The 115,343-nt window shown below is 42.3% G+C and carries 111 protein-coding genes (2 of these 111 only partly in view); 52 read left to right on the forward strand and 59 right to left on the reverse strand.

Annotation, left to right across the window (positions count from 1 at the left end; genetic code table 11):
- Positions 1 to 1,572: the 3' portion of a methyl-accepting chemotaxis protein gene (locus tag A0128_RS10195; RefSeq protein WP_069607413.1), read on the forward strand. Its footprint begins 24 nt before the window's first position; 1,572 of the gene's 1,596 nt are visible here — the last part of the coding sequence; its start codon lies beyond the left edge, outside the window; its stop codon occupies positions 1,570 to 1,572.
- Positions 1,573 to 1,622: 50 nt separating this feature from the next.
- Here the strand turns inward: A0128_RS10195 and A0128_RS10200 are convergent, their stop codons facing one another.
- Both A0128_RS10200 and A0128_RS10205 read right to left on the reverse strand, forming a co-directional pair.
- Positions 1,623 to 2,780 carry an Ig-like domain-containing protein gene (locus A0128_RS10200; protein WP_069607414.1) on the reverse strand — a complete coding sequence of 386 codons (1,158 nt, stop codon included), beginning with the start codon at positions 2,778 to 2,780 and terminating at the stop codon, positions 1,623 to 1,625.
- The gene (locus A0128_RS10205) at positions 2,777 to 3,622 is read right to left on the reverse strand and encodes a FecR family protein (protein WP_069607415.1); all 846 of its coding nucleotides are present in this window, start codon (positions 3,620 to 3,622) and stop codon (positions 2,777 to 2,779) included. The genes A0128_RS10200 and A0128_RS10205 overlap by 4 nt, the downstream gene beginning before the upstream one ends.
- Before the next feature lie 136 nt (positions 3,623 to 3,758).
- Between A0128_RS10205 and A0128_RS10210 the strand changes: the two genes are divergently transcribed.
- Positions 3,759 to 4,043 (forward strand): hypothetical protein, encoded by a 285-nt coding sequence (locus A0128_RS10210; protein WP_069607416.1) that lies wholly within the window; start codon positions 3,759 to 3,761, stop codon positions 4,041 to 4,043.
- A gap of 602 nt (positions 4,044 to 4,645) precedes the next feature.
- Here A0128_RS10210 and A0128_RS10220 read toward each other — a convergent pair.
- Positions 4,646 to 5,140: a hypothetical protein gene (locus A0128_RS10220; protein ID WP_069607418.1), complete on the reverse strand. Its 495-nt coding sequence runs from the start codon at positions 5,138 to 5,140 to the stop codon at positions 4,646 to 4,648.
- A gap of 617 nt (positions 5,141 to 5,757) precedes the next feature.
- On the opposite strand from A0128_RS10220, the gene A0128_RS10225 reads away from it, so the two are divergent.
- The gene (locus tag A0128_RS10225) at positions 5,758 to 7,701 is read left to right on the forward strand and encodes a glycoside hydrolase family 5 protein (RefSeq protein ID WP_069607419.1); all 1,944 of its coding nucleotides are present in this window, start codon (positions 5,758 to 5,760) and stop codon (positions 7,699 to 7,701) included.
- A gap of 1 nt (position 7,702) precedes the next feature.
- Here the strand turns inward: A0128_RS10225 and A0128_RS10230 are convergent, their stop codons facing one another.
- Positions 7,703 to 8,821 carry a PHP domain-containing protein gene (locus A0128_RS10230; protein ID WP_069609235.1) on the reverse strand — a complete coding sequence of 373 codons (1,119 nt, stop codon included), beginning with the start codon at positions 8,819 to 8,821 and terminating at the stop codon, positions 7,703 to 7,705.
- 241 nt (positions 8,822 to 9,062) lie between these two features.
- On the opposite strand from A0128_RS10230, the gene A0128_RS10235 reads away from it, so the two are divergent.
- From A0128_RS10235 to A0128_RS10245, 3 genes are read left to right on the forward strand one after another with little or no spacing between them, the layout of a single operon-like run.
- Positions 9,063 to 10,229: a glycosyltransferase family 2 protein gene (locus tag A0128_RS10235; protein ID WP_069607420.1), complete on the forward strand. Its 1,167-nt coding sequence runs from the start codon at positions 9,063 to 9,065 to the stop codon at positions 10,227 to 10,229.
- A gap of 10 nt (positions 10,230 to 10,239) precedes the next feature.
- Positions 10,240 to 10,785, forward strand: a complete 546-nt coding sequence (locus A0128_RS10240) for a DJ-1 family glyoxalase III (protein ID WP_069607421.1) — start codon at positions 10,240 to 10,242, stop codon at positions 10,783 to 10,785.
- Positions 10,782 to 11,516, forward strand: a complete 735-nt coding sequence (locus tag A0128_RS10245; protein WP_069607422.1) for an SIR2 family NAD-dependent protein deacylase — start codon at positions 10,782 to 10,784, stop codon at positions 11,514 to 11,516. Before A0128_RS10240 ends, A0128_RS10245 begins: the two co-directional genes overlap by 4 nt.
- A 63-nt stretch (positions 11,517 to 11,579) precedes the next feature.
- Here the strand turns inward: A0128_RS10245 and A0128_RS10250 are convergent, their stop codons facing one another.
- From A0128_RS10250 to A0128_RS10265, 4 genes are read right to left on the reverse strand one after another with little or no spacing between them, the layout of a single operon-like run.
- Complete coding sequence (locus tag A0128_RS10250; RefSeq protein WP_245667142.1) at positions 11,580 to 12,188, reverse strand: glutathione S-transferase family protein; 609 nt, start codon at positions 12,186 to 12,188, stop codon at positions 11,580 to 11,582.
- 55 nt (positions 12,189 to 12,243) lie between these two features.
- Entirely contained in the window at positions 12,244 to 13,314 is a 1,071-nt protein-coding gene (locus A0128_RS10255) for a DUF1574 domain-containing protein (RefSeq protein ID WP_069607423.1), read from the reverse strand.
- Between the two features lie 9 nt (positions 13,315 to 13,323).
- Entirely contained in the window at positions 13,324 to 14,811 is a 1,488-nt protein-coding gene (locus A0128_RS10260) for an MBOAT family O-acyltransferase (RefSeq protein WP_069607424.1), read from the reverse strand.
- A gap of 3 nt (positions 14,812 to 14,814) precedes the next feature.
- Positions 14,815 to 15,318, reverse strand: a complete 504-nt coding sequence (locus A0128_RS10265) for an NYN domain-containing protein (protein WP_069607425.1) — start codon at positions 15,316 to 15,318, stop codon at positions 14,815 to 14,817.
- Positions 15,319 to 15,390: 72 nt separating this feature from the next.
- On the opposite strand from A0128_RS10265, the gene A0128_RS10270 reads away from it, so the two are divergent.
- The 4 genes from A0128_RS10270 to A0128_RS10285 all read left to right on the forward strand — a co-directional run bounded on the left by A0128_RS10270 (position 15,391) and on the right by A0128_RS10285 (position 18,463).
- Entirely contained in the window at positions 15,391 to 16,281 is an 891-nt protein-coding gene (locus A0128_RS10270; RefSeq protein ID WP_069607426.1) for a hypothetical protein, read from the forward strand.
- A gap of 14 nt (positions 16,282 to 16,295) precedes the next feature.
- A complete protein-coding gene (locus A0128_RS10275) occupies positions 16,296 to 17,219 on the forward strand; it encodes a patatin-like phospholipase family protein (RefSeq protein WP_069607427.1) in 924 nt (307 codons plus the stop codon).
- A gap of 61 nt (positions 17,220 to 17,280) precedes the next feature.
- The gene (locus tag A0128_RS10280; protein ID WP_069607428.1) at positions 17,281 to 17,772 is read left to right on the forward strand and encodes an Mpo1 family 2-hydroxy fatty acid dioxygenase; all 492 of its coding nucleotides are present in this window, start codon (positions 17,281 to 17,283) and stop codon (positions 17,770 to 17,772) included.
- 112 nt (positions 17,773 to 17,884) lie between these two features.
- A complete protein-coding gene (locus tag A0128_RS10285) occupies positions 17,885 to 18,463 on the forward strand; it encodes a TetR/AcrR family transcriptional regulator (protein ID WP_069607429.1) in 579 nt (192 codons plus the stop codon).
- Positions 18,464 to 18,465: 2 nt separating this feature from the next.
- Here the strand turns inward: A0128_RS10285 and A0128_RS10290 are convergent, their stop codons facing one another.
- The gene (locus A0128_RS10290) at positions 18,466 to 20,118 is read right to left on the reverse strand and encodes a glycerol-3-phosphate dehydrogenase/oxidase (RefSeq protein WP_069607430.1); all 1,653 of its coding nucleotides are present in this window, start codon (positions 20,116 to 20,118) and stop codon (positions 18,466 to 18,468) included.
- 147 nt (positions 20,119 to 20,265) lie between these two features.
- Here A0128_RS10290 and A0128_RS10295 point away from each other — a divergent pair, with 147 nt between their 5' ends.
- Both A0128_RS10295 and A0128_RS10300 read left to right on the forward strand, forming a co-directional pair.
- Positions 20,266 to 22,236, forward strand: a complete 1,971-nt coding sequence (locus A0128_RS10295; RefSeq protein WP_069607431.1) for a SpoIIE family protein phosphatase — start codon at positions 20,266 to 20,268, stop codon at positions 22,234 to 22,236.
- A gap of 90 nt (positions 22,237 to 22,326) precedes the next feature.
- On the forward strand, positions 22,327 to 24,018 hold the full coding sequence (locus A0128_RS10300) for an FAD-binding oxidoreductase (protein WP_069607432.1): 1,692 nt from the start codon (positions 22,327 to 22,329) through the stop codon (positions 24,016 to 24,018).
- Positions 24,019 to 24,521: 503 nt separating this feature from the next.
- Here the strand turns inward: A0128_RS10300 and A0128_RS10305 are convergent.
- The 3 genes from A0128_RS10305 to A0128_RS10315 form a co-directional block, all read right to left on the reverse strand.
- Positions 24,522 to 25,289, reverse strand: a complete 768-nt coding sequence (locus tag A0128_RS10305; RefSeq protein ID WP_069607433.1) for an enoyl-CoA hydratase/isomerase family protein — start codon at positions 25,287 to 25,289, stop codon at positions 24,522 to 24,524.
- A gap of 127 nt (positions 25,290 to 25,416) precedes the next feature.
- Positions 25,417 to 26,205 (reverse strand): LolA family protein, encoded by a 789-nt coding sequence (locus A0128_RS10310; protein ID WP_069607434.1) that lies wholly within the window; start codon positions 26,203 to 26,205, stop codon positions 25,417 to 25,419.
- A gap of 17 nt (positions 26,206 to 26,222) precedes the next feature.
- On the reverse strand, positions 26,223 to 28,244 hold the full coding sequence (locus A0128_RS10315; protein ID WP_069607435.1) for a tetratricopeptide repeat protein: 2,022 nt from the start codon (positions 28,242 to 28,244) through the stop codon (positions 26,223 to 26,225).
- A 134-nt stretch (positions 28,245 to 28,378) separates the two neighbouring features.
- Here A0128_RS10315 and A0128_RS10320 point away from each other — a divergent pair, with 134 nt between their 5' ends.
- The 6 genes from A0128_RS10320 to A0128_RS22100 all read left to right on the forward strand — a co-directional run bounded on the left by A0128_RS10320 (position 28,379) and on the right by A0128_RS22100 (position 34,098).
- Positions 28,379 to 29,671 (forward strand): hypothetical protein, encoded by a 1,293-nt coding sequence (locus A0128_RS10320; RefSeq protein ID WP_069607436.1) that lies wholly within the window; start codon positions 28,379 to 28,381, stop codon positions 29,669 to 29,671.
- Positions 29,646 to 30,776 carry a cysteine desulfurase family protein gene (locus tag A0128_RS10325; protein ID WP_069607437.1) on the forward strand — a complete coding sequence of 377 codons (1,131 nt, stop codon included), beginning with the start codon at positions 29,646 to 29,648 and terminating at the stop codon, positions 30,774 to 30,776. Before A0128_RS10320 ends, A0128_RS10325 begins: the two co-directional genes overlap by 26 nt.
- 278 nt (positions 30,777 to 31,054) lie before the next feature.
- On the forward strand, positions 31,055 to 31,696 hold the full coding sequence (locus A0128_RS10330) for an LA_2272/LA_2273 family lipoprotein (protein ID WP_069607438.1): 642 nt from the start codon (positions 31,055 to 31,057) through the stop codon (positions 31,694 to 31,696).
- Between the two features lie 147 nt (positions 31,697 to 31,843).
- Positions 31,844 to 32,551, forward strand: a complete 708-nt coding sequence (locus tag A0128_RS10335; RefSeq protein ID WP_069607439.1) for an LA_2272/LA_2273 family lipoprotein — start codon at positions 31,844 to 31,846, stop codon at positions 32,549 to 32,551.
- Positions 32,552 to 32,553: 2 nt separating this feature from the next.
- The gene (locus A0128_RS10340; protein ID WP_069607440.1) at positions 32,554 to 33,276 is read left to right on the forward strand and encodes an LA_2272/LA_2273 family lipoprotein; all 723 of its coding nucleotides are present in this window, start codon (positions 32,554 to 32,556) and stop codon (positions 33,274 to 33,276) included.
- Positions 33,277 to 33,387: 111 nt separating this feature from the next.
- Positions 33,388 to 34,098, forward strand: a complete 711-nt coding sequence (locus tag A0128_RS22100) for an LA_2272/LA_2273 family lipoprotein (protein ID WP_427854347.1) — start codon at positions 33,388 to 33,390, stop codon at positions 34,096 to 34,098.
- 46 nt (positions 34,099 to 34,144) lie between these two features.
- Here the strand turns inward: A0128_RS22100 and A0128_RS10350 are convergent, their stop codons facing one another.
- Positions 34,145 to 35,290 (reverse strand): deoxyguanosinetriphosphate triphosphohydrolase, encoded by a 1,146-nt coding sequence (locus tag A0128_RS10350; protein WP_069607441.1) that lies wholly within the window; start codon positions 35,288 to 35,290, stop codon positions 34,145 to 34,147.
- Between the two features lie 123 nt (positions 35,291 to 35,413).
- On the opposite strand from A0128_RS10350, the gene A0128_RS10355 reads away from it, so the two are divergent.
- The 3 genes from A0128_RS10355 to A0128_RS10365 are packed head-to-tail and all read left to right on the forward strand — an operon-like array spanning position 35,414 to position 37,122.
- Positions 35,414 to 36,028, forward strand: a complete 615-nt coding sequence (locus tag A0128_RS10355; RefSeq protein ID WP_069607442.1) for a DedA family protein — start codon at positions 35,414 to 35,416, stop codon at positions 36,026 to 36,028.
- A gap of 45 nt (positions 36,029 to 36,073) precedes the next feature.
- Complete coding sequence (locus tag A0128_RS10360; RefSeq protein WP_069607443.1) at positions 36,074 to 36,628, forward strand: HNH endonuclease; 555 nt, start codon at positions 36,074 to 36,076, stop codon at positions 36,626 to 36,628.
- A complete protein-coding gene (locus A0128_RS10365; RefSeq protein WP_069607444.1) occupies positions 36,625 to 37,122 on the forward strand; it encodes an LIC11661 family lipoprotein in 498 nt (165 codons plus the stop codon). The genes A0128_RS10360 and A0128_RS10365 overlap by 4 nt, the downstream gene beginning before the upstream one ends.
- Here A0128_RS10365 and A0128_RS10370 read toward each other — a convergent pair.
- From A0128_RS10370 to fliS, 3 genes are read right to left on the reverse strand one after another with little or no spacing between them, the layout of a single operon-like run.
- Complete coding sequence (locus tag A0128_RS10370; RefSeq protein ID WP_069609237.1) at positions 37,109 to 37,591, reverse strand: DnaJ domain-containing protein; 483 nt, start codon at positions 37,589 to 37,591, stop codon at positions 37,109 to 37,111. The genes A0128_RS10365 and A0128_RS10370 overlap by 14 nt on opposite strands.
- Positions 37,585 to 38,010 (reverse strand): hypothetical protein, encoded by a 426-nt coding sequence (locus A0128_RS10375; RefSeq protein ID WP_069607445.1) that lies wholly within the window; start codon positions 38,008 to 38,010, stop codon positions 37,585 to 37,587. The genes A0128_RS10370 and A0128_RS10375 overlap by 7 nt, the downstream gene beginning before the upstream one ends.
- Positions 38,011 to 38,013: 3 nt before the next feature.
- Positions 38,014 to 38,463 (reverse strand): flagellar export chaperone FliS, encoded by a 450-nt coding sequence (gene fliS / locus A0128_RS10380; RefSeq protein WP_069607446.1) that lies wholly within the window; start codon positions 38,461 to 38,463, stop codon positions 38,014 to 38,016.
- A gap of 313 nt (positions 38,464 to 38,776) precedes the next feature.
- Between fliS and purN the strand changes: the two genes are divergently transcribed.
- The 5 genes from purN to fsa all read left to right on the forward strand — a co-directional run bounded on the left by purN (position 38,777) and on the right by fsa (position 43,412).
- Entirely contained in the window at positions 38,777 to 39,403 is a 627-nt protein-coding gene (gene purN / locus A0128_RS10385; RefSeq protein ID WP_069607447.1) for a phosphoribosylglycinamide formyltransferase, read from the forward strand.
- A 3-nt stretch (positions 39,404 to 39,406) separates the two neighbouring features.
- Positions 39,407 to 40,942 carry a bifunctional phosphoribosylaminoimidazolecarboxamide formyltransferase/IMP cyclohydrolase gene (purH, locus tag A0128_RS10390; RefSeq protein ID WP_069607448.1) on the forward strand — a complete coding sequence of 512 codons (1,536 nt, stop codon included), beginning with the start codon at positions 39,407 to 39,409 and terminating at the stop codon, positions 40,940 to 40,942.
- A gap of 1 nt (position 40,943) precedes the next feature.
- Positions 40,944 to 41,570 (forward strand): hypothetical protein, encoded by a 627-nt coding sequence (locus A0128_RS10395; protein ID WP_069607449.1) that lies wholly within the window; start codon positions 40,944 to 40,946, stop codon positions 41,568 to 41,570.
- 30 nt (positions 41,571 to 41,600) lie between these two features.
- Positions 41,601 to 42,329 (forward strand): hypothetical protein, encoded by a 729-nt coding sequence (locus A0128_RS10400; protein WP_069607450.1) that lies wholly within the window; start codon positions 41,601 to 41,603, stop codon positions 42,327 to 42,329.
- 438 nt (positions 42,330 to 42,767) lie between these two features.
- On the forward strand, positions 42,768 to 43,412 hold the full coding sequence (fsa, locus tag A0128_RS10405; protein ID WP_069607451.1) for a fructose-6-phosphate aldolase: 645 nt from the start codon (positions 42,768 to 42,770) through the stop codon (positions 43,410 to 43,412).
- Between the two features lie 341 nt (positions 43,413 to 43,753).
- Here the strand turns inward: fsa and A0128_RS10410 are convergent, their stop codons facing one another.
- Genes A0128_RS10410 through A0128_RS10420 form a run of 3 tightly spaced genes read right to left on the reverse strand, consistent with a single transcriptional unit; the run spans position 43,754 to position 46,949 of the window.
- Complete coding sequence (locus A0128_RS10410) at positions 43,754 to 44,788, reverse strand: DUF1574 domain-containing protein (protein WP_069607452.1); 1,035 nt, start codon at positions 44,786 to 44,788, stop codon at positions 43,754 to 43,756.
- An 8-nt stretch (positions 44,789 to 44,796) separates the two neighbouring features.
- Positions 44,797 to 46,215 (reverse strand): MBOAT family O-acyltransferase, encoded by a 1,419-nt coding sequence (locus A0128_RS10415; RefSeq protein ID WP_069609238.1) that lies wholly within the window; start codon positions 46,213 to 46,215, stop codon positions 44,797 to 44,799.
- A complete protein-coding gene (locus A0128_RS10420) occupies positions 46,212 to 46,949 on the reverse strand; it encodes a pseudouridine synthase (protein WP_069609239.1) in 738 nt (245 codons plus the stop codon). Before A0128_RS10420 ends, A0128_RS10415 begins: the two co-directional genes overlap by 4 nt.
- 118 nt (positions 46,950 to 47,067) lie before the next feature.
- On the opposite strand from A0128_RS10420, the gene lipA reads away from it, so the two are divergent.
- Both lipA and A0128_RS10430 read left to right on the forward strand, forming a co-directional pair.
- Positions 47,068 to 47,973 carry a lipoyl synthase gene (gene lipA, locus A0128_RS10425; protein WP_069607453.1) on the forward strand — a complete coding sequence of 302 codons (906 nt, stop codon included), beginning with the start codon at positions 47,068 to 47,070 and terminating at the stop codon, positions 47,971 to 47,973.
- On the forward strand, positions 47,961 to 48,257 hold the full coding sequence (locus A0128_RS10430; RefSeq protein ID WP_069607454.1) for a hypothetical protein: 297 nt from the start codon (positions 47,961 to 47,963) through the stop codon (positions 48,255 to 48,257). Before lipA ends, A0128_RS10430 begins: the two co-directional genes overlap by 13 nt.
- Before the next feature lie 212 nt (positions 48,258 to 48,469).
- Here A0128_RS10430 and A0128_RS10435 read toward each other — a convergent pair whose 3' ends face one another.
- The 4 genes from A0128_RS10435 to A0128_RS10450 form a co-directional block, all read right to left on the reverse strand.
- Positions 48,470 to 48,778: a cytochrome b5 domain-containing protein gene (locus A0128_RS10435; protein ID WP_069607455.1), complete on the reverse strand. Its 309-nt coding sequence runs from the start codon at positions 48,776 to 48,778 to the stop codon at positions 48,470 to 48,472.
- The gene (locus tag A0128_RS10440; protein WP_069607456.1) at positions 48,772 to 49,920 is read right to left on the reverse strand and encodes a ferric reductase-like transmembrane domain-containing protein; all 1,149 of its coding nucleotides are present in this window, start codon (positions 49,918 to 49,920) and stop codon (positions 48,772 to 48,774) included. Before A0128_RS10440 ends, A0128_RS10435 begins: the two co-directional genes overlap by 7 nt.
- 324 nt (positions 49,921 to 50,244) lie before the next feature.
- The gene (locus tag A0128_RS10445; protein ID WP_069607457.1) at positions 50,245 to 51,423 is read right to left on the reverse strand and encodes a lipoprotein LipL45; all 1,179 of its coding nucleotides are present in this window, start codon (positions 51,421 to 51,423) and stop codon (positions 50,245 to 50,247) included.
- 99 nt (positions 51,424 to 51,522) lie between these two features.
- Positions 51,523 to 52,728 carry a PQQ-dependent sugar dehydrogenase gene (locus tag A0128_RS10450; protein ID WP_069607458.1) on the reverse strand — a complete coding sequence of 402 codons (1,206 nt, stop codon included), beginning with the start codon at positions 52,726 to 52,728 and terminating at the stop codon, positions 51,523 to 51,525.
- Positions 52,729 to 52,907: 179 nt separating this feature from the next.
- Here A0128_RS10450 and A0128_RS10455 point away from each other — a divergent pair, with 179 nt between their 5' ends.
- Positions 52,908 to 54,227, forward strand: a complete 1,320-nt coding sequence (locus A0128_RS10455) for a radical SAM protein (RefSeq protein WP_069607459.1) — start codon at positions 52,908 to 52,910, stop codon at positions 54,225 to 54,227.
- A 514-nt stretch (positions 54,228 to 54,741) separates the two neighbouring features.
- Here the strand turns inward: A0128_RS10455 and A0128_RS10460 are convergent.
- From A0128_RS10460 to A0128_RS10475, 5 genes are all read right to left on the reverse strand, one after another.
- Positions 54,742 to 55,050 (reverse strand): hypothetical protein, encoded by a 309-nt coding sequence (locus A0128_RS10460; protein WP_069607460.1) that lies wholly within the window; start codon positions 55,048 to 55,050, stop codon positions 54,742 to 54,744.
- A 188-nt stretch (positions 55,051 to 55,238) separates the two neighbouring features.
- Positions 55,239 to 55,430 (reverse strand): hypothetical protein, encoded by a 192-nt coding sequence (locus A0128_RS10465; protein WP_069607461.1) that lies wholly within the window; start codon positions 55,428 to 55,430, stop codon positions 55,239 to 55,241.
- 305 nt (positions 55,431 to 55,735) lie between these two features.
- Positions 55,736 to 55,888, reverse strand: a complete 153-nt coding sequence (locus tag A0128_RS22105) for a hypothetical protein (protein WP_156781817.1) — start codon at positions 55,886 to 55,888, stop codon at positions 55,736 to 55,738.
- Between the two features lie 83 nt (positions 55,889 to 55,971).
- Positions 55,972 to 56,382, reverse strand: a complete 411-nt coding sequence (locus A0128_RS10470) for a hypothetical protein (RefSeq protein WP_069607462.1) — start codon at positions 56,380 to 56,382, stop codon at positions 55,972 to 55,974.
- Between the two features lie 136 nt (positions 56,383 to 56,518).
- On the reverse strand, positions 56,519 to 57,880 hold the full coding sequence (locus tag A0128_RS10475) for an alpha/beta hydrolase family protein (protein ID WP_156781818.1): 1,362 nt from the start codon (positions 57,878 to 57,880) through the stop codon (positions 56,519 to 56,521).
- Positions 57,881 to 58,020: 140 nt separating this feature from the next.
- Here A0128_RS10475 and A0128_RS10480 point away from each other — a divergent pair, with 140 nt between their 5' ends.
- Positions 58,021 to 58,644 (forward strand): TetR/AcrR family transcriptional regulator, encoded by a 624-nt coding sequence (locus A0128_RS10480; RefSeq protein ID WP_069607463.1) that lies wholly within the window; start codon positions 58,021 to 58,023, stop codon positions 58,642 to 58,644.
- Between the two features lie 114 nt (positions 58,645 to 58,758).
- Here A0128_RS10480 and A0128_RS10485 read toward each other — a convergent pair whose 3' ends face one another.
- Positions 58,759 to 59,400 (reverse strand): hypothetical protein, encoded by a 642-nt coding sequence (locus tag A0128_RS10485; protein WP_156781819.1) that lies wholly within the window; start codon positions 59,398 to 59,400, stop codon positions 58,759 to 58,761.
- Positions 59,401 to 59,912: 512 nt separating this feature from the next.
- Between A0128_RS10485 and A0128_RS10490 the strand changes: the two genes are divergently transcribed.
- On the forward strand, positions 59,913 to 60,500 hold the full coding sequence (locus tag A0128_RS10490) for a YceI family protein (protein WP_069607465.1): 588 nt from the start codon (positions 59,913 to 59,915) through the stop codon (positions 60,498 to 60,500).
- Positions 60,501 to 60,617: 117 nt separating this feature from the next.
- On the opposite strand, the gene A0128_RS10495 is transcribed toward A0128_RS10490, so the two are convergent.
- The 4 genes from A0128_RS10495 to A0128_RS10515 all read right to left on the reverse strand — a co-directional run bounded on the left by A0128_RS10495 (position 60,618) and on the right by A0128_RS10515 (position 63,589).
- Complete coding sequence (locus A0128_RS10495; protein WP_069607466.1) at positions 60,618 to 60,926, reverse strand: LIC_10421 family protein; 309 nt, start codon at positions 60,924 to 60,926, stop codon at positions 60,618 to 60,620.
- 611 nt (positions 60,927 to 61,537) lie between these two features.
- Positions 61,538 to 62,221 (reverse strand): TIGR00266 family protein, encoded by a 684-nt coding sequence (locus A0128_RS10505; protein ID WP_069607468.1) that lies wholly within the window; start codon positions 62,219 to 62,221, stop codon positions 61,538 to 61,540.
- A 12-nt stretch (positions 62,222 to 62,233) separates the two neighbouring features.
- Positions 62,234 to 62,908, reverse strand: a complete 675-nt coding sequence (locus tag A0128_RS10510) for a TIGR00266 family protein (RefSeq protein WP_069607469.1) — start codon at positions 62,906 to 62,908, stop codon at positions 62,234 to 62,236.
- 15 nt (positions 62,909 to 62,923) lie between these two features.
- Positions 62,924 to 63,589 carry a TIGR00266 family protein gene (locus A0128_RS10515; RefSeq protein ID WP_069607470.1) on the reverse strand — a complete coding sequence of 222 codons (666 nt, stop codon included), beginning with the start codon at positions 63,587 to 63,589 and terminating at the stop codon, positions 62,924 to 62,926.
- Positions 63,590 to 63,676: 87 nt separating this feature from the next.
- On the opposite strand from A0128_RS10515, the gene A0128_RS10520 reads away from it, so the two are divergent.
- The 3 genes from A0128_RS10520 to ptsP all read left to right on the forward strand — a co-directional run bounded on the left by A0128_RS10520 (position 63,677) and on the right by ptsP (position 67,436).
- Entirely contained in the window at positions 63,677 to 64,345 is a 669-nt protein-coding gene (locus A0128_RS10520) for an SDR family oxidoreductase (protein ID WP_069607471.1), read from the forward strand.
- A 297-nt stretch (positions 64,346 to 64,642) separates the two neighbouring features.
- Complete coding sequence (gene lpxC / locus A0128_RS10525; protein ID WP_069607472.1) at positions 64,643 to 65,548, forward strand: UDP-3-O-acyl-N-acetylglucosamine deacetylase; 906 nt, start codon at positions 64,643 to 64,645, stop codon at positions 65,546 to 65,548.
- Positions 65,549 to 65,693: 145 nt separating this feature from the next.
- Positions 65,694 to 67,436, forward strand: a complete 1,743-nt coding sequence (gene ptsP / locus A0128_RS10530) for a phosphoenolpyruvate--protein phosphotransferase (protein WP_069607473.1) — start codon at positions 65,694 to 65,696, stop codon at positions 67,434 to 67,436.
- On the opposite strand, the gene A0128_RS10535 is transcribed toward ptsP, so the two are convergent.
- The 3 genes from A0128_RS10535 to A0128_RS10545 form a co-directional block, all read right to left on the reverse strand.
- Positions 67,433 to 68,119: an LIC11631 family protein gene (locus A0128_RS10535; protein ID WP_069607474.1), complete on the reverse strand. Its 687-nt coding sequence runs from the start codon at positions 68,117 to 68,119 to the stop codon at positions 67,433 to 67,435. The two genes, ptsP and A0128_RS10535, sit on opposite strands and share 4 nt — an antisense overlap.
- 95 nt (positions 68,120 to 68,214) lie before the next feature.
- Positions 68,215 to 70,260 carry an AMP-dependent synthetase/ligase gene (locus A0128_RS10540; protein WP_069607475.1) on the reverse strand — a complete coding sequence of 682 codons (2,046 nt, stop codon included), beginning with the start codon at positions 70,258 to 70,260 and terminating at the stop codon, positions 68,215 to 68,217.
- 161 nt (positions 70,261 to 70,421) lie between these two features.
- Complete coding sequence (locus A0128_RS10545; RefSeq protein WP_069607476.1) at positions 70,422 to 70,919, reverse strand: TlpA disulfide reductase family protein; 498 nt, start codon at positions 70,917 to 70,919, stop codon at positions 70,422 to 70,424.
- 87 nt (positions 70,920 to 71,006) lie between these two features.
- On the opposite strand from A0128_RS10545, the gene A0128_RS10550 reads away from it, so the two are divergent.
- Positions 71,007 to 71,417 (forward strand): hypothetical protein, encoded by a 411-nt coding sequence (locus A0128_RS10550; protein ID WP_069607477.1) that lies wholly within the window; start codon positions 71,007 to 71,009, stop codon positions 71,415 to 71,417.
- Here A0128_RS10550 and A0128_RS10555 read toward each other — a convergent pair.
- From A0128_RS10555 to recN, 8 genes are all read right to left on the reverse strand, one after another.
- The gene (locus A0128_RS10555; RefSeq protein ID WP_069607478.1) at positions 71,392 to 72,567 is read right to left on the reverse strand and encodes a glycosyltransferase; all 1,176 of its coding nucleotides are present in this window, start codon (positions 72,565 to 72,567) and stop codon (positions 71,392 to 71,394) included. The two genes, A0128_RS10550 and A0128_RS10555, sit on opposite strands and share 26 nt — an antisense overlap.
- A gap of 13 nt (positions 72,568 to 72,580) precedes the next feature.
- Complete coding sequence (locus A0128_RS10560; RefSeq protein WP_069607479.1) at positions 72,581 to 73,426, reverse strand: 3'(2'),5'-bisphosphate nucleotidase CysQ; 846 nt, start codon at positions 73,424 to 73,426, stop codon at positions 72,581 to 72,583.
- Between the two features lie 26 nt (positions 73,427 to 73,452).
- On the reverse strand, positions 73,453 to 73,893 hold the full coding sequence (locus tag A0128_RS10565; protein WP_069607480.1) for an LIC11625 family surface-exposed protein: 441 nt from the start codon (positions 73,891 to 73,893) through the stop codon (positions 73,453 to 73,455).
- 59 nt (positions 73,894 to 73,952) lie between these two features.
- A complete protein-coding gene (locus A0128_RS10570) occupies positions 73,953 to 76,148 on the reverse strand; it encodes an ATP-dependent helicase (protein ID WP_069609241.1) in 2,196 nt (731 codons plus the stop codon).
- Positions 76,149 to 76,150: 2 nt separating this feature from the next.
- Positions 76,151 to 79,039, reverse strand: coding sequence for a BamA/OMP85 family outer membrane protein (locus A0128_RS10575; RefSeq protein WP_069607481.1), 2,889 nt, complete (start codon positions 79,037 to 79,039; stop codon positions 76,151 to 76,153).
- A gap of 58 nt (positions 79,040 to 79,097) precedes the next feature.
- The gene (locus tag A0128_RS10580; protein ID WP_069607482.1) at positions 79,098 to 79,547 is read right to left on the reverse strand and encodes an ExbD/TolR family protein; all 450 of its coding nucleotides are present in this window, start codon (positions 79,545 to 79,547) and stop codon (positions 79,098 to 79,100) included.
- 1 nt (position 79,548) lies between these two features.
- The gene (locus tag A0128_RS10585; protein WP_069607483.1) at positions 79,549 to 80,154 is read right to left on the reverse strand and encodes a MotA/TolQ/ExbB proton channel family protein; all 606 of its coding nucleotides are present in this window, start codon (positions 80,152 to 80,154) and stop codon (positions 79,549 to 79,551) included.
- A 112-nt stretch (positions 80,155 to 80,266) separates the two neighbouring features.
- The gene (recN, locus tag A0128_RS10590) at positions 80,267 to 81,973 is read right to left on the reverse strand and encodes a DNA repair protein RecN (protein ID WP_069607484.1); all 1,707 of its coding nucleotides are present in this window, start codon (positions 81,971 to 81,973) and stop codon (positions 80,267 to 80,269) included.
- A 698-nt stretch (positions 81,974 to 82,671) separates the two neighbouring features.
- Between recN and A0128_RS10595 the strand changes: the two genes are divergently transcribed.
- The 3 genes from A0128_RS10595 to A0128_RS10605 all read left to right on the forward strand — a co-directional run bounded on the left by A0128_RS10595 (position 82,672) and on the right by A0128_RS10605 (position 84,614).
- Positions 82,672 to 83,382, forward strand: a complete 711-nt coding sequence (locus tag A0128_RS10595; RefSeq protein WP_069607485.1) for a histidine kinase — start codon at positions 82,672 to 82,674, stop codon at positions 83,380 to 83,382.
- Positions 83,366 to 84,136, forward strand: a complete 771-nt coding sequence (locus A0128_RS10600) for an SDR family oxidoreductase (RefSeq protein ID WP_069607486.1) — start codon at positions 83,366 to 83,368, stop codon at positions 84,134 to 84,136. Before A0128_RS10595 ends, A0128_RS10600 begins: the two co-directional genes overlap by 17 nt.
- Before the next feature lie 178 nt (positions 84,137 to 84,314).
- A complete protein-coding gene (locus tag A0128_RS10605) occupies positions 84,315 to 84,614 on the forward strand; it encodes an ArsR/SmtB family transcription factor (RefSeq protein WP_069607487.1) in 300 nt (99 codons plus the stop codon).
- A 25-nt stretch (positions 84,615 to 84,639) separates the two neighbouring features.
- Here the strand turns inward: A0128_RS10605 and rfaD are convergent, their stop codons facing one another.
- The 7 genes from rfaD to A0128_RS10640 form a co-directional block, all read right to left on the reverse strand.
- Positions 84,640 to 85,611: an ADP-glyceromanno-heptose 6-epimerase gene (gene rfaD, locus A0128_RS10610; RefSeq protein WP_069607488.1), complete on the reverse strand. Its 972-nt coding sequence runs from the start codon at positions 85,609 to 85,611 to the stop codon at positions 84,640 to 84,642.
- A 14-nt stretch (positions 85,612 to 85,625) separates the two neighbouring features.
- Complete coding sequence (locus tag A0128_RS10615) at positions 85,626 to 87,383, reverse strand: UbiD family decarboxylase (protein WP_069607489.1); 1,758 nt, start codon at positions 87,381 to 87,383, stop codon at positions 85,626 to 85,628.
- Entirely contained in the window at positions 87,380 to 88,507 is a 1,128-nt protein-coding gene (gene mutY, locus A0128_RS10620) for an A/G-specific adenine glycosylase (protein ID WP_069607490.1), read from the reverse strand. Before mutY ends, A0128_RS10615 begins: the two co-directional genes overlap by 4 nt.
- A gap of 116 nt (positions 88,508 to 88,623) precedes the next feature.
- Entirely contained in the window at positions 88,624 to 89,607 is a 984-nt protein-coding gene (locus A0128_RS10625) for an adenylate/guanylate cyclase domain-containing protein (protein WP_069607491.1), read from the reverse strand.
- Complete coding sequence (locus tag A0128_RS10630) at positions 89,604 to 90,434, reverse strand: oxygen-binding di-iron domain-containing protein (protein WP_069607492.1); 831 nt, start codon at positions 90,432 to 90,434, stop codon at positions 89,604 to 89,606. The genes A0128_RS10625 and A0128_RS10630 overlap by 4 nt, the downstream gene beginning before the upstream one ends.
- A gap of 63 nt (positions 90,435 to 90,497) precedes the next feature.
- Positions 90,498 to 90,866: a response regulator gene (locus A0128_RS10635; protein WP_069607493.1), complete on the reverse strand. Its 369-nt coding sequence runs from the start codon at positions 90,864 to 90,866 to the stop codon at positions 90,498 to 90,500.
- Complete coding sequence (locus tag A0128_RS10640) at positions 90,863 to 92,905, reverse strand: PAS domain S-box protein (protein WP_069607494.1); 2,043 nt, start codon at positions 92,903 to 92,905, stop codon at positions 90,863 to 90,865. The genes A0128_RS10635 and A0128_RS10640 overlap by 4 nt, the downstream gene beginning before the upstream one ends.
- A gap of 332 nt (positions 92,906 to 93,237) precedes the next feature.
- Between A0128_RS10640 and A0128_RS10645 the strand changes: the two genes are divergently transcribed.
- The 3 genes from A0128_RS10645 to A0128_RS10655 are packed head-to-tail and all read left to right on the forward strand — an operon-like array spanning position 93,238 to position 95,985.
- On the forward strand, positions 93,238 to 93,792 hold the full coding sequence (locus tag A0128_RS10645) for a hypothetical protein (protein ID WP_069607495.1): 555 nt from the start codon (positions 93,238 to 93,240) through the stop codon (positions 93,790 to 93,792).
- Positions 93,793 to 93,800: 8 nt separating this feature from the next.
- Positions 93,801 to 95,363: an FAD-dependent oxidoreductase gene (locus tag A0128_RS10650; protein WP_069607496.1), complete on the forward strand. Its 1,563-nt coding sequence runs from the start codon at positions 93,801 to 93,803 to the stop codon at positions 95,361 to 95,363.
- The gene (locus A0128_RS10655; protein ID WP_069607497.1) at positions 95,356 to 95,985 is read left to right on the forward strand and encodes a TetR/AcrR family transcriptional regulator; all 630 of its coding nucleotides are present in this window, start codon (positions 95,356 to 95,358) and stop codon (positions 95,983 to 95,985) included. Before A0128_RS10650 ends, A0128_RS10655 begins: the two co-directional genes overlap by 8 nt.
- Positions 95,986 to 96,100: 115 nt before the next feature.
- Here the strand turns inward: A0128_RS10655 and queG are convergent, their stop codons facing one another.
- Positions 96,101 to 97,072 carry a tRNA epoxyqueuosine(34) reductase QueG gene (queG, locus tag A0128_RS10660; RefSeq protein WP_069607498.1) on the reverse strand — a complete coding sequence of 324 codons (972 nt, stop codon included), beginning with the start codon at positions 97,070 to 97,072 and terminating at the stop codon, positions 96,101 to 96,103.
- 20 nt (positions 97,073 to 97,092) lie between these two features.
- On the opposite strand from queG, the gene A0128_RS10665 reads away from it, so the two are divergent.
- Positions 97,093 to 97,488: an LIC_11502 family protein gene (locus A0128_RS10665; protein ID WP_069607499.1), complete on the forward strand. Its 396-nt coding sequence runs from the start codon at positions 97,093 to 97,095 to the stop codon at positions 97,486 to 97,488.
- A gap of 9 nt (positions 97,489 to 97,497) precedes the next feature.
- Here A0128_RS10665 and A0128_RS10670 read toward each other — a convergent pair whose 3' ends face one another.
- The 4 genes from A0128_RS10670 to A0128_RS10685 form a co-directional block, all read right to left on the reverse strand.
- Positions 97,498 to 98,415 (reverse strand): DUF350 domain-containing protein, encoded by a 918-nt coding sequence (locus A0128_RS10670; protein ID WP_069607500.1) that lies wholly within the window; start codon positions 98,413 to 98,415, stop codon positions 97,498 to 97,500.
- A 9-nt stretch (positions 98,416 to 98,424) separates the two neighbouring features.
- Positions 98,425 to 99,183 carry a type I methionyl aminopeptidase gene (gene map / locus A0128_RS10675; RefSeq protein ID WP_069607501.1) on the reverse strand — a complete coding sequence of 253 codons (759 nt, stop codon included), beginning with the start codon at positions 99,181 to 99,183 and terminating at the stop codon, positions 98,425 to 98,427.
- Between the two features lie 6 nt (positions 99,184 to 99,189).
- Positions 99,190 to 99,384: a hypothetical protein gene (locus A0128_RS10680; RefSeq protein WP_003008197.1), complete on the reverse strand. Its 195-nt coding sequence runs from the start codon at positions 99,382 to 99,384 to the stop codon at positions 99,190 to 99,192.
- 298 nt (positions 99,385 to 99,682) lie between these two features.
- Positions 99,683 to 103,111, reverse strand: coding sequence for a SpiroCoCo family coiled-coil protein (locus A0128_RS10685; RefSeq protein WP_069607502.1), 3,429 nt, complete (start codon positions 103,109 to 103,111; stop codon positions 99,683 to 99,685).
- Between the two features lie 191 nt (positions 103,112 to 103,302).
- Here A0128_RS10685 and A0128_RS10690 point away from each other — a divergent pair, with 191 nt between their 5' ends.
- The 7 genes from A0128_RS10690 (at position 103,303) to lmtA (ending at position 109,804) form a co-directional block, all read left to right on the forward strand.
- On the forward strand, positions 103,303 to 104,064 hold the full coding sequence (locus A0128_RS10690; protein WP_069607503.1) for a class I SAM-dependent DNA methyltransferase: 762 nt from the start codon (positions 103,303 to 103,305) through the stop codon (positions 104,062 to 104,064).
- A 160-nt stretch (positions 104,065 to 104,224) separates the two neighbouring features.
- Positions 104,225 to 104,521, forward strand: coding sequence for an STAS domain-containing protein (locus tag A0128_RS10695; RefSeq protein WP_069607504.1), 297 nt, complete (start codon positions 104,225 to 104,227; stop codon positions 104,519 to 104,521).
- Between the two features lie 57 nt (positions 104,522 to 104,578).
- The gene (locus tag A0128_RS10700; RefSeq protein ID WP_069609242.1) at positions 104,579 to 105,502 is read left to right on the forward strand and encodes an ABC transporter ATP-binding protein; all 924 of its coding nucleotides are present in this window, start codon (positions 104,579 to 104,581) and stop codon (positions 105,500 to 105,502) included.
- A complete protein-coding gene (locus A0128_RS10705) occupies positions 105,499 to 106,254 on the forward strand; it encodes an ABC transporter permease (RefSeq protein ID WP_069607505.1) in 756 nt (251 codons plus the stop codon). The genes A0128_RS10700 and A0128_RS10705 overlap by 4 nt, the downstream gene beginning before the upstream one ends.
- Positions 106,251 to 107,945: a GldG family protein gene (locus A0128_RS10710; protein ID WP_069607506.1), complete on the forward strand. Its 1,695-nt coding sequence runs from the start codon at positions 106,251 to 106,253 to the stop codon at positions 107,943 to 107,945. Before A0128_RS10705 ends, A0128_RS10710 begins: the two co-directional genes overlap by 4 nt.
- A 5-nt stretch (positions 107,946 to 107,950) precedes the next feature.
- Positions 107,951 to 108,961 carry a DUF4340 domain-containing protein gene (locus A0128_RS10715; protein ID WP_069607507.1) on the forward strand — a complete coding sequence of 337 codons (1,011 nt, stop codon included), beginning with the start codon at positions 107,951 to 107,953 and terminating at the stop codon, positions 108,959 to 108,961.
- Between the two features lie 90 nt (positions 108,962 to 109,051).
- Complete coding sequence (lmtA, locus tag A0128_RS10720) at positions 109,052 to 109,804, forward strand: lipid A Kdo2 1-phosphate O-methyltransferase (protein WP_069607508.1); 753 nt, start codon at positions 109,052 to 109,054, stop codon at positions 109,802 to 109,804.
- A gap of 236 nt (positions 109,805 to 110,040) precedes the next feature.
- Here lmtA and A0128_RS10725 read toward each other — a convergent pair whose 3' ends face one another.
- On the reverse strand, positions 110,041 to 110,823 hold the full coding sequence (locus A0128_RS10725) for an LIC_11490 family protein (RefSeq protein ID WP_069607509.1): 783 nt from the start codon (positions 110,821 to 110,823) through the stop codon (positions 110,041 to 110,043).
- A gap of 3 nt (positions 110,824 to 110,826) precedes the next feature.
- Here A0128_RS10725 and A0128_RS10730 point away from each other — a divergent pair, with 3 nt between their 5' ends.
- Positions 110,827 to 112,161 (forward strand): hypothetical protein, encoded by a 1,335-nt coding sequence (locus A0128_RS10730; protein ID WP_156781821.1) that lies wholly within the window; start codon positions 110,827 to 110,829, stop codon positions 112,159 to 112,161.
- Positions 112,161 to 112,625 (forward strand): chemotaxis protein CheX, encoded by a 465-nt coding sequence (locus A0128_RS10735; protein WP_010574631.1) that lies wholly within the window; start codon positions 112,161 to 112,163, stop codon positions 112,623 to 112,625. The genes A0128_RS10730 and A0128_RS10735 overlap by 1 nt, the downstream gene beginning before the upstream one ends.
- A 357-nt stretch (positions 112,626 to 112,982) precedes the next feature.
- Here the strand turns inward: A0128_RS10735 and A0128_RS10740 are convergent, their stop codons facing one another.
- On the reverse strand, positions 112,983 to 113,966 hold the full coding sequence (locus A0128_RS10740; RefSeq protein WP_069607510.1) for a hypothetical protein: 984 nt from the start codon (positions 113,964 to 113,966) through the stop codon (positions 112,983 to 112,985).
- On the reverse strand, positions 113,963 to 114,577 hold the full coding sequence (locus A0128_RS10745; RefSeq protein WP_069607511.1) for an LIC_11485 family protein: 615 nt from the start codon (positions 114,575 to 114,577) through the stop codon (positions 113,963 to 113,965). Before A0128_RS10745 ends, A0128_RS10740 begins: the two co-directional genes overlap by 4 nt.
- A gap of 128 nt (positions 114,578 to 114,705) precedes the next feature.
- Here A0128_RS10745 and A0128_RS10750 point away from each other — a divergent pair, with 128 nt between their 5' ends.
- On the forward strand, positions 114,706 to 115,343 hold the 5' portion of the coding sequence (locus A0128_RS10750; protein WP_069609244.1) for a Crp/Fnr family transcriptional regulator. The gene runs 94 nt beyond the window's last position; 638 of the gene's 732 nt are visible here — the first part of the coding sequence; its start codon is at positions 114,706 to 114,708; the stop codon falls past the right edge of the window.

Below are 115,343 nucleotides of genomic sequence, written 5' to 3' on the forward strand. Positions count from 1 at the left end.
AAATCTTCGATTCATCAGATTTGGAACGACGGGGCCGTTGTTATCAATCGGATTCGACTTGGCCTGGTAATACTTTTCAGTCTTACTCTTATCAGTCTCTCTAAAACAAACCATCCTACTCAAGTTATCGCGCATATCATCGGCACCGGACTGATGGCGAGTTATTGTCTTTTGGAATTTATTCTCCATAGAACCGGTAAAGTGGGAGTTCGTTTTCAAAAAACGTTAGTTCTCTTGGACGTGAATATTTTAACTCTCACGCTCATCGCCGATTGTTCCATCGAGCCTACGGTTTCTTCGGGCATTCTCTCCAATATGTTGCTCTTCTTTATTTATTTTTATATCATGATTTATTCTTCCTTTTTAGGTCAGAGAAGTTTTGTTCTTTTGATAGGAGTTCTTTCTGCTCTCGGAATTGCCGCCGCCATCTTTGTCGCGTGGAAAGGAGGAATGGGTCTTACCGAAAGTCCGGAACAGGGAAAGATCCCCGGAAATATGATCTTATCGGTCCAAATCGTTAAGATTACTTTTGTTTTTACCGCGAGCGTGATCCTTGCTCAATTGATGAGCCTCTTTGCGAAACTGACGGACGAAGGTTCCAGGCTCTACGAGGATTCTCAAACGATCCTTTCTAAACTCAAAGAAGACAGATATAAATTGGAAAATTCAGCTGAAAGTTTGGAAACGTCCATCCGTAAATTTGCGGACTTCATCAATCGTACCAGTCAAAAAATGGAATCTCAAGCCGCGGCTTTGGAAGAAGTCAACGCGGTTCTGGAAGAACTTTCGGCGTCTTCGTCTAACACCGCGCATTCGATCGAAACACAAAACGTAAGCCTCGTCGAGCTTGCGAACGATTCCGATAAGTTAGGCGAAATTCTAAAGAATAGCGCTTCACTCAGCGAGGCTCTTGCGATCTTCGCTAAGGAGAATAAGGTAGATATGGAGAATGTAATGATCGCCGCCGAGAAAACAAAATCGTATCTGGTGGACATTACGAATTCCTTCAACCGAGTCGACGAAATCAATCGTATCATGAGCGAGATCGCGGATAAGACTAATCTTTTGGCTCTCAACGCTTCCATCGAAGCCGCTCGCGCCGGAACCGCGGGGAGGGGATTTGCGGTAGTAGCAAACGAAGTCAGCAAACTTGCCGAATTTACTTCGGGCAACGCGAAGTCCATTTCCGAAATCGTAAATCAATCCCGCAAATTTATCGAAGAGGCGAGGATTGCTTCTACCGAAACGGGAGATATGACCGAAAACCAAAAGATGAAAATTTTGGACACAGTCGAAAGAATCGAAAGAATGAACGTCTTTTATCTGGAGCAAAAATCGATTATTCAAAAGTTCGTTTCCGAAGTGAATCGAATCAAAACGACCTCGGAAGAAATCCTAAGATCGACTAAAGAACAAATGTTAGGTCAGGGGGAAATGGTTCAGACGATGGGACATCTTGGAACCGAAATCAACGAGATCAACGACGATTCCGGATTGTTGCAGGAAGAGATTATTAAAATCAAAACTCAAGCCTCCGAATTGAGAGTTTTAAGCATTCAAAGTGTAGAGTAAAATAGGGGAGGGTGCGTTATACGCCTCTTCTCCCGTTTTTTTGTCCTCTTTTACTTCTGTTGAATCTTTACGTTTGATTTTAGAGTAGGGTTTAAAACCGTATATTCCGTTTTTATGTTTAATAAGTTCCCTACTTTATCCATCACTCGAAACTCAAAGTTATGTTTTCCCGGTCCTAAAACGAGCCCTTCGGCATAGTTCTGAAATTTATTTCCGTTTTGCTGGAATTGGATCGATCTCATTCCGGAAATAAGGTCTTCACATTGTATTTGTATTTCGGATTGAATAGGCAATAAATTTCCGTAAGCGGCTTGAGGACTCAATTGGCAAATGGGAGGACTTGCGTCTAAAATTCCAAAGATGGTTTCCTCAGTTTTGTTTCCGGCAAAGTCCTTGGCTTGAATCTGAATTCCAAAACTTCCATCTTCTAAACTTTGCGGAATCTGAAATCGGTAGAGATTCTTTTCTTGAGAACTCGGATTTACCGGAATTTTTTTTCCGTTTTGCAAAAAGAAAAATTCAGTTTCGGCAACTCCGGAGACAAGATCGACCACTTCCACTTGCAGACTTTGATCCTTTCGCGTTATAGGAACCGATTCCAAACGAACACCTTTTCCTATTTCAGCACGTATCTCAGGCCTCCTCGTGTCTTGAACGACTTCCATCAAACGGGTCATTTCCTTTACACCCGATGCGGTTTCGGAAAAGAATTCAACATCGTTCTTTCCTTCTTGTAAACCCGAGATCGTTCCTTGATATTCTTTCCATTCCCCCTCGTTGACTCGAAAGAAAACTTTCACTCCGTTTTTACCGGCGCTTGGATTGTCTAAGACCAGTTTTTCGTTCTGAGTGGGAGAAAGAATAATCGCCTTTGTCATCGGCGGAGCTTTTCTCTCCATGCGAACAAAAGGACGTAAGGAATCGATCAAGATAGAATCCGAGGGTTCCCCTTTTGACTGCATTCTTCCGATTCCGACGACCCTCACATAACGTTCGTTAGCTTCCGGAAAGAATTGAACCTTTTTTTCTTTTACGTTTAGGCTTCTAAGAATGATTTTAAAATCGGAACTATCGGAAAATTCCACGTTATACGATTCGGAAGACGGATCCGTTTTCCAAGAGAGCTCGAGTTCCTTTTTCTCCTGAGCAAACGCGCTTTCTATGAATAAAAAAAGAATTCCAATCCAAAGAATTTTGACTACATTCATTTTGTTTGAAATTCCTTATCAATCTGAATCTTGCTCGGAATCGGAAACGGTTCCACGGGAGCCTTTCCTTTTTCAACGTATGTTCCAAAGCCGGCCTTTACGTCCACAGCCTTTCCGGCTCCTTCCACATTGACAACACCTTCGAAACAACCCACATCGGTTCTCTGACCTTCCTCGTTGCCCACATAAAACTTAGTTCCTCTCACTCCAACAACCGCCATCGCCGTATTGATTACGAGCTTTGTAAGAGAAGAATTCTTTTTACTTTTGATCAAAGAGGACCTAACGTCCGCCTGGAGTTGTCCTTTTTCCAAGAAGATTTCAGGAGAACCTTTTTTAGAAACGGAGAAGCTGGATTTCTCATAGATTTTTACTTTTGTTTCATTTTCTAAAAATGCGAGAGAGGCGCCCGACTTATTTCCAGTTTTCAAACTTTCTCCATCTCTGAGAATTTGATTTTTAGAAACCGAATTCCAAATCGAAGCGTTTCCATCCTTACCTTTTTTTGAATATTCAACCGCGCCAAAAAATAATTCCAGAGAAGCCAGGGGTTGCGCTTCGGGTTCCACAATTTTTCTCAAATGAGAAGGAACCTTTAATACCATTCCTTCCTTAATCAGAGATGGGTTTTGAATTTGATTGTATTTTAAGAATTCCTTCCATTTTCCGGGATCATTGAGAACTTCTTTTGCAATCTTTGTAAGAGAATCGTTCCTTTTGACCTTATATTCTTCCAGAGTTTTATCATCGGTCGGATTGGATGTTGCGTTCTGAGAAAGGAGAGAAACGGAAAACAAGAGAAAAAAAAGACAAAGGAAGAATCCGAGATTTCGAGAGGTCATAAGTTCTAATTTCCTAATTTTAAGGTGAAAATTTATTTTGTAAATTTGTTGCTAATTCGATATTTCAGAAAATAATCTCTTGAAAATTTAGACGAGAGTTTTATTTAATTTCAGTTTAATAAGCGAGGGAATTTCAGTGTTTCAAAGATGGTTACAAACGGCGTTTTTTTTGACTCTTATCTTGTTAGGATTTTTAGTTCCGGGCAAAGTATCTTCCCAAGCGGACGACGCGGCGGCGGCGATTCAAGAAGCTTGCGGGCGTTTGGTGAACGAGGGACTCTATAAAAGCTGTAAGGCGGCACCCGGATTTTCGGCTTCTCAAGGTTACTACAGTCAATCCGCGCAAATTAAATGCGAATGTATCAACAAGAAAGACAACGGTAAAACAATCGTTACTATTACCTTGGGTCAATACTACTAAGATTTAAGAGCTCTCATTTTTGATTTCAGCGAAAGAATGAGAGCCTTTCATAGAATACGGATCTTCTTCTTACTCAAAATCACTCCAGAACTTAAAAATCAAAACGATCCCAACCCAGAACTTCAACGAATAATTTCGAAGATTTGATTTTTCGCTCGTAATGAGACATAATATGTATTATCGGAAGTGATGGATGTATTTTACTTATTAAAACAACCCTAAATGGAAGGTCTTTTCTCTTTATAATTTGGCAAAACCTTCGCAACAACTACCGACTTTCTCCCTTCTACCAAATCTACAAATGTGAAACCCTTCCTCTTCGATTCATTCTTATCTGTTTCCAATAAGAACGGATTTCTTGTCTTCAACGAAACCAGGATGATCTCGAAATTCGAATCCGGATAATGTCGACATACAAAAAAGTCAGAACACCATAAATAGACAATATGGGTTTTATGATTTCGATAAGGATCGATTTTTTTATGAGTCAACTTATAAGGGTTAAACTCCAAGTGGTTTCAAAAAGAAGAACCTCTAATCCGATTCCGGATCCTGAGGTTCTTCTGTAAAAACTGAGAGCCGTTAAAAGTTTCAGTTCTTGCTTAGTTTAATTGGAATGTTCCCACGCCTCCGTCGGCAGTATTTACGATAATCGTGTAGGAACCGGCAACGTTAAATTGGATTTGAGCAGAGCTTGTAATCGTAGCCGAGCCTGAAATGAAAACAAAATCCGTTCCTGCAGCTGCCAGGTTTACACCTTTTACTATCGGACAACCACCCTTATAAACCGCGACTCCGAGAGTCCCTGCGCTTACTTGAAATTTCGCGACACTTCCTGCGGTTGCAACGGGAATTTGGATCGCGCTGTATTGTTTGTCGATTTGGGTAAACGAAAGCATATACGGTGTTCCGTTTGCGATCGCAGTCATAGAAGCGATGGATGTCGGCGTTCCTGCTGGAGAGAAAGAACAAGTATTGTATCCGCCAGCCGCGAGTAACAATGCTATATAAGATGAGTCATCATCCTCTTTCGATTTGCACGCAGAAAGAAGTCCGATCAATACGATACAGACACCTATTTTTTTTGTTAAATTCATTTATATTTCTCCAAAGAATTTTCATTCACTTGGAGTCACGAATTTAAAAGAGTCAAGTTTATCCCGAGCGTTATCTTCTTCTATCTTTGTTAGTTGTTCCTTTTTATATTCCCATACCATGTATACTTTTATAATATTCATTATTTATAATTTATTTTTATATCCACAAAAATAAGTCGATATGAATCGAATTCTGAAAAACAAATATATCACAGCAGACAAAATCTTAAGTTAAAAAGTTTAGGACCGTCCAAGCTTTTATACTGATTTAAGAGAGTTTCATTCCGAATGGAAGGAACGCTACATTTCTCCACGGAATTTTAAATCGTTTCACAGTCTAAGCCCGATCTATTTTGATTCTATTCTAATTCAAACAAAGAGTAGCCGGAAAGATTACCAATGAATCCTGCTTCCGTATTTTATTCTCCTTATAATCGTTTTATAAGGACCTTTTACTCAGGATATAAGTCCTTTCCCTAAATTCTTTATCAATCCGAGAATTTCAAAATTGAAAACCAAACAAATGCTCTCATAGAAATCTTCGATCGGACGATACGTCGTCGGGAAGAAATGTTTGGAAGTAACACCGAACGATTTACAAAAATGGAGAGAAACAAATGCGAAAGAAATCAATCCAATCTCAACCGCCGATCCAGAATCGATTTTTAACTCGATTCTGGATCGCTCTTTTACTTCTAATCCTCGTCGCATGCGACACAAATCGATCGGAACCGGAATTCTTATCAACTGCCCTCGGTCTTTCGTTTGATAATTCGGCGCAGACGACATCCGCAAGTTTAAGTAAACCTCTCACAACAACTTCTTCCAACTTTCTTTTGAATTCGGGTAATACTTTGAACCTACCCTTGAGCGCAGACGGACGTTATATCGTGGACAACAATCAAAATCGATTTAAACTCAAATCGGTAAATTGGTATGGAGCCAGCGATACAAAATACGTGGTCGCCGGTTTAGATAAACAACCGATCGAACATATCGTCTCTTTGATTCAAGAATGGGGTTTTAATTCGGTTCGCCTCCCCTTTTCCAATTTGATGATTCATTCCACTACTCCGGTATCAAACGATGCGGTAGCGGCTAATCCACAGTTCTACGGAAAAACTCCATTAGAGATTTATGATGCAACGGTAAACGCGCTTTCTTCCGCTGGAATTCTTGTGATTCTTAACAACCATACTACTTTTTCCGAATGGTGTTGCGGTTACGACTACAACGGTCTCTGGTATCACACCGGTTCTACCTTTGCATACAACCAAACGACCGAAATGTGGCAAGCCGACTGGTTAACGATGGTTCGGCGTTACAAAACAAACCCTTTGGTGGCCGGCGCCGATTTAAGAAACGAGGTTCGAACGATGAGAAAAGGAGATACTCATATTCCGGATAGTCCGAATTGGGGATCAAACGACGTCAACGACTGGCATAAAGCTTCTCAGGATTTGGGCGCTCTGATTACAAAGGAGAATTCCAATCTTCTCGTCATTGTCGAGGGAATCAACTGGTGGGGACTCATTCCGATTCTCGGTTCCGGAGAAAGGCCACACTTAAAACCGATAAAAGATCTTCCGATCCATCTCCCCCTTTCCAATAAATTGGTGTATGCGGCGCATAACTACGCTTATATCGGACCGAATCACAACGGAGACGATTCCACTTCGAACGGAAATATCAAATACAAAGAAATGGATGAGAACACGTTTTTAAATACGATTCAAAACGAATGGGGATACGTCGCGACTCCTGAAATGTATTATTCTGCGCCCGTGTGGGTTAGCGAATTCGGAGTTTCTCCTTCGAATAGCAGCGCTCAGGATAAAGAATGGTTTCGAAGACTTGTCACTTTTCTAATCGAAAAAGATTTAGACTTCGCCTATTGGCCGTTAAATGGAAATGACGAATGGGGACTTCTTTCCAGCGATTGGTCTCGAACCTTAAAAGACGATTGGAGATTTGAACACCTCAATCGACTTCTTTCAAGCAGCGGAAGAATTGGAAGTGTTCAAGAAAATCATTATTCCAACCTAACGATCGGGAACGGAAATGATAACGCCTCTACCCTTTACATCGACTGGGACAACGGCGCGAACAAAGGAACCTGTCCGGATGGATTTCGAATGAATGGTCTCAGCACAAATCAAAAAGCGCTTTGTACGGATCAAGCGACCGGGAATCTCTGGGCTTCCAACCGGAACTACAACGTCCAAGCGGTTTACGAAACGGGAACTCGTTATCATGGCAACGGAGACTGGGCCGGCGGATTTACAAAATACGAATGCCCTCAAAATTTCTATGTCGCCGGATTTTCAAAACGAAACTGGGGAACCAGTGGAATTCTTTGCTCGGAAAGCAAGATTGTTCTGAGTAATTCTTGTAGAACCGTTTGGTTTGATCGGGGTGACAATCGTTCCTCCAATAAAGGCGGAGACTGGGCTTACGGATCTTATAAAGGGCAATGCGGAGATTCTGAATACGTGGGAGGAATCGCTCAGAGAAACGGAGGAGCAAGCGCCCTACTCTGTTGCCAAATTAGAAATCCTTAATTTACTTTTCCTTCTGTGTTTCGACTCTATAAAACGGATTTGAATAGAGAAAGCCGGAAGGAAACGTCGCTTTAACGATCACGTATTCGTCTTCGGATTTGAATGAATATTCGGCTTGGGTCTTTTGAAATTCTTCTTTTAAAATTCGACCGTTTTTCCCGATAAATTCTAATTTTAAGAATCTTTCGGGAAATTCCGCGGATATTTTTTGTTCTTCCATTTTTAAATCGAGAATTTTAGGATCATCCATATAATCCACAATCTTAATTACGGAAATGTAATTTCCCCGTTTCAAGTTTTTTACAACGTCTTGACGTTCCGTAGAATCGGTATTCAGAAGAATATAACGTGTAAACGTTTCTCCTTCGTTTTGATTGGAGAAAGTGAGTTCGTGAAAGATTCTTTCGTATAAAGGAAGTTTCATCGCGCGGATCAACTCGCCCGGAAAATAGTGGAGGTCGTCTCCGCTCATCGCCAAGAGAGAGTAGCCTTGATCCAAAAGTTGAGTCCACTCCGAAAACGAATCCCCAAAGGGTGAAAAGACCTCGACCGCATCCAGATTTTGCAGACGTTTTACGTCCTTATAAGAAATCGAACCCTCCAGAATCGGGTGGGATACGACTACAAAAGATCCTTCGCGTTTCATTTGATCGATCGTCCATTGAAGGTTTCCCCGATTCGCGTAGAATGGAAAAAAGTCAAAGACAGGAGTCGATGCACCTAACGCGAGAATGTGTTTCCGATTAAAATCTCTTCCCCATTCGTAACCGGGAAAAAATTTTTGACTTTCGGATTCCACTCCACTTACTTTTAGATAATCCGTGATGCCGATCAGATCGTATTTTTTTTCGAGATAACGTTCTTGGATTTCTTTCGGACTGCTCCGAAACGGAGAAAAGCCGTCTCGATTGGAATGAAGATGAAACGCGGTCTTTAACCATCTTTGATTGGTTTTTGAATACGGAGAATGAATGAAAGGTCCGTGAAAAGGAACTGCTTTTTCCGATCTCAAGGGGCTACTCAAAGTCCAAGCGATCAAAAGATGAGCGGCGGTTAGGAATAAAAGTAATCCGAGAATTCGGAACCAAATCTTTGAATCCATTCTCTTTTTGAATACCATAACGCGTTCCATTTCAAAACGATAGCTCAGGATGAGAAAAGTTTTTCTGATTCTTTTCGTTTTTTACGTTCTTCTTTTTTATTCTCTTTTCTAAAATGTCAAAGATTTGTAATTTTCAAAATTCAAACCGCTCTTTGTCGAAAGACAGCTCGGAAACGATTTTCCCAGAACAGCAGATAAGTAAGTGTACACTTAATTAATAGGTTTACAGAATTTGCCAAGTTATAAATTCTGAACTCTAATGCCAGCCCCTGAGATTTCCGTCATCCTACCCACTTTTAATGAAAAGGAGAACATTCCGATTCTTCTTCCTAAAATTGCCAAGGCCCTGCAAAAATTTAAGTATGAGATCCTACTTATAGACGACAATAGTCCCGATCGAACCTGGGAAGTCGCGGAGAATCTCAGAGGAACTTACAAAGAACTTTTTGTTCTCCGAAGAATGGAAGGTCGCGGCCTTTCTTCTGCGGTTCTTGCGGGAATGTCCATCGCAAAGGGAAAAGTTTTTGTTGTGATGGATGCAGATCTGCAACACGACGAATCCATTTTATCGGAATTGATAGAACCGATTCTCAATCAAAGATCGGACGTAAGCGTAGGAACTCGATACACGAACGGCGGTTCTACTTCGAATTGGTCTTGGATCCGAAAAGGTTTTAGTTATTCTGCGACAACCCTCGCCAAACTTTTTTTACCCATTCCCGTGTCCGATCCTATGAGCGGTTTTTTTGCAATCTCAAAAGAATATTTTGAAAAAACGGCGGAGAGAATCAACCCAAGGGGATTTAAGATTCTATTAGAATTTTTGCATAGATCGGAAGTGGCCCCGAGAATTACGGAGGTGCCTTTTACTTTTCAGAGCCGAAAGTTCGGTAAAACAAAATTAGACGGATCGGTGATTCGAAATTACTTAGTGGCTCTTTTGGATCTTCGTTTTGGTAAATGGATCTCCCCTACTTTTTTACTTTATTCTCTTGTAGGATCTTCGGGCGTTTTTGTGAACCTTTTCGGACTTCTGATCGGAGAAGCCTTTCACTTCCCAGAAATCACTACCCCTTTTCAATTCCTAAACCCGTTTCACAGTTCGGTCTTGTTCGGGATTGAAATATCCATTCTTTCCAATTTTATTCTGAACAACTATCTCACTTTCTATGAAAAGAGATACGACGGAATCAGAATCGTCCAAGGGTTGGTTTTGTTTCACCTCGTAAGTCTTCTCGGACTTTTGATTCAAATCAGCGTATTTCAATTTTTGTATCATAGAATCTTTATATCCGAATTGAATTCTTCCGGACTTCTGATTAAATTCTTTTCAGATTCGCTTGCTATTTTAGCCGCGATGATTACAAATTACTTCTTAAACTTAAACGTCACCTGGAAAGGTTCCAAAGACGAATCTCGTTTTTGAAGGAGTTTTTATGTCGAAGGTTTTAGTTCCATTCGCGGAAGGAATGGAGGAGATGGAAGCGGTCATCATAGTGGACGTGCTTCGAAGAGCAAAGATCGATGTCACGAGCGCCTCCCTCCAAGAAGGAGTTGTCACAGCTTCCAGAGGAGTCCGTCTTATAGCGGATACAACCTTAAAAGAAATCGATTTCAAAGACTTCGATATGATCGTTCTCCCCGGCGGCAACGCAGGGACCAAGGCTCTCTCCGCGGATCAGAGAATTGCGGAACTCCTACAAGAAGCCAAGAAGAATGGAAAATGGATCGCGGCAATCTGCGCGGCTCCGAGTATTTTAGTACATCAGAATATTCTTACGCACCCGGATAAGTTTACGGCGTTTCCGGGAGTTGTCTCGGAGGAACCGGGTTTTACGGGATCGAGACTTGAAATTTCCGGAAAAATCGTGACGAGCGTAGGCCCCGGATCTGCATTTGAGTTTTCACTGGAGCTCGTAAGAATTCTTCGAGACGAGAAAACGATGCAGGAAGTAAAAGCAGCGCTTCAACTGGCAGAATGAAAGAGTTTTTAAAATTTCATTCCGAAAAATTAAATAGGATCACCGCGATTACAGGCGCTGGAATTTCGGCGGAAAGTGGAATTCCTACGTTTCGCGGAGAAGAAGGACTCTGGAAAAATTTTCGTGCGGAAGAATTGGCAACTCCGCAAGCATTTCAAAAAGATCCAAAATTAGTCTGGAAATGGTATCTCTGGAGAAGAGGTATCATCGAAAGTAAAGATCCGAATTTAGGACACTTCGCTCTCGCAGAATTAGAAAAACGTCATACTGACTTTTTTTTAATCACTCAAAACGTGGACGGCCTCCATTCGAGAGCCGGTTCTAAAAAGCTCATTGAAATTCACGGAAACATCTTTATCAATCGTTGCAGTTCCTGCGAGAACGAAATCCTAGTTCCTGTTTCGACTCCGAACGAGCAGCTCCCTAAATGTAATCTTTGCGGCTCACTTTTTCGCCCCGGCGTCGTTTGGTTTGGAGAATCATACGATGAATCCAAACTCAATCACTCGATCCTGAGAATGCGAAATACGGATTTACTTTTGATTATCGGCACTTCGGGAGCCGTTAGTATGCCGGTCTATTTGGCGGAAATCGCGAAGGAAAACGGAGCACTTCTTATTGAGATCAATCCGGAAAAGACTTCTTTCTCTTCTTCCGTGGATCTTTTTTTAAAAGGAAAATCAGGGGGAATTCTTCCTGAATTGGCAAACGAAATAATTCAAATTCTATAATATTCTATCTTTCGTAAATACCAAGGACTTGAAGAAAGTCCCTTGTATTTAAACATTCTTACGTTAAATTGATTGCAATACAATACCGGGCATAGAAACGTAACCAGGCAATTTTTCAACTCGACCCAACCAATTTCGAATTTGGTTATAAGGTTCTAAATCCACCTTCCCTTCGTTCGCCAGTGCAATGTAGGGATACATCGCCAAATCGGCGATAGTCGGCCGTTCGTCGGCAAGCCATAGATTCTTAGCCAGATGGTTTTCCAAAAGATTCAATAGTTGATTTGTGATGATCACCGCTTCTTCGACCTGAATCGACTTTCCAAATCGATAATGAGTGCGTAACGCGGCCGGTCCTCGAGTCACCTCGTTTGCGGCGGTCGAAAGCCATTGCATCACTTTGGCGCTTCCGATTCCGGATTTAGGAAACCATTCTCCCTTTCCATATTCGATCGCAAGATAAACGAGAATCGCCTGACTATCTCGAATCAAAACATCCTTATCCTTCAAAACGGGGACCTGTCCAAACGGATTCATAGACAAAAAATTTTCGGATTTTTGTTCTCGTTCCGCGCCGTTTACCGGACGACTGGTATATTCTAAATTTAGCATAGATAACAGCATCCGGACCTTGTGACAATTTCCGGAAACCGCGAATTCAAAAAGTTCCACTGTTTCTCCTTTTTCTCTTCCAATACAAATATGTTTTGAGATCGGATCCGAATTCTTACTCTGGAAGTCGTGTAAAAATAAAATCCGCGTAATCGTTAAAACAACTCGGAGACATGTGCCCCGGATCGCTGAAATCATCACAATCATACTTCGAGTCTTCATTCATATTCCAGAATGCGGTTCCGGTCGACTCATGCAATTGGTTCAAAATAGGAAGCATGATATCGTAAGGAGTTTTTTCGTCCTTTTCATTGGTAAGAACCTTTCGAGTTTTATAGAGTTCAAAGTAAGGACGGGAAACCCGCACCCAGATCGTAGCGTATGGAACTCCTAGCCCTTTCGCGATGGAAATCGCATCCTCTTGATTGGACATCATTTTCGGATTGAATGTAAACGGAGTGAGGTAGGATTTAAAATCAGTATTCGACCTTTTTTTGAGTAACTCGGGAGAAAGGACAATCTTAGGACTGGAATCGGAGGTCGCACTTCCTCTTTGTCTTTTTAGATTCTCCGTAATTTCATCCCTGAGTTTGCTATAACCTTTCGCCATGGCTCCGCCTTCTTTGGCTCTGGCTCGGATCACGTTCCAACGAGGGCGATTTTTGAGAGTATGAAACAATTTCTTTCCAATGTATCCGGTAAGATCCGAGGAAGAATAACGATCCGCGTGTCTAAAAACAAACGAGGCGCTGAGTCCGTAAAATAAAACTTCGTCCAAGGTCAAAACCGAAGAGGAATTAAAAATTTCAATCGACTCATCCATCAGGATAAAATCCGGTTTTACCCCGTCGGATTGAAATCGTTCCAACCAATAGAGATAATAATCGGGAGAACCGCCGGGAACTGAGAAGTTAAACAGAACCCAATTCGGATATTTTTTTTCGATGTAATCGTTTCTAAAAAGAAGAGCTCTGGAATTTCCGAAATAAACCAAGACCTTCTTTCTTTCTTTTTCCTTTAGATAACCTTTCAATTCCTCAAAAAGAAATTCCTTATGACGAAAGTTGAGATCGGAAAGTGTGAGAGAATAATACGGCTCCAACGTCGTGGAACTAATCACTTTATCGATACTAAACGCTATGATAAAGATTACGAATGGAACGATTAGAAATCGATTTCGGAACATTCTATTTTCCTAAAACTTATAATAGATAAACGCGCCTGAATCTTCCGAAAACAGTGCAAGTAAGAAAACTGTAAGAACTCCTACAAACGTAAGAAGCCAAGGATCATACTTTCGGAAACGTTTCCAAAAATCGGGAACATACTGAACCCAGTTGAAAAGTACGAGAGCCAAAAATAAGTAAAAGAATTTCTCTACATTCTCCATCTGATTGAGAAGAAAAAAGGAGTTTCCGTCCACCAAACGTCCCGCCTCTCCGATCCAAGCGGAAGTAGAAGAACTCGAAATTTCAGACTCGATCGAAGAAGGAGAATTTTTAAAAATTCCAAGAACGTGTTGCACCATCGTCTTTGCGTTATTCGCTCGAAACAGAACGGCGCTAAATGAAAACAAAAGAAAGATAATCGCAGCCTTAAACACTTTTAGGATTGCGTTTTTTTCAGGAGTCAACTTCCAACCAAGAGTATTCTCCAGATAACGTTCCCCTGCGAGCAAAACTCCCCAGTAAAAACCCCAAGCGATAAAAGTATAATCCGCACCGTGCCAAAAACCTCCGATCGTCATCGTAAGAATCAGATTGAGATGAGTTCTCCACTGCGCCGCGCGACTTCCACCTAACGAGAAATAGATGTAATCCCGGAGCCAAAATGACAACGTTATATGCCATCTCTGCCAGAGTTCTCTTCCGCTTAAGGAAAAGAAAGGCGCCTTAAAGTTTTCAGGAAGATAAAAGCCGAGTAACGCGCCCACCCCTCTCGCCATGTCCGTAAGGCCCGAAAAATCACAGAAGACTTGAATCGAATAACCGATTCCCGCTAGAATCAGGGAAGTAGAATCGTAAACTTCCGGATTGGAAAAGATCGGAGAAATCAAACCGGAAGCGGGATCGGCTATCAAAACTTTTTTGACCAGACCGCTGATCATCAGATAACTTCCGTTATAGATTTTATCCCGATTCGGTTCCAGGTTTTTTAAGTTCGGAAAAAAATCTCCCGTTCTCATAATCGGACCTGCGATCAAGACCGGAAAAAACAAAACAAAAAGAAAATATCCTTGGATTGAAATGAGTTCGCCATCAGGATTTCTTTTCGCGTCCACGGCCGCGGCGATCATCTGAAAGCTGTAAAAGCTGATCGCAAGCGGAAGAATGATGTGCACGATTCCTTGGATCTCTTGAAAGAATGGATAACCCGTAAGATCAGCAAGAACTCTAGAAAAGAAATAGAAGTATTTAAAAAAACCGAGATTGATACAGTTAAAAAGAACCGCCGTGATCATCCATCTTTTGGAATTCTCACGATCAAGTTTGATCTTCTTGTAGAGAAAGTAATTGAGAAGAATGACAAATACAAAGTGAAAGAAAAAAATCCAGGAAAACCAGATGTAAAAAAAGGCGCTGGAAAGGATTAAAAAATCGGGGCGATTCTTTTTAGGAATGAACCAATAGATCGTATAAACAACGGCAAAAAAAATCGCAAAGGTAACGGAGTTGAACAGCACTGTTTATCTGCCCTTCCTAAATAAATTTTTCCAATATTCCATTTCTTCTGAGCCCAGTTTTTTATCTTTGTAGTCTTCGCTGTCGGGCTCCGCCTTCTTAGGAGAGGTTTCCGCGAGAATCAAGGCAGCAAATTCTTCGGAAGAGATCGGACGAGCTCCCCATTTTTTTGCGTGAAAAAAAATCTCTTTGTCCGAACTGACGACTTGCACGTCCGATGGCCGAGCTTGTGTGCGAACAAACTCTTTGATCAAGTCGTCCGCCTTTCTTTCTCGACTAAAATACACATGCAGTTTTCCAAACGTTTCTTGATAAACTTCGCTAGCGATCTCTTTTTTGCCGTCGAAGAAAACGTGAAAGGTTTGGTTTTTCTTTTTTTTAGAATACAACTCTATCCATTCCAAAACAACCGCTCTGGCTTTCCCCAGTTGATTCTGATACATCAATTCTTCCGTTTCCGGGAACTTATAAATCAGATTGAAACCGTCAATCGCCACTAGTGAAGACATGGAATTGTAGTGACCAGAATCCCATTCTCGTAAATACTGTAAACCAACCTTTCCAGGGAGATTATGAGTAAAATGGCTGATTCCGAACGTAATCCGGTCCGGGTCAACAAATTTAACGTCTGGCATTTTTATCTTTGGCTCCGCGCGTTACCGGGATCCGGTAGAGATCTGTTTCTTCTTTCTCTCGCGGCCTTCGACGTTCTTCTTCTTTTGATCTATAATTCTTATAAAGAATTTCTTCCCAAAGAACTCTATGCCTACGTCATCGGTTTTGACTTTTTTGTTCTCGTGATTTGGGGCGTGGAACTCATCACAAAATTTAGAAAATCCAAAGACCCAGGAACATACTTTTCGATGAATTGGTACGAAGTCGTGGGTGTGATTCCCTTTTACTTTCTTCGTCCCTTTTTACTTTTGAGAGGAATCAAGATCCTGATCGCATTCTACAAGTTGGGTCAGTCCGGACAAAATCTAAGCGATATCGTAACGAGAGAAATCACGTTTCGTTTTCGGGACGTCATCGTGGATACGATCGCGGACGCCGTCTTTTTACATTCTTTGGAAAGAGTGGAAGAAGTGATGATTCGTCTCGACTACAGTCAACTCGCCAAACGCGCGTTTGAACTCCACCAAACTCAGTTTAACTCAAAGATAAACGAATCTCTTCAATCCAAATTCTTATTGGGGGAATTGTCCCGAATTCCGTTTATGGGAGAAATTTCAAAACGACTCGGAGAGGATATCAGCGCGATGATCACCGACGTTTTAGAAAACGAGGTCACGGGTGAGATCATGAAACAGATTACGGAAACCATTCTCAAAGAAATGGCGAATCACGTAAAAAAACTTCCGATCGAAAGAATCACACGTCCTCTTGAAGTTGAAAGTTCGTTACAGGAAACACAAACGATTCTCAAAAAAGAAGAAGAATCTCCGGTGACGTCGACCGAACCCGAATCGTAATCTGTCTATCCTTCATGAGTTCGATCCTAAGCCGCATCTCCTTTCCGTGGAATTCCACTTCTTATTCTCTTGCGATCGCAGGAGGAGGATGTAAGGCGTTTTACGGTCTTGGAGCCGGTCATTCGTTTCGAAAATGGGGATTGAATCTTTCTCAAATTTCTGGGGTCAGCGCCGGAGCCGCGATGGCGCTTTGTATTCTTTCCGAAAGAGAAGAAGAAAGCATAACGTATTTTGAGGAACTCGCCAGAAGAAATTCTAAAAATTTTCGTTTCCTAAATCTTTTCAAAGGATTGTCTCCGTTTCCTCACGAGAATATTACGAGAAGATCGATTCGTTATAGCCTCGATCTAAAAAAAATCAAAGAATCCTCCGTAAAAGTTTTTATCGGCGCCGTAAAAGCAAAGCCGATCCATAAAATTCACGGAACAAAAACTTCAGTCTCTCGTTTGATTTCGCGAACGATGCAGGCTTACATTCAGGACGAACGAGACAAGCTCAAAGGAAGAATAGCGAACCGCGTTCAGTCGATCTTTGACGAATGGAGTCTGGAAAATATCGTATATTCGGAAAAGGATCTCAAAGAACCCGAAACCGTAGAACAGATCCTACTCAATTCCTCATCGGTTCCGCCCGTGGTTTCTCTTCAAAGAAAGAACGACGAATTCTTTTTGGATGGAGGGCTTACGAATAACTTACTTCTGGAATACTTTTCTTATTCCCAACCCAAAATCGGAATCTACTACGAAGACAACACGATCGTCGGCAAATCTTCGGATGTTTTAAAGAATACTTATCTTTTCAAACCCTCTCGCCCGATCGGGATTAGTTCCTTTGATTATACAAATCCGGTCGGGGTTCGAAAGGCCTTTGAACTCGGAAAGGAAGACGCGGAGAATCGAAAGAATGAGATTTTGGATTTTATTCAGAAGGTTCGATAAAAAACACTTGCGAATCTATTTCGAACGTTTAAAATTTTTAACCGAGAGGAGTGTTTGATTTATGAAATCCGTAGAAACTTGGTTTGGCGAATACGCCGACAGTCACAGAAATCCAGTCAATAAAAACATCCATTGGATCTGCGTTCCGTTGATTTACTTTACCGTCATCGGTCTTCTTTGGTCGATTCCGGTTCCTTCAATTTTTGCATCCGTTCCTTATCTGAACTTCGCGACCATCGCTCTTGTGTTAGCCCTTGCGTTTTACATCCGACTTTCACCGGCTTTGGCTTTCGGGATGTTACTTCTTACCTCGCTCATGATCTATCTGATCATTCTCTTACAAGCAACCGTGCTTCCAGTAATGATCGGAACTTACGCGTATGGACTTGTCGATCTTTCGATCACGATCTTTGTCTTGGCTTGGATCGGACAATTTATCGGACACAAGATCGAAGGGAAAAAACCTTCTTTCTTTAAAGACATTCAGTTTTTGATGATTGGTCCGATTTGGCTCTTGGGCTTCGTTTATCAAAAATTGAAAATCGCATACTGATCGTTACAATCGATCTCTTCGGAACCGCCTAACCCAAATTTCTTGACCGGCAAAGGCGGTTTCATCATCACGTAATACGAGTTATGGACAAAATAAAGATCGAGGGATTCCGATGCCAAAGATAGTAAATCATGAAAAATACAAAATAGAAATTCTGTCCAAGTGTGTGGATATTCTGGCGCGGAGAGGATACTCTGCAGTTTCCATGAGAGAAATTGCAACCGAACTGGACGTTTCCACGGGAACTCTCTATCACTACTTTGCAACCAAAGAAGACATTTTTAAAGAGTTGGTAAAGTTCGTCCTCAATAAGGACATCGAAGAATTACAACTTTATTCCAAAGGAAACCCAGGTCAGACGCTCGAAACAAGAGTCGATTCTCTTTTTCAGATGATCCAAGCGAGAGAATTCTACTTTCAGAATCTACTCTACATCATCTGCGACGTTTCCAGACTCAAGAATCACGAAGAAGAAAAAGTTCTCATCGCCGATGCGATGAAAGAATACGTGAACATCATTACAAAACATCTCGGAGTTACAAACCCGACCTTAAACCGTATTTTGATCAGCGTAATCTTAGGAACCGTAGTTCAAAGAATCGTGGACGGAGACGCGATTAGCTTGGGTGATACTTCGGAAGTTATCAAAGATTTTATGGCTGTGATTCTTTCCAACTCTTTCACTTTCTAAACTCAAAAGATCCGATAACGTTCTTCCACTGCCTTTGTTTCTTTTTGAATCCGACTCGGGTTCCACTTTAGATGTTTTCCAAGAGAACGAATCAATCGATTCGTTTCTTTTTCTTCCGGAAGACCCGGAACTCCCACCCCGGATCTGCGAAAGAAGAAGTCGGTCGCAAATCGAATGTCTTCCCTTCCCGCAATAAATCTCAGTTCACTCTCAAAGAATTTTTCTCCGTTCTGTAAGGTATAAAATTCTTCCTGAGCTCCGCTTTTGGAAAGAATGGAATAAGACTGAGATCCGTATCTTGTAGCGGCCGTCTCGATCAACTCCCCTCTCAATTTCGGAAACTTTCGACTTAGGTCTCTCATCAAAGAAGGCAGATCTGAATAATCTCCCGTAGCCGGAGGAATGATTTCGGTTTCGCAAGCACGGAATTCTCCGGGTAAAAATTCCACTATCTTATTGACTACCATCTCGCCTACGGCGCGGCTCGTAGTATATTTACCGCCCATCGCAGTAAAAAATCCGGGGAAACCTGCATCCTTATGATCAAAGATCTCCGTTTTACGAGACGCGTTGTAAGTAGACGTCGTTTCACTCGGATCTTCCACCAAAGGACGTAAACCTCCGTAATAAAAATCCACGTCTTTTACCGTAAGGTCCGTGTAGCCAAAGGAAAAGTTCACTTCGCTTAACAAATCTTCGATGTCTTTTTTGGTGACTCGAAACGCATCCGGACTATCGGGATATTCCGTATCGGTGGTTCCGATGATGGTCTTATTTCTCCAAGGAATGATAAAGATATGAGTTCCGTCTTTCTTTTTAGTTACGATCGTTTTATCGCCGCATATCTTTCTCGTAACGACGTGGATTCCTTTGGAGCGAACCAAATTTTTATCGGCGGGAACTCCGGCCAGAGATTCCACAAAATCCGCCCAGGGGCCGGCGGCATTGACGACACATTTGGTCCGAAAGGAAATTTCCTTTCCGCTTAACTTGTCTTTGGCGACGACTTGATAGGTGGAATCGTTGTTACGCGCGATCGAAATCACTTCGGTATAATTTTTTGCTTCGGCGCCCTTTTCCCTCGCGGAAAATATAAATTCCGAAGTATGACGTTCCGGATTGAGATTGAGATAATCGTAATATAGATAAGAGCCTTTTAATTTTTCCCTTTCGAGAGTCGGAGATTCCATGATCGTTTGCTCTTTTGATAGGAAAGAGTATTTCGGAATCAAACGGTCTTCCGAGATATTCCGATTCCGATCATAGGAAAGAGCGTTGTACATTTCCATTCCTAGTTTCAAAACGATTCTTTCTGCTTGAGAATATACAGGCACGAGAAAACCCATCGTTTGCACAGCGTTCGGAGTAATTCTTGCGAGGGTGGCTCTTTCCCGAAGAGATTCGCGAACTAAACCCAATTCGAAATTTTTTAGATAACGTAGCCCGCCGTGAATCAACTTGGACGTGGCCTGACTCGTTCCCGACGCATAATCGTTTTTTTCCAACAGAATCGACTTCAAACCTCGTAACGTAGAATCCCAGAGAACATTTGCACCTGTAATTCCACCTCCAACAATCAAAAGATCGTATACGGAAGAAGTAGAACTCTTGGAAGTATTCGTTTTAGTAGAAGTAGACTTTGTTTTTATTGCCATACCAGTATTGATTTTTTTAAAAATGGCGGGGTCAATCGCTTTTAGGTTCACTGTGAAAAATCGAGGATTTTATAAATTGAAATCAATATATATAAATCCAAAAACTCTGATTGAAAAAAAAAGAATTGTAGGAAGATTAGAAATACGATGACCTTGCCTAGTACCTTCAAAAGATACTTCCGTCTCTTCTTTGACATTCACGAAGATAGAATCCGTTATGCGAAAGAATACGTGGAGGATCTGCACAGACAGGCGCGGCTTCTCCATTATCCTGGATCCATCATCGGAACTTTTGTTTGGTTGGGTTTCGCGTTAGACACCGATCGAAAATTACATCCCGAATTTCCCGAACTTTTTTATTTTCGAATCGGGCTGAGCTTACTTAGCTCCTTCTTTTTGATTTCCATCGCGATCGATAAATTCGCAAGAACCCAACTCCGAGGTAAGGGTTTGGAGTGGGCCTACATTCTCTTTGTATATCTTTTAAACGTTACCGCCTTTTTTACCGGAAGAATCGCCGACGATCCCAATTATGTTTCCGGACTTCAGATCGTAGTGATGTCCATGGTTTTTATGCCTTTTCCGAGAAAGGCTTTGATTCTTCTATATTCCGTTTCCATTCTCAGTTTTGTAAGCGCGGTTTTTTTATATCACCCAAATCTTTCCACGGATCAAGCGTCTTATTCCATGCAGAATCTTGCGATCAGTTATCTCCTCGCTTTTTTCAGCGGCTTTATCGTGGAACGATATCGATTTTCTAACTTTGTCAGTCATTTTAAAATCTTAGAAAAGAATCGGGAAATTTCCGAGAACATGGAACAGATTCAAGGACTGAAAGAAAAACAGGACGGGGATTATTTCCTTACCTCCCTTCTCTTGGATCCTTTGATCGCAAAAAAAACGGAAAGCGGTCCGATCCAAATCGACTTTGCTTTGAATCAGTATAAGAAATTCAGTTTTAGAGAAAAGGAATATGAATTGGGAGGGGACTATCTCAGCGCTTACGACCTCACCCTCCAGGGAAAAAAATTCAAAGCGTTTATCAACGGAGACGCGATGGGCAAATCCATCCAAGGAGCCGGCGGAGCCTTAGTGTTAGGAGCCGTGTATAATTCAGTGATCATTCGTTCAAAGATGGATCCGGATTCCGCAAACCGGTCCCCCGAAAGATGGTTAAAGGATTGTTTTACCGATCTTCAAAAAGTTTTCGAAACCTTTGACGGAAGCATGCTCGTCTCCGCTGTTCTCGGCCTCGTGGAAGAAAGCACGGGAACATTATATTATCTGAATATAGAACATCCTTGGTTGGTGATCTACCGGGACGGCAAAGCTTCCTTTATAGATCCGGAAACCCATTTTTATAAATTGGGCGTAGGAGGTATTCATGGGCAGGTGTTTGTAAAAGTCTTTCAAATGAAACCGGGAGACAAAGTTTTCTGCGGTTCCGACGGTAAGGACGATCTCATCTTGGATGCCAACTTCGAAGGAAAGAGAAAGATCAACGAAGACGAAACCGAATTCTTAAGAAGAGTGGAAGAAGCTAAGGGAGAATTGTCTGAAATCGAGGATCTCCTTTTGGCAGTGGGAAGTTTTTCCGACGACTATAGCCTTCTATCGATCCGATTTACAGGAACCCCTTCTACCCCGATCGAACAGGATCGATTCTCCAGAGCCAAGAAGGCGGCTCTTTCGAATGACTTTGTAGGAGCTCTTACGATCTACGAAGAGACAAACGGGAAAAACGAACTTTCTTCCGAAGAACTCAAACTTTTTGCCAGACTTTTGGATAAGACCGGAAAAATTTCCCAGGCACTTTCCAAAGCGTTGCAAGCTCTGACGGAAGATCCGGCGGATCACGAACTTCTTCTCTACACTTCCTTACTTTCCAAAAGAACTTATTCTCAAACCAAGGATCCTTCTCTTCTCAAAAAAGCGGAAGAATTGGGGGAACGATTTCGACTTCGATTTCCGGATCACGTTAAGAATCTGATCCATCTGGCTGACGTTTATCGTCTCCAGGGAAATCTGAACCGAGCGGTCTTTCTGATCGAAAGAGCCGGAGAACTGGATCCCAAAAACGAGCGAGTCAAAGAACTCAAGGAACTGCTTCGTTCTTAAATCATTCAGAATTCTGTTGCGAAATCCAATCGGATCCAGATTCTTGTGCTTCGGACAGTTTTATCTTTCCTTCGGAGAATTAGAGAGAATATGTTTTATACCGAACTCAATGCAAAAATAGATTATTCAAGAGATAACTTGAGATGGAACGCCTGGGGAGCATACGGCCAAGACTTTTTTAGAGTGGGTCAAATGCAGGAGATTCTGGAATTTCTTTCTGAAGAATTCAACGTCACCGAAATCCGAAAAACGCCTCCCGTTGCGTTAGAAGAAGTGACCCTTCCCAAATCCGCGCTTAGCCCCGCACAAATCCGCGAACTGAGTAAGATCAGCGGAACCAAACATTTTTCTACAGAGCGCAGAGAGAGAGTTTTCCATTCCGCCGGAAAAAGTTACTACGACGTTCTCAGACTTTCCTTCAATACTCTCAAACATTTCGTAGATGGGGTCATCTACCCCGGAAAAGAATCTGAAATCGCAAAAATTTTAGAATACTGTTCCAAAAATCAAATCACCGTTATCCCGTTTGGCGGCGGTTCTTCCGTCGTTGGCGGTCTGGAAGTTCTTAAGGGAAAAGGTCAGAAGTCGGTTCTTTCCCTCGATACGACTCGAATGGACGGGCTCATCCGTTTGGACAAAGAAAGTCATCTCGCCACTTTCCAAGCCGGAATCTACGGACCAAAATTGGAAAAGATTCTAAACGATCAGGGTTTTACCCTCGGACATTTTCCACAGTCTTTTGAATATTCTACACTCGGAGGTTGGATCGCTGCGAGAAGCGCGGGACAACAATCCAATCGTTACGGAAAAATTGAAGAAATTCTTACCTGTTTAAAAGTAGTAACTCCTTCCGGAGTTGTGGAAACTTTGAGAGATCCCGCTTCTTCCACTGGACCGGATCTCAATCAAATCTTTGCGGGAAGCGAAGGTTTACTCGGAATCATCTCCGAAGTGACGATCAAGATTCATAAACTTCCGGAAACCAGAAAGTATTTTGGAATCGTTTTCCCGAACTTTTCAGCCGGTTTGAATTTTATCAAAGAAGTAAACCACAGAGAAATTCCGACTTCCATGATTCGACTTTCCGATACCAACGAAACTCGCCTGTATCAGACGTTAGGCACGCTTGGTAAGAAAAACACTCCTGCTCGCTGGTTAAAAAATAAGATCCAAAACGCAGTTCTCAGCTGGAAATCGATCGGAGAAGATAAATGTGTGATTCTTCTAGGAATGGACGGAACCAAACTGGATGTGGCTCAGAACTTCGCTAAAATCAAAAAGGTAATTCCGATGTTCGGAGGTTTGTACGCGGGAACTCACCTCGGCGAACAATGGATTCATTCCAGATACAATATGCCATTCTTACGCAATCACGTAATGGAGAATGGAATCGGAGTGGATACGATGGAAACTTCCACGACATACGATCGGGTGCTTCATCTTCATAAAGAAGGCGTCGCCGCTCTTGAAAAATCGATTCCGGGTTCTATCGCGATGTGTCATATCTCTCACAGTTATCACGAGGGAGCTTGTCTCTACTACACGATCATCTTTCCGATGGATTCTAAAAAACCCGCCGATCAGTGGTTCAAAATGAAACGAACCGTCTCGGATTGTTTTATCCAAAACGGAGCTCCGATTTCCCATCACCACGGAGTCGGTTTTGATCATAAGTCTTGGTATGAAAAGTCCACGTCCAAACCCGCCTTATTGGGTTTGAGGGCGTTTAAAAAAGAGATCGATAAAAAAGAGATCTTAAATCCTGGGAAAGTTTTTTACTAAGAATAAGAATCGTTTCACCAAAAGGGGACTTTCTACCAATTCAAAAAAGCCCCTTTTGTTCAACCTCTAGATCCTAAACCGACAAGGGAGCTGAATCTTCAAAAAAAAATCTGTCGTAACAACGACAGAACTCCGTAAAACGAGCGCCCCACCCTGATTGGGTGGAGGTGGAGAGGTGGCGGGAAAAAATCGGGGAAGCTTTCCATACCAGAGAATAAACCTTTTCACAAGCACAAAAATTTTCCTCCGCGTGTAGGATCTCTTACAAAAGTTCGGATTGGATTTTTCTTGATTCTAAAAATCTTTCCAAATTGAGATAGGCTGTCTGTAAAACAGGAAGGACTTGAAATCCGCTCTCAATTGTTTTTCATTTCGACAATCTACCGGAACAATTTTCTCTCGCGCTCAAACGTTTTTGACTTTTTAAAGATAGGTTCCTAACCCATAAAAAAGCCGACGTGCAACGCCGGCTTTTCCTATATTCTTCTTTTCTAAATTAGAATTTACTGAAATACGGGTCTTCTTCTTTCAAGAATGGACTTCATTCCTTCTTGACCATTTCTGGAAAAAACCGCGCTGGAAAGAAGAGTAACGTCTCTTTCCGCGTTCTTCTCCGCAAAGATACGAACCGGATCTCGAAGAGAAACTTTGATTCCGGTCACGGACTCGATCGCCATATCCTTGAACTGATCACAATATTTTCTCGCCTTCACCATCATCTCTTCTGCCGAGGTTGCAACGTCGTCGATCAGACCGATCTCTTTGGCTTCTTCCGCTTTCAGACCTTTTCCGGAATAGAGAAGATCGCGCGCGGCCGCGATTCCAACTGTTTCCTTTAACATAAAACCCGCGACTGACGGAAAGTTGATTCCGATCTGAGATTCCGGAAACCCAAGACGGCCTTTCTTTTCCACCATCATTCGGTAATCGCAAAAAATTGCATATACCGCGCCCAAACCCATCGAATGTCCGTTCATCGCGCAGACGATCGGTCTTTCAAAAAAAAGAAGTTTAGAAGCCGTATCCAGAGCAAGACGGAGTACGTCTTGAATTTGTTCCAACGTTTTATCCACAAAAATCTCGGGATTGAATCCGTTGGAAAAAAACTTTTCATTTTTGGAAGTAAGAATGACCGCCTTGATCGTCGGATCCTTTGCAATCGAATCTAGTTTCGCCGAGATCGTTTTAAAAAAATCTCCATCTAGAGAATTGACCTCGTTTGTTTCGATATAGAGTTCCAAAATATGATTGTTTCTAATTTCAGAAAGCATTGTTCGCTCCTAGTTCAATGAAATGTGAATTACGGACAGTAGTTGGAAAAAATCCAAGCCCGCGTTTTGTATAAGATTCATCCAAAATGATGGACGAAAGAATGCTGTAAACCTCGATCTTTCCCATTCAAAACTGAAATTTAGAATCTGGAATCGTCTCCGAGAGAGCGATCTTCTTCATCCTAATTTCGATTTTATTTTGATCCAGATTCGTTTTGGGTTCCACGATTCTTGTGATCGTAGTCTTGGGCGGGAAGGAAACGACGCCCTGCACTTTTGTGATCGCCTTCAAATTGCTTTTTTTGGAAAGAAGTTCCACGGAGCTGATTCCAAACTCCGTCATCCAGAACGTGATATCCTCACCCGGTTTTTTTACAAGAATCGCACGTTCGGAAAGATTGACGAACGTAGGATCCGTCCCTGCGAGCCCGGAGCTATTGTTTGAAAGAAGAGAATACAAAACCGGAAACGGAATCGTGGATTGTTTTTTTCCGCTCGGATCCTTGAACACGATATCTCCCATCGGAAGCGTCTGCGTATTTGAATTTGCGGTTTTGATCTGAATCGAAATCCCATCCGTAAAAACTCTCGAAACGATCATTCCGAAAAACGGATCCGAAAGTTCGATGTACATCTTTCCGGAAGCGCGGTCGTAGTAGATCTTTCCGTCCGCCGAAAAACTTTCCTTCTTGGGAACAAAGTTCTCGATCCTCATAGAGAATTCTCCGGAATAAGAACTGTTCTTACTTTCAAGTTCCTTTATGGATTTTAGAATTTTCGCCGCTTCCGGATTTTTGGAGGATAAGAATTTCAAATTCCCCTTATCAGGAAAGGAAATCTCTTCGATCTGCGGGGTCGTGCAGCCATAAAAGGTCAGTAAGAACATTATACAAATAGAATGTATTTTAAGTTTCATTGAATTATCGATTTCTTTTATTTTGGATTTTTATTTGCGGAATTTTCCGCGGCGCTGTTTTGCAGTTTTTTATGAAGCCTGGTCGCATCTTCCTTCTTCTTAAAAAGTTTGAGACTTTTTTCCCAATAGGCGATCGCGTTTCTGAATTCGTTTTTTTCTTTGTAAACGTCTCCGATATGTTCGAGAATTACGGGATCTTCTTCTCCCTTATCTTTTAGAATCTGATACGCGAGTTGAAGATGTAAAAGTGCCTCGTCGTGATTTCCCAGCTTAAAGAAAATCCAACCCAGACTGTCTTGATAGGCTTCGTTGTCGGGCGCGAGTTCCACTGCTCTTTGTACTAAGGTCAAAGATTCTTCCAAACGGATTCCTTTTTCGGAAAGATAATAACCTAAATAATTGTAAGCCATGGGGCTTGTAGGATCGATCTCCATCGATTTTTTCAAATCGTTTTCCATCGCATCCGATTGTCCCAGTTTTTCCAAAACGGAAGCCCTATAAAAATAATAGATTCCGTTTCCAGGTTCTTTCTCGATCGCAGAATTGAATTCATCCAGGGATTCTTTAAACTTGTCCTTGGATGCGAGAACGATTCCTAAAAGATATCTTGCGTAAGACATCTCCGGTTCCAATTTCAAAACGTCTCGGATCAGATTCTCAGCTTCCTCTTTTTTGTTTGGCGGATTCGAATTGAGTAAGTAAGCAAGGTGGAGTTGGAATTTGAGTTTATCCGATTTTTTTTCCGACTTCTCAACTGCCTTACGAGATTCTAAGATCGCGCGATAGACGGAACCGGATTGTTCGTGACAAGAAGCCAAAAAATCATGGATCTCCGCGTCGTTCCATTCGGAAGTTTTATTTACAATCTGACTCGCTCTCTGCGCGGTTCTTTCCGCGAGTTCGAACTGCTGCATTCCGTAAATGATTTCCGAAACTTCTCTGAGTTCTTTCAAATAGAAAGAGGGATTATTTTCCCTTTCATAAATATCCAGCATCGCCAAACGAACGGCGAGGCGAGCGGGAAATTTTTCTTTGACAGGAAGAAGAATCAACTTTGCCTCTTTCTGTTTCCCGAGTAAGACCAGATACAATCCTTCAAGAACGCTTCCTTTCGGAATTTTGGACTGCTGATTGAGAACATTAAAATATTCGAATGCGTAAGAGCGGCTCTCGATAAAATACATTTCCGCGAGCAGATGCTCGACCGAAGAAAGATTCTTTTTTACTTTGAGAATTCGATTTAACTCTTTTCTGGCGGAAGCAAACTTTCCGAGTTGGTTCCAAATTCTCGCGAGAGTGAGTCTCGTGGAAATATCCGTTGGATTTTGCTGAAGATACGAACTCAAAAAATATAAGGCCTTTTTGGTTTGTCCACTCGCAAAATACAATTCTCCCAAAGACTTATCCACATAGGATCTGTATTTGGGATTTCCTTCCCGATTTCGAATCGAGTCGCTGAGGGACGTCAGATAAAGGATCGCTCTCGGAAAATTTTTAAGTTCCTGATTCAAAGAACCTAAAAGATAAAGAAGATCCGAATCGTCAGCAAAACGGCTTAGGTTAGCTTCCAGATAATCGCTGGCCTTTTGATATTCTCCCATCCGAATGAGAACTCTTGCTTTCAAAAGATAAGCGTCTCGAAACTGCGGATCGGCTTGGATGGCGGCGTCCGCTTCTTTTTGGGCAGACTCAAACTGACCTAAGGCGAAATGTCCGTTCGCCTTGGCGACTCTGGAAACGGGAGAAACGGGTCGTTTGAGTAATTCAGAACAACGAATGTATCTTTCGTAAAAATCAACGGATTCTTCATAGGCCCTTTTTGATTTTTCCTGAGAAGGGAACCTCGTGGCTTCGGTTTGTTTTTCAAAAGCGAGGGATAAAAAGAATTCGGGTGCGACCGTGGATTGGGAATATTTACAATCTTCTTCCGAAAAAAGGGACAACGGAAAAACGCCGAAACAAAAAACCAAGGCCCAAAGAGTGAAAGAAAAGAAACCGGAAAGTCTACAGGAGACGTTTTTATTATTTGCTTGATTCATTCAGGTAACGGGACAGATTTGAGAAGAATGTTCCATACTTCAGGAACCATCCCGTCAATAGGTCCGGAATTTCATTCTGTGCACAATCCGTCTAGGAGTCGAATCAATTTTCCAAACGATCGGAGCGGTCAATTTTGCTAACATATATCCGAGAAAATAAAAAATTCGTTCTGGCTCTGCTGTTTGTTTGGACCGTCGCGGCGGCTTGGATTCTTCCCAACAGATATAAATTATTGAGTAAAGTGGCGCTGATGGTGAGACCTCCCGGTTATGATCGCCAGACGGCTGAAGAATTTATAGAAAAGGGAGATTCGATTCTTCAAAGAGAAGTCGCATACCAAGATCAAGGGGAAAGAATTCCGGATCTCGATCTTATGAGAGAAGCCTGTCTTTATTATTATTCTTTGAGTGAAAGAGATTCGGTTCTTTACAAACCTTCTTGGACGGATTCGATGACCATCTGGAGATTCAAGGATTCCGGGATGAAGGACGAAACCTCCGGAGAGAAAAAAATTTCTTCCAAAACAAGATCCAGAACTCCGATCACCGGCGGACTCAATCCGGGAGAATACTGGAGAACCACTTCTCCCACCGTCTTAGAAGCGTTAGATTATTATAAGAGGGCGTTGAATTTTTCAGGACCCGATTTTTCAGTTCCTAAAAAGATCGAACGTGCGGCCCTCGCGGTCTGTCGTCCGGAAGAAGTTTTGTTAGCCTACGCGGACTATGTTCGCAACACGGAAGAATCGGTTCGAGTCGCGATCGAAAAAATCAAGCCGGAAAAACCGTTTTTCTCCTGCAATCAAGATTCCAATCCTTTGAACGTCCTCACCGAAAAACAAAATCAGATGCGAGTCTGGTCTCAGATCAAATCCAATTCCTTTCTCATCGATCCGGATCGAAACATCAGGGTCAATGCAAACGATTTTAAAAAGGCTCTCAATCTTCTCGCATTCGGAATTTATAAAACCGGACTCAATTCGATTTCTCCTTTGGAAGCGGACGGGATTTTAGAAAAACTTCTTTTCTTTTCCGATCCCGGAACCGTGGAATACGACGAACTCCTTTTCAAACGTGGAATGCTCAACTACCAACTCGGAAAAAGAGATCCGCTTTTTTGGAACAAGGCAATCTTCTACTTTCGAGAAGCGGCACAGTCTAACTTCTTAGATAAGGGTTCCGTATTTGAAGCGAGGCTTATGACCGTACGATCCGAAATTCGAAAGGGAGAATTGGATTCCGCCTTACAAGAGTTACAGTCTCTCGAATCGGAACTCTACTCGATCGACAAAGCGTATCGAGTGACCGGAGCCGGAAGAAGCGATCTCGTAGAGGACAGAAAAAAACTCTTACGATACGTGCTCCGAAAAAAAGGAAGATACGAAGAAGCGGACGAACTCTATGTCGAAGACGATTCATTATTTTGATTACAACGCGACCCATCCTCCCTTTGTGGATGTGCTCGTGGAAATTCAAAAAGACTATCTCTCCGACTTCTACAATCCTTCCGGGGCGACTCGGTTTTCCTTAGGAAGACAGGGAAAGATCGAGGAAGCTCGAAAAATTTTGGAAGACTATACGGGCAAACCCGCAAAGGAGTTTGTATTTTCTTCCACCGGAACCGAAGCCAATCACCTCCTAACGCAGGCAATCGCTGGAAAATTTTCGGGCTCCGCGATCGTATCCTCCTTGGAACACGCTTCTATGTATTCCGCGTTGGAATACGCGGGCTTCGAGACGCGTAAGATTCGTTCTCTTTCCAACGGGCAAGTTGATCTTTCTCATCTCAAAACATTGTTGGAAGAAAACCCGGCTCCGATCTTTGTTTTACACGTAGCCAACGAATCGGGCGTCATACAACCTCTCGAAGAAATCTTCGCGCTCGCAAAAGAATACGGAGTTCCCCTATTCTCCGATCTGATGCAATCCTTTGGAAAGATCGAAGTCCCGTTTTCGATCTTGAGCGGATTTACGTTTTCGGGTCATAAGATTGGCGCGGGAATGGGAGCCTCCGGGACTTGGATCCGCTCCGATTTGGTTTTTGAAAAAGAATTCGGAATCTTTCGAGGAGGCAATCAAGAAAACAATCATAGGGCCGGAACCGAAAACTCTCCCGCAATATTAGCTCTTTCGAATGTTCTAAAAAAGAGAATCCCTGAAACCAAAAAGAAAAACGAGATTCTTAAAACCTATCAAACCAAAATCGAAACTACCTTGGAAGAATGCGGTTGCAAAATCATCGGAAAAGAATCGCCTCGGATCGTTAGCACTTCCTTTTGTTTACTACCCACCGACGACGTGGATTTTTTTATGCTGGGTTTGGAAGAATCGGGTTTTGTAGTTTCTACGGGTTCTTCTTGTAAATCCAGATCGAGAGAACCGGCGGCCTCACTTTTGTCCATGGGGTTTACCGAAGAGGAAGCTTTACGTGCGATTCGGATTTCCACCGGTTGGTTTACCACTGGGGAAGAAGTGGACGCGCTCTGCAAAAAAAACATTCAAGTATTAAAAGCCTTACTTGTTGATTTGTAGAGATTGAAAAAACTATCTCTACAGGGAAGAACGTAAAGAAATACGAACATAGATTCGATTTTTATTTCAACACAATCGAAGTTTCGATTCAAATACAATCTGAGATCGAAGGTATTTTGAACTGGATTCAGATTTTTTTTCAAGCTCAGACCCCGTTCTAATTCTCAGTCACGATCGTCAGAATCAGACAAACTACATTCATTTTTAAGAATACATCAAAACCGTAAAAAAGAAAGTTTCCCGAGAAACGGATTCCAAAACAAAAACAAGGCTCTCTTTTGAAAACCAATTCTTCACAAAACTTCCTCTCCCAAATTTGCATCTGGATCGGATGTTATTTTGTTCTATCCTCCTGCGCCATTGGCGGAATCGAAGGCAACAAACCTCTCGTTAAAATTCCTAAGAATTCGAATATGGAAGTGCTTCGTATCAATTTGATATATGGAGAGACGGACAATTTATTTGGACTGAATATAGGACTCTCGAATGAAGTCCGGCATGATCTAACAGGAATTCAAATTGGAATTCTAAACCGTGCTAAGAACGGACCGTTTTCCATCCAAGTCGGTTTATACAATCAACTAGACGGAGTGGGTTATGCGATTCGAACAGGTTTGATCAACTATGGGGGAAAAAACTCCATGTATCATCAAAATATTCCTATCTATCTGCTCGGAGGCGTCACCTTAGGGGCGATCAATTTAGATTCCGAAGGAGGGGCGAATGTGGGTATCGCCAATCTTTTCGTTAGCGGATTCAATGTGGGATTTCTCAATGTATTGACGAGCGGATTTACAATCGGATTGATCAATCACGGATTCGGTAATACGTTCAGCCTTGGAATCATCAATTACTGCGAATTTGGACCTTTGTACGTAATGATCCTCGCAAACTACTGTTATTATCCAGATAGAGAATAACCTTAGAATTCTCAAAAATCAAACGATTCGAACGAATGAAATATTTTTTTGAATAAAACGAATCAGAGAATCTAAGAATTAAAACGAGGTTGACAAACTTTCATTTTCTGTGATAAAAGCACTCACAAATTTCAGCACAAAACAAACATGAAAATTAGAATTCAATACAACCCTTTTTCCGTCATTCTATTCAGCTGGATCCTTTTGAGCAACTGCGGCCTTGCATTGACTCCCCGCATAACAACGAAAATACCCCCCAAGACCGAAACAGAAGTCTTTCGACTCAATCTGATTTACGGCGAAGTAAAGACCCTCGCCGGAATCAACGTAGGATTGTTAAACGAAGTCCAAGAAAATCTCTACGGCGCCCAGCTCGGAATCGTAAATTTTTCAGAAGGTAAAACCTACGGTTTTCAAGTAGCGATCGTCAACGCAGCAAAAAACAAGGGTTTCGGAATTCAAGCCGGAATCGTAAACTCCACAAACGGGGATTCCAAAGGAATCCAAGCGGGAATTATCAACTTAGGAGGCGATAAACAAGGTTATGACCTAACGATCGGAGTCGGAAATTATAAAACGAGCGGTCTTATGATCGGAGTCACGAATCTCTCCTCTCAAGGAATCAATCTCGGTGCTTTGAATGAAAATTCTCAAGGGTTCAACCTTGGGGTTTTGAATATTCAAGGAAGCGGAGTTAACGTTGGAATTTTTAACGGAGGGTCCGGAGTTCATATCGGACTTTTCAACTCTGCAGGAGAAGACGAAGCGGAACCTCCTACGATGCAATTTGGACTTCTCAATTTTTGCGGAAAGGGAAGATTTCCCGTTATGATCGGATTTAACTATTGTAAATAACTATGAAACATAAGAATTCTTTAAATTACTTTTTTATCATTTTCCTTTTGAGCGCCCTTTCGGTTTTCACTCTGAACTGCGGAGTCGGCGGACTACGAGGGGAAAAATCCTTTGTGAGAGCTCCTGCAAAGACCGAAACGGAACTCGTGAGAGTCAACCTCCTCTACGGAGAAGTGAATAAACTCTACGGAGTCAATCTCGGAGTGATCAATACGGTCAAAGATCGATTGGTCGGAGTTCAAGTCGGCGGAGTCAATTTTTCAGACGGAAAAACATACGGCGCTCAGCTCTCCCTCTACAATGAGGCGAAGAATGGAGGTTTCACCATCCAAGCAGGCGGGGTGAATAAAGTCGAAGAAACCGGCGCGGGAATCCAATTAGGTCTTTATAACAGGGCTTCGAACGTAGGAATCTATCTGACCGCGGGCTTATATAACAAAGGCAGTAGCGGAGCAACGATCGGTCTTATCAACAACGAGGGCTTAGGAATCAACGTAGGCGGGATCAATTACGGATATGGAGTCAATCTTGGACTCTTCAATTGGGGCAAGGGATTGAGCGTGGGCGCGATCAATGTCGGAGAGGACGGAAATTTTCAAATAGGAGTTTTGAATTTTTGTTCGGAAGGTCCGTTTCCCATCATGATCATCGCAAACTATTGTTCCAAATCGGGAACGGCGGCGACGGAAGAAAAAGTAGAAGCAAAAACAACGCCGATCAAGTAAGAATCAGTTATCGGTGAATCGCGTTTTCGGTGGACTCTAACTTTGAATCCTGGTTTCCGCGTGATTACGAATTGTTTTTTACCCAAGTTTCTTTTTCCTTTTCTTGTTTTCGTGTTTGTTAGCGCCTGCGGGGTCGCGTTAACACCTCGGTTAACTGCCAAAATTCCATCCGAAGCAGAAACGGAAGTGTTTCGGCTCAATCTGATTTACGGCGAACTAAGAACACTCTACGGGATCAATGTAGGCGTTAAGAATTTTGCCAATCGTCTCATCGGAACTCAGATCGGAATCATCAACTCGGCAGAAAACGCAAGCGGCCTGCAAATTGGATTCGCTAACAATGCGGGATCGGAACACGGCACTTTGAAAATCGGAATTTTCAATTTTAATTTCTTTTTGGATTCAGGAAGATCCCATCCACGTCCATGCTCGGATGTAGAAATCGAAACTCAAGTCGCAAAAAATGCCAGCGTATCGATTGGCGCCGCCAACATCCTGAGCGGACGATTCAACTTCGGAATTTTCAATTGGGGAGAAGGTCTCAACGTTGGACTTGTAAACATGAACGAGGGCAGTTCCGTTAGTTTAGGAATTGTGAATATAGGAACAAACTTGGAAGTTTCGCCTAAAGAGAAACGGGCGATTAGTTTCGGAATCTTCAATTCAGGAACTCATAAAGAAGAATTCCAAATCGGGATCATTAACTATTGTCCGAATAATACGATCCCCATCCTGATCCTCGCAAACTATTGTTCCCAATCTGAATCAGAAACCCCTGCTTCAACAGCGGCAACCGAGATCAAAACAGAGCCTTTAAAATAATCAATTCTAAAAATAGAATGAATTACTACATTCTATTTTTAGAATATTAAGGAAGCGACTGATAGATTTTTTCAGCGTATCGATCGGTCATTCCCGCGACGTAGTCACTGATCACACGGTATAAGGATTCTTCTTCGATTCTTTCTTTGTAGGTTTCCGGGATTTTTTCCGGGTGTTTGAGAAAATAATCAAACAAGGATTCGATCACTTTTTTTCCGTAGTCGCTCATTCGAACCAAATCTTCGTGACGATATAATCTTTCATAAAGAAAGGATTTGAGTTCTCGAAATTTTGTATTTACGTCTTCCGAAAAATTCGCAATTCTCACGCCTTCTTTCCAGATCTTCGCGAGGTCCCCTCGGGAACGAACCTGATTTGTTTCCAATTGGGAAGATATATTTCGAATGAGATCCGATACCATCGCGTTAGTCAAATTTCGGATCGAAGTTCGGATCAAAATTTTTTCCGCCGCTTCCGGATAACGCGTCTTACAGTCTTGATAGACCTCGTTCCAGAAACGATTTTCGGACAAGTCTCCGAGATGCAGATAACCCATCTCCCAACCGTCTTCGATATCGTGACTCGTATAAGCGATTTCATCCGAAAGATCGGCGATCATTCCTTCGAGAGAGGGTCCGTCTTCTTGTCTGGATAAAAACATTCCGGAACCTTCGTAATCCGCTCCGTGTTTCATAAGTCCCTTCAAAGTTTCTCTGCAAAGATTCAATCCGGGAAAACCAGGATACTTTTTTTCGATCGCGGTCACGATTCTCAAAGACTGTTTGTTGTGTTCAAATCCTCCGTGATCCTTCATCAAACCGGAAAGAACATCCTGACCGGCGTGACCAAACGGGGTGTGACCGAGATCGTGAGCGAGTGCGATCGTTTCAGAAAGATGAGAATTCAAACCCAACGCAGAAGCGATCGTCCGAGAAAGGCCTGCCACTTCCAAAGTATGAGTCATTCGATTTCTATAATTCTCGCCAACGGAGAAAATGAAAACTTGGGTTTTGTATTGAAGACGTTTGAAAGCGCTCGAGTGAAGAACCCGATCCCGGTCCCTCTGAAACGGAAGTCGATAGGAATGTTCCTCTTCTTCGTAAACTCTTCCTCCGTTATTTGCGCTGGATACGGCGTAAGGAGCGAGACCCGCTTCTTCTTTTTGAATCAATTCATTTCTGGAATAATACACTATCCTAAAAAATCGGGCACTTTTCCCAAAAGTCTCCTTACTTTTTTTGTTTGTTTACTGCTATTTTAAAGGAGCCAGATTTTAATGTCTCTGAAATCCTAACCCAAGGCGTTACAAGTAGGAATGGAATTCTTAAATCTTCTCGTTCACATCTTCTCCGAATACGGATACATCGCCGTCTTTTTAGTACTCATTCTCTGCGGTTTCGGACTTCCGGTTCCGGAAGATATTTCCTTGGTATCAGGCGGAGTGATCGCCGGTCTTGGAAAAGCGGACCCTCATTTTATGTTTTTAGTAGGAATGGCGGGAGTTCTCATCGGAGATGCTTCCGTTTTTTTACTCGGAAGAATCTACGGAATTCGAGTTTTGCAGATTCCTATGATCTCGAGAATCGTAACTCCGGAACGATTTGCCAAGGTCCAGGACAAGATCGGAAAATACGGAAACTGGGTTACGTTTATGGCTCGTTTTATGCCGGGTCTTCGAATGCCGATTTATCTCACGGCTGGAACTTCCGATAGAATTTCCTTTTACCGATTCGTGGCCCTGGATTTTATGGCGGCGATCATTTCGGTTCCGATCTGGGTCTATCTCGGTTATTTCGGGGCTCACAACTTCGGTACCCTTCTTACTTGGGTGCACCAAGGTCAACTAACGGTCTTCGGACTTTTGGGAGGGGCCATTCTATTTTTCGGAATCACATATTGGATTCGAAAGAAACGATCCGCGGCTCTTTAAGAATTTCTTTACATCTTTTTGCATTCGGCTATTGTTTGACCAGTTATGGACATTCTTGCGCAGCCGGTGCTTGTGCTGAATGCCGGTTACGTCCCCATCGGGGTCCGGTCGGTCAAAGACGCCCTCATCCTTATCATTCTTGAGAAAGCACAATTGATCAAGGATGATGAAAACCTTCTCATTCGTTCCGAAAAACTCAAATTCACAGCTCCTCGAATCATTCTTCTCCGCGACTACTACCGAGTTCCTCCAAGGAAGGATCGAGTTTCCAGAGAAAATATCTTTCAAAGAGACAACTATCACTGTGTCTACTGCGGTAAAAAGTTTCCGAGTTCTAAACTGACTCTGGATCACGTAATCCCGAGAAGTCGTTGGGAAGGAGTTCCTAAAAAAGAGAGACCGAAAGATTTTAATTCTTGGGAGAATCTGGTCGCGGCCTGCAAACACTGCAATACCCGGAAAGGAAACAAACTTCTCTCCGAATTGAAGTGGAACTTGCCGGAAGAAAATCGGGTGACACCCAAGCTACGCTTTCCACTCTTCTCAATATCGGATCAGCAGGCGGAGAAGTTCGGCTGGCGGGAGTATATTTCTTTTTGAAACGTCTTTCTATTCTATTTCTTCTTCCAGTAGTTTCTTTTCTTTTCGGATGTCCGCACTATTCTACGACAAGATTGATTTCCACACCTCCGACTCTGATCAGCATCGTTCCGATCGCAACCGGATACGAGCTCAGAATGAGAGCCGGAAACCCCGAACTCCTTTTTAGCGGTTATCGTCTCTTCTTGGGAAATACCGAAAACGAATCTCGGTTTCCGGCCGATTTGAACGCGGGGATCGATTGTGTGGGAGGAGTCCTCAATCTCATTCCAAACCAACCTCTGGAATATTCGATCGAACTGAGTCCGAACAGCGGACCTCTCGCAACACCGGCTACGGGAGAAAATGCAAATCGAATCTGTAAGATGAACGTGACTGTGACTTCCGGTCAATATCTCACCCTACGTTCTCAGGTTCTCGTGATAAGTATCACAAACGGAGCGACTTCGGGATTTGTATTTTCGATGCCATCCAACTCTCTCAAGGTTCCCTAAACCAAACCTCGATTTTTTGTAAAGTGTCCTTTGCGTCGGCGATCCAGATACTTTCTGGAAACGATTGAATCAATTTTTCAAAACCGATCTTTGCGCTCAGTAAAGAATTTCTTAATTTCCGAAGAGCCGGATTCTCCTCACCCTTTAGAAAGATCGGATTTCCATCCGTGATCTTATAGTATTCGTGGATCGCAGAATCGTAGGCTTCCCGGGCGAGCTTGTAAATATCGTAGTCCGATTTCTGAAAATGAGAAGGATGAGAAATTACATTCAATTTTTGGAATGTTTTTTGTTCGAGATAAGAATTCAGAACGTCCCTGTATTCGATCAATTCTTTGAATAAAGAATCGCTTGAGAATTCTCCCGTGTCCGGGTGGTATTTTTTTGAGAGGAGATAAAAACGACTTTTGAGTTCTTCTTCTGTAAACCCCGGGTCCAAACCCAGAAACTCCAGGGCTCTTTCTAACAGGTCCCCGTTTTCCAAAAATCTTGTCTGAGGTGGAGATGACGTTTGAGTTGAATTTGAACCTGAGCCACGTTCAATTCTTTTTGATATTCTTTTAGAATGTCCTTCATCCGTTCTTCCACTTGAGAATGAAGAAGTCTGGATTCTTCCAATTTCTGAAACAGGGTTTCCGTTATTTCGATGAGCTCTAAATTCTGCGGAACACCCTCTTCCAATTTTTCAATCTTACGATCGATGGAACAGAGTTTGTCTACGAGTTTGAGATTGGAATCTTCGATCTTGGCTCCTGCCTCTCCGTCCCCAAAACCGAAAACTTCCAACTGTCGTTTTTGATTTCGGATCAGTTCGTCCAAAAGGAGAATTTTTTCTCCGAAGAGGACGACAAGGCCCGTGGCGTTTTGCTTACGATCGACTGAAGTCAAGTTTTAACCTTGAATGGACAATCCGCTTCCGCGGCTTCCCTGAAACGGGGCTGATACGACGTTGGACTTTTCTTTTTTTTCAATCTCTTCCCAAGCCGATTTCAGATCTTCCATGTATTTGATAATTTCTTGAATGATCTCGGAATCTTTTTTCATGTTAGCTTCGAGCAGACGTTTTTTGATGTAAACGTAGATTCCCAAAAGGTTATTGGCCACTTCCCCGCCTTGTTCTAAGTTGAGGGCAAGCATGAGTTCCGTTACGATTTCCCCCGCTTTGAGGATATGATTGTTAACCACATCGTATTTTCTAGGAGTGTTGTTCTCCAGAGCGATATTTAGAAAACGAATCGCCCCATCATAGAGCATGACGATGAGTTTTCCCTGGCTGACAGTCGAGATTTCGTTGGATTTATATTGTTCAACGGTCGCTGTGGATTTTCTGGCAAGTGACATGTATCTCTCCTGAAATACTCTTCGACAAAAACGGTTGCCTCCTTAATGCTGGGTAAGAACATTCTTACGGTTTCTCTCAAAACTTTCGCGGGTTTTTTAGTCCGCAAAACCGTCCGAATTTTCAAAATCGAATCCCAACTAGGCCATTTGCCGAGCTATGTCTTATCTCTCCAGTCTCGCCTTGATTTTTTTCAAAATCGGGCGTAACTTTGATAACAAAGGTTCTACGTTTGGATTTTTTAAAAACCCAAATTTGAGAAACCCTCGCTTGGGTGAAAAGACACAACTCTGATTTTATCCGGATAGAATTCCCTTGGCAAGTCTGTTTACAAAACCCAAAAAAAAGATCGTATTTTTAGCCTCCGGTCGAGGCTCCAATTTGAGGGCCGTCCTTGAGAACCTAAAGAAGGGAAAGATCGCAGGAACCGGAATTTCTCTCATCACGGACAATCCTGCGTGCAAGGCCTTGGAAATCGCAAAAGAATTTCATCTTCCCTCTCAAGTATTGGATTTTAAATCCTTTGAAGATAAGTCCGCGTATCACAAAGCCCTTTTGGATCGATTGCTCGAACTACAGCCGGAGTTGATTGTTACCGTCGGATATATGAAGATTCTTAAACCCGAAATTATCCGGGCGTTTCCAAACTCGATCATAAACATTCACCCTTCCCTTTTGCCGGCCTTCCCGGGACTGGGCGCCCAAAAACAAGCCTTTGAGTACGGAGTCAAAATCGCCGGTTGTACGGCGCATTTTGTGGACGAGGGAGTCGATTCCGGACCTGTGATTTTACAAGGAGTTGTGAAAATCAAGGAAGGAATGTCGGAAAGAGATTTGACTCTAGAGATTCTCAAAGAGGAACATAAAATCCTGCCACTCGCGGTTCAGTATTTTTGCGAGGGCAAGCTAAAGATCCAAAATAGAAAGGTCAGCATTCAATAAACAATGATACAAATCAAAAGAGCCCTGATTTCGGTCAGCGATAAATCCGGTTTAGTCGAGTTCGCACAATTCTTAAACCAAAACGGAGTGGAGATTATTTCCACTGGCGGAACTCTCAAACTTCTCAAAGAAAAAGGAATCAATGCGATTGCCATCGACGATTATACCGGTTTTCCGGAAATCTTAGACGGAAGGGTCAAGACCTTACATCCGAAAGTTCATGGAGGACTTTTAGGAGTCATTTCCAATCCAGCTCACAAACAAAAGATGGACGAGCTAAAAATTCCGAAGATCGATTTGGTTGTTGTGAACTTATATCCATTCTTAAAAACCGTTTCCAAACCCGGAGTTCTTTTAGAAGAAGCGATCGAGAACATTGATATCGGCGGCCCTTCTATGATCCGAAGCGGGGCTAAGAATTACAAACATACGTTAGTTCTCACCGATCCGAACGATTATTCCGAAGCTCAGTCCTTGATTTCTTCCGGAGGAATTTCCGAAGAAGTGTCTGCGAAGTTTATGAGAAAGGCGTTCTCTCATACCGCGATGTATGACACCGCGATCTCTTCCTGGTTTAACAAACAAGCCGGCGACACTTTCCCCGACGTTCTCAATCTTTCTTTCTTAAAAAAACAAAAACTCAGATACGGAGAAAATCCGCACCAAGCCGCTGCCTTTTACGAACCTCTGTTTACAAAGAGCGATTTTTCCCCTTTGCAAGGAAAGGAGTTGTCGTTTAACAATATGTTGGACTTCGACGCGGCGTTTCACATTTCAAGTCTTCTTCCGGAAAACACCGTTTGTATCATCAAACACCTCAACCCTTGTGGGATCGCGTATGCGGACGATCCTTTGGAAGCCTATCAACTCGCGAGAAGAACGGATCCGATCTCTGCGTTCGGCGGCGTGATCGGAATCAAGGGACTCGTAAACGGAGAACTCGCGACGGTAATCACTGAAAACTTTGTGGAAGGTGTGATCGCTCAGAAGTTTACTCCGGAAGCTCTTGAGATTTTTTCCAAGAAGCCGAACATTCGTCTCATCGAGATCGAAGACTTCAAAGAAGCCTTGGACGAACTCGACCTCCGACCGATCCATCACGGACTTCTTATACAAGACAGAGATTATACTACGATCACTGAAAAAGATTTGAAAATCGTAACCAAAAAACAACCGACCCCAGACGACATTCGCGGTTTGATGTTTGCTTGGTCTTGTGTTCGTTTTATCAAATCCAACGCGATCGTTTATACGGAAGAAAACGCGACTCTCGGAATCGGAGCGGGTCAAATGTCCAGGGTAGATTCCGTTCAGTTAGGCGCGAACAAAGCTTTAAACGTTGGACTTTCCGTTGTGGGTTCTTATGTTGCCAGCGACGCATTCTTTCCGTTTCGAGATGGAATCGACGCACTCGGAAAGGCGGGAGCAAAAGCCATCATCCAGCCCGGAGGTTCCGTGCGAGATCCGGAAGTGATCCAAGCCGCGGACGAGCACGGATTGATTATGGTTTTTACAGGTATGAGGCACTTCAGACACTGATATGGAATTCTTACTTTATCTCATCTTCTTCGGATTCGTCTCGGGCGTTTTAGTTCTAGTGAGCTATTACTTCAAACTTCTGTTTCTTTCAGGAAGAGATTCCTTTGAAAAATTGGAACTCGTGGACTGGATCCGAATTCTTCCGGAAGAATTGCTCAAACTTTTGGAATCCGGGGGAAGTCTTCAGTACGGAGCGATCGCATTCTTCATTTCCGCGTTCGTTTCGTATCTTTGGACTTTGATGGGAGGAATCATCGGAGCTCCTCATTACGCGGACGCTTTTGGAAACTATTTCTTTCTTTCCTTCTTACTTCCCGTGACTCTCTTTACGACTTACGGGGTTTTGGTGGATTTGATTTTGAAAGAACTTCCGTCCACGAGTCCCAATCACTTTTTGGTTCGTTTTTTCGAACAAGAAGTTCCGGTTCTCAGCGGTTGTTCGATTTCAGTCATCGCCTCCAACCTCGCGGTCTACGGGCTATTTCATGAAATCCCGTTCTTATTCGTTCTTCCGAACATTTCGATCATCGCGGTCCTTCTGGTTCTGCGTTGGAACGGAAAGGTAAAGATCGGAGGAATTCATTTCTCCGGTCCGAAAAAGCCCTCCTACGAGGAAGATTCTGAATAAGTTTCCAAAAAAATTGCCGATAGTTAGAATATGAGAATCCTCGTTCTTCTCCTAACTTTTATCATCGCACCCGCGACCGTGTTTGCACAATTACCGGAAGAAGGTCCGAATCGAAGACAACCGAACAATACCCAACAACAGGCTCTCAATCTTTTAGAAGGTTTTGCAGAATCGTCTTGGGGAGAAAGTTACGCCAATCTTCGTGAGAAATTCTTATCCCTTTCCACCAATCCGCAGAACGACGAAAAAGTTGAGATCGTATTTGAAGATAAGGAAAAAACGCTTCTGATTCGAAGAAACGGAATTCTCTATTCCTATCGTTTTTATTCCACTCCCAAAATCGTTTTGGATTCTAGACCCAAGGGCCAAACCGCAAATACAACGACCGTAGAAAATAAGTCCGAGATGGATGACGGAAATCACTCCGCTCCCGGAGTTTTGTTCTCGGTTGGAGTGATCTTTCGTTATCTTCCCGGAAAAGAAGTTCAACAAAAACTGGAACAGAAATACGGAAAGCCTAAGAAGGAAGCGTTGGCTGAAAATAAAATCGGCGGCGCCGTTCTCTGGGAAAAGACCGATGAAAAACAATCTCCCCCCAAGGGCGGTTATATCGTTCAGTGGAAAGAAGCTTATAAAAAAATGCCTTTTACCAGAAGAGTCGACTATTTCAGTTCTTCGATCAAATTCCAAATTGAAAAAGAATACAAAGAATTCTTTAGCGCCGAAGAGATCAAAACGCTTCGTGATTTGATTCCATAAACTTACGATTCAAAAGCTCAACGTTTTATTTCCTACGGTTATTTTTATAAGGACCGAATTTTAAGAATCAGACGCGCTCGGAAATTTTTTCCCAGGATTCAAAAACTTGGTTCAATTGGACACGAACGGTTCGAAAGAAAAGTAAGAGAATCGGATTGCAAGTTTCAGAGAAAATCCCCGCTTTGAAACATTCGGTTTCCCGCAATGTCGCAAACTGGATCAGAACTCACACGAGAAAAGAACTCGAGAGCGAAATGAGAATCGACCAACCGACTCAAACCTCTCGAGTTGTCGATTGACAATATTTGAAACCAATTCGAATTCTCCTTTTCGAATCATTTCCCTCTTTCTAAAAGAATAGGATTCATCCAAAATTCTATTGACCTTGGCCTAGCTTTCGAACCATGCTCAAAGCACATATTTTAGAGGAGCCTGTCTGTGGAATTATACCTGGATACAGCTAACATTGATGAAATCAAAGAGATCGCGTCTTACGGTCTTGTAGATGGAGTCACAACCAATCCTTCGATCATCGCAAAGTCTGGAAGAAATTTTAAAGAAGTCATAAAGGAAATCTGTGCGATCGTTCCCGGTCCTGTGAGCGCCGAAGTTCTTTCAACAAAATTTGACGGAATGTTAAAGGAAGCCCTCGAACTCGTCGAAATCGCAGAGAACGTCGTAGTAAAAGTTCCTTTGATTCCGGAAGGTCTTAAGACCGTTGTCGAACTTACAAAGAGGAACATTCCGACAAACGTAACACTTTGTTTTTCGGCTCCACAGGCTTTGCTCGCGGCAAAAGCGGGAGCTACTTTTATTTCTCCGTTTATTGGAAGAGTCGATGATACGAGCTGGGATGGAATGGAATTGATCACCGAAATCAGAGAGATCTATGACAACTACGGTTATGACACGAGAATTCTCGCTGCTTCCATTCGCGGACCTATGCACTTAAAAGAATCTGCATTGAGAGGAGCTGACTGCGCGACGATGCCTCACTCCGCGTTTATGCAACTTTTCAAACATCCTCTGACCGATATCGGTTTGGAAAAATTCTTAGAAGACGCAAAAAAATTGAAGTGGTGATTTTTCCTTTTAAAGCCCTCAGATCTTTGAGGGCTTTGATCTTCACAAAAAAATTCCGGCCGAACTTTCATTCCTCTTTTCCCGCAATCTTCCAAAGAAGTAATTCCATTCAGAAAATGGAATTTATGATCCAAAAAGTCTTTTAACAAAAGAAATGATAAGAGATTTGAGATGATTTCTCCAACTCGTTTTTAGAACGTAGACCAAGTTGTAGAAGCTCCTACATTTTGTTCCTTATCCACCTTTGCGTGAAGAACAATCATTGGACTGTGTTACAAAAGTTTTTTTCTGTAAAATTACAAGATTTCCGAATTTCTAAGACGAAGTATCGATTTTTGACCTCAGGGAATTTTCTTGATTCCGTAGTAGTCATCCATCATCAATTTCATCGATTCCAGAAAACACATGATGGATTGATGAGACGCGTCATAAAATAAATTACAAGAAGTCTGCGTATTCAAATCCACAGAAACCGCGCCGTATTGTTTGGAAAGACCTTGAATTTTTGGCCACCAAGTCTTTTCCATTTCCAATTCATAAAATCTCTTTCTATAAGTATCATATACTTTTGGCCAAATGAGATAAACCTTTACGTCATTCTCCTTTGCCAATTTGAGAAATTGTTCCACGAAATAAAATTGACTTTGGCCCATTTGAAATGTGGAAAGATACAGATTCCGAATTCTCGCTGCATCTTTTTCCAGGCGATCGGGATCGTTAAAGAATGTTGTATAAGCGAATTGTTCGCCGTGATTTAAATTGAGAACTAGATAGTCCGTGTTCAGAGCCGGATTGTATTCGGATAACTTTCCTTCCTGCAACCTTCTGGAGAATAACTTGAGATCCGGATTGATCCTTCGCACCGCGAACATACGATCCAAGAAAAGTTTCTTACGATCTTCCATCGAAATCTGATCTAAATATTTAAGAATGAATTCGTCATCGGCTCCGTATTTTAGAAACGGATCGTAATACATTCCCTTGGTATCGTCAAAACCTTCGGGACTCACCACGTAGAAAACCAGCTTAGGTTTGATCCCTTGTTTGAGAATCTTCTCAAACCAATAGAATCCGTACGCTGGAACCGCTTGTGGACCGGAAAAGTTATACAAAACCCAATCTTTCTGGAGTTTCTTATCCATTCCGATCACGGAATAAGGATAAGCCCGAGAATCTCCAAAAGCCACCGCAAGAGATCGTTCTTCCAAAGCCTTATCGCGAATCATTTTTTCGAAAAGGGATTTTCTCTGCGTGTAATAGACAGTATTCCCGGCTTGGATAAAATTTTTCTGAAAGTATTCGATCGTAAAAATCTTATCCAAACAAAAAATAAAAACTAAAAAGATAACCGGATAATAGATATAAATTCGTTTCATAGTACCGCTCAAAACTTAGAATAAAAAAAGTCTGCGTTGCCCGCGTTCATTCCAACCATAATAAAAAGAATCACGAGTCCTAAAATAGGCAACAACCTCGCACGCCATTTTTCAGGAACCGAATACTTTTCAGGCCATTCTTCGGAGACGTGAAAAAGAACCACGAAGATCAACATGTAAATTCCGCTTTCGAGTCCGGTCAGTTCCTGACCTTTCTGAAAGGTAAGAATTCTTCCAATCGAAGAGAGGGCCGAAGTAAAGTCCGGAGTAAAAAAGAAAGTCCAAGAGATAGAATAGACGAGCAATACGAACAGGTATCGAAGCGTCGGCTTGACGTAAGGAACCTCGGGAAGAATTTTCCATTTTTGCACTTCGAAAAGTCTTTCCAAGGAAAGATAGATCCCGGTCAAAAGTCCCCAAAAAAGAAAATTCAAACTCGCTCCGTGCCAGAGTCCGCCTAACATAAACGTTACGATAAAATTTACGGAAGTCCGAAATTCTCCCTTTCGAGAACCTCCGAGCGGAATATAGATATAATCTCGAATCCAATAGGAGAACGTTAGATGCCATCTCCTCCAGAGATCTCCAAAACTTTGAAAGAAAAACGGAGCTTTGAAATTTTCCGGCAAATCAAAACCCATCAGTTTTCCAAGTCCTCTTGCCATGTCGGTAAGTCCCGAAAAATCGAAGTAGAGATTCATCGCAAAAAGAAAACAGGTGAGTAAAAGAGCCAGACCCGAATAATCCTTAGGAGAAAGAAAGGCTGGTGCGATCAAAGGTACAACGGCAGCGGACAAAAGCCCTTTTTTGACAAGACCTCTCAAAAACAACCAAAGTCCTTCCGTGAGTTTGGAAGGGGTCATGGAAGGCGCGGAAAACTGATCGCTTACTTGATCGTATCTAAGAATCGGCCCCGCGATCATCACCGGAAAAAAGAAGATGTAGGAGAACATTCCTGATAGAGAAATCTCTTTGTTAAAACCTTCCCTTTTGGAATCCACCGCCAAAGAGATCAATTGAAACGTGTAATAACTGATCGTCGCGGGTAGAACAACTTCAAAACCCGTAAGTCCTAAGGCGGAAGATAACTTCGCATCCAACATCGTCTTTTCTTGAAGCATCGGAATCGAAAAGGCAAATCCTATAAACTCCATGAGTAAATAAAAATATTTGAATAGACCTAGATTGAGTAAATTGAGGCCGACAGCGACTTTTACATACCAGGATTTTTCTTTCAAAAAATGAAAGAGGAGCCAGTTCGCAAAAACTACAAATACAAGGTGAAGTAAAAAATTAAAACTAAAGACGGAATAAAAAAAGGCTGAACCGATGATGAGAAGATACTTTCTACTCTTCTCAGGAACATTCCAGTAGACCAAATAAAAGACTAGAAAAAATAAAAGAAATTCTATGCTTAAAAAATTCATTCCCAAACCCCAACCGCGTCTTTCAAAAGATATTTACCTTCCGGAAGATTTAGCTTTTCTAATTGAATCGATCCAACTCGAATCCTCTGAAGATCCAACACGTGTGTACCCAAAGAGTGAAACATTCTTCTGATCTGTCTTTTTTTTCCTTCTCCGAGAATCACTCGATAGACGCAGTCTTTCCCGGGAACGAGTTTAACCATCTTCGCACGCAGAATTTCCCCTGCATCCAAAATCCCTTTTTGAAACGCGGTCTGAATCTCCTTTTCCCCAGGATCGAATTTGAGCCAGACCAAATATTCCTTCTCGGATCCATTGGAGGGATGCGAGATTTTCTGAGCCAAATCTCCGTCGTTGGTCAAAAGGAGAAGTCCTCTGGAATTCAAATCCAGTCTTCCCGCGATCTTGTAGTTTTTAAATTTCTCCGGAAGAAGGGAAAAAACGGTCTTTTCGTGAAATCGATCCTGATGCGAACAAAGATAACCCGCGGGCTTGTTGAGGAGCAAAAGTTGTCTCGGTTCCCGATCCGGCCGAACCACCTTTCCTCGAAAAGATACTACGTCGGTTTCGGGTAAAACACGAACAGCGAGATCCGTGACTTGTTTCCCATTGATCTCAATCAATCCCTTTAGGATCCATTCTTCGGCTTTTCGTCTGGAGCCGAGGCCGCAGTCCGCCAAATACCGATTGAGCCGGATTCCGTCTTTCGGGGGTAAATCATCCTGAGACTTCATCGATTCATCCATTTCAGAAAGATTCCAAAAATCTTCTACCTAAAACTTCGTTGACCGTACTCTCAGGCCCATTCAGGATTGAAGCAAAAGATTCGGAGTTTTTCCGGTCTAAGTTACGATGAATCCCCTTAAAAAAAAGCCCCGCACTCATTCTACCCAAGAAGCTCCTCAAAAACCGGAATGGCTCAAAGTTAAACTTACCTTTCCGGATCCAAAGAACAACACGGTCGCGATCGTAAGAGATTCTCTGGAAGAAAAAAAACTCAATACGGTCTGCGAAAGCGCTTCTTGTCCCAATCTCAATCACTGTTGGTCTCGTAAGACGGCGACTTATATGCTCGGAGGAGATATCTGCACAAGACGTTGCTCTTATTGCGACGTAGCCTCGGGCAAACCAAAGCCGCTCGACAAAGGAGAACCGCAAAGAGTCGCTGAATCCGCAATCGCACTCGGACTCAAACACGTCGTTCTTACGGCCGTAAATCGAGACGATCTGGAAGACGGGGGCGCTACCCATTTCGCCGAAACCTTGGAAAGAATCCGAGAAGGTCTTCCCGATTGTAAGATCGAATTTTTAGTCCCCGATCTCAAAGCAAAGTTAGAATCTTTAGAAATCATCTTTCAATCCAAACCGGACGTCTTTAACCACAACGTCGAAACCGTCCAAAGACTTTTTCCAGAAGTCGCCCCTCAAAAGAGATACGATCGTTCCTTAGAAGTTTTGAAGATCGCTTCTGAACGCGGTTTCTTAACAAAGAGCGGTTTGATCTTAGGAATGGGAGAAACGGTAGAAGAAGTCAAAGAATGTATGCGAGACCTCGCCCAAGCCGGAGTTTCTCTTCTTACTTTAGGACAGTATCTACAACCGACGCCGACTCATCTTCCCGTAAAGGAATACGTTTCTCCCGAAGTATTTAAGGAATTGAGAATCTACGGAAAATCCATCGGCTTCAAAGGTGTTTTCTCCGGTCCGTTGGTAAGAAGTTCGTATCACGCCGACGAGCAAGTCTCATGGACCCCTTAGAAGGTTCGACTCCGCATCCTCCACCCGAGGAAATTAAGAAAATCTTATATCACTCAATCATTCAATTTCTTTCGGGAAAGGAAGGCCCTGCCAGTAAATCTGAAATTAAGGATCTTCTTGAAAAGACAATCAATCTGATTCCAAAGGTGGAAGCTCATTGGGCGGAAATCAATCGTTTTGGAAAGAATAAGATGATTCTCCATTGGAAGGAGCAAGTCATGCTCTTGGATATGGAAGAAGTGTTAGATTCGATTCTTTCTCTTTGGAATCAAAAGTTCGAATGATTCAATTTCCTTTCCTCAGTTTTTATTTAGCGCGAGCTCCAAAATCGGAAACTGTGGGAACTCTTTTCACTTTTTTTAGTCAACGGGACAGTTTTTTGAAAAGGTGAAGATAGTGAAAATGTAAAGCTCTCGTAGGAACTCTTACAAATTTCCTTGCCGGTTTTGGGATAAGCTCTAATTTCGAAAATAGAACGAAGGGCGAGTTTTTAACATCAATTGAGCCGATAAAGGCCAATTTTGTATTTTCTCAAAAGTAAGTCGGCTTTTTTCGAATGGCTTTTTCCGGATTGATCTTTTTTTGAATAAGCCTTCGTTGAATCGGTTCCACACCATTTTCGAATATCATAACGAAGGGAATCGTGAACGGTAATATATTCCGTAACGTCGTAAACGCTCTTTTCAATCAAGATCCAACAACTAACAGCCGTATTGTGAAGTCTCAATTCTTCCATGGAAATGGTCTTCTCTTCCCCCAAGACCGATAGGAGGCAAACTCCGAAGATCACAAAATATTTTACCAAGGTGAAAATTCCTCCGAATGAATCTTTTTATTCGGAATACCGTGAGAATGCAAGTGTCTTCGAACGGTCTTCATAAATTTTGGAGGTCCACAGATAAGATATTCTGCATTCTTATTTCTGGAAAGATACGGCTTAAGGATGGAAAGATCCGGAAGCTGTTTTTTTAAAACTTCCGCAAAACTCCACTGAAACTGAACGTATCTTTCTGAAATTTCATCCAGCTCTGCGCGAACCGATAGATCATCGGGATCGGAAAAAAAATAAAACAGCCGAATCATCCCTGAAGTTCGAAATTCTAAACATCTGGCTCTTCCTAAAAATGGAGCAATCCCGATTCCACCCGCGATCCAAACCTGATCCATTTTCCAATCGATTTTGATTTCCTGGAACGGACCCAGCATGTCAATTTTATCGCCGGGGACCGAATTTAACAACTGTCTTGTATCCTTCCCCAGACTTTTGATTCTTACCCGAAGCAAATCGCTTTGGGAACAGGAGGCGATCGAAAATGGATGCCAATCGTACGAGTATTCTTTTCCCAAAAAACGTAGATAAAGAATCGCACCTGCTACATATTCTTTACGGGCGACTTGTTTATCGGAATCCGGTATCAAATCCAATTCAACGGAAGAATCGGAGAGTCTATCGATCTTTTGAATTTTCCAAGGAGTTCCGACCCACGTCCGAAGAAGGATCGCAAGGATACTCCAGACTCCGAAAAGCACGCTGAACAGAAATGGAATCTTGTGCGACCATTCTTCGGGAAGGAAGAGATAACCGTGTATGATAGCGAGGAAATACGAAGGAATCAACAACAGGTGAATTGCAAACCAGGAACGATAGTTTTGCAACTTCCAAAATGCGGAAACGATACTAAGCGAATAGATCAGAAAACCGATCCATCCAGTTAAGACCGCAGGATCATCCCACATTGTAAGAATTTCCGGAAATTGAACGATCTCAAAGATGACGTGGGAAAAAAAGAAAATCGTCGTAATCATTCCAAACCAATGATGCAGGCGATACTGAGAAGAAATTCCTCCTACCAAAGAAGAAATTTTTTTAAGCTTCAACGCAAAGTAGAAAGTAAAGGAAAACAACAATAGACCGAGAATCGGTAGATAGATTTCTAAGAATTTCAATTTTCTTTCAGTTCCGCTTAAACCTGTTTCTCAATACTTACGATCCAAATTTTATCCTACAAATCTCTTGGATCTCACGAAGAATCTTTTGGAACTACAACGATCCTTTTCGTTCACCCCGTCCTTGCATAGCGATCCACAGTGGGCCGCGTTGATTTTTTGAGAGTTCAGATGCGTTAGCGGAAGGTTTGAGAAACTTTTCTCTATCTCAAAATCCTAATGAATTGCTACCTTTAGTTTACGTAAACAATTGTCCGTACAAAGAAAAACCCGAGCTTTTACACCCGGGTTTTTTCCACCTGATTTCAGGTTCAGTCTCTGTTATCAGAATTTAGCTTTCGTTTGGAAGTCGTAAATTACTTCTTGAACATCCGCTTGGTTGATCTTCTTAATACCTTGTTCGGTATGAACGATCATAGTGGATCCTTGTTGATCAACAATCGCACCGATCAAAGAAGATCCGTCAGTCATGATGATCTTTTCAATTCTTTCGTAGTAGTTTACGATATCTTTGCTGGACTTCAATTCTTTAGGAGTTGAGATCAGCACTTGTTTGAATTTCTTTGCTTCATCTTCTTGACGAGCCGCTACTTCACTTTCGAGTTTCTTTCTTTCAGACTCGAGAGCCGCCGCTTTTTGTTCGTCAACTTTTCCGGAAGATTCTTCATTGATACGAACCATCTTATCCGAAGTTTCTTTGTCTACGGTTACGATTGTTCTAAGTTCTTCTTCGTCTTTTTTGGAGATTCCAGAGTTATCCAATTTCTTAACAACGCCAGAGATATTTTTCTCAACGTTGGATCCGATTTTAGAAGTGTCTTTGATATCCAAAGATTTATCATCTGCTTTCATTACGGAAGCTTGATTTTTCTCGAGAACGATTTCAGAAGAAGCTACGGATTGCTGAATTTTTTTCAGGTCCTCGCTCTTAGAAATTTCTTCGTCGCTCAATCCTTCCAGAGCCGCAACGCGAGGAGCCACTGCAACCGAACCGTCTAACACTTTAACGGTCGCTTTGTCGGATTTAGATCTCTCTACGATGAATGAAGTTCCACGCACACCAGCGATCGCGGTTGGAGTAACCACGGAAAACTGATCGTCTTTGGAAGCTTTGTTCACTTTCGCGAATACTTTTCCGGACACGAGAGCGAGTCTTGTATCGGAGTTTCCTTTAGAGTTTACAGAAAGAGCATCGAAGTCGATTACGGAATTTTCAGAAATACGAATCGCGGATCCGTCTGCAAATTGAATATCAACTTTAGATTTGTCTTTTGTAGTTACCTTGTCGCCAGTTTTTAAACTTGCACCAAGAGTAGCTTTTTCTTCCGTTAAGTCAGTGTGAAGAATTTTAGCTTCTCCGACGCTGAAAACAACTACAGCCGAGGGGCTGTTTTCTTTACCAGTAGTGGCTGCCTGGGAATTTTCGGTAGGTTTCTTACATGCGCTGAACACCAGAATTCCGGCGGTCAAAGCGATGGAGGAAACGATTAATAGCTTCTTCATACCCATTTTCCTTAAGATTGGATTGATAACAGGACTGCGGTGGTGGCAGCCTCTATCTATGTTACTCAACAGGCAACATAATCGGTTTTTCCAATTCTTTCAATTTTTTTTTACTAATTGCAAGATATTTCCTGATCCAAAATCGGCAAAATAGACTTCGCCGTTCCCGTCCTGTCCAAAGGTGCTGATTTGGAGCGGAACCTGAAATAAAAGCTCGTTGGATATTTTTTTCCCGCTTTTCTGCCTCAAAATCCAGATTCTTCCCGTAACAAAGTCTCCATAAAGGTAAGAACCTACTAATTTAGGGAGTAATTTTCCCCTGTATACATAACCGCCGGTAATAGAATGCCCTTCTTCCCGGGGATATTCATGAATCGGGTCCGCGATTCCGGGTAACGAGCAGGATGGATTCCTTTTAAAACAGTGAAAACCTTCTTTGATATTCCACCCGTAATTCCCACCTTTCTGAATCAGATCGATCTCTTCGAAGGAATTTTGTCCGACATCGGCTAAATACAGTTCACCGGTAAGAGAATCAAAGGAGAATCTCCAGGGATTTCGAAGACCATAGGCCCAGATTTCGGGTAAGAATCCGGCTTTGTTTAAGAAAGGATTGTCCTCCGGAATCTTGTAAGGAGCTCCCGAAGTTTTTACATTCGGCGTGATTCGAAGAAGTTTACCGAGAAATGTTCCCGGATTTTGTCCGTTCTTGTAGGGATCATTTGCTCCCCCTCCGTCTCCAAAGCCGATATAGAGTTTTTTATCCGGCCCGAATACGATCTGGCCGCCGTTGTGATTGGAATACGGTTGTTCCACCTTTAGAATGGTTCTCTTTGCGTCTTCGATTCTTTGAATCGAGTCCGGCTTCCAATCAAATTCTAAAATCTTAGAATGGTCTTTTCCGTTTTCTTTTACGACAACGTGAACATAGAATTTAGAATCGTTTGCAAAGTCCGGCGAAAACGCAAGTCCGAGAAGCCCTTCTTCCGAAAGGGTTTCAACTTGGCCCGTGAAGTCGGCACGAATTGTTTTTTGATTTTTTTTAAGATCGTATTCTACCATCTTCCCTCGTTTTTCTAAAACGATCATTCGATTGGAATCGCCTGGAAAAAATTGAATGTCAGTCGGTTCTTGAAAACCGCCCGCCACCTGAGAATACCAGGGAACTGCGGGAAGTTTGGATTCTTTAGAAACTTTTTTGGGAGGAACGGCTTTTGTCTTTGCGAGGAGTGAAAAATTCGAAACCGGTAAGAAGAATACGAAAACTGTCAGGACGGCGGAGAATAGAAAAGTCTTTGAAAACATGCTCCTTTCCTATGTTTCTCATCTTTATCGGTCAACAGGATTTCATAAATTGCGGACTTCCTTTAGAACGGGTTTTCTTTCCTCCAAAATAACCGGCCCACTTGAGAAGAAAACCGGATTTTCTTTCTCAAAAAACTGCGTGTAATTTCGGTTCCTTCGGGAAGATTGTCTAATTAGAGATGGAAGTTACAGATTCAATCCGCCAAAGTTCTACCATTCCCCTCCTCGAAGAAATGGAGAGGAAATACAAATCGATTCCGATGGAAGCCATCGTAAAACAGGATATCCTGAGACAAGGAATTCACTTTCTCAAGGAAGCCTTTGATGTAACCGGCGAATACAAGACGAAGGATTATTTTATATTCTCCTTTGATCATATTCCACTTTCTGAATTGAGTGAAGGAGCTGACGTAAAAGCTCCCGAAGAAATCAAAATTTCCGGCGGTCACTTCAATCTTCTTCCCACCATCATCTCTACAAGAAACAATCCGAATTCTCCATACAAAGTAAAAAAATCGCAAGACGGAAAACCTGCCCTCTATCTCGGAGAAACGTTTTTAGGAAACGTAGAATTTCCTCCTCTTCCCGCTTGGTATCGTCACAAAACTCAGAACGGAAAACTTCCAGGGGAAATCGCTCCCGTGATCGAATGGGGATATCTTATCTATCTTACCGTTTTTAGAAACTGTCAGTATTTTGGTAAGGAAGAAGAATGCGCTTATTGCGATATCAATCATAACTATCGTCAGCAGAAGAACGCAGGAAGACCTTACACTGGCGTAAAGGACATCGAAGACATCTTAGAAGTTTTATCTTGGATCGATGCGGAAGATCAAACCGCAAAAGTTTATACGATCACCGGCGGAAGTGTGATCACTTCCCTAAAGAAAAAGAATGAAATCGATTTTTATTTAGAATATGCGCAGGCAATCGAATCCAGATTTCCAGGAAGATGGATGGGAAAGATCGTTTCTCAGGCTTGGGAGATCGAGGACTGTAAAAAATTTAAGGACGCCGGCATTCAAGTCTATCATCCCAACTACGAAGTCTGGGATAAGAATCTCTTTCAAAAAATTTGCCCCGGAAAAGAAGCTTATATCGGAAGAGACAACTGGATTCGAAGAGTTGTGGATTCAGCGGAAGTCTTTGGTCCTTCCTATGTGATTCCGAACTTTGTAGGCGGCGTGGAACTTTCTAAACCTTACGGGTTTGATACGGTTGCGGAAGCGATCGCTTCCACAGGAGAAGGTCTCGACTTCTTTATGTCCAAGGGAATCATGCCTCGTTTTACAGCTTGGTGTCCCGAACCTTATACAACCTTAGGAACTCAGGCCGGTCCTCCCCTCGAATATTTCTGCGAACTTTTAACCGTCTGGAAAGCTACATTCGAAAAGTATAATTTACCGGTTCCTCCGGGTTACGGAGAACCGGGTCCGGGAAAGGCTGTCTTTTCGGTTTCGGCTTTTATGGATGTGATCGGTTACGCGGGAAGGAACTAAAACAACCTTTTTGTCCAATTGTTGTTTCGAAACAAGAATCAGATTTTTTAGATCTCGCTGAATTCTAAGAAGGTAGAATTTTCCGTAATTCTACCTTCTACGGACTTAAAGTCCAATGGAAACTTTTTTAGGGAACCAGCTCTCGTCAGAGCAGAATCTTCCTTACTCACAAGTTGCCTGAATCTTCAAAAAAAAATCTGTCGGAACTCCTACATCCACCGTGAAAGCGGTGTGCCCCACCCAAATTTCGGGTGGAGGGGCGGGTGGCGGAAATCATCGGGAGACTTTCCTATATCACAAAATACTAATTTTTCAAGCAAGAATCTACATTGTAGGAGTTCCTACAAATCCTATTTTTGTAAGACGATTCTTGTTGCACTTCTTTTCAACTTGTAAGTAGGATTGCATAGGAAGCTACGACAAGAACGAAACTTTTTCCCGGATTCAAATTTTGTCAGGATTTTTAAATATGGGAACACTCCCAAAATTCCTGGCAGATCTAAAACCGATTCATCTAAAGTTTCCAGTGACTCGGACGACCGACGTTATGAAATCTGCCCGAAGGAATGTGCATTGGGTTGTGGCGATGACCGCCGCCACCGTTCGTGCCATAAGACTGATTTCGGTAATAATATGGATATCCGATGCGATTTTGATATCCGTAAGAATAAGAGTAATCTCTATATCTGTCGCAACTTCCGGAATAGTTGGAGCCGCAGTCGTTGGAATTTCGATATAAAAACGGCTGACAACTCATCCCCAGAAAAATAAGAAAACTAAAAATCCCTAAAACAGGAATCAGTGATCTTGCGTTCGCTTTCATGGAACGTCTCCCTTGTCATTTTACTCAGTGACAAGACAGATTTTACACCAAAAAAAAGTTTCGTCTATAGGGAATACCCGCAATGCGGAAACTACCTAATCTTTTTGGGAAACCGAATTTTAATATTGGAAGAATTTAGAAATCAAGAACCTTCTAAAATATCACCTACGAGCCCGTTTGAGATAGATCTACGCGGAAGTATCGTTTGGATTGATTTCCAAAACCTTTTCCATAAAAGAAATCGATTCGGCAAAACAACTATTCTGGTATCGATCGATCCCTCGTTCGAAAGATCCCTTACTCTGATTCATAAGATCGATGATAAAATCGGGTTGTCCGTAGTGGACCTCGTAGATTACGATTCCGTTTTTCTGAATCACGGGACTTACCCTTCTTAAATAAGAATTGATAAAGTTGAAATTTTCCTTCGGAGTCAGCCTCTCGCTCAAATCCGAAAAGGAAACGAATACCCGAAAAGAGGATCGTCATTTCTTTCTGAATCCGATCACCTAACTGAATAGCAACGATGCTTCTTTTATCTAAAAACTTTAAGAATTCGGAAGGAACAAATCTACAATAAGCTTTTTGTGAAACTTAGGCTTCGTGAAAGATTTTTAATCGATTGGAACGCGTTTGAAAATATTTGAGAAAGAATCAGAGACTGGAAAAAGATAAAAACAAAAACTCAAAAAGGCAATAGATTGGAAAAACCGGTAGGATAGAATTCGTTGTAATACAGAAGATCGTTTATGATCGTTAGGATAAACGCAGAAAATCCGATGAGAGCCGAAATCGATCCCTGCTTTTTTCGAATCGCCGCACGAGCGATTACATACAAAAAATAAATCGAATCAAAACGAAGTCCACCTTTTCTATGATGAAAGTTGGAGACTTGGATCGTAAGTAGAACTTCTTAGTTTTCTACGAGAAATCTTTTCGTATGATGGATATATTTTGGCTCCATTGCCTCGAAATTTTCGGAAACCTTTCCGTTAGGAGTTGATCATCCACCCAGACCTTGTATGCGGTTCCTGCATAAGGAATCTTTAAAGTAAGCAATCTTCCCTTCCGATTCGGATTGAGTTTCAAAAGTAAAAAATACGTAGCAAAACCCGCGCCTCCGATCCTTTTCAATTCTCCGGGAGGAACCCAGTCGTTCCAAGAACCAGGGCTTCGATCGTCTGTATCGGTTTTAAAATCGTTTCGTTTCTTAAGTCGGAAGGTTGATAGAGTTATTTCCAATAAAAATTCCATTCTCCATCCAAGCGAATCCGTGTTTGATAGATCGATCCGAGTCGGATCTGCAACGCCTGACTTCGCCGGCTGAAACACAACGTCTTCTTCGGAGGATTTACTACAGAAGAAAAAAAATGACTAAAATTAAAACAAGGAAGTAGGAAACATTGCGCATAGTTTCGCAAAGATCCTACATCCAAATTTTAAAGCACTCAAAATCGGAAAAAAGATTTCATTTCACATTATTGAATTTCATCATCCAGTCAAAAAAATCAGCCTGCCACAGAGTTTGAGCTCCGAGTTGACAGTGTTCCGCGCCTCCCGAAGTCCGATCGTAGATCACAGTAGTTAAACTTCTTGCGTTTGTTAACTTCGATTTAAAATCTTCCACTTGTTTCAAAGGAATAAAATGATCTTCGGTTCCCGCAAGAATCAAAACGTCTTGTTTGATTTTAGGAGCTATCGTTTCCAGAGAATAGTTAGCAAATGCGTCTAACGTTTCCCTCGAGCTTGCGGTTTTCATAGTCCATCTTCCGTTCTTTACTCCCCAAGCAAAACTTGGAGAAAAGGTGGATTTGATGGAAACCAAAAATTCGATCAGACCGTCGTATTTATGTTTTCTTAACCAAAGGACAAAACCGGGAACCGCATTCTCTGCGACTTCTCCAAAATTGTAAAGAACGTCATAGGAGACAACTCCTGCAAAACGATCGTCAAAGGCGGCGGCACGCGGGGCTAAATATCCACCCAGACTCATTCCCACTAAAATCATTGTAGTAGGTTTAGAATGTTTGGAAAGAAACGTATCGATTACGCTCTTTGTCGGCTTTTCCCATTCCGGCGTAAAACCTAAGTCTTGTGTTCTTATCGCAGAGCCCTGTCCCGGACCTTCATACGTAAGAACACTATAACCTCGATCATAAGCGCTTTTCACTAAAACAAAATACAATTCTTCGAGAGTAGAATCAAAACCTCCTACAAGAACGATCAACGGCTTTTTTTCAGAACCGATCGGACCCGGATAATAAACGGCATTGAGTTGTTTACCTTCATAGGAAACTTTGATACGTTCATAACGAACTTCGAGAGTATCCAGACCTTTGTAGAATAGATTGACTCCTTTTTGAAAGGAAGGAAGTCTTCTTTCGTCCTCGGGGGAAAGAAAGAATTCCGCGGTCCGTATATAGTTGTGCGCGCGAAGAAAAGCGTAACCTCGACTCATTGGATCCTGAATTTTCTCGGCTCTTTTCAAAACTTGCTCCGCCAATTTTTCCCAGGATAAAAACCAACTTTCGGAATCGCCTTCTTTAATATGACGAATCGTTTCCAAAACCTCTCCCGTATCGGCTCCATCCGTTCGAATATCGTTTAACGCGCGTAAGGTTTGAAAATGATAAGCTTGGTCCTGAAAAAAACGAGCCTGTCCGACCCTCCCGCATTGAAACAAAACAAACACTGACAACAAAAGGAGCAAACGAATCGAGATTCCCAAAAGAGAGTCCCTTCTCTCTCGATTTTCATTACGAAGCGGAAGGATTCGATTCTCCAAATCCGATATCCCGCTCTCGATTCTAAACTTTTTATTTCGATTCATAAAATCCCCACTTTTCTCACAATATGAACATTGTTCATATTTAAAATTTAGGAAGATCATTTGTAAATAAAAAATTTGAACTTTGTTCATATTTTTAAAAGCTGGGAAAAGAAGATCCCCGTGATTTATAAAAGAAATCGATGAATTCTAAGAAGAAAAAAGTCAGAAATCCGGTTCAAAACCGTTCCATTGAAAGAAAGGAAAAAATCATCGAAGCCGCGTATAAGCTCGTAAAACAAAGAGGATATTCCGAAACCGGGATTCGCGATATCGTCGAAGTGGCGGAGGTTTCGATCGGAACCTTTTACGCTTATTACCGGGATAAGAGCGATATCGCGCTGGAGATCATACGGAAATACAGCGAAGAATTCTATGGAAATCTCGCTGGGGATACGATCGACTCGCTAAAAGGAGAGACCGATCTCGCGATCATTCTTTATGAAATTCTGCTTCGAATGAAAAAGTCCGCTTTGAAAAATCCGAAGCTTCATCGTGAACTCGCGGTTCTTTCTCTTACGGATGAAAAGATCGCGGTGGCGGTAAAAAAAATTGAACGGGAAAGGATCCAAAAGGAAGCTTCGAAATTGCTTCAACATTTCGGCGGCACCTTAGAATTGCGTTCCGAACCGACGAGCCTTTTGATCGCACAAAGGGCGATGGACGATATCGTAAGTTATATGGTCTTACACGGATTCGATGTCGATCCGGAAACGGTTCTTCGAGAAACGGCTTTGATGATCAGCTCTTATCTGCTTCGAAAATAAGAAGTTACGGAATTCTTCTCCGTTCCCTTTCCGGAAATAAATAAAGCGAGAATGAAAATTCTTTCAGATCCTTTTGATTCGGATCCTTGCGCTTTGTATTGAATCGTTGTTATCTCAATCGATCAACCTTTGCCAAAAGAATTTCCGCTTTTGTTTCGGAGATTCTACTTTATTTTCAAATCGTTTTGGCTCTAAGACCCCGTCTATAGAAACGAAGATCGTATAGGTTAGAATGAAAAATGTTTCCTGAATAAATTCTTCAATTTCTTGTAGGACTTCCTTTTCGTCCTTATAGATGATTCCCGAAATTTTTATATCATCCGATTGTTCGTCCGACTCGAAGAGAAAATAATAATGTTCCAGTCTTTCAAAGAGCAAGAAGTCGGAACTCGCGCTGATTTTATACAACGCTTTGTCCTTATACTCCGAATCGAATCCGACAAAGAGTCCTCCGAGTGAAAAATCTTGAATGACTCCTTCGATTCTTCCTTTGCGCGCAAAAAAATCGCGGGTAAACGGTTCGAAATAAACGTTTTCGTATTTTGGAAAAATACTTTTTAATAGTGTTCTATGTCCGTCTTGAATTGGCTTTTGTATAAAAATCGTATTTCCGTTCTTTACCGTGAAGCCGTCGTAAGAGCAAGTCCCTCCAAAACAATCTACGTCGATATAAACGAACGTTTTTTCCGGGTAAAGTTTACTGAATTCGATTGCCCTTTCATCCAGTAGAGCAATTTCTTCTTCAAGCTCTTGCATTTTCTCCGGATCACATATTCTCATCAACTCCTCTCTTTCTACCTGAGCGACAACGCCGTGAAAATCCGAATGAAATTTCTTTACCTTTGCAAAAGAGAAATTTTTTTTGAGTTCTGAGATTAAATCCTCATCCGTTTCATACTCAAAAATTGTAATGATGTTTTGTGAATAGTAACCCAATTCTTTTATCCTTAGATCAACAACCGATGGAAATCAGGAAATTGAAATCGAACCGCATTTTAAAATCCGAATATACAAATTTAAAACTTACGAATGCCGGACGAGAAACGATCGCCTGAAGATAATTTTCAATGCCTTGGATAAAGGATCGTCTTTCGCTTTCGAAATAAAAGGTTATCAGAATTCAAAGAATGAAATATTGATTGTGCAAAATGCACAAAATATAGCTCTTTATTCTGTTATATAGAATTTTTAGAAAATATATTGAAATCCCTGAATAGAAAAAGATTCTTAGCCTTATATATCCGTTCTTCGGGTAAGGAGCTTTTTGAATGAATTTGAGAAGAATTTCTTTAGCGTTTCTTTTAATCCTAATCTCTCTGACAGGACTTCAAGCAGGGAACTTTAAATTAGATCCAGCTCACACTTCTGTCGGCTTTAAAATCAAACACCTTGGTTTAAACAATGTTCCGGGTTCTTTTAAAGAATTTCAGGGAAAGTTTAGCTTTGATGAAAAATCCGGAGCGCTTTCCGGACTGGATGTTACGATCCAAACCGCTTCGATTTTTACAAACGATGAAAAACGCGACGGGCATTTGAAATCAAAAGATTTCTTCGATGCGGAAGGAACTCCTACAATCACGTTTAAGTCTGCGAAAGCGACCGTGAAAAAAGGATCGGTTTCTAAAATCGCAGGCGAGCTTACAATCAAAGGTGTTACCAAGCCGGTTGTTTTAAATGTAACCTTTAACGGTTCCGCAAAAGATCCGTGGGGAACGGTTCACTTTGCTTTCGAAGCGGAAACCAAAATCAATCGCAAAGATTTCGGACTGACTTGGAATAAGGCTTTGGAAACCGGCGGAGTTTTGGTTGGAGAAGAAGTTTCAATCAAGATCGAAGGCGAAGCAGTCGCAGAATAAAGAAACAAATCCTTTCCTGTTTTTTTTGAAGGAATGGATTTAGTAAGACTTTGATTTTTAAAAATAGTTAGAATCAACCTCCCTTTGTAAAACATACGAGGGAGGTTTTTTATGACCTTAGAGTTTAGCCGCTTCTTTTTCGTATTCCGTAGCTTCTTGGATACAGTGATCCTCTAATTTTTTATACTTCTTATGCTCTTCGTTGGAAGAGGCAGCCTTGCCGCCTTGACTACGAATGGCAAGAGACTTATACTTCTCCGCCAGCTCCTTGTGATCCTTCGCTTTTTTCAGCAGATATTCTTTGGCAATTTTCTTGAGTTCCGGATTGGTTGCTTCTTTTACCAACAACGTTTCCATTTCCGAAATGGCAAATACTCCGGTGGAAAAAACGGAAAGAAAAAGCGCTAACGCTATGATTTTTTTCATGGTCCTATACTCCTAAATCGATTGACTCGACTTCATACTACGCGTCTGTTTTTCCAAGTAGGATATCGATTTCTTCAAATTTTTTTCCATCATCGTTTCATTCTGTTTTTTGCATGTAATCGTCTAGGTTTGTTATGCGATACTTAAGAAATGTCGATCCGTTTTAAAATTGCTTCTTAAAAGTACAATTTGTTCTTGAATGAAGCAAGATTGAAAAGGGGAATTTTCCGCCGAAATCGAAATGGATCTCTTTGCGAACTTACGGTCTCCGATTCTGTTTTTAGTAAGGCCCGTTTTCTCAGTCTCAAATGAAATTCCCAATCCGGATTTGAAAGAATCTTCAATCTTAGAAGGGACCCGAATTCCTTTTATAAAAGGATAGAACAGGCAAACGCCGATTTCATAAAAAACAAAAAAATTAAAAAGTATAAAATTTTTAGAATATTCTATTTTACTGAAATTTTCAAACGTCGATTTCTTAAATAGAAGATCGAGTAAAATTAAAATTTCGAAATCACGAAGATGACAAAGGAGGAATTTAAGAGGAGAGAATTAAGAAAGTTTTCATAGGACCCACCCGAGGGTGAATCCTATGTTTCTACAAAAAGATTTTAGCTCGAAGAGGAAGATTTCTCCACTCTTCTCCACTGGTTCGCCCAGCCTGCGAATGCGTTCTGATTTCTAGATTGAATATAAAGTTTTCCGCTTCCCGAAAAAACCGCGACCAAACCTTCTCCACTCAAGAACAAAGACTTGAGACCGCCGACTTTTTGAATCGTATAGTTCAACGTTCCTTCGAAACCCACGATATGTCCGGTGTCCACGGTGTATTGACCGTTTACTTCGATCGTATGAATCGCGCCAAAGCTCGAAAAGAAAAGATCTCCCGCGCCGCTGACTTTCAAAAAGAAAAGACCTTCTCCGGAAAAAAATCCTTTGAATCCACCCCATTTGCTATCGATGACCAAGGATTCGGAACCTGCTACATAGGCTCCTCGGCTAAGAATCAATTCTTCTCCTTTCATCTTGCGGTATTCGATATCGCCTTGGGTCTGACTCGTTAAAAAGAGAGTTCCCGTTCCACCTTCCGACTTGAAAGTATTTTGAAAAAAGGATTCACCACTGAGTAACGCACGTTTTGCGGAAGCCCAGATTCCACCTTCCGCCTTTGTCGCCATCTTTACGGTGGGACTCATCGCAACCATCGCGCCGGACTCGGCACGGATCGTTTCTCCGTTTTCTAATTCCACTTGGATGATTGGAAAATCAGGTTTTAGTAATATTTCGTGTTTCACGATTCATTCTCCTTATCTTTTGATCGGAGGCAGTTGATTGCGGAACCAACTTCCTAAAGACGGAACGTTTCTGGATTGGATCCAGACCCTTCCTCTTCCTTTAAAACGAGCGACAAATCCTTCTCCACCCAAGAAGAAAGACTTCCATCCGCCGAACTTGGTCATCTCGTAATTAAGTCCCTCGTCGAACGCGACGATATGCCCCGTATCCACGATCATCTCTCCGTCGACTTGCAGGATATCGATTCCGCCGTAACTGGAAATGAGAAGAGGTCCGTTGCCGGAAAGTTTTAAGAAGAATAAAGATTCTCCGCTGATAAATCCTTTCAGACCTTGAAACTTGGTATCCATCTCTATGTTCGGAGAAGACGCGAGAAAGGAACTGGATTGAACATAAACGGTTCCAGCAAGATCGATCTTATCCACGTCGCCCGGAAGAGTCGGTGCGAGTAGAACTTCTCCGTTTCCGGAAGAAGCTGTGAAGGTGTTCATCCAAAAGGATTCTCCGCCGAGGAATGCCGCTTTTAAACTTTTTAAGAATCCGCCCTGCTGTGCTTTGTGGGTTTGAATCGTAATCCCATTGCTCATCGACATCATGGAACCGGATTCAGCTTTGATGGATTCTCCGCCGCCCAGAGTGACCTTTGCAAAACTATACGACGGTTTGCTAAGAATTTCAATATTCATAATATTACCTTTTCCTTATTGAGGAAGGAGTCCCGTCAGCCAGGATAAGAATCCGGATGGAACCCGAGTCTGAATCAAAATTTTACCGTGACCGGTAAACTCCATTACCAAACCTTCGCCGCCGAAAAGAGTGGACTTCCAACTTCCTCCGGCCTTTCCGATTTTATACTGAAGAGTTTTGTCAAAAGCGACTACGTGTCCGGTATCGATCGTATAAGCGCCTTGTACTTCGATCGGAAGAATGGCTCCGTAAGAATTCAAAAAGAGTTTTCCGTTTCCCGTAACATCCAAAAGAAACACACCTTCTCCGCCGAGAAAGGAACGCAGTCCGCCGAATCTCGGTTTCATAGTAATCGTTTCATCGGAGGCGAGATAAGCGCCCGCTTCCACGAGAAGTCCGTTGTCCGTAAGATCGATTCCGACAACGTCCCCTGGAAGTTCCGGAGCAAAGCCGATCTCCGCGCCCGCGGAAGGAGCCTTGAAGACATTGAAGAAAAAGGATTCTCCGCCGAAAAATCTCCGCGAAAGTGCAGAAAGAAATCCGCTTCCCATTTTGGTTTCAACGTCGATCCCGGGTGTCATATAAACCATCGCGCCTGCTTCCGCTTTGATGGTTTCACCGGGCGACAATTTTACTTTTAGAAAAGAATACGAAGGTTTGTGGATGATCTCGTAATTCATAGAAGCAGCAATGTAAATAAATTGACTCAAACGTCAATCGAAAAGTGTTTTCAGAAGCGATCCAAAGAATTATATGGGAGGAACACTATGGCACAAAGAAACGTATTTATCACGGGAACGAACCGCGGAATCGGATTGGAACTTACAAAACACTTTCTCTCAAAAGGAGATCAGGTATTTGCGCTTTGTAGAAGAAGTTCCACGGAGCTCGTTCGTCTAAAACCCACTCGGATCCTCGAAGGGATCGACGTCCTCAATTCGAATTCAATCCAAGCTTTGACTTCTAAAGTTTTAGATACTAAGATCGACATTCTTATCAACAACGCTGGGATTTTGATTCCGGACAATCTACAGACTCTCGACGAAGACAATATCATCACTCAATTCTTAGTCAATTCCCTAGGGCCTTTGAAAGTTGTACACGCGCTTCTACCCTTCCTCAAAGAGGATGCAAAGCTCGTGTTCTTAACGAGTAGAATGGGTTCCATCGCGGACAATACATCGGGTTCTTACTATGGATATCGCGCGTCCAAAGCCGCCTTAAACGCAATCGCGGTCAGCTTGGCCCGAGATCTGGCGCCAAAAGGAATCTCCGTCGGGATCTTTCATCCCGGAATGGTAGCGACAGAAATGACAGGAAGACAAGGAATTTCTCCCGAAGAAAGTGTAGTCGGTTTAGCAGAACGGATCGATGCTCTGAATCTCGCGAGCTCGGGTAAATTCTTTCATCAAAACGGAGAAGAATTGCCCTGGTGATCGATGGGACAATAACCTGTGTCCCAGTAGATACACTGTTGTAGAAATGAGACGGTTTGTCAGAAATTTATTTCAAATTATGTCGGATTGGACCGCAAACCCCCCTTGGCTAGCCCGAAAAAACCGGTTTTAATAAACCCTTTGGCATAGAGTTTGCTTATATAGGGACATAGGGGTTCAAACCAAACCGAAAACTTCGGTGGAATTTTGGCTCTTGAGAATACGAAAAGCGAACTTCGACGCTCCTACGGATGTCCTTTGATAAGGAAGCAGTTGGAAAATCGAAAATGCACAACTATGAAAGAAACCATATATAGAAGATCCATACAGGATACAGTTAGAATCAAGGGAATCGGGCTTCATTCCGGAAAAGAAGTAAACCTAGTCGCTCATCCCGCCGCATCTGGCACAGGAATTGTTTTTGAATATCGGAAAGGGCAAGAAAAGGCGTCGATCTCGGCGGAACTGAGCAACGTAGTCGACACGAGCAACGCGACTACGCTTGGAGACGGACTCTACCGGATCCAAACCGTAGAACATCTTTTAGCCGCGGTCTATGCTTTGGGCCTCACCGACTTGATCCTGGAAATTGATGCGGTAGAAGTCCCGATCATGGACGGTTCTTCCCTTCCTTTCTTACAAGCCCTCGAATCCGCAGGAATTGTAGAATATCCCGAAATCGTAGAACCGATTTATGTGCAAAATCCGCTCTGGGTTGTTGACGGGGACAAATACCTCGTTCTTCTCCCGAGCAACGAACTCAAAGTTACCTACACAATTGACTTCAACCATCCCCTTCTCAAAGGACAAAGCATCACGATCGCTTTGGACCGAGAGAAGATCAAACAAGAGATTCTTCCGGCAAGAACCTTTGGATTCTTAAAGGACGTAGAAGCGCTCCAAGCCAGAGGATTGGCGATGGGCGGATCCTTAGACAACGCGATCGTCCTCACACAGGACGGGTATTTGAACCAACAGCTTCGTTTTGAAAATGAATGTGTGCGCCACAAGATCTTAGATCTTTTCGGAGATATATCGATCGCGGGAAGACCGATCATCGGCCACTATCTCGCATCGAAGGCGGGACACGCACTGGATATCTCCATGGCAAAGTTGGTGATGAGCAGCGTGACCGGGGATGAAATCAGCAAATACAAAAGCCGGAGAACTCCCCTTTTCAAAAGAAAAGCGGCGATCGTCTAAGAATTCTTTTTACTTTCGTCATAGACCTCATTCCAGAGGTCGAGCCGCGCCCTCTTCTGACCTCCGTCATTTTTAGAAAAGAATTGTCAGATTCTTCTTTTCGAGAATTCTGTAGTCGAGTTTTACTCGGAAATCAACTTTATAAATGATCCCCTCCAAACGGACAGTTTTCACCGGAATCACAGCTTTCCCAGGGAAACTATACGGTAAGGTTCTCAAAACCGGAAAAAAAAGGAATACGATCCTTACCGGAACCTACGTACACGAATCGGCCAAAGAAGAAGAAATCGAAAAGTTCAAAATCGCTCTCGAAGAAAGCCTCGAAAGCCTTCGGATCCTCATTACGTCCGTCGAAGCGTCCGGTCCGGACAATAAAGAAGTTCAGGAAATTTTAGAAACCCAGGCGATGATCTGTTCGGATCCGGGTCTTTCCACCTCGGTTCAAAAAAGAATTTTGGATCTGGGAGAAAACGCGATTCTTGCCGTACAAAACGTAACCCATGAGATCACCGAAAAATTTCGGGCCATGGAGAATGAATTCTTCAGAGAAAGAGTGGATCATTTTCACGACGTCTCGAATCGACTGATCGAATTCATCGCGGGAAAAAAAGAAGAAGATTCTTTTTTATCCGGTCTGAAGGAAGACCTGATCTTGGTCGCGAGAGAACTCACACCTTCTCAGATGATTCTTATGGATAAGACAAGAATCCGGGGAATCGTAACGGACCTCGGAGGAAAGACGGGCCACATGGCCATCCTCGCGAGAAACTATGGAATTCCTACGGTCGTCGGTTTAAAAGATTTTTCCTCTTATGTGAGGGATAACGAATTCATATTCTTAGATGCGGAAGCGGGAAGCGTAGTAAGGTTTCCGACTTTGGAAGAAATAAAATACTACGGCTTTAGTTCCACCTATCCTGTCGAGGAAAGCGGAACCAAAAAAACCCGGGCCGTAAGTAAGGACGGAATTCGGGTCAAGATCAAATGTAATTTAGAATCCGAACTCGACTGCGAACAAGCGATCCGTTTTGGCGCGGAAGGAGTCGGTCTCTTTCGAAGCGAATCCCTATTCTTAAAATACCAGGACAGTAACGTCTCCGGAGAAGAACAGTTTCGCGCTTACAAAGCGATCGCCGAAGGAATGGAAGATAAACCCGTTACGATCCGCACCTTTGATATCGGCGCCGATAAATTCTCAACCGGAGAAGAAGAGGAAAATCCGTTTTTGGGAAACAGAGGAATTCGATATTCCCTTTCCAACCCTGAATGGTTCAGTGAACAACTAACGGCGATTTTGCGAGCCTCGGCTTTTGGGAATGTGAGCATACTACTTCCTATGATCACCGGGCCCGCCGAGATCATCAAAACCAGAGAACTATTAGAAGAATGTAAACGCAAACTCAGCGCTCAAAAAGAGAAATTTAATAAGAAGATCAAAATGGGCGTGATGATAGAAACTCCGGCTGCGGTTTCCGCCTTGGATTTGATCGCGAGAGAAGCCGATTTCTTTTCGGTGGGAACTAACGATCTTTTACAATACATCATGGCGGTGGATCGAAATAACATCCACGTTTCTTCGCTTTACAATCCGTATCATATCGCCTTCTTACGGGCACTGATTCGAATCGTGGAAGTATCGAGGGACTACGACAAACCTCTTGGAATTTGCGGAGAACTTGCGTCGGATACGAACTTTACGATCTTCTTAATCGGAATCGGAATCCGGGATCTTTCAGTTTCCATTCCATTCTTAAATCCGATTCGAAAGATCATTCGTTCCATCTCCTTACATCAGGCCGGAACCTTGGTAAAAAAAATCATCGAACTTTCGGAAGAAGAAAACTACGAGAACATCGAAGCCTTCCTCTTTAGCAAACACTTGAGTTAAGAGATTTCTTTTTCCAAAATCAGAAACACAAAAGAATCCCAAACCGTTTCCTTTTCCTGAAAGAAAACGGGACCTAGTGTTTCCTTATCCTTTTTCAAACAAAGATAGGAATGTTTATCCGTACGAAGATAGAATTTTCCGCAGGTTCCCGAAAGAGTTTGGATCAGATCCTTTAGAAGTTTAGGAAGATTTTTCTCGTCTTCGGGAAGGGAAACTCCGGTGATCAGAATCTCTTGATTCTCCCAGGTTCCTGTGATGGAAACGGCTTTCGGATTCCATTCTTCAAACAATTCCTTTTCGTAGGAAGCCAGGGCCGGATTGAGAATATTATGAATTTCAGAATTCATCGAGAGTGGAAATTCTTTTCCCACAACTCTGGGAATAAATCCCTCGGCGCGAAACTGTTTCCAGTCCTCGAACCCTTCGATCTTCGCGAGTCCTCGAACAAAGCCTGGTGTGAATCCGCCGACTGTGATCGTATCTTTAGAACAATTTGCGGTCAGGATCGAACGCATACAAAGAAAGCCTAGATTATAAGGTGAAAATTGAGAGACCTGGGAAAAGTTCCAAACCTCGTTTTCTCTCTTCGGAGAAAGATAGAGATTGTCCAGTGCGTATAAATCTCCGTGTCCGGAGGGGGAAAATACCGAAGATTTCTGGAGTTGTTTCTGAGTGCCGGCCATATACTGTTTTATCGGTACGCGGCCAATTTCTCAGAAGAAATAAAAAAGCCAGCTTTTGAGGGCTGGCTTTTTCCAATTCGAAAGATCGAAAAATTCTAATCTTGGTTGGTAGCGTAGATTTTTTTGATCTTGTCGATGTATTTTTCGGTGATCACGTGACGTTTCATTTTCATCATGTTGTTCAACTCTTCGCCTACTTCAAAAGGTTTGGAGATGATGATAAAAGGAGTCACCTGTTCAAAGGACTTAAATCCGTTCTTCGTATTGTTTAGAGCCTTGATCTCTTTTCTGTAAAGGTCGTAAACTTTCGGATTTTCGATCAGTTTCTCGTTGTTCGGTTCGTTGATTCCGTTTTCTTTCGCCCATTCTTGGAGCTTTTCGAAATCCGGAACGATGAGAGCGCCTAAATTCTTCTGATCCTGACCGATCACCATACACTGACTGATGTAAGCGGATTCCTGGAGTTTGTTCTCGATCGGAACCGGCTCCACATTTTCTCCGCCCAAAAGAACCACGGTGTCTTTCGCACGGCCTGTCAATGTGAGGGTCTTTTTAAAGTTGATCATCCCCATATCGCCGGTGTTCATCCAGCCGTCTTGGATCGCCTTGGAAGTAGCCTCTTCGTTTTTGAAATAACCTTTCATCACTTGAGGTCCTTTGACGAAAACGACTCCTTTCAGTCCAAGTTTCCCTTGAGAAATATTTCCTTCTTCATCGATTTCTGTGAGAACCGCGTTGTTATCGTTACGAATCTGGAGTTTTGTCTTTGGAGCCACCACACCCACGGAACCAATGATCAGTTTTTCAAAAGTTCTAACCGAAATTACCGGAGACGTTTCCGTCATACCGTAACCTTCCAGAACGTTGATTCCGATGTTTCCAAAGAATTCGTCCACGTGTCTTGGAAGAGCCCCTCCGCCGGAAATGGACGCTTTGAGTTGTCCGCCCGTCGCAGCCCTGATCTTCGAGAGCACGATTCTATCCAGAGTGAAGCTGTTCAAGAACACGGCAAAACCGGCAATCGTGTAAAGTGGAGAAGTCAGGAAGTGAAGTTCGGTTCCGGCGAAATAAGCGCCTAACGCGCCCGCAAGAATCGTAAGTGTAAAAGGTCCGGTCAACAGAAGTTGTACGAACATTAGAATTCCGTAAAAGAAAGATCCGATCGGATTTCTTCCACGATAATCCACTTCGATTCCTTTTAGAAAACGAACCGCTTGGTTTCTCTTGCTCGAAAAGAAGTATGCGAGTTTGAAAAGACCTCTGCGAAGCGCAGGAGTCTGAGCCGGGTCGTTGATTCTTGTATAAATTCCGTTGTAGATGTTTTCCCAAAGTCTTGGCGCAGAACCCATAAACGTGGGTTTTACGGTCGCCAAATCCTGACGAAGATCTCTCACGTTCGTATAGTATGTAGCCGCTCCAAGTCCGAGACAAACGTATTCGACTACTCTTTCGAAAACGTGCCAAATCGGAAGGATGGAAAGTAGACGTGCGTCCGCTTGAATCTTTAACATCGGACTTACGTGATTTACCTGGTGCATCATGTTGGAATGTTTCAACATAACTCCCTTAGGAAGTCCCGTAGTTCCGGAAGTGTAGATCAGAGTAAAAAGATCGTCGGGTTGAATCGCGGACACTCTTTCTTCCGCTTTTCTGGATCCGCCTTCTCTCAGTTTTTTCCCTTTTTCTATAAGATCCTGCATTTTCAAAACGCCGGGTGCGGTACTCGCCGCATCCATCATGATGATGGTCTTTACGTTATTCAGCTGAGATTTGTTTCTGTTAAACTTCTCGAGTATCTTATCGTTTTCGATAAAAACAACTTCCACTTCCGAGTGATTGAGGATATAAACGATTTCAGAATCTGTAATATCAGTTCCGCGTGGAACGTCGGCAGCGCCGGTTAAAATCACACCGTAGTCTGCGATCATCCATTCGATACGATTGTCTGCGAGTAAACCTACTCTTTGCTTTTGTTGAACACCTAACTCGATCAATGCTTCCGCAAGATTTAAACCTTGTTCGTACAGTTGACCGTATGTGGTAGGATAGTAGTCCTTCTTGGAATCTTTTGAAAAGAACGCCGGTAGGTCCCGAAATTTTTCCGCAGATTCACGAAATAGCTGGGCTAAGTTTTCCGCCATGAAACTCATTCACTCCTGATATCTTTAGTTCAATACAACTTAGGAATTCCGACTAGATACTGTCGGGTAAGGATTCAAAATTAAATATAGAACCTCAGAAATAAACCCTTTTTTTGGATCGCTTCGAGGACGGTCTTATTTATTTACCGTGTTATACAATACTATGGTGCAGTGAACCAATTTGAAAAACTGGCTCTGAGTTTTGGATAGTCTCGATCCTGAATCCCATACTGAATTTTCAGGAGTTTTCCGGAAACGCTGAATACAAGAAGAGCCGGTTGCCCTTCCACCTTATATTCGTTTATAAGCGCAAAATCCCGATCCACAAAAGACGGGTAGGTCATTCCGAATTCCCGAGCGGCTTGGATATGTTCCTGTTTTGTAAGTTCCGGTTCCGTGTTGATTCCCAAAAGAACCCCATTCTTACCCTGCAGATCTTTTGAAAGCTTTTCTAAAACTGGAACCGCTTCCTTACAAGGCTCGCACCAAGAAGCCCAGACGTCCAAGAGCAAAACCTTTCCCTTGTATTCCTGGAGACTTATAGCTTTGTTGTCGAGGTCCGAAAGTTTGAGTTTATAGAGAATCGATTCTTCTTTGGAAGAATTGCAGGCTGAGAAAAAAATCAGAAGAGAAGAAAAAAACCAACGCGTTAGAAACATCTCTTCACATCTTCCTAAAATCGGAAAGAATGTAAATGGAAAAAATCTTTCCAGCTTACCACACAGTTTCAAACTGGGATCACACCAGTGAATCCTGTCTTCTATAATTACTTTTCGGGTCCGGAAGAATTTTTAACTTATCTCAAGAAAGATCGATTCGGAGGATCCGGAATGATCTCCACACCCGTTCCCAAAGAACCTTATTTTTCGGAAACAAATCGAAAAGCGAGATTGGAGCTTCAGGAAAATCAGATCTTGATTTTTTTAAAAGGGAAGGAAACTTCCAAAACGTTTGCAATTCCTCTCAACGGAAATTCGAAAAAGAACGAACTGGAATTTTTACCCGATTATCTCAGTTTTAAGAATGGAGAGGAAACGTTCACGGTTCGGCTCCAACCCTTGGATCGAGAAAGAATTCATCTTCAGATCGATTCTAAGATCGGTTTGGAATTTTCGGGAACTCTTTCCAGACTTAAGGGCTGGAGGAAATGGTTTTAGACTTTAGAACTTCTCGAATCTGATCGGCGATCGTTTTTGCCGCGACACTTCTGTAAAATTTTCGGATATCGACTTTCTTACCCGCGTAAGGCTTTTTTGAAAAATCCAGAAGAGCTTTCACCCAAAGATCCTGTTCCAATCTTAGATATTGAATCTGATTTCCTCCAATTTCCCGAAACACCGAAAGATCCGTAACGATCGCTGGCTTTTGCAGACTCAGAGCTTCCAAAAGAGGAATTCCAAATCCTTCGTAGAGGGAAGAAAATAAAAACAGAGAACAATTCTTATACATATGAGCGAGTTCCACATCGGAAGGACTTTCGATCCAATGGATTCCGAGTTCCTTGCTCTTTTGACTTCGAAGAGTTTCGATAAATTCAGGATCATCCCAACCCGCCTTTCCGCCGATCACCCAGGAAAACTTCTGACTTAGCTTTACGGATTTTGAATATTCTAAATACGTCTTATACAAAAAGGAATAATTCTTACGGGGTTCAATCGTAGAAACTGAAAGAAAATACTTTTTAGGAAGAGAATCCACTCTTTTTCCGGGTTTTTTCTTGAGAAGTCCTTGAAACTCGGAAAGTTCGATTCCTGGATAAACCACTTGCATTTTTTCTAATGGAATCCGGAAGAATTTCGCGACCTCGTCTCGAGTCGATTCGGAGATCGGAAGGAGTTTATCCGCGCGGCGGATGGACCGGGAAAGATAAAATTTTTGCTGAAGTCTTGCGAGAGTTCGCATCGTATCCGGAAAACGATAAGCTACGAGGTCGTTATAGGTCAGAACGGTCGCGGTCTTTTTGGAAAGAAACGGAGGAAATACCTGTTGAGTTCCCCAAAAAAGATCCAGCTGAATTTTGCGCAGCTGCAGAGGAAGCGCGATCGCAAAGTAGATCCCGCCTTTTTTGGAAAGAATCCCCTCCCCTTTGATAAACGTAATTCCCGGAAGTTTGAGAAGATCCGCGTAACTCGGATGTAGATCCCGATGGGAAAAAAGATAAAATTCAAAACTGGGATCCTTTCCCAGATCCAAAAGCGCGCTGTGGATCATCTTTCCTACGCCCGAAACGGGAGTTGAAAAAGGTCTTGCGTCCACGCCGATTCTGATCTTGTGCATTGGAGTTTTTGAATATTCTTTTTTTTTCATATAGATTTTTCGATCAGTTCCAATCCCTCAGACTGGATCGAAAATACGTTTTCGAATTTTCCCAGAGTTGATTCAGGGATTCGGAATGACCCGCGATCAAACCCTCTCCTCGACCGGAAACGGTCTGAAATTGATAAGGTTGACCGGATTGAATCTCCAGATCGGATCCTCCGGAAGCTCTTACAAGCGCGATTCCTGCACAAACGTCCCATTCATTTTTTGGTTTGAGAGAAACGGAAATGGAAGCAACCCCTGCGGCGACGAGGCCCAACTTGTAAGCGATCGAACCCAGCGCCGAATATTTCCAATCGATCGGAAGCATACTCTGATTAAAAAGTCCTTCCCTTTCTTCGGTCCTGGAAATCAGGACCGTCTTGATAGGAGAATGAGAATGTAATTTTTTTGAGAATCGTTTGAAGTCGATTTCATAAGAATCCGGTATCTCCGAAAGTTTCAGATAATCCACGCCTACACTTTCGTCTCCGAAGATCAATTCTCCCGTTACCGGATTGAGAATCACGCCGAGAACCGCTCTTCCCTTTACGGACAAACCAAGGCTGATCGCAAATTCCGGATTTTTATGAACAAATTCTCTGGTTCCGTCGATCGGATCTAAGATCCAAGCCGCCGGAAGTATGGAGATGTTTTTTCTTTCCTTGTCTTCTTCCGAAAGAACGGGGATGTTTGTAGACTGAAGAATTTCGGCGATTAGAGCGCCTGCTTTGAGATCGGCTTCGGTGACGGGATCGTTCCCACCTTTGTCGGTGACTTTGAAATCAGAATTATAAATTTCTAATACGATTTTGCCCGCTTCCAGGACGGAATTTATAGCGGGCTTGAGATATTGAATCGAATCCAAAAGAAAAAATACTCAGGAAAAAAGAATCACTTAACGGGCTTCGCTTCGGGAGCGGCTGAGCTTTCCTTGTGGGGATCGTCTAAGTTTTCCGGGCGGATATAAAATACTTCGTTTTCGGGAGTTTGAAGATAGATTTCCGGATCCATTTTATAGCTGTAGAAGAAAAGAAATTTCTTATACTTCACATAAACCGTGTAAGTACCTTTTTGAGGTTCATACAACATCGTTTCTACGTTGAGATCCTTTGTGATTTCTTTATATTCAAGATATCTATGATGGAGAGTATATTTTACCGCAGAGAGCAGGTTTTTTTCAAGAGTGGCTTTTTTGAAAGCGTCTGAAATTTTAACGTTTTTGTTAAACTCTTCTACTTTGTTAAATTCTTCTACAACACCTTGAGACTTTCCGGCGTTTATACCTGAAGAGGCAATGAGAAGCAATAGAGATATCACGAATATTTTCTTCATCTGGGTTTCCTGTGTCTGCTACTAGTATCGGATTTCGGGGAAGTAAACTTACCCCTTCCTTATAATTTCTCAAGCGGAGTGTAGGCAACAAAAAAGTTCTTCTCCACGTTTCCGAATCGAATCGCCACCTTGGTATTCTTTTCTTTTCCGGAAACCGTTAAAATCGTGCCGATCCCGAATTGTTTGTGTTTTACCCGGTCGCCCGCCCTGAGTTGAAGGTTATCCGGAGAAGGAGGTTCTGAAAAACCGGAGTTGGATTCTTCTTCGATTTCTCGAACCTTGGAAGCGAGGGGCGGTCCCTGTGGTCTTCTCGCGGTCCGTTCTCTGGTTGCAAATTGCTGTTCTCCGAAACATTCTTTCGGAACTTCTGCCAAAAACCGGGAAGGAATTCGGTCTTCGATTTTTCCGAATTTGCGGGAAGTTCGGCAAAAACTCAAATAAAGATCCTTTCGAGCTCGAGTCAGAGCTACGTAAAAAAGGCGTCGTTCTTCTTCGTCTCCAAACTGAGAATCTTCGAGACTCATACTGTGAGGGAAGGTTCCCTCTTCCAATCCGGATAAAAAGACGATCTGAAATTCGAGTCCCTTCGCGTTATGCACCGTCATAAGATTTACGTAGTCGGTGAGCTCTTTCGTATCCTCTTCGCTCGTGAGAAGACTGATCTGATTTAGATATTCTTCCAAAGAAGGAGAATCCGAATTTTTCTCGTATTCTTCGATCGAATTGACTAGTTCTTGTAAGTTTTCCAGACGAGCGATGGATTCTTCCGTACCCTCTTCTTTGAGATAGGACATGAGACCGGAACGATTCAAAAGTTCTAATGCGATTTCGGAAGGAGAAGAACCCTTTTCGGTCTTTTCGATGAGGTCGCTAAAAAGATGAAAGAGTTCCTTTCCTTTTGCCTTCGCCGCTTTTTTGAGAGGAATCTCTTCGCGTCCCAAGGTTTCCAAAAGTGAAATTCCTTTTTCAAGGGAGAATTCTCGAATCTTATCGATTCCGGAATCTCCGATTCCACGCGGAGGATAGTTTACGATTCGTAAAAGTGAAACGGAATCCACCGGATTGGAAACTACGTTTAAGTAGGCGATAAAATCCTTGATTTCCGCCCGGTCAAAAAACCGAAACCCACCGAAAATTTTATAAGGAATTCCGATGTTTCGCAGTGCTTCTTCAAAGTATCTAGACTGAGAATTTGTTCTGTAGAATATTGCAATATTCTTATATTCGGTTCCGGAAGAATACGCCGAACGAATTCTCGTAATGACTCCGTGGGCTTCTTCCGATTCGTTCTGAAACTCGGTAAGAATCACCGGAGAACCCTTCGGGTTGTTTGTAAAAATTTCTTTTTGTTTGCGTTGTGTGTTGTTTGAGATGACGCGTGACGCGGCGAGAATGATGTTCGAAGAAGAACGATAATTTTCCTCGAGTTTGATGACGACGGATTCCGGAAAATCCTTTTCAAAGTTTAGAATGTTCGCGATATCCGCGCCTCTCCAGGAATAGATCGACTGATCGTCGTCACCCACGACGCAGAGATTCTTTTTTTCTCCCGCGAGAAGAATCACGAGTTCGTATTGGACCTTGTTTGTATCCTGATACTCGTCGACCATGACGTATTCCCATTTGTGACGATATTTGGAAAGTGCATCCGGAGATTTTTGTAGGAGTTGAACCGTCTTCCAGATAAGATCTCCAAAATCGAAAGCCTTACTTGTTTCTTTTCTTTTCTCGTATTCCTTATAAATCGCCGAGACATTTTTTGAAAAATCGGTTCGTCCTTCCTTTTCAAGATAAGCTTCCGGAGACAACATCTTATCTTTAAGACCGCTGATATAATTTCCAAGCATCGATGGCTTGTAGAATTTTGGATCGAGAGACAAATCCTTTACGACTTGTTTGAGAAGAGATTCCTGAAGAGTCGTATCATAAACGGTAAACCCTCCCGCGTATCCAAAAAAGGAAGCTTCTCTTCTTAGGATATAAAGACAAAGAGAATGAAACGTTTTGATTTGAAGATTGGCCGGAAGGAACGGAACTAAGTGTTTGACTCGTTCCTGCATTTCGGCGGCGGCCTTGTTTGTAAACGTGACGGCGCAGATTCTATCAATCCCGTGATTGATGAGAAGATTCGCGATTCTATGGGTGATAACGCGTGTTTTGCCCGAACCCGCTCCCGCTAAGATCAGGACTGGACCGGAAACTTGGAGGACGGCTTTTTTTTGCTCTTCGTTTAAACCTTCGAGGAGAGGATCCACCGTCAAAACCTATAATCTCCGATCCCGAAGACAAACTGAAACGCGTTGTCCGAATCGAATTTTGTAAAAGGATGATCCGCGACGCCCGTGTATTTCAATTTTTGAGCAAAGTAAATCCGGAGAGGAAGAACCGGGATTTGGATTCGAAGACCCACACCCCAAGAGAATCGGAATTTATCCAGTGCGACGTTGTTTCCGGAAAGAACAAGATTGGCCGGATTGTTTAATTCTTCGTAGGTATAATCCGCTTTCCGAAGAGCCGTAAGGTTATAAGAATTTGTGAGCGCATAACCGACCGGATCTTTTTGTTGTGCTTCTAAAAGCCTTTGATCATAGGTCGTAAAAAGATCTCTACGAACTCCCTGCGCTCGGTTGACTTCTTCATAGAGGGCTCCTGCGTCAAAGAAAGTTACGAGCCAGAGTAAACTTGGTTCGATCGGAAATCGAAGTTCCGATCCGAAGATCATACGGCTCGCGGCCCCGTCTCTCCATTCCGTCGGATACTTGGCGTCGTTATAGAACCAACCGCGAAGAGATTCGTAACCGCCTAAGAATTGTAAGTCCTGCAACTGAATGTATGGATTCTGAATCGGATCTTGTTTTCCATAGGAGGGAACTCTCTGAAACGTAAAAAGAGAAGAACTTCTAAATTCTTGAACGACTCTCCAGCGACGAAGGGCGTTGTTTCGAAATAAACCGAAAAGACTGTAGTCAAACCAAGTATGATAGTATTCAGCCAAGATACGATACTGATCAAAGTGCGACTGACCACCTAACAACTGTCCGACGTTGTCCACTTGAAAGAGAAGGTCGTAACCTTGAGTCGGATTAAAAACGTTGTCTCGAATATCATAAGCGAGACCGTTTGAAACCTGAGAACGGAACTGCCAACCTCTTCGAACCTCTGCAAGAACCTGATCGGATACGAGAGAAGACGGGTTTGTAGAAGCGTAGATACTCGGTGAATAACGGTGGAAGTGGGTCCAGTTGATAAAGATTCGATGACCGATCCCGACCGTAAAACCCACACCGTCTCTGGAATAGATCGCCTGTTCCTTGATCGATTGCTGGTTGTTGTTTTCCGTAATGGAAACCGCACCCACGTTGTAAATTCTCGAAGAATAAAAAAGAGAAAGAGAAAGAGACCAAGGTTTATTGTAGAGCCAAGGTTCCGTCCAAGTCACCTGGAACAATCTTCGATACGGACCAAACTCGATTCTTCCGGAAATTTTTTGACCGGTTCCGTTTAGGTTGTTTTCACCAACTTCGGTAAAGATGGAAAATCCTGTAATCGTTCCGTAACCGCCCCCCATCGAGACGGTTCCGGTGGGTTGTTCAAGAACTTCGATGATCAGGTTCATCTTGGTTTGATCCGAACCCGGTCTCATGTTGAAGTTGACTTCTTTAAAATAACCGAGGTTGTAGATTCTTTCCCGAGAACGGTTTACAAGAGAAGAATTAAAAAGATCCCCTTGTTTGAAGAGCAACTCTCTTCGGATCACTCGATCCTGAGTCTTCTTGTTTCCTTTGATGACTACGTTTTCGACATACGCTAAATTGTTTTCACGGATATTAAAATCGACGTGAACGAATTTCTTTCCGTGTAACTCCGGTTTGGTGTTATAGAGTTGTCTTAAACGTTTGATATGAAGTTGAGCGTATTCAGTTTCACAGATTTTTCTTTCTTCATCCGTTTTACGAGTATAACAATTTTCGTAATATTCTATATTTTCCCGATCTAAGGAAATGACCTTTCTGCGAGGAATCACCTGAGCAAAAAGATAACCTCTCGAACTATAGAGTTCGTTCATCGTTCCGCGATCCCGCATAAAACGAGTTTCGTCAAAAAGAACTCCCACATCCGCGTCGCTGTAGTCTAAATTTCTTTCCAAGTCCTTTACCGGAAGAAGCGGTTTCAATTCTTCCTTAGGAGTTTCCGGAGGATTGTTTTCCTTGTTTAAGAAGAGAGGTCTTCCTTCGGCATCCAAGGTCTTATCGTGATTGAGAGTATAACCGTTAAAAAAGTAAACCTGGCCTTCCGAGATCTTGATATTTACGATGATGACTCTTCGGTCTTTTTTTTCGGGATTCTCCCAGTGGATTTCCCAGTTGGTTCCTTCTCGCATGAGTTCCGCGTCGAGATAACCCTTACTTTTAAGATACGCGACGATCGTATCCTTATCTTTTTCGAAAGAAGATTCTTTAAAATTACCTCCTTCAAAAACTCCTTCTTCTTTCATTTCCATCACGGAAAGAAGTTCCGAAGTTTCTACGGATTCGTTCCCATAGACGTTGATCTTGGAAACGGGAATCTCCTCCCCTTCGTCGATGATAAAACGGACTCGAACGAGATTTGTTTTTGGATCCGGTTTTCCGAGTTCCACTTTTACATAAGCGAGAAAAAAACCTTCGTCCCTGTATTTTTGTAAAATGAGATCTCTGGACTTCGTAATTTTTTGAGGAGTGATGACTTCGTTGTCTTTGAGAGGAAGTTTATCTCTTAAGTCCGCAGGAAACACTTCGTCGGCGCCGACAAATTCTACTTCTTTTACTCTGGGTCTTTCTTTTAGTTCGACTACGATCCGAACTCCGTCGCCCAACTCTTCGGCTTGGATGTCTACAAAGTAGAAAAATCCGGAATTAAAAAGAGTCTTTAGATCCTTGTCTAAAACTTTCTTTGTAAGCTGTTTGCCGATCCGCATATCGATCATCGATTCCAGATCGCTATCGGAAGTGTTTTTATTTCCTTTGAATTTTACTTCTTTGATTACCTTTCCGATATAATCGCTTCGTTTGGAAAGAAGTTGAGTCAGTTCGCCTGAATAGAATAAAAGTCCGACGAGGATGGCTAGAATAGATCCTTTCAGAATGAGGGAAAATGTTCGTTTCAACTTAAAGACTGAGCCACCAGATATTTGCTTACAGAATCAAACCGCTTAAGGCCGGTATTTATTTTTCTCCGCTTCCCGATTGTCTAACCATCGCTAGGTTAAACTTACTCACTCCTGCCTCGTTTACCTTATCAATCACTTTGATTACGGTTTGATAGCTCGCCGTACCATCCCCACGAATGATCACTCTGTTCTTACCGGGTTCTCTTTTGTCAACAGGCCCCAAAAATACGTTGATCTTCTCGGTAAGTTTTTCCAAGGGAACAGGATCGGTATCCTTATCTAAGAATATCTTTCCATCCTTATTGATGGTGATTACCAGTTCGTCCTTTTTCTTTTCCTGCGCCGTGGAAGAAGAACGCGGAAGTTCTATCTTCATTACCGTAGATTTTTCCAAGGTCGCGTTCATCAAAAAATAAATTACGATAAAACAAATAACGTCGATCAAAGGAGCCAATTCGATTTGGCCGACTCTACCCGCAGAAGATCGGAACTTTCTAAATTTCATATTACTTCAGATATTTGATCGCTTGGCCGGAAAGATTTTCCATCTCAGCGATTGTATCTTCTTTTTTCTTTTGAAAGTAGTTGTAGGCTACGTAAGCCGGAATCGCGATCGCAAGTCCCATCGCCGTCGTAATCAAGGCCTCGCTGATACCCACTTCGGCCCCGCGTGTTCCGGAACCTTCTTCAAAGGAACGAATGATTCCCAAAACCGTTCCTAAAACTCCAAGGAGAGGAGAAATCGTTGCGATCGTACCCAGACCGGATAGAAATCTTTCCATCTTAAGAATCTGAGCAAATCCCGCGGAAAGCATTTCCTCTTCCGCCGCATCTAAATTTTTACGAGAAGATTCGATCCCCGCTTGCAGAACTTGAGAAGCAGGACCGTTGTTTAAGTTTTTAAGAAAGTCGGTTGCGGTGTCCCAATTTTTTTGACGAAACAAGTCTTTGAGTGCGCGCCAATCATTCGGGGTAATGGGTTTCCATTTCGAAAAGTAAAGCATCCTTTCGATGATGATTGTGAAACCTACGATAGAAACTAAAACGATAACGATAGGAACCGATTCCGGAGGGATCGCAGAAATTAGAGAATCAGATTTGGCTAAAAACATTTGAGTGAAATTCTCCCATAAGTAGAGTTTAAAACTCTCTTGTTACTGCCAAACAGTTTTCTAATCTGCGCCCACCCTTTTTACAGGGATTCTCACTGGAAAAGATCCACAGTCAGACCGCCTGTTTTTTCAGCAGTTCCTTTGCATGTTCAAGAGCGCCTTTCGATACCCTCTGACCCGAAATCATTCTCGCAAGTTCCAAAGTTCGTTCTTCTAAGCTCAGAAATTCCGCGCGAGAAAACGTCCTTCCTCCTTCGACAAATTTACTGATTTTTAGATGATCATTCGCGGCGGATGCGATCTGTTGAAGATGTGTAATCAGGATCAGCTGGTGATTCGAAGCTAAATTCCGAAGCTTACGAGCCACGTCCATCGCGATCTCTCCACCCAAACCGGCGTCAATTTCGTCAAAGATCAGAACTCGAAGATGAGACTGACCTCCCAGAATCGAACGAATCGCGAGCATCACTCTGGAAACTTCTCCGCCGGAAGCGATTTTTCGAAGTGGTCTCGGTTTTTCACCCGGATTCGGACTAAAATAGAATTCTAATTGATCGAGTCCGGTTTCGTTTACGATATAACTCTTTCCGGAAGCTGAAATTTCTCCATCCGCACTCGGTTCCCAACGAAGCACGACTTGAACGGCAGCACCCGACATTCCCAGATGTTCCAATTCGGATTTGAGAGAAGATTCAAATCGAATGAGAGATTCCCTTCTCGCTTTGGAAAGTTGGATCGAAAGAGAACCGAGTCTTGTCGTAACATTCTCCACTTCCGCTTCCATCGATTCCTTGTTCTTGGAATTTTTTTCCATCGCTTCCAGTTCTTGTTCCGCCTTTCTTTTACAATCTAAAATCTCGGACAAGTCGGAACCGTATTTCTTCTTCAATTTGGAAATGAGATCCAAACGAGACTGAACGAATTGCAAACGGTCCGGAGAAAAGAAAATCTCTTCCTTTTCATCCAAAACGGAAGAATTGATTTCCTTGAGTTGGATATAAATTTCCTGGAGAGAATCCAAGGTTTTACCAAAATCAGGTTGAATGGATTTAATCTTTTCGGCAGCGCTCAGAAGTCTGGGAAAGGAAGGAAGAATCGCGGATTCGGAATCCGCGAGATAAGAGGAAAGAATTTCGAAATTCTCCGCAAGAAGTTCTCCGTGCGTCAAAAGACGTTCTTCCTTACTCAAACTCTCTTCTTCCCCGTCTTTCAAATCCGCTTCTTTGATTTCTCGGATTTGAAACGAGAGAAACTCGATTCGTTTGGATTTTTCCTCTTCATTCTTACGCAGTTCTTCCAGACGCTTTTTCAAACTCTTATACGTTAAGAAACATTCTTTCACCTGATTTCGAAGAGGAATCAAACCGGCGTGCAAATCGATGATATCCAGCTGTTCGCTCCGATCCAAAAGAAGAATCTGATCGTTTTGATTGTGCACTTCCGCGAGCAATTCTCCCAGTCCTCTCAGCGTGGTAGAAGAAGCCAGGGATTGATTGATTAGAATTCGAGACTTTCCGTCCCGACTGCATTCTCGGTGCAAAGTAAGTTCTTTGGAATCGGCCGGAAAACCTTTCTCTTTCAGCCAATCCAGGGCGATCGGGTTTTGAGAAAGATCAAAAACTCCTTCCAAAACAAACTTTGGCGCGCCGGTTCGGATTTCCATAGGGCTGCTCTTCCCTCCCAAAAGAGAAGAAATCGCGTCCAGAATCAACGACTTTCCGGCCCCCGTTTCTCCGGTGATGACCGTCATTCCCTTTTGAAAATCAATACAGGCTTCTTCAATGAGAGCAAAATCTTTTATATTCAGGGTTTTGAGCATACTTACCTCGGGATACTAAACAAATTATACCCTTCATATAACTGCTATACAAATGACTGCAAGTTATTTTTTATTTAAAATCATTTTTAGGTAAAAAAAAATTGAGATCTCCGGGCAAATTCTCGCCAAACACGGGTAAACGAAGGTTTGAAATCTTGAATTCTCAAAATTTTAAGGGAAGAATTTTTAGCTTTTTAATAAAACCGCTCCTAACGTAAGAATTTTGGAAAGAGAAACCGCAAAGAAGGAATGAAATATTCTAAATTTTGAATTCTTTTGTTTTCTTTCCGAAATCAAACAAAGCAAGGGAGAAAGATTTGTTTTAAAGAATTCTCATTTTATGATATTTTGATGGAGTTCTCATGCCTATTTCCTTTTAAATAAAACAAAACTTCCTTTCTTATAGAAAATGAACTTTCGATTTTAGCAAATTCTGATTTTGAGATAAGATCTTTGCGTTCTATCTCGAATCTCTGAAAAAAATCGCAGCGACAAAGGTTAAGAGTAGAAGCCCTTTTGCCAAAATAAAATCGGGAATTCTCAATGCAAACGGTTGAAAAGAATGAGTCTGGATTTTTGCGGTTTTAACCGATTTTTAGAATATCGTAATTCTGGAATTTGATTGATTCAATCTCTTTATCATCGAGACTGACAGTGAAAATTGTAAGCGTCCGGAATTAACGGGGATAGAAAGAAATATGGCAAAAAGTTTTCAAGACTTAGATCAAAAACTGAGCGAACTCATCCAGACACGTTCCCGAATTACGGTTCAATCCTCTCGGATGAACTCCAAACTTGAAAAATACGTTCTTCGAATCATTACGGAAATCCTAAACAAAGTCGGGCAATCCCGTTATATCGAGATGCTTTATACCATCACGAAGGAAATGTCCATCAACGGAGTCAAAGCAAACCAAAAGAGAGTTTTTTTTGAAGACGAAGGATTGGACATTCGAAATCCGGAAGAGTATGAAAAAGGTGTCGCCGCTTTCAAAGCAAAGTTTTCGGAAAAAATGGCGGACGAATATGGCAAGAGATGTCTTGCTCGTGGAATTTCTGTAAAATTAAACATTACTTATACAGCAGACGGGATCGTAGTCGAAGTCACAAACAACACTCCAGTAATCGCCGAGGAACAGGAAAGGATGCGGGAGAAAATGAAAAAGGCGATGGGTTATAACGATATCGCCGAATTCTACATGGATAACATGGATAATACGGAAGGAGCGGGACTTGGTATCGCTCTTATTATGATTCTATTAAAAAGTGAGAATATAGATCCTCACCTCTTCCGAGTCATGACTCACGAACACGAAACCGTTGCGAGAGTGGAAATTCCGTTTTCAGAAAATTATATCAGCATTCGAAGTAAGGAACTAAAGGAAAACAATCTTGGAAATCAAAGGTAAAACTGTTTTAATCACCGGCTCTGCGGGTGGATTGGGAAAAACGATGGCGGAATATTTCGCCAAAAGCGGGGCAAAAATCGTCCTTTCAGACATATCTGAAGAAAAATTAAAAGAAGCTGAAAATGATATCAAGTCCTTGGGAGCTGAAGTGTTTTCTTTTAAAGCGGACGTATCCAAAGAAGAAGATGCAGAAAAGCTTATGAAGGCCGCGGTAAGTCAGTTCGGCAGTTTAGACGTTGCGGTTTTAAACGCTGGAATTTTAAGAGACGGTCTTTTGGTGAAAACCGATAAAGAAACCGGTAAAGTAATTTCTAAAATGTCATTAGCAAATTGGCAATCAGTCATCGACGTAAATCTTACCGGTGTGTTTCTTACCGGAAGAGAAGCTGCGATTCAGATGATCGAAAGTAAAAGTAAAGGTGTAATCATTCCGATCGCATCGGTTGCGATGCACGGTAACCCCGGTCAGACAAATTATTCCGCAGCGAAAGCGGGAGTTGCCGCAATGACAAAACTCTGGGCAAAAGAGTTAAGTAGATACGGCATTCGTGTGGCAGGAATTGCACCGGGATTTATAAAAACAGAAATGGTAATGAAAGACATGAATCCGGAAGCATTAAAAAAATGGGAATCTCTTATACCAATTGGTAGATTAGGAGAACCTTATGAAATAGCAATGACTGCAGAGTTCATTGTTAACAATGATTTAGTGTCCGGTGTCGTATTAGAAATATCAGGTGGAGTAAAAATTTAATCGGAAATCGATTTTTTCAGAAAAGAACTTTACACTAAAAGAAAATTATAATATAATTGACTGTAATTTATTGAATTAAGTCTTTATGGTTTACTAAAGCTGCATGAACTTAATTCAATAATCCAGTCTAAAGAGAAAAGCATCTTCTTCTTTTAGAAATCTAAAAAAGAGTAAAACAATGTCTAAAGAAAAATCAGTATTAAAGAAAACACAGTTAGAATCAGCAATTCGCGGAATCAAGGGAATCGCACACCCAGACCGTTTGCAGATTCTTTTTTTCCTCTCCCAAAAGGAACACAGCGTAGGCGAACTTGTAGATTTACTTGGGATCAGCCAATCAGCTGCTTCTCAACACCTAAGCAAAATGAAGATCAACGGAATTCTTTCCAGCAGAAAAGAATCCAACCAAGTCTTCTATTACTTAAAAGACGGTAAATACAAGGATCTGATTCGTACGATTGTAAAAATCTACGGTTGATTCTCAAAAGCGTATTCAAAATCTATTATGTACCCTCTTCTTGATCGAGGAGGGTTACATACTCTCTCACTGCATCCTTTAACAGCGTAAATCCTTCGTTATAGCCCGTTTTGAGCAGTTTTGTCGTATCCGCGCAAGTATAATACTGATACTTTGCTTTGAGAGTTTCCGGCATTTCGGTGTATTCTATGTTTTTAGGAAGGCCGAGAGTATCGAAAATGGCCGAGACAAGATCGTTCCAAGTTTCAGCGACCCCTCTTCCCAAATTATAAAGACCTCCGTGACCACCAAACGCGAGATAGGCGGTGATTTTAGCCGCGTCCTTTGCGTATAAAAAATCGCGTCTTTGTTCTCCGTCCTTATATTCTGGTTTATAGGATTTGAAAAGTTTGATCTTTCCGTCCTTTTTGATCTGTTCGTAACCCTTTAGAACCACACTCCTCATATCTTCCTTATGCCCTTCTCCGTAACCGAAGACGTTAAAGTATTTGATTCCGGTGATTCGATCCAAGAAGGAATGTTTTTTGGCATAGAGGTCGAACATGTGTTTGGAATAACCGTACATATTCAACGGTTTTAAAACATCAATGTCGCCCTTATCGTCGTATCCGTTAGCTCCGTCTCCGTAGGTCGCAGCCGAAGAAGCGTAGACAAAACGAACCCCGCTTTTAAGGGATTCCTTCGCGAGAAGTTTAGTATACTCGAAATTGTTTCCGATCAGATAAGAAGCGTCCGTTTCCGTAGTCGAGGAACAAGCGCCTAAGTGAAAAAGAATATCATAATCTTTGAATAGACTCGATCGAAGCGCGAGATCCAGAAAGTGTTCCTTTTCCAGATAATCTGAATATTTTTTTCCCACCAAATTCTTCCACTTGGAAGAATTTCCAAGATGATCCACGACCAGAATGTCGTTGATTCCTTGGCGGTTGAGTTCTTCAATGAGATTGGACCCGATGAGACCTGCTCCACCGGTGACTATACATCTTTTTTTCGTCATAGAATTCAAATTTCCTAAAGAGAGTCTAAGAGTCTACCAAATCTATCGTCTACCCTTTTCACGGTTTGGCTGTCCGCTTCCGTTAGAGGTGGATACCAATCCTTGAGTCTGCAGTCGATTACGACCGGAGGATAGAGTCCCGGATGATTTCGTATTAATTTTGTGTTCGCGTAGATATCTCCCGCCGGTTCAAAGCGAGTAAAGATCGACCAGATAAAATCGTGATCGGAACGAGTCGCGTCGATCGAATCGTCCACGATAAACACGAGTAAAAAATCTTGAATACATTTTTCTTTGAGAAGTTTTGCGGGAAGCCCGTCGTTCTTTTTGTATTTTTTTCCGGATACGACTAACGTTCCGGGATACGCTACGATCGGATCTTGAAAAAAAGAACTTACGAATTTTCCCTTAAAACCCGTTTTAAGAGAATTTTTCTTTTCACCGGATCCAAGAAGAATCGCCTTACTTCCTTTGTTTACTTCCGGCCCCGTATAATCCAAGGTGTCCTGGGAAATATTGGAAAAAATATGCAAGTCGGTAATCGGATTCATTCTTTCTAATACGCTAATAAACGTATTTCTAAAGTCTTTGAAATCTACGTTTTGATCGGTGACGAGCAATACCTTTGTAAGGGAGAGTTGACCTTCTCCCAAAATTCGAAGCGCTCCCGTAAACGCCTCTCCTTGATAACGTTCCTTAACGACCGCAGCTGCGAGAGAATGAACTCCGGATTCTTCATAGGCCCAAACCCCTTTTACCGCAGGCATGACAACCGGAAACATCGGAGACAATAGATCTTGGAGATATTCGGCGATCCAGTGATCCTCTTGAGGAGGACGTCCCACCACGGTCGCGGGCCAGATCGCGTCCTTTCTATGAAAAATATTTTTTACCTGAACGATAGGATAGTCGTGTTTTAACGCGTAGTAGCCGTAGTGATCGCCGAACGGTCCTTCGGGTTTTCGAATCTTCGGTGGAATGATTCCCGAAATCAAAAAGTCCGCGTCCGCCACGATCGGAAGCGAACTCACGTTTGAATTCTTATAAATTTTTAATTTTTCGCCTAATAACAGTGAGGCGAGAATGAGTTCGCTGATCTCTTCCGGTAGGGGCGCCACGGCAGCGATCGTAAGTCCCGGAGGACCTCCCGCGTAGATATGAACCGGCAAGCCTTTTCCTTCTCTTTCCGCTTCGAAGTAGTGATTTCCTCCGCCCCTGTGGATTTGAATGTGCATTCCCGTTTCCAGAGGTCCGTGGATTTGAATCCGATACATTCCAAGGTTTCCCTTTCCAGTTTTCGGGCTTTCCGTATAAACCAGAGGTAGTGTAACAAAATTACCTCCGTCTTTCGGCCAGGATTTTATGGTCGGAAGTTCATGCAGAGATTCTAATGTATTTTCAAGAACGGGCGCCGAGTTAACTTTTTTTAATCCGACACGCAAGGCCTGAAACGCGAGATGACGCAATGCCCAAACCTTTGCCGGCGACGGAGGAAGAAAGTGTTGAATCGTATATGCAATTTTTTGCACGAACTTTACGGGGTCCTCTCCGAAAGCGATTCTCATTCTTTTTTCGGAACCGTAGAGATTGGTCGCGACCGAAAAGCGGGATCCTTTTACGTTTCTAAATAGAACGGCCGGCCCTCGTTTTGCAACGACTCGTCTTTGTATCTCGGCCAATTCTAAGATCGGATCCACTTCCTCTTCAATGACGAGAAGTTCTTTTTCCTTTTGTAGTTCTTTTACAAAGTCGCTCGTGGATCTGATTTTCATAATTTTCCTACCGGAAGTTCCGGTTGTTTTATCGTTTTATTTTTGAGTTTGATCAGCTTTCCTGAAATCGAAGAAGGGAATTCTTCCTTGAGATCCTCTTCTCGAACCCATTTGAAAAGGACGTCTTGTTTTTTGTTTAAGATTTTTTCGATTCGAGTTCGGTCCTCTTCCAGAATGTCGCTGAACTTCAATTGGATTCTATGATTGGTGATGGAATGTTTTGCACGATGTGGATGTGTATTCAGACGGGATTCTTCAAACAACTCTTCGGAGATAAAATCCTTTTCGTAGGGATGTTTTCCTTCCAATCGGAACGGAAGCGAATAGATCGTTTTAAAAAATCTTCTTCCTGAATATTTCAAAAGAAGAATCTGATCCTTAGATCTTAAGAATAAAAAATGCAGATCCAGATCGATCCAGTTGTCTACCGATTTAGATACGGGAATCTCCCTTTCCTTCCCTGCGGCCTTTGCTTCGCAGTGATCGATTAGGGGACAAGACATACAAATCGGAATCGGAACACAGACCAAGGCTCCGAGTTCCATCATCGCCTCGTTGTGGTCGCCCGCGAAATCCGGAGTTAAAAATTCCTGAGCGAGACTTCCTAAAAGTTGATTTGTGGAATTGAGAAGAGGATCTTCTTCGATCAAAAAAAGTCTGGATAAAACGCGCTTAACGTTTCCGTCTAAAACGGCGTGATGTTTTCCATAAGCGATCGATAATACTGCCGATGCGGTATAACTACCTACTCCGGGAATCGAAAGCGCGTCTTCGTAGTCTTTCGGAAAATTCCCCGAAAATTTTTCGACCAAAAGGCCCGCCCCTTTTTTTAAGTTTCGCGCTCGAGAATAATAACCAAGTCCCTTCCAGTATTTCATGACCTCGTCTTCCGAAGCTTCTTTGAGGGAGTTCGGATCCGGAAATCTTTCTAAGAATGTTTCGTAGATCGGAAGCATCGCCGCGACCCGAGTCTGTTGAAGCATGATTTCGCTCACCCAGATCCGATACGCGTTCTTATTGATTCTAAAGGGAAGTTCTCTTTTGTTTTTTTGAAACCAGGAAAGTAAGGATTTTCGCAGTTTCGAAAGGAGTTTTGGGTCGATTGGGTTGTTTTTGAATTCCACTGCTGTAAAGAAAATCGATTTCTTTACATGGAACTGTACGGCAAACGAAGGTAAATCCTGTTTTCACCGGGATTCTTAAATTTCATTCGATTTTGTTTCGAAAGAAGCGGCGATTTTTAATCTCTGGTCAAGATATTTCGTTTTTCTGGTCGGCTCGGATTGGAGATATGATATTTCCCATCCAAGAGCATGATATGTTTTCCGTTTTCCAATGCGTGATAGAGTTTGTTGAAGTTCGGGCCCGGGGCTAAAACCGACTCGGGACTGGCCAACTTCTTTTTGATGGAATCGATCGTGTAGATATCGTGCGGACCCACTCCTTTCAATTCTTTCATTCCCACGTAAGAACAATCGAAGTAATCTCTTACGTCGTTATAAACGGATTTAGAGACAGTGATCTTTCCGGGTTCTCCGATATTTTCAATTCGAGAAGCAAGGTTGACCGTATGACCCCAGATATCGAATGCGATCTTTGTATGTCCGACCACTCCCGCGATCAAGGTTCCCGAGTGGATCGCGATCCGAAGTCCCCAGGCGTCTTCTCCGTTTTTCATTCTTTCTTTCTTTCGACTTTCGGTATAATCCATCATCTTCAAAGAAGCCAAAAGAGAATCGAGTTTTGCCGTCCTCTTGTATCCGCCTAGACCTCCGACCGCAAGAAACGCATCTCCGATCGTTTTTACTTTTTCGATTCTATGTTGAGTACAGATTTTTTCGAACTCGTCGAAGTAGATAGAGAGTTCCTTTAAGAGTTCGTTCGGACTCATGTAACGGCTGATATCGGAAAAACCCACGAAGTCTGTAAGAATCACAACCGCGTTCTCGTGTTGGATCGGTCGAACCTTTCCCTTTAACTTCAATTCTTCGATCATATATTCCGGAAGAATGTTTTGTAAAAGTACGTCCGCCTTTTTTTTCTCTTCGAGAATTCGGTTTCGATCGCTATTGACGATATGATTCATCATCTCGCGAGTGAGGGCTTCCTTATTTCGATAACGAACGATCCGGCTTAAGGCGCGAAAATAGTCTTCTTCTCTTTGGATGATATCTTCGGGGGTTCCAAGCGCGATGTTCTTTGCAAACTCGGCTAACTCGTTCAACGCAGATCACCCTTTCTGGCTTTTTGAATCCAATCGTCCTTGATCAAATCGAGTCCGCAAGGAAGATTCCAGAGTTCGTCGATGATCGCTGGAAGTTGTTCCTTACGAATGATCTGTCCGTGCTGAGGAGCGATCACCTCGGCGTCAAAGCTCATAATCTTCAAGAGCGCATAACGCAGAGCGAGATTCGAAGGAATGTAAGCCTGCATAAACGTTTTCATATTATCCAAGGCCTTGGAATCGTGATACAGGGACCATTCCCTTCCTAAACCTCCCAAAATATCGCTCGTAAAAAGAACCCGCGACTTGATATCGAATGTGATCATCGCTCCCGGAGAATGTGCAAAAGGAGTGCTGATAAATTGAAGTTCTCTTCCGCTTGGAGTGGAAAAATAAGTCAATTCGTCTCCGATCCGAATCACACTTCCTTTGACTCCATAGTGTTTGATCAGATAGACGGTTCTTGTTTCCGCGACTATCTGAACCGGGCTATCACCGCTCAAGTCTTCGAAGATCGGAACGTTCGCGCAAAGATCCGGATCCTGGTGTTGTAAGATGATTGTTTCTATGGAGTTCGGGGCGACTAGGGAGAAAACCTTTCTGGCCACGACCGGAAAATCGGGAATGGAGCCAGGGTCGATCAGAATGGTGCTATCACCGTTTTTGATCATGTATGGATTACAGTGAAGGGATTCTTTTTGATCGTAGAATCCGATCCAGTAGATGTCTTCCGCAATTTCTACCGCGTAATTGGTGTCGATTTCGAGAGTTAATTCTCTCTGAATATTCTTATGCGTTTCCGCTTGAGCTATATCGTTTTCAGACAAGGGACCGACTCCTTTCGGTCATGAAGACCTTAGTTATAATACAAATGTCGGATTACAAATATTCTATTTTTCATATGTAAGCAGAAGCTCCCTTATCTTTTCCACGTTAACGGGTTTGATAAAAATTTCGGTGGCTCCGGCTTTACGAGCTTCGTCGATAATCTCAGGTTCTGAGAAGGCAGTCATAGCGGCAATCGGAATATTCAAATTGTATCCTCTAATTTTTTTTGTAAGTTCGATTCCGTCTAACACCGGCATTTTGATATCGGTAATTACGACGTCAGGTTGGTACTCAAGGAATATATCCCAACCCACTTTTCCATTCTCAGCAGAACGTACCGAAGTTAAAAAACGTTCTAAAAAACGGACCATCATTACTCGAATCAGTTCCTCATCTTCTACATAAAGAAGTTTTAATGCGATTGGGTTCATGGGAGTTCGATAACCATCACGGCGCCTTTATCCGAATTGTATGCGTAGATCTTTCCATCCATATTGTTTTCGATGATCGATTTAGACATATAAAGACCGATTCCGGTTCCCTTTCCCTGATCCTTGGTTGTAAAATACGGTTGAAAAAGTTTTTCCATAACGGAAGCCTCTATCCCTCCTCCGTTGTCTCTGACGATCACCATTTTTTTTTCTCCTTCCTTACGAATATCAACGTAAATCGACGGATCCTCCGGATGAGATTCCATAATCGCATCCCTTGAATTTGCAATTATATTTAGAATTACTTGGGAAAATTCATTAGGAAAACCGAATACTTCGTAATCTTCATCAGGATTTAAGTAAATTCTAATATTTTGATTTTTTAAACTTTCGGAAACCAATGAAAAGGATTTCTGGATCGTAGATTTTAAGGAAAACTTTTCCTTTGTTTTATTCGGACGAAAATAATTACGAAAATCATCGATGGTATTTGACATCTGTTCCACCAAATCCATAATCTTGTTTGTGGAATCTAGGATGTATTCTTCGTCCAGCTCGCCTTCCGAATGAGTATATGATAAATCCTGTATACAAAGGGCGATTACGTTGAGGGGTTGTCTCCACTGATGTGCGATATTCCCTATCATTTCGCCCATATCGGCCAGTCTGGACCGAACGATCATTGCCTTTTCTTGTTCTCTGCGTTTTTGGATTTCGGATTCCACCCTTGCTTCCAGGCTGCGGTTCAATTCTTCGAGGGCGCTCGTCTTTTCTCTCAAATCGTGTTCGGTATTTTTCCGCGCGGTCATATCGCGAATCACCCCCACAAAGTATTGGTTTTGATTTTGGGAAAATTCGGAGACTGCAAGTTCCACTGGAAATTTTGTTCCGTCTTTTTTGAGGGCGACGACCTCCCTTCCGATTCCGATGATCTTTTTTTCGCGAGTTTCCACGTATCTTTTTAGATAGTCGTCGTGTTCGGAATGATACGGCTCGGGCATTAAAAATTTAATATTCTTTCCCACAACCTCCGTAAAATTATAACCGAACATTTTCTCCGCAGCTCCGTTAAACATCATAATCGTTCCCTTTGGTGTGATCATAATGATCGCGTCCACCACGGTTTCAAAGATGGCTTGAAATCGTTCGTCGCTTTCGCGTAACGCATTGACTGCCAAAAATCTCTGTTCGCTCTCTCGAATGTTTTTAAGCCCCAACGCCAAATCCTTTGCGATCTCGGAATAGATTCCGGCCTCATCCTCTAAGAAATAGTGTTTTTCTTTGGTAAAAATACAAAGAACGGATATCAATTCGTTTAACAAAAAAATCGGAAAAACACCCATCGATTGATAACCGAATTGAACGCACGTCTCTTTCCAATGACCGAAATCATCAGCTTTCTCGATATCTTCTACGATCAGAGGTTTTCCGGTTTTGATCACCCTAAGCCCCGGACCCAGATCCATCCCTTCGGTTTCGGTCTTAAAGATAAACGGATTATCCCCTGCATAAGAAACTTGGAATATTATATCTTTCCTAGATTCAACCGTTCCAAAACAAACGAATCCGAAATTCTCTTCGGCTTTGAGAATTTGACAAACACCCGTATAGAGGTCCTGAACCGATTTGGATTTTAGAATCCATTGTGTGATCTCGTTTCGAATGAGATACGAACGGTTGACCGCGATCGTTCTTTTTCCCCGGGCCTTTTTAGCTTTATTGAACTCGGGAAGAATCACTCCTTCGATTTCGAGAACTTCTTCGTCCTTATAAATTTTTCGAAAGAAGACGGATCGACTTTTGATAAAGCCGGCTTCGGTCATAAATTGAATGGGAGTGATCAGTTTATCTTTGAAGGAATTTTTAGCAAATTCTACGATGATCTCGGACGCGGATTTGGAGATGATTTCGGTTCCTTCTGAAATCGATTCCAATTCTATAAAAGCCTGAAATACGTCATTGGAAGATAAATAGACTCCGTGTTTATCGGAGTGGAAGATAGGAGGATGCACTTCCTGAGATCCTAAACGAGAATTCATGGCTTTAAAACGGCCCCCTCTAAGCACTCAAGGACTAAAAAATTCGATCAAAGATTTGATATTTTAAAATCATTTTTTAAGTCAATTCTGTGTTATTTTCTCCTATCGAAAAGATCTCACTCTTAGAAACGGCTTTGTTCTTCTAAACTCGAATCCGGTTTTCGAATTCGAATCCCACTCTTTCCTCAAAGGGAAAAGGTTTACGGACTCCGTTCTTATGAGTCGGATCGGAAACCTCCAATCCCACATGGTTTCATTTTTAATACAAAACCCGATTTTTCACTTTACAAGAAATACAGATCCAATAATTGTACTGACCGATCGGTACAATTATGAATCCAATAAAACTCAGCAGAAAAAAATTCATTCTTACGGCGGTTTTGAGCGCGGTCCTTGTCGGAACGGTCGGCTACGTTCTCAAAACTGCCCAACGAACCACTCGGCTGTTCTTCAGCCGCTTCACGGAAGAAACCCTCGCTTGGTTTGCGAGAGCGGTCTTGCCGAACGAAGACGGATTTCCGGATATAGAACAAGCGGAAGTTGTATCTCGTTTGGATGAAGAACTCTTCTTTGTGGATTCTTCCATCAGCGGAGATTTTGATACGGCCATCTGGATCTTAGAATTTCTTCCCATACGATTCGGATATTGGAGTCGTTTTTCCAAACTCAATCGAGAAGAAGCGAGAGAATTTCTAAATCTCGCGTTACGATCCGAAACCGAACTCGTTCGCAACATCGTATCGAACGTTCGTATGGTTGTGATGCTCGTTTACTACGGTCACAAGAGCACTTGGAATCAAATCGGCTATGACGGGCCCTTCGGAAACTTTCCGGAAAAACTCAGCGAATCCAGAATTTATTACAAAGCACAGGTTCGGAAGAACTAGGAGATATCATGTCCGGAAAAATTTACGAATGGAAACACATCGATAAAAATCAAACCGTGAAAGCGGATGTTTGTATCATCGGAACCGGTTGCGGCGGCTCCACCCTTGCGTTAAAACTCGCGGAGGAAGGAAAGAAAGTGGTGATGCTCGAACAAGGAGGCTACTATCACACGGGAACCTTTGACAATCACGAACTCAACATGGCCGCTAAGGTTTCTGCGGAAAGAAATCTATCCACTACGAAAGACGGAACGATCAATATCGTATATGGAAACAATGTGGGAGGCGCATCCGTTCACTACTGGGCCGACAGTTATAGAACTCCCGATGAGAAACTGCAACACTGGGCGCAAAAATACGGCGTAGAAGGTCATACAAAAGAAGACCTCGCTCCTTTCTGGCCGATTTTGGAAAAAAGACTCAACGTTCATCCGGCCCAAGACGAATTTTTCAATCGAATGAATGAACTCGTTCGAAGCGCCTCTCAATCTTTAGGTTGGGAAGGAAGAAGAGTTCCACAAGCAAGAAACAACTGTCAGAAGTCCGGACATTGTATGCAGGGTTGCGCCTTTGGAGCCAAACAAAGTCAACTCGTAACTCATATTCCCATGGCGATTTCGGCGGGAGTGGATATCTACGCGGATTGTAGAGCAACGGAACTCGTTTTAGAAGGAGATAGAATTTCCTCAATCCTTGCAAAGGTGATAGATCGAAGAACCCTCAAAGAAAACGGAATCACTTTGCAAGTGGACGCAAAAGTTTTTGTAGTCGCAGCGGGAGGATTCGGAAGTTCTACATTCTTACTTAGAAACGGATGGAAAAAGAAACTTCCCGCTTTAGGAGAATTCGTATCCATCAATCCGACTCTTTTTGTTCACGCGCTCTACGACGAAGAAATCATTCAGTGGAGAAATATTCCAGCGGCGTATGGAGTGGAAGAATTTAGATTGGCTCGTTACGATCAGAATGGAAACTATCTCGAAGGCGGATATATGTTGATGCCGAACCAGATTCAACCGGGAGCCATCGCGGCTACGATCTCCGGTTTTGGAGAACAACATACTCATTATATGAAGAATTTGCCAAAACTCGGCGGAACGATCGCTTGGCTCGACGACATTGAAACCGAGTTGGGAAACATCACCGTAAATGGAAAACGGAGAAGCGTAAATTATTCCTTTGGACCGATCACAAAAAAAGTGATGAGAGATACTTATAAAAAACAGGTTTTACTCAACTTCGAAGCGGGAGCCAAAGAAGTGATGATCCCGGATTCTACATCTCTGACACTCCGATCCAAATCGGAACTGCATAAGATCGATCAGCTTCCTCTCAATCCGGTGACTTCTTTGATGGCGGCTCCTCATCCGGGCGGCGGATGTAGAATGGGTTCCGATCCAAGAACATCCGTAGTCGATAGTTCGCATCGGGTTCACGGAACAAAAAATCTATACGTAAGCGATTCTTCCGTGTTTCCTACTTCATCCTCGGTCGATCCGAGTTTTACGATCATGGCGTTTAGTATGGTCGCGGGTCAAAAAATATTAGAATCTTGGAATAGACATGGCTAAATCGGGAAGTACTTCGAGAGGAAAGATCACAAAAGAAAAATTACTCTCGGACTTCAGACATCTTGTTACCATTCATGGAATTATGAATACGAGTTTGGATCGACTCTCGGAATATTCCGGAACCGCAAAGAGCAGTATCCTCTGGCATTTCGGATCGAGAGAAGGACTTGTGATCGAACTCGTAAACGCGCTCTTTCTCGAAGTCGAAGAATCGGTAAGAGAAGGTCTTGCAAAAGGGGAAGCTCCGCTTCCCTGTCTTTTTGAGAAGTTTACCGAATTCTTTTTAGCGACCCCGGAGGCCAACGGAGTCTTTTTTACTCTCATCTTAAACGAACCTCCGAATTCGAACGTTCGAAAAATGGTTTTCGAAATGTATCGAAGCTTTCGAAAAAAAATATCCGAAAACTTAGACTTAGGAAAAGCAAATTCGAAAGAATCGATCTTAAAAGTTTCCCTTCTCATCGCTCTTTTCGACGGTCTGTATCTTCAGTGGTATCTGGATCCGCAGGAAGTTCCCCTAAAAGAATCTCTCCTTTTGGCTCAGGAAATGTTGAGTGATTTTTATGGAATTCAAGAATCCGCTTCGAAGGCCAAAACAAGAAACACCCCGAAAAGAAAATAGAATCATCCGTAATTCTAAGTCATTGCGGACTTAAAGTCCGAAGCAAGCGGTTTTTTTTAGCGGATCCTTTGTCGGAATAAATAAAAAATAGAATCAAATATCGATTGCAAAAAATCTAATGTTCTTTTTTCGAATTTTCTTCGCGAGAGGAAATATCGATTTTAGAAAGCTCTACGTTTCTTCGAAACATGCTAAAATTCATCCGAGAGATTGCGGAGTCGCCGAACGTTTTTTCAAAACCTCTTTCGTCCAAATCCAAGATGGAGTTCGGATCTTCTTTAAAAATCGAACGTGTCTTAAATTCTTCTCTTCTTGTTTGGATTCCTTTTTTACGAGCTTTTACGTCGTTCCAAGGACAAACGTCTTGGCAAATATCGCAGCCCGCGATCCAACCGAATGTGTTTGGAATCATCGAAGAACGATCTTCCAAAGTATGATGAGAGATACATTTCCCCGCGTCGATCTGATACGGAACGAGAGCTCCCGTAGGACAAGAATCGATACACGCAGTGCAGGTCCCGCATCGATCCTTAACTGCGACATTTGCGACGGAGATTGGAAGATCCGTAAGAATCACGGTGATGAAAAAAAAAGATCCGAGTTCCGGATGGATGAGATTTGTGTTCTTCGCTTTCCATCCAAGGCCGGCTTCTCTTGCTAAAACTTTTTCCGAAACCGGAAGAGAATCCACACCTTGACGAAATTGGTGATTTGGAAATTTCTTTCTCAGTTCTGAAAGTAAAGGTTTTGCAAGTTTTCTAAGAACTTCGTGATAGTCCTCTCCGATCGCATACCGGGAAAATCGGAATGACATCGTTTTGCAAAAGATATCATATTCTGGATCGTTGTAGAGTGTACCGAGCGCTATGACGGATTTAGGTTCAAAACCTAAATTCTTAAAATGTAAACGAAGATCCATATTCTTCGGATACCAATCCATCTTTCCGTGTTTTCCCTCTTGCACCCAAGTAAGAATATTCTTTTGATCTTCTTCCGGGATTACAGCTTCGCAGATTCCAAAGAGGTCAAATCCACATTCTTCGATCAAAGGAGAGAGTTCGGAAATTATTTCTTTACTTTCGATCATAAATTTGGTATAGAAAGAGCATGCGAAAAGAATTATCCGAAAAAGTTAAATTTCCGAAAACCGAACTGGAATTGCTTCCCGCTCATTCCGGCCTTCTTTCTTATTCGGACGTGATGAGAGCGGTTCGTCTGATTTCGCTTCCGGAAGAAAAACTCGCAAAACAAATCGTCTTTGCTTCCGTCGTAGGAGCTCTTCGAGGATTTCAAGAAAGGGAACTGAAACCGTTTCATACCAATCATAAATACATCTTTGGAGAATTGAGTTCCGAAATTTTGAATACGGTGAAAGACGTCGGTTCTATCGATCGGATTTCAAACGAAGAAAGAATCAAGATTCTAAAAGACGCTTTCGAATTCGGAATTCAAAAGGTCTATCATTTAGAATGGAAACTCTATACATCCAAAGAAATCTATTGATTTCGATTCTTAAACCGCGTAGAAAAGAATTCCCGCAAAACTGATCAGGACAACCGCTTCGAGTAGTCCAACTCCCACATTTTGATCCCGACTGATTTCTTCCTTCAAAGTACTTCCCGGTAGAATCACCGCATCGGTGAGAAGTCTTACCGCCGGAATGACGATGAGTCCCAAAATAAAATCTAAGAATATATGAAAGAGAGTTTGTTCCATCGAAACGGGATCCTTATGCAAGGCTCTTGCGATGATGATCCCGAGCGCGATCAAAGCTCCGCTGTAGGAAATTCCGGCTGCGAGATTTTCCCGATCTTTCAGTTCTAGATCGAGAGAATACGGAATCATTTTACGATAAGCGAATGTAAATAGAATGAGTGCGATTTGACCGATGGAAAAAAACAAAACTCCGAGTACGGTTCCGTCTAAAAGTTTTTGAATCGGCTCTAAAAGTCCAAGCTCCTTCCAGACAGAAAAAGAAAGCGCGGAACTGTCTCCGCTCAGAGAAGCCGCGATGATCACAGAAGAAGCAATACTACTTCCAAATACGACGGCTCCGACTGCGGTATTTCTTCCGGAATAAACCAATTCATTAAAATCGAATGTTCTGAAAATGATCTTATCATTGATAAAGTAGGAAAGATTTAAAAGTAGAATTCCCAAAAGTCCGTAGAATAAGACTTGAAAACAATCCGAAACAAAATCGGTTCCGGGTGAGGAAAGGATGACCAAAAGAATCAAGGTCAATCCTAAATAGTATCCCGCAAGTCCCGAAGAAACCGCGGTGTTATTGTTTACGATGATTTCGTGATCGAGATCGCCCGGTTCAATCCAGTCTTTGATTTTTTTACCGATATAAAAGAGAACGAAACTGATTAAGAAGAATACTGCGTCTTTACCTAAGCTGCTCAGATAACCAAGTACTGTTTCCATGACACCAGATTAACCCGATACGGTTAAAATTTCATAGCCTTTTTCGGTGACAAGAATTGTGTGCTCGAACTGAGCCGACCATTGATTGTCCTTTGTGGTCACGGTCCAATGATCTTCTTTGGAAAAATTTACTTGCCAGGTTCCAAGATTCACCATTGGTTCGATCGTAAAAATCATCCCGGGTTCTAGTTTTGCAAGCTTCCGGTTTTGACGAAAGTGTGGGATTTGAGGATCTTCGTGAAAGCCTCTTCCGATTCCATGCCCCATCAGATCACGAACGATTCCGTAACCTTTAGGAGTAAGAAAATCATCGATTGCGTTCGCGATATCGTGAACTCGGTTTCCGGGTTTTACTTGTTCGATTCCGATGTACATCGCCCTTTCCGTATCCGCAACCAAGGTCGCAATTTCCGGACTCGTCTTTCCACCGACGATAAAGGTTCGAGAAGAATCTCCGTGATATCCATCAAGCAAGGGAGTGACATCGATGTTAATGATATCACCTTCCTTTAAAACTTCCGTCGCCTTGGGAATCCCATGACATACAACTTGATTTACGGAAGTACAGACCGACTTTGGAAATCCCTTATAACCGAGCGGAGCAGATTTCGCTCCGTGCTTTTTAGTAAATTCCTCGCAAAGATCGTTCAATTGAAGAGTCGAAACTCCGGGTTGAACGTAAGAAGAAATATAATCCAAAAGCTTAGCGGCTAGTTTCCCAGCCGCTCTCATTTTTTCGATTTCGCTCTTATTCTTAATGAAGATCAAATCGAATTAGAAATCAGTCGGGCGAACCGTACTTCTTTTGTTAGATTCAGTACGCTTCACTGCATCGTCGATGAGTTGATGAATTTTTTCATTCAAACCGTCAATTGCATCCCCGGAAGTCATAAATCCTTTAGACTTGATATAAGCCTTTACTTTGCTTGTTACGATCAGGGTTTCCTTTTCGACATTCTTTCCAGCCATTGAGTTCTTCCTCTCTGTCTTAGTTTTCTTCTTTTGTGCCATCTTCAATATTGCTCCGGTTCACGGTCGTCCAGTTGGTCTTTTCTTTCCGCTAACGGTTCCTGTTTGCATTCTTTTCAGAAACCCGGAAAAAGAACAACCTTTTAGAACTTTCCCCTTTGCGACCTTACCTTTGTTTTAAAAAAAAATGATACCAGACCCATCTGAAACGATCCTAAACTTAGAATCGTCCGGGTTTTTGTCTCTAATGAAACAGAATGAGACATAGAAGACAAGCGAAGTAACGTCAAGAAATATTTCATTTCTTCTTCGCCGACTCGCTTTGTAGAATCGTGTTTACGAGTCCCGTCTCTAAATTTAATTTTTCAGCGATTGTCTCCGCCGGCCATTGAAAGTTATGATAGAGATTCAACACGGTCGCCTTCTTTCTCTGAATCAAATGATCCTTAGAAGAATCTTTTGACTTACCGGAAGAAACGTTTCCTTCCGTAACGGCTCCGACCGCGTCTAAAAAGCCGGAAAGTTTTTCAAACTTGTCGTCGGCTTCGCTCAAAAGTCCTTCGAGATCTTCTTTGACGACGACCGCACCTGCTTTTAAGTCTTCCATACGATGTTGCAGAGTAGAAATCTGTTTGTGTCTTTCCGATAGATCGACCATCAAGTCTTCTATCTTTTCAAACTTGGCTTCTACCGAACGAATCTCTTCCTTCTTACGGAACAAGGATTCGATCCGATCGTCTGTCTTACGAACGGTCTCCGCGATTTCTTTTTCTCTCGCTTCCAAAATCTCAACGTCGTTTTGGAGGGTATAGAGTTTATTCGTGAGTCCTTTTGCAGCCTCTTTGTGCGCGTCGGTTTCGTCAAAAAGACCTTTGACTTCCTCCCGAACGGATTCGAGAGTTTCCAGTCTGGAAGTAAGATCCCCGAAGGTTTCTTCCATCTCAAGGGCTTTTTCGCCCGCTTCCAGAAGTCTCGTAAACGTATCTTCCCAATCGGAAGAACGGCTTTGTAATTCCTCGAATTCTTTTCGAAGGGAATCGGAGGATTCCTTGATGGAAGTTAGGGCATCGAGTCTTACTTTTAAGTCTTCGGTTTCCAATACGAGAGAATGTTTTAGAGTCTGCAACTCGTCTAGTTTTTCTTCGAGTTCGTTTAACAAAGGAGTTCTTTCGTCCGCTTTGGAAAGAAGTTCTTCCATTGTTTGAATATATATATCGGTTCTATCTACAACTTCGCTCGCCTTATGAAAGAGTTCAGCTTTTTCACCGAGTTCTTCCATCTTATCCGTGATTTCTTCGACGCGAGAACGTAAGGTCTCAGCTTCTTCTTGGATTTCGTTGACAAGATTTGTTTTCGCGTTACGTATCTCTTCGAGGTCGCGTTTGAGATCCAACTGAAGAGTTTTGTATTCTTCCATAGAATCTTTAAATTCTTCTTTGCCGGAACGTAAAAATTCTTCGGAAGCGGATTCCATTTCACGCAACTGATTTTGCAGTTCTTTCTGGAATCCTTTCATCTGCTCGTCGCTGTTTTTGCGGGATTCTTTGAGAGATTCTTCCAGATTCTTTTTTACGTCGAGGATGTATTTACTGATTCTTTCCTCGAGTTGTCCGAGTTGCAACTGACCCTTATCCATAAGAGAAGTGAGTTGTTTTGAAATTTTTGCGTCGATCGTACCGTTTAAGCGGCTAATCTTCTCTTCTTGTTTTTCAAAAAAGTCGTCCGCGGAACTCTTTAGTTTATCGAGAACACGTTCTGCGTCTCTTCCCGCATTTTCCAGATTAGATTCTACGTTGTTACGGACTTTTTCCGCGTGGATCTCCAGAACCTTTTCGTTTTTCTTAACGATCTGTTCCATCTTATCGATGGTTCCTGAAAATTCTTCCCTAAGATTTTGAAGAATGTGAGTTCCCTCTTCTTTGATATTACGCAAAGAATCACCGAGGCGATCGGAAACTGAATCCCCTTCTTTTTGAAAGTTGGTTTTATAACGGGAAACAAATTCTTCGATTCTATCTTTTTGAATATTGTATTCGTTTTTGAATTCTTCCAGGAGTTGTCTTCCCTCGACGTGAATTCCGCCGAGTTTTTCCTGGAGATGAGAAACGGAATCCTGGGTGTTTAAACGAATCGTTCCCAATTCTTCTTCCCAATAACGACCTAAGTTTTCAAATCGTTGATCGATTTTACGGACTTCTTCGTCTACGGTTCCGGAAAGAAGATCGATCTTTCCTTCCACTTGTGAAAGAAGATCTCCGGCGCTGGATTCCATAGCGGATTGAAGATCGCCTAAGTAAGAATCCACGTCTTTGATCCGGGTCGAAATCTGTTTATCTAGTGTGACGATGGATTGTCTGACCGCTTCCAGATCTTGTTGGATCAGAGCCGATCTTTCCGCGTGGACCTTCGCGAGTTCGATATCAAAGTTTTCTTTGAGAGACGTGATTCCGGAGATCGTCTTTTCTTTTGCCTCGTCTCTTGCAGAATCCAGAGCGGAATGAAATTCTTTCAGACCCATGGAAATATCTTTTTTCAGGCTGTCGGATTCGCTTCTGAGATTGCTGCTGATTCGGTTAAACTCTTCTTCAAAGTTGTCGATCTGGCGAAGAAGTTCGGACTTTCTTGCGTCCGCTTGTCTGAGAAGTTTGTTCTCAGCTTCCAGATATTTTTCTTGGAAGAATTGGATGGATTCGTTGATCGATTCCGCCTGACGTCTCGTTTCGTTGAGAATTTCATCTCTTCGAGTCATTGTCTCGAGGCTCATACCTTCGATTTCTCTCCGGATAGAATCCACTTCGAGTTTTACCCCGTTGATAAAGGCTTCTTTCGAATGAGTGACTTGTTCGAGAATCCGATCCAGTTTGTCTTGAACTGATTTTTCGGAAAGTCTCGCCATGTCCTCTAATTTACGATCGGCGGCTTCCGCCTTTTCTTCCACGCGAGAATCCAGTCTCTCCAGTTTATCGCTTACGGTTAAGAATACGGTCTGCATTTTTTCGGATCTTAAATCCAAATCTTCTTCTTTGTTTGTAATCGTTTCAAAAAGAGAAGTGATTTCCGAACGCAGTTGTTCCACTCTTCCCACCGATTCTCTGAGTAAGGAAGTAGTATGAGAATCCAGACTTTCTCTGTAATTGGATGCGATCGCGTTCAGACCTTGATCGATTTTATCGTTTTTGATTTCCAATAATTCTTCCAGTTCGACGATCTTGGAAGCGAGGGATTGTAAAAGTTCATCGGAACGAAGATTGACCTTATCGGAAAAAACTTCCAGGATCGCTTCGGCTTCCGAACGCAAATCAAGGATTTTCTGATCCAAAAGTTGAATCTCTTTTTTACCGGATTCCATACGAAGAAGGCCTTGTTGGATCGCGTTGGATTCTTCTCTAATGTCCGAGGAAAGTTGAACTACTTCTTTTAAATCTCTCGCGACGCTATCCAGAAAATCACGGTTTGTTTTTATGGATTCTAAGAGTTGTCTGGATTCTTCGTTTAATCCGTGTACATCGTTTGCGAGTTTACGGGTTTGTTTGAGGCTGATTTCTAAATCGATTCCTGCGTCTTTTACTGATTGAATTTTTTCAAGAGCGATATCGTTCAATTCGTCTTGAATTTTTCCAGTAAAACGTTTGATTTGACTGAGTTTATAGTTGGATTTATCTAGCCTTCTGAGTAGGATTGTAATTCCTACACTGGCTATAAACGGCAGGAGTAATTCTATTCCCATTGAATTTTATTTACCATAGACATAAGAACCTGCATCAGCAAGGCGGGAATCTTTACAACTCTTCCGATCCTCTTCTTCAACCGAAGCATTGAATTCTAAAATGAGCTGAAATTTTCCTTGAAACATTATGTCTCATCAAATTACGATTGACTATTGGAAAGATCGTAAAAAGAGCAAGAAAAAATTAAATTATGCTTAAAAAAAAGCCTTATTCCGGCTTTTCGACCGTTTATGACGCAGTTATGAAAGACGTCCAATACGATCGTTGGGCCGAATTCATACTCTCTTCTTTTGCCCACCACAGCGAAAAATATCTTCCGAAAACGGTTTTAGATCTCGGTTGCGGAACTTGTAAACTCTGGGAAAAATTTCCAAGTTCGGTCCGATTTACCGGTGTGGACTCAAGCTCTGAAATGCTTGAAATCGCTCGGAAAAAGGCGATTACTGGAGAATTTGTCCTCTCAGACCTTCTCAATTTTGAACTCGAAAACAAAACTTTTGACCTGATTCTTTCCACACACGATACGTTGAACTATCTCAAAAACGACTCCGAACTCAAGTCCGCATTCTTACGCGTTCGAAGACATCTCGCGCCGGACGGTTTGTTCTTTTTTGATCTGAGTAGTTTATACAATTTTAAAACACATTTCGACGGACAGACGTTTCACGAAAGAGTCGGAGATTATAAAATCCGTTGGAAGAATCGTTTTTTAGAAGAATCCAATCGCCTGGAATCCACTCTCACCTTCTCTCACAAACAATCCAAAGAAGAATTTTCCGAGGTTCACGAGCACACCTATTTTTCGATGGATACAGTCCATTTGCTTCTTAAGCAATGTGGACTCGAACTTTTAGAGGAAGGTTCCGATTATCGGGACTGGATCTTGGAGGATGACGCCGCTTTGATAAATTATATCTGTCGAAGTACAGAAATTAATTTACGGAATCGGTGACATATATCATCTTCTTAAGATTGCAACTTTTCACGTCTACTTTTGTAGAAAAAACGGGAATCGATTCGCCTCCTTCGAAGTTTTTCTTCGAAGAAAAAAACAAAGACCCTAAACCGGTCTTGGATATGAAAAAGATAAAGGGGAACTAAGGAAGATTCGTATGTCAAAATTCAATGTAGAAGGAAAATCAGGAAAGGTGATCATCGATACTACGGTAATCGACGGTTATGATAAAATTTTTGACGAGGTATCCAGAAAGGCTTCCGGAGGAGCGATCTCAGACGTGGAATTCCAAGTGGAAAGCGTTAAAAAAATCACCTCCAGCGGAATCGCAAAACTACTGACTTTGAAAAACCTAATGGATAATTTCGGAGTTAAGATGAAGATCAAAAACTTAAGCCCGGATTTACTAGAAGTTTTGAAAAAATTCAAGGTGGATGGTAAATTAGGTCTTTAGAGTTTTTGAAAAACGATTGCCGCTCGTCCTCAGTTCCGCAGTCCTGTGATTATCCCAATGGGAACTATTTCCGTAAGTCAACTCACTCGCACGTATCCCGGAAAAATCGCAGTTTCCGATCTCAGCTTTGAAATTCCAAAGGGAAGAATCACGGGTCTTTTAGGCCCGAACGGAGCCGGTAAGACGACAACACTTCGACTTCTTACGGGTTATCTCGCCCCTTCTTCCGGATCGATTCGTTTTGACGGACTTGACTTTTTAGAAAACAAAATTGAAATCCAAAAAAAAATCGGATATCTCCCCGAATCGTCTCCGATCTATTTTGATCTTACGGTTTTTGAATATCTTTCCTTTTTAGCAGCCGCCAAGGGAATTCATAAGAATTTCCTAAAGGATAAAATCCACGCGGCCGTTGAACTTCTAAATCTAAAAGAAGTTCTCTATCGACCGATTTCACTTTTATCCAAGGGTTTTAAACAGAGGGTTTCACTCGCGGGATCGATCATTCAAGATCCTGAATATATCATCTTAGACGAGCCGAGCGACGGTCTGGATCCTCTCCAAATCGGAGAACTAAAAACGTTGATTCGTACATTAGGAAAGAATAAAACGATTCTTTTTTCCTCGCATATATTGCAGGAAGTGGAAGAGATCTGCGATCACATACTGGTCTTATCCAACGGAAAACTGATCGCTGACGCCTCGGTTTCCTCGATTTCAAAAGGGGAAGGCTGCCTCGTTTTAGCCGAAACCTCGATCGAAGAAATAAAAAAACTATTTACGAACGATTCTTATGAAATACAGAACACGGGAAAAAAGGAAGACGGCTTTCAAGAATTTCGGATTTTATCCGCAAAATTTCAAACGGAGGACGTCTTTGGAATTCTAAAAAAGGCTCCGTTTCGAATCCGTTCTCTCATCCCGGAAAAAAATTCATTGGAATCCGTTTTTGAATCTCTCACAGGAAAATCAAAAGAATGAATCTTTCCGATTCCATCCTCGAATCCGTTCAGAACTTAAAAACAGTCTTTTGGAAAGAATTTTCCGTGTATCTCAATTCTCCGATCGGAACGATTTTCGCCGGGTTCTTTTTGTTTATGACTTCGTTTCTTTTTTTCTTTGGATTCGGGGACAGTTCGTTTTGGGATCTCAAGTCGGCGAGTATGGAAGCCTACTTTCTTTGGGTTCCGATTTTGTATGTGATTTTTATTCCCGCGCTTTCGATGCGTCTTTGGTCCGAAGAGGAACGTTCCGGAACTTTGGAAATTCTTTTCACGCTTCCCTTTCGAGAATTTGAATTGGTTCTCGGAAAATTTTTAGGGGCCTGGTGTTTTTTAGGTTTTGTTCTTTTATTTACGCTTCCGATTCCGACGACGATTCTCTACTTAGGGGATCTGGATTTAGGAACTACCTTCGCGGGTTATCTCGGAATTTTTCTTTTGGGAGGGGCCAATCTGGCTCTGGGAAGTTTTATCTCTTCTTTGACAAAGGATCAGATCAGTTCTTATCTTTCCGCTCTGATCGTATGTTTACTTTTTTTTCTTATGGGTTACAGACCCTTTCTTCCGTTCTTAGGCCCCGAACTCAGTCGAATTGTTTCCTTTCTTTCTTTGTCCAAACACTTTGAAACCTTTCGGATGGGAATTTTAGATGGGAGAGAAATTTTCTTTTATCTGAGTTTTTCGTTCACGGCCTTATATGCAAATCTTCTTATATTGAGGTCAAAACGATGATCTCAAAGATTCGAAACTTTTTTTTAAAACTAAATTCCAGTTCTTGGTTTTTATTTTCGCAGATTTTTTTGATCTTTCTTTTTACAAACGGAATCATCGGACACTTCGCTTGCAGAAAGGATCTTTCGGTCTCTGGACGTTTTGAAATTTCGGAAAGTACGAAATCTATATTCAAAAATTTGAATTCTACTCTTTTTATAGACGCGTATTACTCTTCCAAGGTTCCGGGAGAATACAAAACGTCTCTGGATCTCACTAAAGAATTGTTAATCGAACTGAGCGGCCTTGGCGGCTCCGATGTAATATTAAGATTTCATGATCCGGACTCAAACGAAGAAGATCGTAAAAAAGCGATCGAATCGGGGATCGCTCCACAGATTTTGGAAAAGAATGAAAGAGATTCCTCTCAGATCAAACAAGCTTTTATGGGAATCATACTTTCACTCGGAGCTCTCAAGGAAACGATTCCGGTTGCGTATTTCGCCGAACAGATCGAATACCAGATCTTGACTACACTTCGAAAGATGATTCGTAAACCGGGAGAATCCGGCATCGCGATTCTTAACCTTCCCGGAGTTTTATCTACGGATCCTCCGGGTCCTGCGAGCGGAAAAGACAGCGTGGGAGTTTTGGTTCATCAGGTTCTCAAAGAAGAATACGGTCCAGTTGCGGAAATTTTATTAAACGAAGAGGAACTCCCGCAAGAAATCCGAACCCTTCTTTGGATCGGCTCGGGAGTCCTTTCCGAAAAAGGCGCGTATCAACTGGATCAATTCCTAATGCGAGGAGGAAGCCTGATTCTTTTTGCAAAGTCCATGGACTTTCGGATGGAAGCTCCGAACCGGGAAGAAGGAATCGGGATGTCTCCGACTAGCGCCGGCATTGCGAGACCAACGGAAGAAATAGAAGAATTAAATTCTATCTTTGAATCTTACGGTTTTCGAATAAACACGGACATCGTACTGGATCTAGAACATTCACTTTCGACCGGACCTCTGATGGAGATAGAACCCGGAGTGATTGGAAGATTTCCATATCCCGCTTGGATCGTCGCCGGAAAAAACGGAGAATTGTTAAGCGAAGAGAATCCTTTCACGTCACCTTTGCAGAACCTACTCCTTCCCTGGGCTTCGAGTCTGAGTCTGGATCCGACAAGACAACCCGATGTAAAGATGAAACCCATCCTCTTTGCGGGAGAAGAATCCGAAGTTCGTTCCGATATCGTAGCCCTGGGTGAAAAACAAATCTTCGCGACAGCGCCCCAACCTTCCGGAAAAAAACAGATCTTGGGTGCGCTTTTGGAAGGAAGTTTTCGTTCTCGATATACAAAAGCTCCGAGCACAAATCAAACGGCTCCCTTTCTTTCGCAAACACAAAGAGATAAAACTTCTAGAATTCTCGTGATCGGTTCTCCTTATATCGTTTCCGATCTGTTGGTATTTCCGGAAACAAGAGACATTTATCAAGAATCGAATATTCCATTTTTATTAAACGCCTTAGACATCTCTTCGGGAGACACGGATCTCATTCAGATCCGAAGCAAAAAATCCGCGGTTCTCAAGTTGAATCCGTTTTCGGAAAAGGAAAAATTCTTTTTGAGTTTTTTAAATCTTTTGGGAATTCCTTTTTTTCTGGGTCTTTACACGTTTTCAAGAATCAGACATCGAAATTCTTTTCAAGGAGAAGAATAAACATAATGATTTCTTTCTCCGATCGGTGTATTTCCGTTCTTGGATTTTTAAAAAAAGAAAAGGCGCTTTTTTTGTTTTTGGTGAACGTCCTTCTGGGAACCCTAACCTTTTTGATTTCCGACCCGCTTTCCCTCTTTCAAAAAAATTACCAAAACGCGGAACCATTTTTTCCTTATAAACGCTCCGAGGTAGAAAGAATTCAGATCGGAAGAAAGGGACACGAAATTCTTTTGGAAAAAAAGAACGGAGAATGGGACGTTCAAGTTCGAGACGGAATCGCAAGACCCGACGTCCAAAAGATAGAATCGCTGTTAGGTGCTCTTTTGAAACTCAGGAAATTTTCAAAAATCGTTTCCCATTCGTCAAACCCCGACTTCGGTTTAAACGGAGAGGAATGGAAACTCGAAATCCAGACCGAATCGGGCGAAATCAGAAAGCTTGAAATCGGAGTTTCGGGGAAACAGGAAACCGGGGCCTTCGTTCGAGAACCTGAAAGCTCACAGATCTGGTTCGTGGAAGAAAACCTCAATGCGCTCGTAGGACGTGGGAACGAGACTTTTTTCTTTTCAAACTCGCTGATCCCACAAGGAATCGAAACATCAGAAATTCATACTATTCTAATAGATTTTTTTTCCAAAACTTCTCCGAAAATTGAAATCCAAAAGGACGCGTCCGGGCTCTGGAAAATTTCGAATGTCGACCGGGGTCATTGTTGGGGAGAGGATTGTGGAACTTGGGTGGAACGTTTTTTAAAAACAAAAGCTGAGAGGATTCTTAAAAGACCTTTTTACGAAACGATCTCCCCTCTTTCCTCGAAAGAAAAACTCAAGATGACAATTCGTTCCGGGAAAAATTCGGATTCTATCTATGAGATAGAATGGATCGGAAAGACTTCTCAAAAAGAGCCGGTCTTTAGAAGCGGGAACGATTCTATTTTGTATGTTCTCGATCCTGAATTTTTGGAACGTTTTCAAGAAAGATTTGATTGGAAGGATTCCTTTCCCGATTCTTTCTAATCGCTTCCCCGGACGAGGGTTGGATTCTCTATTGACAGACTAGAGGCTTCCAATTTCATTTCACAAGAAATCTAAAATTAGGACGAAAGCATGGCTTTGATCGAAGAATTTGAATCTCAGGGGAATTTTCTATTTCGTTGGAGATCCTACATCCCCGGAATCATTTTGATTCTCTGCCTTGGACTTTTGCCTTTTTATCAGTTCCCTGGAAATTCTTATACTTATCATCTCTACTACCAAGCGATCTGTTTGGGGATCAGTCTTCTCGGTCTTTTTGTTCGTAGTTTTGTCATCGGTTACGCTCCCGCGAGAACATCCGGAAGAAATACGAAAGAACAAGTCGCAGACCTCGTAAATCAAGAAGGAATTTATTCTCTGATACGCCATCCTCTCTATCTCGGTAACTTTCTTTTGTATTTGGGAGCTGTTCTTTTTCTTAAGAACTTTCTGATCGCGTCCGTTTTCATTCTTTTCTTCTGGGTATATTACGAAAGAATTATGTTTGCGGAAGAACAATTCTTGAGAAAAAAATTCGGAGAAGCGTATCTTTCTTGGGCAAATACGGTTCCTGCTTTTCTTCCAAGATTTACCGGCTACAAAAAGCCCGCGCTTTCCTTTTCAATCCGAAACGTGATCAAAAGAGAATATCCGAGTCTCTTCGGAATTCTTGTTATCTTCAGCGTTTTTGATTTGGTAGCGGTTTATTTTAACGAGCCCGTGAGCAATCTTCTTGAAGCGATTCGTCTTCCGCAGATCATTCTTTTCGGAGGCGGCCTTGCATTCTATGTTCTCGTAAGAATCATCGTAAAGACAACTCGCCTACTTCACGTAGAAGGTCGTTGAGATCCATAGAGGTGAAACGATTTCTTTTTTGTTGGCCAGCATTTGTGTGAGTTCCTACAAAGAATCGAGGATCCAAATTCTACTTGCGAAAAGTAGAATTTTCTGATAGAGAAGAGTTCGCCGCCTTTTTCCCACGAGCCCGCCTCCTCCACCCAATCAGGGTGGGGCGCGCCAAATTTTCACGAAAGAATTGTCGTAATTACTACAATTCTCCAGCACCCCAAAAAAAATTTTCTTTAAGAAGGAAACGTCTTAGAAGAACTTTCGAGATACGATTTGAGATGACTTGTTTCCTTCGTAAAAAAAACGGGAATCGGATAATTGGATTTGGAAGGAATCAAAACGATCCCCTCGTCAAAAAATAAAATCTTTTCAATCTCGGAAAAAGAATAACGATAACTGCTGTTCAATGCTTCGAAGGAAAGAGATTCCTTGCTTTCGTTTAACTTTCCGGGTCCGATTCTTTTCAGACCTCTCAAGAGATCCGGAGTCAAATCTTCCTTTTTATCGGCGAGTTTTTCAAACGGAAGTTCCCGGTTCTGATCTAGATACAAAATACCGTCGATCTCAAAACGAATCTCTCTCACTTCTTCCTCTTTGTTTTCTTTTATAAAAGAATACTTAGGAGATTCTTCCAAAACCTGAATACCGGAAGGAGAGGTTTCTTGGGAAATAAATTCTTCCTCGTCGCTTGGAAGGTTTTCCAATTGAGATTCGGAAGAAGAATAAGATATCGGACTCTGCTTTGGAATCTTTCTTCCTTCAACGAAGAGATTTTCAAGATGTCTCTGCTTTTCGACATTCTCGGTCTGAGACGCCCTTTTGTTGGAAGCAAGAATTTCACCCGCTCTTTTTGAGTTCGGCCTTGAAATGAGGTGATCGATTTCAGAATTTCCAGAGCGAGCAGAACTCGACTTGGACGTGGGACGGTCTTGCCCGGAACCGTGAGGGTTCAGAGAGACGTAGATAAAACAAAGAAGTCCCACGAGAATGAGTGCAATTGCGATAAAGAGCATCATTTTATGTATCTGTCGATTGAGCGGGTTTCTGAAGCGTTTTTCTCACTTTTCTCCTTTACAGAAATATTCCTTCACAAACCCTTTCAGTTTACAGATACAAACATGGAATTAGAAAACGTTTCTCTTAAAGACAAAATCATCCGCGGCGTTGTCGCTATCTTTCTTTTCTTTCTTGTGAGTGGTTTGATCATCACCTTTCTTCCGGGAGACGCCGAAAAGAGCTTTTTCGATGTGATCTCGGGCCGTTCCAGCCTGAACGCCGGTAAAATCGGAGACTATTCCATACCAATGGACTACTTTCAGGCCGCGAGAAGGGACTGCTTTTTTCAATACAGAAGTATCGCTCCTTCCCTGGCGGAAGATCCTTCCACGCTTCAATCCTGTGCGTTTCAGACGATCCGGAGTTTGGTAGTCACCAAACAGATCGCAGACGCGACCGGATTCTCCGTTTCGGAAACCGGAATCCGAGAAGAACTTTCGGATGAAGCCAGAAGAATTTATAGAGAATCCATGAACGGAGCCGGTTATTCCGACGAAGACGTTCGTAAACCCGAAGCCATCTATAAACAAATTCTAAATTCGGCTCCGATGCAGTACAGAATCGATCGTAAGAATGCGAGCGTTCTCTACGATTCACTTCTCAACTCCGATCTAAAGAAAACGGACGGGGAAGTCAACGTTCAGAAAGAATCCACTTCTGCCCGAGTTCAATTGAGAATTCTCTCCTATACCGACGATCAACTCACAAAACTCGCGGAAAAGGAAGCTCCGATTTCGGATGAACTCCTGAGAGCCAAATACGAAAACGAGAAAAAAGACGGGAAACTTCCAAAGAATAAGGACGGAAAGGAAGTCAGCTTTGAGGAAAGAAAAAATTTCCTGAAGAGTAAGATCCTTTTGGAAAACAGATCCAAATCTCAAGACGAATGGAAGGCAAAACTAAAAACCCTTCAGGAAGAGCCGGATGGATTGCAAAAGATCGCAAGTCTTCTCGGAACTCCGATTCAAGACTTTAAGGACCAGACCCTTCTCAACCTCTGGGAACTAAAGTCCGGAAATCAGACGATTCGTTTGGGAAATAACACTCAATTTCTGAAAGATTTGACAACGGTCGCTTTTGGAGCTAAAAAAGTCGGAGGTCCCTACAGGGATTCCGAAAAAAATGTATTCGTCGAATTTGCTTCCATGGAAATCAATTCGTCTAAAATCAATACTTCGCAGGGCCCCGATTTGAGAGACAATCCAAACCTGATGAACGGGTTTGTGATGGAAATCAGCCAGGCCCTACAGGAAAAATACCCGATTGAACGAAGGATCGGTCAAAAGGCAGAAGAATAATGCAAATCCGGGCTGAACTGGTAAATCCCTTTCTCGAAGCAGCGACCATCGTTTTTAGAGATGTCCTAAAGACGGACCTTATCCGAGGAAAGATCGGAATCAAAGACAGCCCTGAAACCAACCTAGAACTTTCGATCGTCATAGGCGTGATCGGAACTTTTAACGGAGAAGTTGTCTACGGCTTGAACTACGACGCGGCTTACAAGATCGCGGGAGTTCTGATGCCCGGAATGAGCGACCAAGATATCAAGAACGAATACAAGGATATCTTAGGAGAAATCGCAAACATGACTACAGGGAATGCGATGAATATTTTCGCGACCTCGGGTCAATCTATCGAAATCACTGCACCCAATATCATCGATTCCAAAAACGAAACCCTAAAAATTCCTAAAAAACCTTCCCTTGGAATCAGTCTTTTTTCCAAGTTCGGAAAGCTGGACGTAAACGTTTCTTTAACATAAGAATTTTCTCATAGAGTGCGTTGCATTTGTGCTCCTGAAGAGATAAGAAACACCTTACTCACAAGTTGTTTGAATCTTAAGAAAAATCATCTGTCGTAACAACGACAAACCTCCGTAAAAAAACGAAAGCCCCACCCTGACTTTGGGTGGCGGGGCGGGTGGTGGAAGATTCCCGGCGATATTGCCTTATCAGAAAATAAATATTTTGCAAGTAGAAAGTCTCAAATGTGGGAACTCTTACAAAAATTCCTATTGAGAAATGTCGATTCTGAATCCGAGGATCTTTTGAGTCCCCTTTTGAATTTCAAAAACGTTCCGATTTCCCTCTCTTCTTCAAAACGAAGAATCTTTCAAAATTCAGTAGTATCTGCGTTTTAGAATTCTACGAAGTTCTTTTACAAAAGGAGAATCTTCAGAGGCTTCCGGATTCATTCGAGTGAGATACGCTTTCGCCCAATCCTCCGCCTCCTCGTATTTTCCTTGATCTCCGTAGATTCTCGCGATGAGAGTTACTGCCTTTTCCAGATTTTGTTTTTGAGAATCCAGTTCCGGTTTTTTCTGCAAAAGTTTTACAAGCTGCAGAAGATATCTTCTCGCAGAATCCTTTCGATCCGTAGAAGAAAGCATTTCCCCCAGAGAAAGAAGAGAAATCGACTGAAAGTTTTCGGGAGCTTCCGTAATGATTTTTAGATACTGAGATTCGGCCTCCGGAATTTTACCGTTCCCTCTCAAAGCGCGAGCCACTTCAAAAACTGCTTTCCATTTCTCGTCTTCGGAATCGATCTGTTCCGTAATGGAACTCGCGTCATTCGCGCTTTCCGCTGTGAGTCTTGCGTCTTCCAATTTAGAAGCGTTAGCCGTTTTTCCCTGTCCGCTCGCTTGGTTGAATTCGGTCTTGGCGTTGTTTCTCTGATTTTCTCTCAGACGGAGCACTCCCTTTTTATAACCGCTCTCGGAAGGATCTTCCTTTTTTTTATCCTTCTTCTTTTTCAAACTTGTCTTGGAAGAATTCGGAAGTGTTGTCTTTTCGGGAATCGCAGGCGATTCTTCCATAGAATCTTTAGAAGAAACTTGCGAGGTTTCGTTTTCCGGAGATGGGGTGGATACGTTAGTCGCCTTTGATTCGGCTCCGGTTTCTGCAATATCCGATTTTCCAGGAATTAGAGTTTTAGATTCTTCCGGTTGCGTTTTTTTAGAATCTGCATTTTTTTCCGCGGCAGCATCGGGTTCCAAAAAAGAACTTTCCGATTCTTCCGGAAAAGGAAGGGGCATATCCGCAAAAATAGAAAATGAAATTCCAAATAAGAATCCGGAAAGGATCAAAGAACGAATCCATTTCATCTGAGTTCCGGAGATCCTTTGGAATTGTTTTTAGGAGGACGTATCAAACTCGGTCTTTCGGAATTAGAAGAATTTCCGGTTCCGCGATCAGGAGTCACCGTTCCAGGATCTTCCAGTTTTCGATTCGAATCGGGAGTTCTCTCTCGATCATTCGTCGGAAGAGAATCGGATTCTGTAGGAAGTTTCGGAGTTCCACCACCTTCCCTTCTTCCTTCTCTCAAAGGATCCTTTCCTTCCGGAGAATTCGATTCGGGTAAAAGTCCGCTCTTTGGTTTCTCTCTTTCGTATCGATCGATCTCGAGATGGGAGGATTCTCCCGTTCCCGATAAATCCGGATCGCTGTAACGAATGGACTTTCGTTTTCGATTGTAATTTCGTTCTAAATCTTCTAAAAATAGGGCCTTACGATCCAATTCTTTTGCCTGATCCTCAAAGGCTGCGCCTTCTTTTCCGCGCTGAACTCCGACGAGTATCGCTAAAGAAACACCCAAAACGGCCAGGGAAATTCCCGTGTACAAAAGGGTCTTCTGTACCTGAGGAGGTAGATTTCGGGAAAGACTGTCTATGGAAGACATCCCGGATTGGAGCTTATCTTTAAAATTGAGATCCATTGTTTTTAGTTTCGGTCGATTTCCCAATTCTACAAAGAAAGAGAAAAATCTCGAACGGTTTTTTTGATCCTCGTTTTTTTACCGTCTCATCGCTTAGAGAACAAAATGCATTTACGATCTCGAAAAACATGGAGAACCTGGGTTTCGTGAACGAGAATCCTCTCGCCCCTGATTGTTATTTCTGCTCCAACCGACACAAATCCGTTTTGAAATGTGTTTCTATGGATTCCTTAGATAAGATCAATTCTACCAAGGAATTTAGAATTTTCCGCAAAGGCGAATTCGTAATCCACTCAGGTGATAAAGCGGAAGGTTTTTATTTTATCAAATCCGGATGCGTCCGGATCTACAGAAATTCTTCCTCGGGCAAAGAACAGACGTTTTCCATTCGAAGATCCGGAGAATGGGTCGGATTTCGAGATCTTTTAACCGGTAGTAACTTTTCTCAAAACGCCGAGGCCTTGGAATCCGTGGAGGCTTGTTATATTCAAAAGGACGTCTTGGAAGATTTGATGAAGAATGATTCGAAACTTCAGTTGGAAATTCTAAAACAAATGGCGATTGAATGGAAAGAATTGGAAGATCAGACCGTCGCGCTGGGAACCAAACAGGTTCACAGTAAACTCGCGGAACTTCTCATTTCCTTTCAAGCCGCGTCGGGAAACGAACCCGAGATCGAATTGAATCTTACGAGGGAAATTATGGCTTCTATGGTAGGAACTACTACTGAAACTTTAGTGCGAGCTCTTTCCGATTTCAAAAATCG

The sequence above is a fragment of the Leptospira tipperaryensis genome, assembly GCF_001729245.1.
GTDB classification, from domain to species: Bacteria; Spirochaetota; Leptospiria; order Leptospirales; family Leptospiraceae; genus Leptospira; species Leptospira tipperaryensis.

What these genes read in the sequence shown, in the direction of transcription:
- A0128_RS10240 (WP_069607421.1), top strand. Translation starts at nt 10,240, where the DNA reads ATGTCGAAGGTTTTAGTTCCATTCGCGGAAGGAATGGAGGAGATGGAA.
- A0128_RS10745 (WP_069607511.1), bottom strand. Translation starts at nt 114,577, where the DNA reads ATGGATCTCAATTTTAAAGATAAGCTCCAATCCGGGATGTCTTCCATA.
- A0128_RS10450 (WP_069607458.1), bottom strand. Translation starts at nt 52,728, where the DNA reads ATGTTTTCAAAGACTTTTCTATTCTCCGCCGTCCTGACAGTTTTCGTA.
- A0128_RS10480 (WP_069607463.1), top strand. Translation starts at nt 58,021, where the DNA reads ATGAATTCTAAGAAGAAAAAAGTCAGAAATCCGGTTCAAAACCGTTCC.
- A0128_RS10650 (WP_069607496.1), top strand. Translation starts at nt 93,801, where the DNA reads ATGTCCGGAAAAATTTACGAATGGAAACACATCGATAAAAATCAAACC.
- A0128_RS10285 (WP_069607429.1), top strand. Translation starts at nt 17,885, where the DNA reads ATGCCAAAGATAGTAAATCATGAAAAATACAAAATAGAAATTCTGTCC.
- A0128_RS10585 (WP_069607483.1), bottom strand. Translation starts at nt 80,154, where the DNA reads ATGTTTTTAGCCAAATCTGATTCTCTAATTTCTGCGATCCCTCCGGAA.
- fliS (WP_069607446.1), bottom strand. Translation starts at nt 38,463, where the DNA reads ATGTCACTTGCCAGAAAATCCACAGCGACCGTTGAACAATATAAATCC.
- A0128_RS10580 (WP_069607482.1), bottom strand. Translation starts at nt 79,547, where the DNA reads ATGAAATTTAGAAAGTTCCGATCTTCTGCGGGTAGAGTCGGCCAAATC.
- A0128_RS10475 (WP_156781818.1), bottom strand. Translation starts at nt 57,880, where the DNA reads ATGAATCGAAATAAAAAGTTTAGAATCGAGAGCGGGATATCGGATTTG.
- A0128_RS10700 (WP_069609242.1), top strand. Translation starts at nt 104,579, where the DNA reads ATGGGAACTATTTCCGTAAGTCAACTCACTCGCACGTATCCCGGAAAA.
- A0128_RS10275 (WP_069607427.1), top strand. Translation starts at nt 16,296, where the DNA reads ATGAGTTCGATCCTAAGCCGCATCTCCTTTCCGTGGAATTCCACTTCT.
- A0128_RS10245 (WP_069607422.1), top strand. Translation starts at nt 10,782, where the DNA reads ATGAAAGAGTTTTTAAAATTTCATTCCGAAAAATTAAATAGGATCACC.
- lpxC (WP_069607472.1), top strand. Translation starts at nt 64,643, where the DNA reads ATGAAAGAAACCATATATAGAAGATCCATACAGGATACAGTTAGAATC.
- A0128_RS10515 (WP_069607470.1), bottom strand. Translation starts at nt 63,589, where the DNA reads ATGAATTACGAGATCATCCACAAACCTTCGTATTCTTTTCTAAAAGTA.
- A0128_RS10680 (WP_003008197.1), bottom strand. Translation starts at nt 99,384, where the DNA reads ATGGCTGGAAAGAATGTCGAAAAGGAAACCCTGATCGTAACAAGCAAA.
- A0128_RS10270 (WP_069607426.1), top strand. Translation starts at nt 15,391, where the DNA reads ATGGCTGATTCCGAACGTAATCCGGTCCGGGTCAACAAATTTAACGTC.
- A0128_RS10495 (WP_069607466.1), bottom strand. Translation starts at nt 60,926, where the DNA reads ATGAAAAAAATCATAGCGTTAGCGCTTTTTCTTTCCGTTTTTTCCACC.
- A0128_RS10205 (WP_069607415.1), bottom strand. Translation starts at nt 3,622, where the DNA reads ATGACCTCTCGAAATCTCGGATTCTTCCTTTGTCTTTTTTTTCTCTTG.
- A0128_RS10510 (WP_069607469.1), bottom strand. Translation starts at nt 62,908, where the DNA reads ATGAATATTGAAATTCTTAGCAAACCGTCGTATAGTTTTGCAAAGGTC.
- A0128_RS10340 (WP_069607440.1), top strand. Translation starts at nt 32,554, where the DNA reads ATGAAACATAAGAATTCTTTAAATTACTTTTTTATCATTTTCCTTTTG.
- A0128_RS10255 (WP_069607423.1), bottom strand. Translation starts at nt 13,314, where the DNA reads ATGTTCCGAAATCGATTTCTAATCGTTCCATTCGTAATCTTTATCATA.
- A0128_RS10265 (WP_069607425.1), bottom strand. Translation starts at nt 15,318, where the DNA reads ATGTCTTCACTAGTGGCGATTGACGGTTTCAATCTGATTTATAAGTTC.
- A0128_RS10655 (WP_069607497.1), top strand. Translation starts at nt 95,356, where the DNA reads ATGGCTAAATCGGGAAGTACTTCGAGAGGAAAGATCACAAAAGAAAAA.
- A0128_RS10685 (WP_069607502.1), bottom strand. Translation starts at nt 103,111, where the DNA reads ATGGGAATAGAATTACTCCTGCCGTTTATAGCCAGTGTAGGAATTACA.
- A0128_RS10705 (WP_069607505.1), top strand. Translation starts at nt 105,499, where the DNA reads ATGAATCTTTCCGATTCCATCCTCGAATCCGTTCAGAACTTAAAAACA.
- lipA (WP_069607453.1), top strand. Translation starts at nt 47,068, where the DNA reads ATGAATCCCCTTAAAAAAAAGCCCCGCACTCATTCTACCCAAGAAGCT.
- A0128_RS10300 (WP_069607432.1), top strand. Translation starts at nt 22,327, where the DNA reads ATGTTTTATACCGAACTCAATGCAAAAATAGATTATTCAAGAGATAAC.
- A0128_RS10485 (WP_156781819.1), bottom strand. Translation starts at nt 59,400, where the DNA reads ATGCAAGAGCTTGAAGAAGAAATTGCTCTACTGGATGAAAGGGCAATC.
- A0128_RS10355 (WP_069607442.1), top strand. Translation starts at nt 35,414, where the DNA reads ATGGAATTCTTAAATCTTCTCGTTCACATCTTCTCCGAATACGGATAC.
- A0128_RS10715 (WP_069607507.1), top strand. Translation starts at nt 107,951, where the DNA reads ATGATTTCTTTCTCCGATCGGTGTATTTCCGTTCTTGGATTTTTAAAA.
- A0128_RS10595 (WP_069607485.1), top strand. Translation starts at nt 82,672, where the DNA reads ATGGCAAAAAGTTTTCAAGACTTAGATCAAAAACTGAGCGAACTCATC.
- A0128_RS10335 (WP_069607439.1), top strand. Translation starts at nt 31,844, where the DNA reads ATGAAAATTAGAATTCAATACAACCCTTTTTCCGTCATTCTATTCAGC.
- A0128_RS10640 (WP_069607494.1), bottom strand. Translation starts at nt 92,905, where the DNA reads ATGAATTCTCGTTTAGGATCTCAGGAAGTGCATCCTCCTATCTTCCAC.
- A0128_RS10315 (WP_069607435.1), bottom strand. Translation starts at nt 28,244, where the DNA reads ATGAATCAAGCAAATAATAAAAACGTCTCCTGTAGACTTTCCGGTTTC.
- A0128_RS10635 (WP_069607493.1), bottom strand. Translation starts at nt 90,866, where the DNA reads ATGAACCCAATCGCATTAAAACTTCTTTATGTAGAAGATGAGGAACTG.
- A0128_RS10360 (WP_069607443.1), top strand. Translation starts at nt 36,074, where the DNA reads ATGGACATTCTTGCGCAGCCGGTGCTTGTGCTGAATGCCGGTTACGTC.
- recN (WP_069607484.1), bottom strand. Translation starts at nt 81,973, where the DNA reads ATGCTCAAAACCCTGAATATAAAAGATTTTGCTCTCATTGAAGAAGCC.
- A0128_RS10415 (WP_069609238.1), bottom strand. Translation starts at nt 46,215, where the DNA reads ATGAATTTTTTAAGCATAGAATTTCTTTTATTTTTTCTAGTCTTTTAT.
- A0128_RS10545 (WP_069607476.1), bottom strand. Translation starts at nt 70,919, where the DNA reads ATGTTTCTAACGCGTTGGTTTTTTTCTTCTCTTCTGATTTTTTTCTCA.
- queG (WP_069607498.1), bottom strand. Translation starts at nt 97,072, where the DNA reads ATGATCGAAAGTAAAGAAATAATTTCCGAACTCTCTCCTTTGATCGAA.
- A0128_RS10710 (WP_069607506.1), top strand. Translation starts at nt 106,251, where the DNA reads ATGATCTCAAAGATTCGAAACTTTTTTTTAAAACTAAATTCCAGTTCT.
- A0128_RS10690 (WP_069607503.1), top strand. Translation starts at nt 103,303, where the DNA reads ATGCTTAAAAAAAAGCCTTATTCCGGCTTTTCGACCGTTTATGACGCA.
- A0128_RS10565 (WP_069607480.1), bottom strand. Translation starts at nt 73,893, where the DNA reads ATGAAGAAAATATTCGTGATATCTCTATTGCTTCTCATTGCCTCTTCA.
- A0128_RS10730 (WP_156781821.1), top strand. Translation starts at nt 110,827, where the DNA reads ATGTATCTGTCGATTGAGCGGGTTTCTGAAGCGTTTTTCTCACTTTTC.
- purH (WP_069607448.1), top strand. Translation starts at nt 39,407, where the DNA reads ATGATACAAATCAAAAGAGCCCTGATTTCGGTCAGCGATAAATCCGGT.
- A0128_RS10615 (WP_069607489.1), bottom strand. Translation starts at nt 87,383, where the DNA reads ATGAAAATCAGATCCACGAGCGACTTTGTAAAAGAACTACAAAAGGAA.
- A0128_RS10725 (WP_069607509.1), bottom strand. Translation starts at nt 110,823, where the DNA reads ATGATGCTCTTTATCGCAATTGCACTCATTCTCGTGGGACTTCTTTGT.
- ptsP (WP_069607473.1), top strand. Translation starts at nt 65,694, where the DNA reads ATGATCCCCTCCAAACGGACAGTTTTCACCGGAATCACAGCTTTCCCA.
- A0128_RS10605 (WP_069607487.1), top strand. Translation starts at nt 84,315, where the DNA reads ATGTCTAAAGAAAAATCAGTATTAAAGAAAACACAGTTAGAATCAGCA.
- A0128_RS10310 (WP_069607434.1), bottom strand. Translation starts at nt 26,205, where the DNA reads ATGAAACTTAAAATACATTCTATTTGTATAATGTTCTTACTGACCTTT.
- A0128_RS10535 (WP_069607474.1), bottom strand. Translation starts at nt 68,119, where the DNA reads ATGGCCGGCACTCAGAAACAACTCCAGAAATCTTCGGTATTTTCCCCC.
- A0128_RS10455 (WP_069607459.1), top strand. Translation starts at nt 52,908, where the DNA reads ATGGAAGTTACAGATTCAATCCGCCAAAGTTCTACCATTCCCCTCCTC.
- rfaD (WP_069607488.1), bottom strand. Translation starts at nt 85,611, where the DNA reads ATGACGAAAAAAAGATGTATAGTCACCGGTGGAGCAGGTCTCATCGGG.
- A0128_RS10220 (WP_069607418.1), bottom strand. Translation starts at nt 5,140, where the DNA reads ATGAATTTAACAAAAAAAATAGGTGTCTGTATCGTATTGATCGGACTT.
- A0128_RS10735 (WP_010574631.1), top strand. Translation starts at nt 112,161, where the DNA reads ATGCAAATCCGGGCTGAACTGGTAAATCCCTTTCTCGAAGCAGCGACC.
- A0128_RS10200 (WP_069607414.1), bottom strand. Translation starts at nt 2,780, where the DNA reads ATGAATGTAGTCAAAATTCTTTGGATTGGAATTCTTTTTTTATTCATA.
- A0128_RS10235 (WP_069607420.1), top strand. Translation starts at nt 9,063, where the DNA reads ATGCCAGCCCCTGAGATTTCCGTCATCCTACCCACTTTTAATGAAAAG.
- A0128_RS10665 (WP_069607499.1), top strand. Translation starts at nt 97,093, where the DNA reads ATGCGAAAAGAATTATCCGAAAAAGTTAAATTTCCGAAAACCGAACTG.
- A0128_RS10325 (WP_069607437.1), top strand. Translation starts at nt 29,646, where the DNA reads ATGTCGAAGACGATTCATTATTTTGATTACAACGCGACCCATCCTCCC.
- A0128_RS10420 (WP_069609239.1), bottom strand. Translation starts at nt 46,949, where the DNA reads ATGAAGTCTCAGGATGATTTACCCCCGAAAGACGGAATCCGGCTCAAT.
- A0128_RS10670 (WP_069607500.1), bottom strand. Translation starts at nt 98,415, where the DNA reads ATGGAAACAGTACTTGGTTATCTGAGCAGCTTAGGTAAAGACGCAGTA.
- A0128_RS10430 (WP_069607454.1), top strand. Translation starts at nt 47,961, where the DNA reads ATGGACCCCTTAGAAGGTTCGACTCCGCATCCTCCACCCGAGGAAATT.
- A0128_RS10295 (WP_069607431.1), top strand. Translation starts at nt 20,266, where the DNA reads ATGACCTTGCCTAGTACCTTCAAAAGATACTTCCGTCTCTTCTTTGAC.
- A0128_RS10520 (WP_069607471.1), top strand. Translation starts at nt 63,677, where the DNA reads ATGGCACAAAGAAACGTATTTATCACGGGAACGAACCGCGGAATCGGA.
- A0128_RS10555 (WP_069607478.1), bottom strand. Translation starts at nt 72,567, where the DNA reads ATGAAAAAAAAAGAATATTCAAAAACTCCAATGCACAAGATCAGAATC.
- A0128_RS10460 (WP_069607460.1), bottom strand. Translation starts at nt 55,050, where the DNA reads ATGAAAGCGAACGCAAGATCACTGATTCCTGTTTTAGGGATTTTTAGT.
- A0128_RS10230 (WP_069609235.1), bottom strand. Translation starts at nt 8,821, where the DNA reads ATGGTATTCAAAAAGAGAATGGATTCAAAGATTTGGTTCCGAATTCTC.
- A0128_RS10305 (WP_069607433.1), bottom strand. Translation starts at nt 25,289, where the DNA reads ATGCTTTCTGAAATTAGAAACAATCATATTTTGGAACTCTATATCGAA.
- A0128_RS10740 (WP_069607510.1), bottom strand. Translation starts at nt 113,966, where the DNA reads ATGAAATGGATTCGTTCTTTGATCCTTTCCGGATTCTTATTTGGAATT.
- A0128_RS10540 (WP_069607475.1), bottom strand. Translation starts at nt 70,260, where the DNA reads ATGGCGGAAAACTTAGCCCAGCTATTTCGTGAATCTGCGGAAAAATTT.
- lmtA (WP_069607508.1), top strand. Translation starts at nt 109,052, where the DNA reads ATGGCTTTGATCGAAGAATTTGAATCTCAGGGGAATTTTCTATTTCGT.
- A0128_RS10290 (WP_069607430.1), bottom strand. Translation starts at nt 20,118, where the DNA reads ATGGCAATAAAAACAAAGTCTACTTCTACTAAAACGAATACTTCCAAG.
- A0128_RS10225 (WP_069607419.1), top strand. Translation starts at nt 5,758, where the DNA reads ATGCGAAAGAAATCAATCCAATCTCAACCGCCGATCCAGAATCGATTT.
- A0128_RS10400 (WP_069607450.1), top strand. Translation starts at nt 41,601, where the DNA reads ATGAGAATCCTCGTTCTTCTCCTAACTTTTATCATCGCACCCGCGACC.
- A0128_RS10695 (WP_069607504.1), top strand. Translation starts at nt 104,225, where the DNA reads ATGTCAAAATTCAATGTAGAAGGAAAATCAGGAAAGGTGATCATCGAT.
- A0128_RS10395 (WP_069607449.1), top strand. Translation starts at nt 40,944, where the DNA reads ATGGAATTCTTACTTTATCTCATCTTCTTCGGATTCGTCTCGGGCGTT.
- A0128_RS10445 (WP_069607457.1), bottom strand. Translation starts at nt 51,423, where the DNA reads ATGAAGAAGCTATTAATCGTTTCCTCCATCGCTTTGACCGCCGGAATT.
- A0128_RS10645 (WP_069607495.1), top strand. Translation starts at nt 93,238, where the DNA reads ATGAATCCAATAAAACTCAGCAGAAAAAAATTCATTCTTACGGCGGTT.
- A0128_RS10410 (WP_069607452.1), bottom strand. Translation starts at nt 44,788, where the DNA reads ATGAAACGAATTTATATCTATTATCCGGTTATCTTTTTAGTTTTTATT.
- A0128_RS10490 (WP_069607465.1), top strand. Translation starts at nt 59,913, where the DNA reads ATGAATTTGAGAAGAATTTCTTTAGCGTTTCTTTTAATCCTAATCTCT.
- A0128_RS10280 (WP_069607428.1), top strand. Translation starts at nt 17,281, where the DNA reads ATGAAATCCGTAGAAACTTGGTTTGGCGAATACGCCGACAGTCACAGA.